This window comes from Streptomyces sp. WZ.A104, assembly GCF_002382885.1.
Classification (GTDB): Bacteria; Actinomycetota; Actinomycetes; order Streptomycetales; family Streptomycetaceae; genus Streptomyces.
Window position 1 is genome coordinate 1 of the sequence record NZ_NWVL01000024.1, and the last position, 102,234, is coordinate 102,234.

Annotated in this window: 81 protein-coding genes; 42 read left to right on the forward strand and 39 right to left on the reverse strand. The window is 71.7% G+C overall.

All coding sequences use genetic code 11. The features are described from left to right. The 3 genes from CIB93_RS15155 to CIB93_RS15165 form a co-directional block, all read right to left on the reverse strand. Positions 1 to 875 (reverse strand): SPFH domain-containing protein (locus tag CIB93_RS15155; RefSeq protein ID WP_096627349.1); only part of this gene is annotated, 875 nt, incomplete at its 3' end. A 53-nt stretch (positions 876 to 928) separates the two neighbouring features. Next, positions 929 to 1,723 carry an SDR family oxidoreductase gene (locus CIB93_RS15160; protein WP_096627350.1) on the reverse strand — a complete coding sequence of 265 codons (795 nt, stop codon included), beginning with the start codon at positions 1,721 to 1,723 and terminating at the stop codon, positions 929 to 931. A gap of 225 nt (positions 1,724 to 1,948) precedes the next feature. Further along, positions 1,949 to 2,578: a TetR/AcrR family transcriptional regulator gene (locus CIB93_RS15165; protein ID WP_096627351.1), complete on the reverse strand. Its 630-nt coding sequence runs from the start codon at positions 2,576 to 2,578 to the stop codon at positions 1,949 to 1,951. Positions 2,579 to 2,738: 160 nt separating this feature from the next. Here CIB93_RS15165 and CIB93_RS15170 point away from each other — a divergent pair, with 160 nt between their 5' ends. Beyond that, complete coding sequence (locus CIB93_RS15170) at positions 2,739 to 3,683, forward strand: phosphatase PAP2 family protein (protein ID WP_257002203.1); 945 nt, start codon at positions 2,739 to 2,741, stop codon at positions 3,681 to 3,683. After that, a complete protein-coding gene (locus CIB93_RS15175) occupies positions 3,680 to 4,696 on the forward strand; it encodes a hypothetical protein (RefSeq protein WP_096627352.1) in 1,017 nt (338 codons plus the stop codon). The genes CIB93_RS15170 and CIB93_RS15175 overlap by 4 nt, the downstream gene beginning before the upstream one ends. Positions 4,697 to 4,708: 12 nt before the next feature. Here the strand turns inward: CIB93_RS15175 and CIB93_RS15180 are convergent, their stop codons facing one another. Both CIB93_RS15180 and CIB93_RS15185 read right to left on the reverse strand, forming a co-directional pair. Continuing rightward, entirely contained in the window at positions 4,709 to 5,239 is a 531-nt protein-coding gene (locus CIB93_RS15180) for a PadR family transcriptional regulator (RefSeq protein ID WP_096627416.1), read from the reverse strand. Between the two features lie 93 nt (positions 5,240 to 5,332). Further along, positions 5,333 to 7,348, reverse strand: coding sequence for an NADPH-dependent 2,4-dienoyl-CoA reductase (locus tag CIB93_RS15185; protein ID WP_096627353.1), 2,016 nt, complete (start codon positions 7,346 to 7,348; stop codon positions 5,333 to 5,335). A gap of 204 nt (positions 7,349 to 7,552) precedes the next feature. On the opposite strand from CIB93_RS15185, the gene CIB93_RS15190 reads away from it, so the two are divergent. Further along, a complete protein-coding gene (locus tag CIB93_RS15190; RefSeq protein ID WP_096627354.1) occupies positions 7,553 to 8,080 on the forward strand; it encodes a DoxX family protein in 528 nt (175 codons plus the stop codon). 237 nt (positions 8,081 to 8,317) lie between these two features. Here the strand turns inward: CIB93_RS15190 and CIB93_RS15200 are convergent, their stop codons facing one another. The 4 genes from CIB93_RS15200 to CIB93_RS15215 form a co-directional block, all read right to left on the reverse strand. Then, positions 8,318 to 10,405, reverse strand: a complete 2,088-nt coding sequence (locus tag CIB93_RS15200) for an MMPL family transporter (RefSeq protein WP_096627356.1) — start codon at positions 10,403 to 10,405, stop codon at positions 8,318 to 8,320. 101 nt (positions 10,406 to 10,506) lie between these two features. Beyond that, on the reverse strand, positions 10,507 to 11,007 hold the full coding sequence (locus CIB93_RS15205) for a MarR family winged helix-turn-helix transcriptional regulator (RefSeq protein WP_096627357.1): 501 nt from the start codon (positions 11,005 to 11,007) through the stop codon (positions 10,507 to 10,509). A gap of 133 nt (positions 11,008 to 11,140) precedes the next feature. Beyond that, positions 11,141 to 11,722, reverse strand: a complete 582-nt coding sequence (locus tag CIB93_RS15210) for a fasciclin domain-containing protein (RefSeq protein ID WP_096627358.1) — start codon at positions 11,720 to 11,722, stop codon at positions 11,141 to 11,143. Between the two features lie 169 nt (positions 11,723 to 11,891). Then, entirely contained in the window at positions 11,892 to 12,419 is a 528-nt protein-coding gene (locus CIB93_RS15215; protein WP_096627359.1) for a DUF4383 domain-containing protein, read from the reverse strand. A gap of 130 nt (positions 12,420 to 12,549) precedes the next feature. Between CIB93_RS15215 and CIB93_RS15220 the strand changes: the two genes are divergently transcribed. Continuing rightward, a complete protein-coding gene (locus tag CIB93_RS15220) occupies positions 12,550 to 13,536 on the forward strand; it encodes a MerR family transcriptional regulator (protein WP_096627360.1) in 987 nt (328 codons plus the stop codon). Positions 13,537 to 13,570: 34 nt separating this feature from the next. Here the strand turns inward: CIB93_RS15220 and CIB93_RS15225 are convergent, their stop codons facing one another. After that, positions 13,571 to 14,779, reverse strand: coding sequence for a cysteine desulfurase-like protein (locus CIB93_RS15225; RefSeq protein ID WP_096627361.1), 1,209 nt, complete (start codon positions 14,777 to 14,779; stop codon positions 13,571 to 13,573). Between the two features lie 588 nt (positions 14,780 to 15,367). On the opposite strand from CIB93_RS15225, the gene CIB93_RS15230 reads away from it, so the two are divergent. The 8 genes from CIB93_RS15230 (at position 15,368) to CIB93_RS15265 (ending at position 35,166) form a co-directional block, all read left to right on the forward strand. Then, positions 15,368 to 16,312, forward strand: a complete 945-nt coding sequence (locus tag CIB93_RS15230; RefSeq protein WP_096627362.1) for a sterol desaturase family protein — start codon at positions 15,368 to 15,370, stop codon at positions 16,310 to 16,312. 43 nt (positions 16,313 to 16,355) lie between these two features. Then, on the forward strand, positions 16,356 to 25,748 hold the full coding sequence (locus tag CIB93_RS15235; RefSeq protein WP_096627363.1) for a non-ribosomal peptide synthetase/type I polyketide synthase: 9,393 nt from the start codon (positions 16,356 to 16,358) through the stop codon (positions 25,746 to 25,748). Next, positions 25,738 to 27,417, forward strand: a complete 1,680-nt coding sequence (locus tag CIB93_RS15240; RefSeq protein WP_096627364.1) for an NAD(P)/FAD-dependent oxidoreductase — start codon at positions 25,738 to 25,740, stop codon at positions 27,415 to 27,417. Before CIB93_RS15235 ends, CIB93_RS15240 begins: the two co-directional genes overlap by 11 nt. Continuing rightward, positions 27,417 to 29,138: an NAD(P)/FAD-dependent oxidoreductase gene (locus CIB93_RS15245; protein WP_096627365.1), complete on the forward strand. Its 1,722-nt coding sequence runs from the start codon at positions 27,417 to 27,419 to the stop codon at positions 29,136 to 29,138. The genes CIB93_RS15240 and CIB93_RS15245 overlap by 1 nt, the downstream gene beginning before the upstream one ends. Then, a complete protein-coding gene (locus CIB93_RS15250) occupies positions 29,135 to 30,190 on the forward strand; it encodes an NADP-dependent oxidoreductase (protein ID WP_096627366.1) in 1,056 nt (351 codons plus the stop codon). The genes CIB93_RS15245 and CIB93_RS15250 overlap by 4 nt, the downstream gene beginning before the upstream one ends. A gap of 34 nt (positions 30,191 to 30,224) precedes the next feature. Further along, positions 30,225 to 31,415 carry a cytochrome P450 gene (locus tag CIB93_RS15255; protein ID WP_096627367.1) on the forward strand — a complete coding sequence of 397 codons (1,191 nt, stop codon included), beginning with the start codon at positions 30,225 to 30,227 and terminating at the stop codon, positions 31,413 to 31,415. An 85-nt stretch (positions 31,416 to 31,500) separates the two neighbouring features. Then, the gene (locus CIB93_RS15260; protein WP_096627368.1) at positions 31,501 to 34,026 is read left to right on the forward strand and encodes a penicillin acylase family protein; all 2,526 of its coding nucleotides are present in this window, start codon (positions 31,501 to 31,503) and stop codon (positions 34,024 to 34,026) included. Positions 34,027 to 34,113: 87 nt separating this feature from the next. Then, positions 34,114 to 35,166 (forward strand): alpha/beta hydrolase, encoded by a 1,053-nt coding sequence (locus tag CIB93_RS15265; RefSeq protein ID WP_373558756.1) that lies wholly within the window; start codon positions 34,114 to 34,116, stop codon positions 35,164 to 35,166. 9 nt (positions 35,167 to 35,175) lie between these two features. Here CIB93_RS15265 and CIB93_RS15270 read toward each other — a convergent pair whose 3' ends face one another. Continuing rightward, complete coding sequence (locus tag CIB93_RS15270; RefSeq protein ID WP_096627417.1) at positions 35,176 to 36,219, reverse strand: BTAD domain-containing putative transcriptional regulator; 1,044 nt, start codon at positions 36,217 to 36,219, stop codon at positions 35,176 to 35,178. Between the two features lie 381 nt (positions 36,220 to 36,600). Between CIB93_RS15270 and CIB93_RS15275 the strand changes: the two genes are divergently transcribed. The 3 genes from CIB93_RS15275 (at position 36,601) to CIB93_RS15285 (ending at position 39,932) form a co-directional block, all read left to right on the forward strand. Next, a complete protein-coding gene (locus CIB93_RS15275) occupies positions 36,601 to 37,521 on the forward strand; it encodes an alpha/beta hydrolase family protein (protein ID WP_096627418.1) in 921 nt (306 codons plus the stop codon). A gap of 111 nt (positions 37,522 to 37,632) precedes the next feature. Beyond that, positions 37,633 to 38,424 (forward strand): serine/threonine protein kinase, encoded by a 792-nt coding sequence (locus tag CIB93_RS15280; RefSeq protein ID WP_179500119.1) that lies wholly within the window; start codon positions 37,633 to 37,635, stop codon positions 38,422 to 38,424. A 5-nt stretch (positions 38,425 to 38,429) separates the two neighbouring features. Then, positions 38,430 to 39,932, forward strand: coding sequence for a serine/threonine-protein kinase (locus CIB93_RS15285; protein ID WP_373558755.1), 1,503 nt, complete (start codon positions 38,430 to 38,432; stop codon positions 39,930 to 39,932). Between the two features lie 84 nt (positions 39,933 to 40,016). On the opposite strand, the gene CIB93_RS15290 is transcribed toward CIB93_RS15285, so the two are convergent. From CIB93_RS15290 to CIB93_RS37930, 3 genes are all read right to left on the reverse strand, one after another. Next, entirely contained in the window at positions 40,017 to 41,087 is a 1,071-nt protein-coding gene (locus tag CIB93_RS15290) for an endonuclease/exonuclease/phosphatase family protein (RefSeq protein ID WP_257002205.1), read from the reverse strand. Between the two features lie 264 nt (positions 41,088 to 41,351). After that, positions 41,352 to 42,353, reverse strand: a complete 1,002-nt coding sequence (locus tag CIB93_RS15295; protein ID WP_096627372.1) for a RimK family alpha-L-glutamate ligase — start codon at positions 42,351 to 42,353, stop codon at positions 41,352 to 41,354. Next, complete coding sequence (locus tag CIB93_RS37930) at positions 42,350 to 43,639, reverse strand: MFS transporter (protein WP_179500120.1); 1,290 nt, start codon at positions 43,637 to 43,639, stop codon at positions 42,350 to 42,352. Before CIB93_RS37930 ends, CIB93_RS15295 begins: the two co-directional genes overlap by 4 nt. Before the next feature lie 1,076 nt (positions 43,640 to 44,715). On the opposite strand from CIB93_RS37930, the gene CIB93_RS15305 reads away from it, so the two are divergent. Next, the gene (locus tag CIB93_RS15305; protein ID WP_096627374.1) at positions 44,716 to 45,510 is read left to right on the forward strand and encodes an AfsR/SARP family transcriptional regulator; all 795 of its coding nucleotides are present in this window, start codon (positions 44,716 to 44,718) and stop codon (positions 45,508 to 45,510) included. Positions 45,511 to 45,722: 212 nt separating this feature from the next. Here CIB93_RS15305 and cs1 read toward each other — a convergent pair whose 3' ends face one another. From cs1 to CIB93_RS15330, 5 genes are read right to left on the reverse strand one after another with little or no spacing between them, the layout of a single operon-like run. Next, entirely contained in the window at positions 45,723 to 46,700 is a 978-nt protein-coding gene (gene cs1, locus CIB93_RS15310) for a clavaminate synthase Cs1 (protein ID WP_096627375.1), read from the reverse strand. 2 nt (positions 46,701 to 46,702) lie between these two features. Beyond that, positions 46,703 to 47,602, reverse strand: coding sequence for an agmatinase (gene speB, locus CIB93_RS15315; RefSeq protein ID WP_096627420.1), 900 nt, complete (start codon positions 47,600 to 47,602; stop codon positions 46,703 to 46,705). Between the two features lie 53 nt (positions 47,603 to 47,655). Continuing rightward, the gene (locus CIB93_RS15320) at positions 47,656 to 48,939 is read right to left on the reverse strand and encodes an ATP-grasp domain-containing protein (RefSeq protein WP_096627376.1); all 1,284 of its coding nucleotides are present in this window, start codon (positions 48,937 to 48,939) and stop codon (positions 47,656 to 47,658) included. Continuing rightward, entirely contained in the window at positions 48,936 to 50,459 is a 1,524-nt protein-coding gene (locus CIB93_RS15325) for an asparagine synthase-related protein (RefSeq protein ID WP_096627377.1), read from the reverse strand. Before CIB93_RS15325 ends, CIB93_RS15320 begins: the two co-directional genes overlap by 4 nt. 1 nt (position 50,460) lies before the next feature. Next, positions 50,461 to 52,182, reverse strand: a complete 1,722-nt coding sequence (locus CIB93_RS15330; RefSeq protein ID WP_096627378.1) for a thiamine pyrophosphate-binding protein — start codon at positions 52,180 to 52,182, stop codon at positions 50,461 to 50,463. 135 nt (positions 52,183 to 52,317) lie between these two features. Between CIB93_RS15330 and CIB93_RS15335 the strand changes: the two genes are divergently transcribed. The 7 genes from CIB93_RS15335 (at position 52,318) to CIB93_RS15365 (ending at position 60,488) form a co-directional block, all read left to right on the forward strand. Beyond that, the gene (locus tag CIB93_RS15335) at positions 52,318 to 53,400 is read left to right on the forward strand and encodes a GNAT family N-acetyltransferase (RefSeq protein WP_143660050.1); all 1,083 of its coding nucleotides are present in this window, start codon (positions 52,318 to 52,320) and stop codon (positions 53,398 to 53,400) included. Further along, positions 53,400 to 55,028, forward strand: coding sequence for an ABC transporter substrate-binding protein (locus tag CIB93_RS15340; protein ID WP_096627380.1), 1,629 nt, complete (start codon positions 53,400 to 53,402; stop codon positions 55,026 to 55,028). Before CIB93_RS15335 ends, CIB93_RS15340 begins: the two co-directional genes overlap by 1 nt. Next, complete coding sequence (locus CIB93_RS15345; protein ID WP_143660051.1) at positions 55,025 to 56,065, forward strand: GNAT family N-acetyltransferase; 1,041 nt, start codon at positions 55,025 to 55,027, stop codon at positions 56,063 to 56,065. Before CIB93_RS15340 ends, CIB93_RS15345 begins: the two co-directional genes overlap by 4 nt. A gap of 84 nt (positions 56,066 to 56,149) precedes the next feature. Further along, positions 56,150 to 57,769: an ABC transporter substrate-binding protein gene (locus CIB93_RS15350; RefSeq protein ID WP_257002206.1), complete on the forward strand. Its 1,620-nt coding sequence runs from the start codon at positions 56,150 to 56,152 to the stop codon at positions 57,767 to 57,769. 135 nt (positions 57,770 to 57,904) lie between these two features. Further along, positions 57,905 to 59,074 carry a bifunctional glutamate N-acetyltransferase/amino-acid acetyltransferase ArgJ gene (argJ, locus tag CIB93_RS15355; RefSeq protein WP_096627383.1) on the forward strand — a complete coding sequence of 390 codons (1,170 nt, stop codon included), beginning with the start codon at positions 57,905 to 57,907 and terminating at the stop codon, positions 59,072 to 59,074. A gap of 572 nt (positions 59,075 to 59,646) precedes the next feature. Then, positions 59,647 to 60,072, forward strand: coding sequence for an aspartate 1-decarboxylase (panD, locus tag CIB93_RS15360; RefSeq protein ID WP_096627384.1), 426 nt, complete (start codon positions 59,647 to 59,649; stop codon positions 60,070 to 60,072). A gap of 62 nt (positions 60,073 to 60,134) precedes the next feature. Continuing rightward, positions 60,135 to 60,488 carry a GNAT family N-acetyltransferase gene (locus CIB93_RS15365; protein WP_096627385.1) on the forward strand — a complete coding sequence of 118 codons (354 nt, stop codon included), beginning with the start codon at positions 60,135 to 60,137 and terminating at the stop codon, positions 60,486 to 60,488. A gap of 344 nt (positions 60,489 to 60,832) precedes the next feature. On the opposite strand, the gene CIB93_RS15375 is transcribed toward CIB93_RS15365, so the two are convergent. The 7 genes from CIB93_RS15375 to CIB93_RS15405 all read right to left on the reverse strand — a co-directional run bounded on the left by CIB93_RS15375 (position 60,833) and on the right by CIB93_RS15405 (position 67,624). Beyond that, a complete protein-coding gene (locus CIB93_RS15375; protein ID WP_096627387.1) occupies positions 60,833 to 61,276 on the reverse strand; it encodes a winged helix DNA-binding protein in 444 nt (147 codons plus the stop codon). Continuing rightward, positions 61,273 to 61,776 carry a MarR family winged helix-turn-helix transcriptional regulator gene (locus tag CIB93_RS15380; RefSeq protein WP_096627388.1) on the reverse strand — a complete coding sequence of 168 codons (504 nt, stop codon included), beginning with the start codon at positions 61,774 to 61,776 and terminating at the stop codon, positions 61,273 to 61,275. The genes CIB93_RS15375 and CIB93_RS15380 overlap by 4 nt, the downstream gene beginning before the upstream one ends. 36 nt (positions 61,777 to 61,812) lie before the next feature. Then, complete coding sequence (locus CIB93_RS15385; RefSeq protein WP_096627389.1) at positions 61,813 to 63,249, reverse strand: diaminopimelate decarboxylase; 1,437 nt, start codon at positions 63,247 to 63,249, stop codon at positions 61,813 to 61,815. 169 nt (positions 63,250 to 63,418) lie between these two features. Further along, positions 63,419 to 64,216: a family 1 encapsulin nanocompartment shell protein gene (locus CIB93_RS15390; protein WP_096627390.1), complete on the reverse strand. Its 798-nt coding sequence runs from the start codon at positions 64,214 to 64,216 to the stop codon at positions 63,419 to 63,421. Next, entirely contained in the window at positions 64,216 to 65,289 is a 1,074-nt protein-coding gene (locus CIB93_RS15395; protein WP_096627391.1) for a Dyp-type peroxidase, read from the reverse strand. Before CIB93_RS15395 ends, CIB93_RS15390 begins: the two co-directional genes overlap by 1 nt. A gap of 216 nt (positions 65,290 to 65,505) precedes the next feature. Then, on the reverse strand, positions 65,506 to 66,948 hold the full coding sequence (gndA, locus tag CIB93_RS15400; protein WP_096627392.1) for an NADP-dependent phosphogluconate dehydrogenase: 1,443 nt from the start codon (positions 66,946 to 66,948) through the stop codon (positions 65,506 to 65,508). A gap of 151 nt (positions 66,949 to 67,099) precedes the next feature. Then, on the reverse strand, positions 67,100 to 67,624 hold the full coding sequence (locus tag CIB93_RS15405) for a DUF5709 domain-containing protein (RefSeq protein ID WP_096627393.1): 525 nt from the start codon (positions 67,622 to 67,624) through the stop codon (positions 67,100 to 67,102). A gap of 376 nt (positions 67,625 to 68,000) precedes the next feature. On the opposite strand from CIB93_RS15405, the gene CIB93_RS37935 reads away from it, so the two are divergent. The 3 genes from CIB93_RS37935 to CIB93_RS15415 all read left to right on the forward strand — a co-directional run bounded on the left by CIB93_RS37935 (position 68,001) and on the right by CIB93_RS15415 (position 71,688). Next, positions 68,001 to 68,147 (forward strand): hypothetical protein, encoded by a 147-nt coding sequence (locus tag CIB93_RS37935; protein WP_179500121.1) that lies wholly within the window; start codon positions 68,001 to 68,003, stop codon positions 68,145 to 68,147. A gap of 292 nt (positions 68,148 to 68,439) precedes the next feature. Further along, on the forward strand, positions 68,440 to 69,915 hold the full coding sequence (locus CIB93_RS15410) for a UDP-N-acetylmuramoyl-L-alanyl-D-glutamate--2,6-diaminopimelate ligase (protein WP_096627421.1): 1,476 nt from the start codon (positions 68,440 to 68,442) through the stop codon (positions 69,913 to 69,915). Positions 69,916 to 70,125: 210 nt separating this feature from the next. Next, positions 70,126 to 71,688 (forward strand): carboxylesterase/lipase family protein, encoded by a 1,563-nt coding sequence (locus CIB93_RS15415; RefSeq protein ID WP_096627394.1) that lies wholly within the window; start codon positions 70,126 to 70,128, stop codon positions 71,686 to 71,688. Here the strand turns inward: CIB93_RS15415 and CIB93_RS15420 are convergent. Further along, a complete protein-coding gene (locus tag CIB93_RS15420; RefSeq protein ID WP_096627395.1) occupies positions 71,685 to 72,551 on the reverse strand; it encodes a class I SAM-dependent methyltransferase in 867 nt (288 codons plus the stop codon). The two genes, CIB93_RS15415 and CIB93_RS15420, sit on opposite strands and share 4 nt — an antisense overlap. A gap of 187 nt (positions 72,552 to 72,738) precedes the next feature. Here CIB93_RS15420 and CIB93_RS15425 point away from each other — a divergent pair, with 187 nt between their 5' ends. The 3 genes from CIB93_RS15425 (at position 72,739) to CIB93_RS15435 (ending at position 74,496) form a co-directional block, all read left to right on the forward strand. Further along, positions 72,739 to 73,332, forward strand: coding sequence for a TetR/AcrR family transcriptional regulator (locus tag CIB93_RS15425; protein WP_096627396.1), 594 nt, complete (start codon positions 72,739 to 72,741; stop codon positions 73,330 to 73,332). A 195-nt stretch (positions 73,333 to 73,527) separates the two neighbouring features. Continuing rightward, positions 73,528 to 73,938, forward strand: a complete 411-nt coding sequence (locus CIB93_RS15430; RefSeq protein ID WP_373558757.1) for a GNAT family N-acetyltransferase — start codon at positions 73,528 to 73,530, stop codon at positions 73,936 to 73,938. A 75-nt stretch (positions 73,939 to 74,013) separates the two neighbouring features. Next, positions 74,014 to 74,496 carry a hypothetical protein gene (locus CIB93_RS15435; RefSeq protein ID WP_143660052.1) on the forward strand — a complete coding sequence of 161 codons (483 nt, stop codon included), beginning with the start codon at positions 74,014 to 74,016 and terminating at the stop codon, positions 74,494 to 74,496. Here the strand turns inward: CIB93_RS15435 and CIB93_RS15440 are convergent. Beyond that, positions 74,445 to 75,390, reverse strand: a protein-coding gene (locus CIB93_RS15440) for an IS5 family transposase (RefSeq protein ID WP_257002208.1) whose coding sequence is annotated in 2 segments (ribosomal slippage) — positions 74,445 to 75,036 and positions 75,035 to 75,390 — 948 coding nt in all. Because the reading frame shifts where the segments join, the coding sequence is not laid out codon by codon here. The genes CIB93_RS15435 and CIB93_RS15440 overlap by 52 nt on opposite strands. 147 nt (positions 75,391 to 75,537) lie before the next feature. On the opposite strand from CIB93_RS15440, the gene CIB93_RS15445 reads away from it, so the two are divergent. Next, positions 75,538 to 76,113 (forward strand): hypothetical protein, encoded by a 576-nt coding sequence (locus tag CIB93_RS15445; RefSeq protein WP_257002209.1) that lies wholly within the window; start codon positions 75,538 to 75,540, stop codon positions 76,111 to 76,113. 337 nt (positions 76,114 to 76,450) lie between these two features. Here CIB93_RS15445 and CIB93_RS15455 read toward each other — a convergent pair whose 3' ends face one another. Next, positions 76,451 to 77,488 (reverse strand): SCO7460 family lipoprotein, encoded by a 1,038-nt coding sequence (locus tag CIB93_RS15455; RefSeq protein WP_096627398.1) that lies wholly within the window; start codon positions 77,486 to 77,488, stop codon positions 76,451 to 76,453. A 274-nt stretch (positions 77,489 to 77,762) separates the two neighbouring features. Between CIB93_RS15455 and CIB93_RS15460 the strand changes: the two genes are divergently transcribed. From CIB93_RS15460 to CIB93_RS15470, 3 genes are all read left to right on the forward strand, one after another. Next, positions 77,763 to 78,908: a S1 family peptidase gene (locus CIB93_RS15460; RefSeq protein ID WP_179500122.1), complete on the forward strand. Its 1,146-nt coding sequence runs from the start codon at positions 77,763 to 77,765 to the stop codon at positions 78,906 to 78,908. Between the two features lie 515 nt (positions 78,909 to 79,423). Then, a complete protein-coding gene (locus CIB93_RS15465) occupies positions 79,424 to 80,047 on the forward strand; it encodes a TetR-like C-terminal domain-containing protein (protein WP_096627400.1) in 624 nt (207 codons plus the stop codon). A gap of 46 nt (positions 80,048 to 80,093) precedes the next feature. Next, positions 80,094 to 80,966, forward strand: a complete 873-nt coding sequence (locus CIB93_RS15470) for an alpha/beta fold hydrolase (RefSeq protein ID WP_306454819.1) — start codon at positions 80,094 to 80,096, stop codon at positions 80,964 to 80,966. Positions 80,967 to 81,100: 134 nt separating this feature from the next. Here the strand turns inward: CIB93_RS15470 and CIB93_RS15475 are convergent, their stop codons facing one another. Both CIB93_RS15475 and CIB93_RS15480 read right to left on the reverse strand, forming a co-directional pair. Then, on the reverse strand, positions 81,101 to 81,562 hold the full coding sequence (locus tag CIB93_RS15475) for an NUDIX domain-containing protein (protein WP_096627402.1): 462 nt from the start codon (positions 81,560 to 81,562) through the stop codon (positions 81,101 to 81,103). Positions 81,563 to 81,760: 198 nt separating this feature from the next. After that, complete coding sequence (locus CIB93_RS15480) at positions 81,761 to 84,448, reverse strand: hypothetical protein (protein ID WP_096627403.1); 2,688 nt, start codon at positions 84,446 to 84,448, stop codon at positions 81,761 to 81,763. Positions 84,449 to 84,667: 219 nt separating this feature from the next. On the opposite strand from CIB93_RS15480, the gene CIB93_RS15485 reads away from it, so the two are divergent. After that, entirely contained in the window at positions 84,668 to 85,996 is a 1,329-nt protein-coding gene (locus CIB93_RS15485; RefSeq protein ID WP_096627404.1) for a transglycosylase family protein, read from the forward strand. 13 nt (positions 85,997 to 86,009) lie between these two features. Here CIB93_RS15485 and CIB93_RS15490 read toward each other — a convergent pair whose 3' ends face one another. Beyond that, entirely contained in the window at positions 86,010 to 87,299 is a 1,290-nt protein-coding gene (locus CIB93_RS15490; RefSeq protein ID WP_096627424.1) for a DMT family transporter, read from the reverse strand. A gap of 246 nt (positions 87,300 to 87,545) precedes the next feature. On the opposite strand from CIB93_RS15490, the gene CIB93_RS15495 reads away from it, so the two are divergent. Next, positions 87,546 to 88,244 carry a (2Fe-2S)-binding protein gene (locus tag CIB93_RS15495; RefSeq protein WP_096627405.1) on the forward strand — a complete coding sequence of 233 codons (699 nt, stop codon included), beginning with the start codon at positions 87,546 to 87,548 and terminating at the stop codon, positions 88,242 to 88,244. 153 nt (positions 88,245 to 88,397) lie between these two features. Here CIB93_RS15495 and CIB93_RS15500 read toward each other — a convergent pair whose 3' ends face one another. After that, positions 88,398 to 88,778 (reverse strand): helix-turn-helix domain-containing protein, encoded by a 381-nt coding sequence (locus CIB93_RS15500; RefSeq protein WP_096627406.1) that lies wholly within the window; start codon positions 88,776 to 88,778, stop codon positions 88,398 to 88,400. A 143-nt stretch (positions 88,779 to 88,921) separates the two neighbouring features. Between CIB93_RS15500 and CIB93_RS15505 the strand changes: the two genes are divergently transcribed. Next, positions 88,922 to 89,332 carry a RidA family protein gene (locus CIB93_RS15505; protein WP_096627407.1) on the forward strand — a complete coding sequence of 137 codons (411 nt, stop codon included), beginning with the start codon at positions 88,922 to 88,924 and terminating at the stop codon, positions 89,330 to 89,332. A 5-nt stretch (positions 89,333 to 89,337) separates the two neighbouring features. On the opposite strand, the gene CIB93_RS15510 is transcribed toward CIB93_RS15505, so the two are convergent. Together CIB93_RS15510 and CIB93_RS15515 are read right to left on the reverse strand one after the other, a co-directional pair. Continuing rightward, the gene (locus tag CIB93_RS15510; RefSeq protein ID WP_096627425.1) at positions 89,338 to 89,793 is read right to left on the reverse strand and encodes an ATP-binding protein; all 456 of its coding nucleotides are present in this window, start codon (positions 89,791 to 89,793) and stop codon (positions 89,338 to 89,340) included. Positions 89,794 to 89,958: 165 nt separating this feature from the next. Further along, complete coding sequence (locus CIB93_RS15515; protein WP_096627408.1) at positions 89,959 to 90,855, reverse strand: RNA polymerase sigma factor SigF; 897 nt, start codon at positions 90,853 to 90,855, stop codon at positions 89,959 to 89,961. A 233-nt stretch (positions 90,856 to 91,088) separates the two neighbouring features. On the opposite strand from CIB93_RS15515, the gene CIB93_RS15520 reads away from it, so the two are divergent. Together CIB93_RS15520 and CIB93_RS37940 are read left to right on the forward strand one after the other, a co-directional pair. Then, the gene (locus CIB93_RS15520) at positions 91,089 to 92,573 is read left to right on the forward strand and encodes an SDR family NAD(P)-dependent oxidoreductase (RefSeq protein WP_096627409.1); all 1,485 of its coding nucleotides are present in this window, start codon (positions 91,089 to 91,091) and stop codon (positions 92,571 to 92,573) included. 359 nt (positions 92,574 to 92,932) lie between these two features. Then, entirely contained in the window at positions 92,933 to 93,109 is a 177-nt protein-coding gene (locus tag CIB93_RS37940) for a hypothetical protein (RefSeq protein ID WP_179500123.1), read from the forward strand. Positions 93,110 to 93,136: 27 nt separating this feature from the next. On the opposite strand, the gene CIB93_RS15525 is transcribed toward CIB93_RS37940, so the two are convergent. The 3 genes from CIB93_RS15525 to CIB93_RS15535 are packed head-to-tail and all read right to left on the reverse strand — an operon-like array spanning position 93,137 to position 95,977. Beyond that, positions 93,137 to 94,567: a lipase maturation factor family protein gene (locus tag CIB93_RS15525; RefSeq protein ID WP_096627410.1), complete on the reverse strand. Its 1,431-nt coding sequence runs from the start codon at positions 94,565 to 94,567 to the stop codon at positions 93,137 to 93,139. A 22-nt stretch (positions 94,568 to 94,589) separates the two neighbouring features. Then, positions 94,590 to 95,102 (reverse strand): DUF1990 family protein, encoded by a 513-nt coding sequence (locus CIB93_RS15530; RefSeq protein WP_096627411.1) that lies wholly within the window; start codon positions 95,100 to 95,102, stop codon positions 94,590 to 94,592. After that, positions 95,099 to 95,977 carry a YndJ family protein gene (locus tag CIB93_RS15535; protein WP_096627412.1) on the reverse strand — a complete coding sequence of 293 codons (879 nt, stop codon included), beginning with the start codon at positions 95,975 to 95,977 and terminating at the stop codon, positions 95,099 to 95,101. The genes CIB93_RS15530 and CIB93_RS15535 overlap by 4 nt, the downstream gene beginning before the upstream one ends. Before the next feature lie 183 nt (positions 95,978 to 96,160). On the opposite strand from CIB93_RS15535, the gene CIB93_RS15540 reads away from it, so the two are divergent. The 4 genes from CIB93_RS15540 to CIB93_RS15555 all read left to right on the forward strand — a co-directional run bounded on the left by CIB93_RS15540 (position 96,161) and on the right by CIB93_RS15555 (position 101,793). Next, positions 96,161 to 97,243 (forward strand): DUF6777 domain-containing protein, encoded by a 1,083-nt coding sequence (locus CIB93_RS15540; protein WP_096627413.1) that lies wholly within the window; start codon positions 96,161 to 96,163, stop codon positions 97,241 to 97,243. Between the two features lie 111 nt (positions 97,244 to 97,354). Next, positions 97,355 to 99,418 carry a SpoIIE family protein phosphatase gene (locus tag CIB93_RS15545; RefSeq protein WP_096627426.1) on the forward strand — a complete coding sequence of 688 codons (2,064 nt, stop codon included), beginning with the start codon at positions 97,355 to 97,357 and terminating at the stop codon, positions 99,416 to 99,418. A 110-nt stretch (positions 99,419 to 99,528) separates the two neighbouring features. Beyond that, positions 99,529 to 100,896, forward strand: coding sequence for a wax ester/triacylglycerol synthase family O-acyltransferase (locus CIB93_RS15550; protein ID WP_096627414.1), 1,368 nt, complete (start codon positions 99,529 to 99,531; stop codon positions 100,894 to 100,896). Between the two features lie 36 nt (positions 100,897 to 100,932). Further along, on the forward strand, positions 100,933 to 101,793 hold the full coding sequence (locus CIB93_RS15555; protein ID WP_096627415.1) for an Fpg/Nei family DNA glycosylase: 861 nt from the start codon (positions 100,933 to 100,935) through the stop codon (positions 101,791 to 101,793). Positions 101,794 to 101,815: 22 nt separating this feature from the next. On the opposite strand, the gene CIB93_RS15560 is transcribed toward CIB93_RS15555, so the two are convergent. After that, positions 101,816 to 102,234: hypothetical protein (locus tag CIB93_RS15560; protein ID WP_096627427.1), on the reverse strand; the 419-nt coding region annotated here is incomplete at its 5' end.

Consider the following 102,234-nt stretch of genomic DNA (forward strand, 5'->3'; position numbering starts at 1 on the left):
TCGACCTCGCCGTGCACCCGCAGCCAGCGGGCCTGGGCCTCGGCGCGGGCCGCGCCCGTCTCGCGCGCCGCCTCGGCCTCCGCCCGGGCCAGGCGCACGGTGCGGGCCGCCTCGGCCTCGGTCCGTACGCCGTCGGCGGCGGCCTTCTCCTCGGCCTCGCGGCGGGCGTTGGTGCCGCGCTGGTCGACCAACTGCTCCTCGCGCCGGGCCAGTTCGATCTGGCTGGCCAGCTCGTTCTCGGCGATGGCGCGCTCGCGCTCCACGGCTACGGCCCGCCGCTCGTAGGTGGCCCGGTCCGCCTCCTGCTGGATCTGCTCGCGGGCCGGGGTGCGCAGGGCGCGCTCGACCTCGGCCTCGGGGCGGATCGCGACGACGCGCACGGCCACCACGTCGATGCCGGTTGCCGGGAGCCGGGGCTCGGCGGCGAGACCCGTGGCGACCCGTTCGCGTACGGAGGCGACGCCGTCCACCAGGGCGGCGGCCAGCGGGGTCCGGGCCAGCACGTCCAGCGTGTGCTGCTGCGCGGTCTCCGTCAGCAGGGTGGCGATCTGCTCCAGTGGCGTCCCGCGCCAGCTCCCGGTGTCCGGGTCCACGGAGAAGTCGAGCCGGTCCGCGGCCTCGGCCGGATCGCTGATCCGATAGGTGACGGTGGCCTGTACGGTGACGTCCTGGAAGTCGGCCGTACGGGCGTGGAACGCCATGGCCAGCTCCCTGTCGTCCACCGGGACTTCGGAGAGCGCCGCCGACAGTGAGCGGTACCAGAAGCTGAGCCCCCGGCCGTCGTGGGCGAGGCGGCCGCGCTTGTGGTGGCGGATGTGGGCGGTGGGCGCGGAGCGCAGATGACGCCAGCCGAAGCGGCGGGTGATGTCGGCCATGAGGCCCCCCTTTGTTTCGTCAATGCGACGATAAGGGGTCCGCCCCCATATCGTCAAGAGGACGAAAAGGGGTGATCGGTCCGGCTCGCCAGGTGTCTCGCCGGGATTCCGCCGCCGCCGTGCACCGCGAGATCGGCGCCGTTGACGTACGAGGAGAGGTCGCACGCCAGCCACAGGCAGGCGCGGGCCACGTCCTCCGGCTCCGCCAGCCGCCGCATCGGGATCGTCCCGGCGACCGACTCTCCGCCGTCCTCGCCGTACAGTGCGGCGGCGTTCTCGGTGCGGATGAGGCCCGCGGTGATGTGGTTGACCCGGACCTTCGGCGCCCACTCCAGGGCCAGGGCCCGGGAGAGCCCCAGCAGGCCCGCCTTGGCCGCGGAGTAGGCCGCCGTGCCCGGCTGCGGATCGTGGGCGGAGACGCTGCCGATGTTGATCACGCTGCCGCCGGTCGTCTGCTCCCGCATCGCCAGGTTCGCCGCCTGGGCCACGTAGAACGGGGCGAGGAGATTGAGGGCGACCACCTTCTCGACGAAGCGCGGGGAGACGGTCGCCGCGTCGGCGTCGGGGGAGCCGCCCGCGTTGTTCACGAGGACGTCGAGCCGCCCGAACCGCCCGGCCGCCGCGGCGACCAGGTCCGCGGCCGCCCCCGGGTCGCGTACGTCCGCCGCCCGGAACGCCGCCTCGCGCCCGCCCGTCGACGGCAGGGCGGCGGGGTCGGTGCGCCCGCACACCAGGACGTTCGCGCCGCTCGCCAGAAAGGCCCGCGCGATCGCGGCCCCGAGTCCTTTGGTGCCGCCGGTCACGAGCACCGCGCGCCCGGTGAAGTCGATGCGCCGGGACTGGTCCATGGGTCGCCTCCGTGGTTCGCCTTCCGGGCAGAGGGCTCGCCGTAATCTACCAAGCGCTTGTTAGAATCAATAGATGTGTCGGGAGGCGGGTGTGCCGGGAAAGCACGTGCGGCCGGTGGCCTCCGCAGAGGTCACCGGCCGCACGGGCGGTGCGCCGCCCCCGTCCCCACGGTGCGGCGCCTGGTGGACCGGCCCCCATCCGCTGGGACGGGCGGTCCACGTCTGTCAGGACTCCGGCACCCGTGCCGTGAGTCCGAGGCTCGGGAAGATCGCGCTCTCCACGAACCGGGTCAGATACGCCGCGTCGGCGTAGCGCCCCTCCAGTAGCGGCCGGGCGCGCAGCACGCCGAGCAGCTGGGCCGGTACGAACGCGGCGGCCGGCAGGTCCGCGGGGATCTCTCCGCGATCCTGGCCCCGCCGGACCATCGCGTCGATGGCCGCGACCTCCGGCACGATCAGCGCCTCGCGCAGCGCGGACAGCAGCTCCGGGCTCTGGAGTGCGGCATGGCTGAGGGCGTGCATCAGCGGAGTGTCGCCCTCCGAGGCCTTCCCGATCGCCTGTGCGGCCTCCAGCAGGTCCCCGGCCAGCGTCCCGGTGTCGATGTGGGGCAGCCGCATCCGCCGGGTGCCGTGCAGTGCGGCGACGACCAGCTCCGGCTTGGACCCCCACTGCCGGTAGAGCGTCGACTTCCCGCACCGGGTTCGGGCGGCGACCCCCTCCATGGTCAGCGACTCGTAACCGCTCTCCCGCAACAGGTCCAGCACCGCTTCGTACAGCTCCTGCGCCCGCTCCGGTGTGATCTTCGACCGGCGGGAGGTGAGGGCTGACTCCGGTGCGGAATCGGGCGAGGGCATGGGCTGTACCTCCTGCGGCGGTGCGGCGAGGTTCTCGATACGCCAGTGTACCGATACGCGGGTGTACCGATACGCCAACGTATCGGTACACTGGCGTATCGATTCGGCATGGACTGGACCATGCCGTCCTGACACCGCTTCGCATCCAAGGGGGCACCGGGTGACGCACGCCCGCACCGAGCCCACGGACCAGGAGCCGGACATACGTGCCCGACCGCCCCTCGTCCGCGAGTTCCTTCTCGTGGCCGGACTCTTCCTGGCCTACAAACTCGGCCGCCGGGCGGCCAACGGCCATGTCGAGGAAGCGTTCCGCAACGCGGGGAACGTCTGGGACCTTGAACGGACCCTGCGCCTGCCCGGCGAGGGCGCCGTCCAGGACCTGCTGCTGCACAGCCAGACCCTGATCCACGCGGCGAACACGTACTACGCCGCCGTGCACTTCCCGGCCACAGCCCTCTTCCTGGTCTGGCTCTACTGGCGCCGCCCCCGCCACTACCTCTGGTCACGCCGCGTCCTCGCCGCGCTCACCGCCGCCGCGCTCGTGCTGCACCTGCTGTTCCCGCTGGCTCCGCCCCGGATGTTCCCGGCCGCCGGAATGGTCGACACGGGGCAGGTCTACGGCCCGACGGTGTACGGGCAGACGCCCGCGACCGACTCGATGGCGAACCAGTTCGCCGCGATGCCCTCGCTGCACGTGGGCTGGGCGGTCATGGTCGCCGTCGGGCTGATCGCCGCGACCCGCTCCCGGTGGCGCGGGCTGTGGTTGCTGCACCCCGCGCTGACGCTGCTCGTCGTGGTGGGCACCGCGAACCACTACTGGCTCGACGCGATCGTGGCCGTCGCGCTGCTCGCCGTCGCGTTCGCCGTTTTCCGGCTGCCGGTGCCGGGTGGGGCTGTGGTGTCCGGTGGGGGCACGGTGTCGGGTGGACCGGTGGTGTCCGGTGGAGGTGCCGATGCGCCGCCGGCCCTCGGGAGCTCCGCCGGGGCGCCCGACGCACCACCCGCCGCGGAGGCTGCCCCGGTGCGCATCCCCGGTCCCGAGCTCGTCCCTGAGCCCACCCCCCAGCCCGTCCCTGAGCCCGCGCCGACCGGGGCCGCCCGATGAGTGGCACCCTGATCGCCGTCGCCCTGTCCCTCGTCTCCGCCGGTGCCTACGCGGCCGCCGCCGTGGCGCAGTCCCGGCTCGCCGGACGCACCGAACCCTCCGCCGGAGTCCTGCGGCTGCTGGGCCGGGGCGCGTGGTGGTCGGCGGTCGGCCTCAACGCGGCGGGCGCGCTGCTGCATGTCGCCGCACTCAACTACGGGCCGCTCACCCTGGTCCAGCCGCTCGGCGCGCTCACGCTCGTCGTCGCCGTCCCGCTCGGCGCGCGCGCCGCCGGACGCAGGGTCGGCCGCATCGAGTGGCAGGGCACGGTCCTCACCCTGCTCGGCCTCGGCGCGCTGCTCCTGACCGCGGGCGGCTCCGCCCCGCACGACACCCTCACCCTGCCCGAGGCCCTCGGCGTGGGAGCGGCCACCATGGCGGTCGTCGCCGGGCTCAGCCGCCCGGGAGCCCGCCCGGGCCTGCGGCACGCGGCGGCCTCCGGGATCACCTCGGGCGTCGCCTCCGCCCTCACCCAGACCCTCACGGTCGCCGTCACCGACCACTCCGGCGGCCCGCTGTTCAGCTGGCGGCTGCTGACCGTGGCGCTGCTCGTCTCGGCCTTCGCGATGGGCGGTCTGCTGCTGTCCCAGACCGCCTACCGGGGCGGGCTCGGCGCCCCGCTCGCCGTCGTCACCCTCGCCAACCCGGTCGCCGCCGCCGCGATCGGCCTGGCCCTGCTCGGCGAACGGCTCCAGGGTGGCCCGGTCAGCCTGGTCCTGGCGCTGCTCGGTACGGCCGCGGCCGTACGCGGCGTGATCCTCCTGAGCCGGGCCCAGGCGCGCGCCACGGACAGCGTGGCCGAGGTGCGCGTCACGGACAGCCTGGCCCAGGTGCGCGGCACGGAGCCGGAGCGCGCGGCCGATGGGCCTTCCCCGGAAGGGCCGGTCCCTTCGCGGGTGGTCATCGGCAGCCCCCGCCCCGTGGTCGTCGCGGAACCCGTGGCCGTACAGGCGGGCGGCGGACCCCACCCGTGACGGGCGGGACGGTCAGCCGTCCAGGTCCGCGATGGCCCGGGTGAGCCAGCCGATCCAGAACGTCTCCAGGTCGATGCCGCCCCGCAGCACCAGATACCGCAGCCGGCTCTCGTCCGTGGTCGGCGAGGGGGTGAAGTCCCGCTCCTCGATCTCCCGGTACTCCGCCAACTGCCGCTCGTGGAGCGCGAGATGGCGGCGCAGCTCCGCGCCCATCCCGTTCGTCCCGACGACCGCCGCCGCCCGCATCCGCAGCAGCAGCGGATCACGGACCGGGCGCGGGTCCTCGGGCAGCGCCACCCAGGCCGCCAGTTCCTCGCGGCCCGCGGGCAGTACCTCGTACTCCTTCTTCTGCCCCCGGGCCGGCACCGCCGACGGCAGCGCCCTGATCCGCCCGGCCTGCTCCAGTTTCCCCAGCTCGCGATAGATCTGCTGATGGGTCGAGGACCAGAAGTAGCCGAACGACCGGTCGAACCTGCGGGTCAGCTCCAGACCTGAGGAAGGCTTCTCCAGCAGGGCGGTGAGAATCGCGTGCGGCAGTGACATGACGTGCATCCTAAGTACGGGGCTCACAGAGGTGCTGGGCTCCCGGCAGGACGAGGGGTCACGGAGGTACGCGGCTTCCGGCAGGACGCGCGCTCACAGTGCCGCGGCCAGCTCGGTGCCCTGGCGGATCGCCCGCTTCGCGTCCAGCTCGGCCGCCACGTCCGCGCCGCCGATCAGATGGACCTGGCCGCCCGCCGCGCGCAGTTCCTCGTACAGCTCCCGGCGCGGTTCCTGGCCCGCGCAGAGCACGACCGTGTCCACGGGCAGCACCCGCCGCTCGCCGTCGACGGTGAGGTGGAGGCCCTCGTCGTCGATCAGGTCGTAGGAGGCGCCCGCGATCATCTCGACGCCCCGGTGGCGCAGTTCGGTGCGGTGGATCCAGCCCGTCGTCTTGCCGAGCCCCGCGCCGACCTTGGTGGTCTTGCGCTGGATCAGGTGGACGGTGCGCGGCGGCTTGGGGCGCTCGGGGGCGCGCAGGCCCCCGCGCTCCGCGTAGGCCGTGTCCACGCCCCACTGCCGGAAGAACGTGTCGGCGTCCAGGCTCGCAGCCTCGCCGCCGTCGGTGAGGAACTCCGCGACGTCGAAGCCGATGCCGCCCGCGCCCACGATCGCGACCCGGTCACCGACCGGCGCCCCGTCGCGCAGCACGTCCAGATAGCTGACCACACTCGGGTGGTCCGTTCCGGGGATCGCGGGGGTACGGGGCTCGACGCCGGTGGCGAGCACGATCTCGTCGAAGCCGTCCAGCGTTCCGGTGTCCGCCCGGGTGGACAGGCGCACCTCGACGTCCAGCTCGGCCAGTCGCGTACGGAAGTAGCGCAGCGTCTCGTCGAACTCCTCCTTGCCCGGCACCCGGCGGGCCACGTTCAGCTGGCCGCCGATCTCGTCGGCGGTGTCGAACAGTGTGACCGCGTGGCCCCGCTCGGCCGCGGTCACCGAGCACGCGAGGCCCGCCGGACCGGCGCCGACGACAGCGACGCGCTTGCGGGTCCGGGTCGGGCTCAGGACCAGCTCGGTCTCGTGGCAGGCACGCGGATTGACCAGGCAGGAGGTGATCTGGAGGCTGAAGATGTGGTCCAGGCACGCCTGGTTGCACCCGATGCAGGTGTTGATCGCGTCCGCCCGGCCCGCCGCAGCCTTGGCGACGAACTCCGGGTCCGCGAGGAAGGGCCGGGCCATGGAGACCATGTCCGCCCGGCCGGAGGCGAGGATCTCCTCGGCGACCTCGGGGGTGTTGATGCGGTTGCTCGTCACCAGCGGTACGGAGACCGCGCCGCGCACCTTCTCGGTCACCCAGCTGAACGCACCGCGCGGCACGGAGGTGGCGATGGTGGGGATGCGCGCCTCGTGCCAGCCGATGCCGGTGTTGATGATCGTCGCGCCCGCCGCCTCGATCTCCCTGGCGAGCGTCACGACCTCCTCCAGCGTCGAACCGCCCGGCACCAGGTCCAGCATCGAGAGCCGGTAGATGAGGATGAAGTCGCTGCCGACCCGCTCGCGGACCCGGCGCACGATCTCCACGGGGAACCGGATGCGGTTCTCGTACGAGCCGCCCCAGCGGTCGGTGCGGTGGTTGGTCGCGGAGACGATGAACTCGTTGATCAGATAGCCCTCGGAGCCCATGATCTCGACGCCGTCGTATCCGGCGCGCCGCGCCAGCTCCGCCGCCCTGACGAACTCCTCGATGGTCTCCTCGACCTGGTCGTCGGTCAGGGCGTTCGGGGTGAACCCGCTGATCGGGGCCTTGAGGGCGCTCGGGGCGACCAGGTCGGGGTGGTGGGCGTACCGCCCGAAGTGCAGGATCTGCATCGCGATCCGGCCGCCCGCCGCGTGCACCGCCGAGGTGATCTCCCGGTGCTGCTCCGCCTCCGCCTCGGTCGTCATCTTCGCCCCGCCGGGGAAGGAGCAGGCCCGCTCGCTGGGGGCGATGCCACCGGTGACCATGAGGCCGACGCCGCCCCGGGCGCGCTCGGCGTAGAAGGCCGCCATCCGCTCGAAGCCGCGTTCGGCCTCCTCAAGGCCGATGTGCATCGAGCCCATGAGCACCCGGTTGGGGAGCGTGGTGAACCCGAGGTCCAGCGGGCTCAGCAGATTCGGGTACAGGCTCATCCGGGGTCTCCTCCACACGGGGTCGTCGCGTCAGTTGTAGACCACCGCGAGACCCTTATGCAACAAGTTGCACAATGATCTGCGTCGCACCGGGGCCTTGGGGTGACCGGTCCGTGTCCCGTACGGCGTAGTCGGCCGGGCCCGCCCGCCCCCGTCCGGCGAGAGTGGGAGCCGTACCGCAAGCCCCTCACCCCGGGAGTCCCCATGGTCCGCGTAAACCGGCGTGATCTCGGTCTGCTCGCCCTGCGCGTCGGCACCGGCGCGGTGCTCGCCGCCCACGGCAGCCAGAAGCTGGCCGGATGGTTCGGCGGCGGAGGAATCCAGGGCACCACGGCCGCGATGGAGGCGATGGGGTTCCACCCGCCCAAGCACAGCGCTGTGGCCGCCGGTCTCGGGGAGGCGGGCGGCGGCGCACTGCTGGCGCTGGGGCTCGCCACCCCGGCGGCGGGCGCCGCGGCCGCCGGAGCCATGGCCGGTGCGGTCGCCGTGCACGCCCCGGCGGGCTTCTTCGCGCAGGGCGGCGGCTACGAATACCCGGCGTTCCTCGGCTTCACCGCCGCGGCCATCGGCCTGACCGGCCCCGGACGCTACTCGGTGGACCACGCCACCTGTCACGTCTTCGACCGTCCCTGGATGGTCGCACTGGCCTTCGCGGGCAGTGCGGCCGCCGCCGCCGTGGTGGTCGGCAAGCGCGCGAAGGGGCAGTCCGGCCGGACTCAGGAGGAGTCCTGATGAGCACGGACCCCGCCCGGCCTTCCGGCTCCACGACGCCTCCTGGCTCCACGACGCCTCCCGGCTCCGCGACGCCTTCCGGATCTACGCCTCCCGGCTCCGCTTCGCGCACTTCTTCCTTCTGGCGTACGCGCCCGGCCGGTCGGTGATCGTGATCGCCCTGGACCTCTTCGTGATCTGGGCCCCGGCCGCCTACCGGGACCCGGGCCGGGCTCCGGGGGACGCGCGGCGTCGACCCTAGGACGTCTCGCGGCTCAGCGCCCCCGGCCACCACGCCTTCGGGCCGATGTCCCGCACCAGCGCCGGGACGAGGAGCGAGCGTACGACCAGGGTGTCCAGCAGGACGCCGAAGGCCACGATGAACGCGATCTGGAGCAGGAACGCCAGCGGGATCACACCGAGTGCGGCGAAGGTGGCCGCCAGGACGACGCCCGCCGACGTGATGACCCCGCCGGTCGTGGTCAGCCCGCGCAGGATGCCCTCTCTGGTGCCGTGCCGCAGCGACTCCTCCCGGACCCGGGACATCAGGAAGATGTTGTAGTCGACACCCAGGGCGACCAGGAACACGAATCCGTACAGCGGCACCGATGAATCCGTGCCGCTGAAGCCGAACACATGGGTGAAGACCAACGAGGAGATGCCGAGCGTGGCCAGGAAGTTCAGCGCCACCGTCGCCACGAGCAGCACCGGCATGAGCAGTGACCGCAGCAGGAAGACCAGGATCACCAGGATGATCGCCAGCACCACCGGCACGATCAGCATGCGGTCGTTCTCCGCCGTGCGCTGTGTGTCGTACTGCTGAGCGGTGTAGCCGCCGACCAGGGCGTCCGATCCGGGTACCGCGTGGACTTCGGTGCGCAGCGCGGCCACCGTCTCCTTGGCGTTGTCGCTGTCGGCCGCGTCCTTCAGGGTCGCGTCGATGCGGACCCTGCCGTCGACGACGAGGGGTTCGCCGCCCGGCCGTCCGCTCGCACTCACCGGCGCGACCGAGGCCACCCCGTCGGTACGGGTGGCGGCCTCGGTCACCTCGGTCAGCCGGTCGGCCGCCGCGACGATCACCACCGGATTGCCCGAGCCGCCGGGGAAGTGCTCGCTCAGCGTCTCCTGGGCGGTCACGGACGGGGCGTCGTTGACGAAGATCTCGTCCAGGGGGACGCCCTTGGAGGTGAGTGTGGGGGCGAAGGCGGCACAGGCGATCAGGGCCGCCAGGGTGATCGCCCAGACCTTGCGGGGCGCACGGTCGACGAGGGCCGCGACCTTGCGCCAGATGCCGTGGCCGCCGGACGCCTTGTCGTCGGCGGGCCTGGGCTTCGCCGGCCAGTAGGCGGCCCGGCCCAGCAGCACCAGGACGGCGGGCAGGAAGGTGAGAGCGCTCAGGACCGAGCAGACGATGCCGATCGCGCCCACGGGACCGAGGGCCCGGTTGTTGGTGAGGTCGCTGAGCAGCAGCGCGAGCAGACCGGCCGCCACCGTCGCGGCGCTCGCCGTGATCGGGCCGAAGGACTCGCGCAGCGCGATACGCATCGCGGTGAACCGGTCTTCGTGTACGGCGAGTTCCTCCCGGAACCGGGCGGTGAGCAGCAGCGCGTAGTCCGTCGCCGCGCCGATCACCAGGATCGACAGAATGCCCTGCACCTGACCGTCCACGCGCACGATGTCGTGGTCGGCGAGGAAGTAGACGATCGCGCAGGACAGGGCGAGGGCGAACACCGCGCCGATGATGATGACGAAGGGCAGCAGCACACTGCGGTAGACCAGCAGCAGGATGACGAGCACCGTGGTCAGGGCGACCCCGAGCAGCAGCCCGTCGATGCCCGCGAAGGCGTCGGAAAGGTCGGCCTGGCTCGCGGCCGGACCTGCCAGCCGGACCGTCGTACCGGACACGGACGCGCCCGCCTCCTCGATCCTCTCCAGTACGGTCGGCAGCTCGTCCCCGAGGCCGGGGCTCAGCTGCACGATGCCCTGGAGCGCGAGGCCGTCCTCGGAGGGCAGCGCGGGGGAGGGGGTTCCGACGACGCCCTCGCTTCCGGCGAGCGAGGCGAGGGCGCCGGTGGCGGCCTCCCGCTGCCCGTCGTCCACCGGGGCGTCCTTCTCCGCGGAGGTCCAGACGAGGATGGCCGGCAGGGTCTCGTTCTGCTGGAACGCCTTCTGGGCATCGATGACTTGGGTGGACTCGGCGTTCTGCGGCAGAAAGGCCGCCTGGTCGTTGGTGGCGACCTCGCCGAGCTTCCCGGCGTACGGGCCGAGCCCGCCGCCGATGCAGAGCCAGGCGATCAGCAGAACGACGGGGATCAGCCGGCGGACCGACCGTGCAGGGGTGGACATGCCTCTCCCGGGGGTGGAGGTATCTCATCGATGAACAATCTCAATCGTTGAAATACGTTACGCGAGTGCTCGCGAAGACAACCGCAAGGGGGGTGAAGATCTCAGCGACGCGCCGGTGGGACCTCGGCCAGCTCCTCGTTCATGGCGGCGAGGAAGCGCAGGACGGTCGTCAGCTCCGCCTCGCTGAAGCGGGCCCTGGCCCGTGCCGTGGCCTCGGCGAGCGGCATGAAGTAGTCGCGGGCGGCCGTCCGGGCGCTCGCCTCGTAGTACACGTGCACCACCCGGCGGTCGGCGCTCTCCCGGGCCCGCCGGACGTGCCCGGCCCGTTCCAGCCGGTCCAGACATGCCGTCACCGCGCCGGAGGTAAGGCCCAGATGCTCGCGCAGCGCCCCCGGCGTCAGGGGCGACGGGGCGTCGAGGATGGCGGCGAGCGCGCTCACGTCCGTGGGGTGCAGCTGCTGGCTCGCCGCGAAACCGTGGGTCATCCGGTTGATCTCGCCGTTCATCCGGCGCAGCTCGACCGCGAACGCTTGGAGGTCCGCGAGCGGCGCCTCGGATTCCGAGGCGCCACTCCGGGTCGGTCGGTCGTCGGCGCTGGTCACGCCCTCAGCGTATAGAACCCCGGCCCAGCGGCCGTGCCCGGACCGGCACGTGATCCGGCACGCGAACCGTCACGCGATGCGGGCGCGGGGCCGGCGAGGGATCCGCCGTGGGCGGTCGGCGGCGCCCAGGCCGTCACGACGACGGCGGCATGAGCACCGTGTCGACCAGGTTGACCGTGGCGTTGGCCGTCGGCACGTCACCGCAGACGATCTTCGAGGCGTCGTTCACCGTGAACTCGGTGCCGGAGCCCTTCGTGGTGAGGTCGCTCCCCTCCAGTGTCTCGAAGGTGCCGTCCTCCATCTGCTGGGTCGTGATCTTCTCGCCCACCACGTGGTACGTCAGCACCTTGGTGAGCTCGGCCTTGTCGTTGAGGAGCGCCTCCAGATCCGCCTGCGGGATCTTGTCGAAGGCGGCGTTGGTCGGCGCGAACACCGTGATGTCCTTCGCGTTGTTGAGGGTGTCGACCAGGCCTGCCTTCTCCACCGCGCTGACGAGGGTGGAGAGTTCGGGGTTGTTGGACGCGGCGGTTGCGACCGGGTCCTTCGCCATGCCCTCCAGGCTGCCCGCGCCCTCGGCGGGCACGGAGGAGCAGGCGGGTCCGTACGGCTCGGCGGGAGCCGCGGCCTGGGCCTGCGGAGCGAAGAACGCCAGAGAGGCGGGAAAAGCGAGTGCCGCGGCGGCCGCCGCAGTGCGCTGCAGACGGTTGATCGTCATGATGTCTCCTCCGGCGAGTGGGGGTGGTCTTCTCCGTCACCACCACGCTGCCGCGCAACGGTTCGCTTCGCCCGTCGCGTCGTTTCTGCGTCGATCCTTCTCCTGGGCGAACGCCCCCTGTCGCAAGGTCTGAACTCGCACGGCCCGGGGCTCGCACCGCCCGACGCCTTCACCGGCCGAGAGGTCCGCGCGCCGCCGCGCTCCTGCGGGCGGCGGCCTCGGCCTCGCGGTCCGCCTGCTCCGGGTGGCGGTGACGCCAGTACGGGTTGTCGTGCGGCAGGCCGCCGGTCACCCTCCCGTACATCCCGAACGTGAGGATGAGCAGCCCCATGACGAAACTGAAGACCACATTCGGCATGCCGAAGTCCAGGATGTTCGCGGACCGGTCCAGGATGAAGAGGTGCGCGAAGCCGCTCAGCAGGAAGAGCGAGCCGATCGTCATGTTCAGCGTGGACGCGGCGTTGCCGCCCACCGCGGCCCCCGCGATCAGCAGCACGCCGACGACCACCGAGATCAGGCTCAGCAGTCCGTTGGTCGACAGTCCGGCGATGCGGTCGCCACTGGTGTCGAAGAAGCTCAGCCGCTGCGCGAAGCCGAGGATGCCGAAGGCGAGCAGGATGGTGCCGCAGAGGCCCGCACCGATCCGGTACACGGTCGCCAGCCGGTGATCGACGGGGAGTTCGTCACTCAGTTTCATGGCCGTCTCCTTTCACTCCTGTTCCACTCCTGCTGCTCTCGGCCGGTCGTCCTCAGCAGCGCAGTCCTCAGCGAACAGCGCGGCGCGGCACCGGGCAACATGCGTCGCTTTTGCGTCGTATGGTGGATTTATGGACCCAGTGATGAGCCCCGTGACGGACCCGGCGCGCGAGTCGGCGCCGGAAGTCCCGGCCGACGGGGGTCTGACCACCGGCGCGGTGGCCCGTCTCCTGGGCGTCGCGCCGACCACACTGCGCTCGTGGGACCGTCGCTACGGCATCGGCCCGGCTGCGCGGGAGGACGGCAGGCACCGGCGCTGGACCGGGGCGGACATCGCCGCTCTGCGGAACATGTGCCGTCTGACGAGCGCGGGCCTGCCACCGGCCGAGGCCGCCCGCACCGTCCTGGCCGGCACGTCCCGCGACGCGCCCGTGCCACCGTCCGGGCGCGCCTCCAGGGCTTCCGGGCCGCTTGCGCTCGGCAGGGCCCGCCGGGAGTGCCGCGGGCTGGCCCGGGCGGCGGTACGGCTGGACGCGCCGGCCATGGACGAGCTGCTCACGGCGGTGCTGGACCGCTACGGACTGCCGGCCGCGTGGGACGAGGTGATGATGCCGGTGCTGCACGCGGTGGGCCGCAAGTGGGAGACAGAGGGGGAGCGGTACATCGAAGTCGAGCACCTGCTGTCATGGCATGTCTCCGGCGCGCTGCGCGCGTTCGCGGCGGCGCGGCCCCCCGCCCCCGGCGCGGACGTCTCCCTGCTGGCCTGCCTGCCCGGCGAGACCCATACGCTGGCCCTGGAGGCGCTCGCCGCCACCCTCGCCCGACAGGCCCTGCCGGTTCGCATGTTCGGCGCCTCCCTGCCCGCGGGGGCGCTGGAAGAGGCGGTACGGCGCACCGGCCCCGTGGCGGTGGTGCTCTGGGCGCAGTCCCGCAGCACGGCCAGCCGCTCGCTCGTGGCCCGGGTGGGGGCGATCGAGTGGGGCGTACGGGGAGCGCGCAGGCGGCCCGTCGTCCTGGTGGCCGGGCCAGGCTGGACCGGGGAGCTCCCGCCGGAGGTGCGCTGCCCGGCCAGGCTGGCCGACGCGGTGGACGTACTGGCCACGCTCGTCGCGCGGTGACCGTGGCCGTCGTATCTGCCGTACGCGCCCGCCGTCACCGCAGGAAGTCCGACAGCCCCGTCAGAAGTCGTTCCACATCGTCCGTGTCGTTGTACGCGCACAGCCCGACGCGCAGGCCGCCGCTGTCACCGAGCCCCAGGTGGCGCGAGGCCTCCAGGGCGTAGAAGGATCCGGCGGGTGCGTGCACGCCGGAACGGGCGAGGGTGCGGTAGGCGTCCGCCGCGTCCCGGCCCTCGAAGGTGAGCAGCAGGGTGGGGGTGCGGTCCACGGCCCGGGAGTGCACGGTCACCCCGTCCAGTTCGCGCACGGCCTTCTCGATGCTCATCCGCAGAGCCGTCTCGTGGGCGCCGATCGCCGCATAGGCCGACCGCAGCCGTTCGCGACGGCCGACACCGGCACCGGCGTCGGCGCCCAGGCTCGCGAGGAAGTCCACCGCCGCCCGGGTGCCCGCCATCGACTCGTAGGGCAGAGTGCCGAGTTCGAAGCGCTCCGGTACGGCGTCGGTGGACGGCGCCGGCTTGTCCGGGCGCAGGGTGTCGAGCAGTTCGGGCCGGGCGGCGAGCACCCCGTGATGGGGGCCGAAGAACTTGTACGGGGAGCAGACGAAGAAGTCCGCGCCCAGCCGCTCCACATCGACCGTGTGGTGCGCGGTGAGATGGACCCCGTCCACGTACAGCAGCGCGCCGGCCCGGTGGACGAGTCCGGCGATGGCCGGGATGTCGGGCCGGGTGCCGATGAGGTTGGACGCGCCGGTCACCGCGACCAGCCGGGTGCGCTCGGTGATCTGCGCGCCGACGGCCTCCGGGGACAGCTCGCCGGTCGCCGGGTCGAAATCGGCCCACCGCACCACCGCCCCCGCCCGCTCGGCCGCCCGCACCCACGGGCGGATGTTGGCATCGTGATCCAGCCGGCTGACCACCACCTCGTCCCCCGGGTTCCAGGACCCGGCCAGGGTGCGCGAGAAGTCGTAGGTCAGCTGGGTGGCACTGCGGCCGAACACGACCCCGCCCGGGTCCGCGCCCAGCAGATCCGCCATCGCCTGCCGGAACCCGAGGACGATCTCCTCCGCGTTCACCTCCCCGGGCAGGGCCCCGCCCCGGATCGACAGGGGGCGGCTCATGGCCTCGCCGATCGCGGCGATGACGGAGGCGGGGGTCTGGGTGCCGCCCGGTCCGTCGAAGTGCGCCGTACCGGACCGCAGGGCGGGGAACTGTGCGCGCACCGCGCCGACGTCGTACGACAAGGAGACTCCTCGTTTCGCTGAGGTGCTGCCGGGTTGCACTGCCGGGCTTCGCTACCGGTTTCGCTGTCGGATTCCGCTGCCGGGTCCGCCGTGATCATCGCAGGGGGTGCCCCCGGATGGAAGGAGTGGGGCCGCCCGAGGGCGCTTTCGGGTGCGGCTTCTGCGCGGGCGCACCGCTCCCCACCCGAACGCACGCCAGAGCGTGGGGCATCGGGTACCGGCGTACCGGAATACGCCGTCTTTCGGTGTGGCGATGATCCTATGAAGGAATTGCTCGCACAAATGCACTCGCCTCGGTTGTGCGATCCTTCCCGCATTCTCGCCGCGGATAAAGGTGCCGCACAATTTCTGCGAGCCGGTCGTGATTAAAGTCGCGGGAACGGGAAATAGATGATCTGGGCTGATGGGATCGGGGGCATCAGTTCACGCCGCGGCCGAATCTGATCGAGGCCGGGTGTCTGGAAGTCGCCAGCGCGGGGGCCATGGTCGCCACCCGGGGTTCCTGTTCTCGTCAGGCTGCTCTGGCCTGCGCCGATGTGATGCGATGAGTCTCTCTCCCCCGGCACTGTCACTTGTGGAGGGTCACGGATGGACGAGCGCGAACGCTCCGCCGATGGCGAAATCTGTTCGGCCGACTTCTCGGTCGGACGGAAGGGGATGGTCGGCAATTCACCTACGCGGTTCCTTCGCGCTGTCGCCTACCCGATTCTCCTCCTCTCGGTCGTGTCCGTGAGTGCGGCCGCATTGTGGCTGAAATGGGACCCCGCGTGGGTCGGTTCGCTTTTCCTGATCGGGGTCATCGCCTATCTGGCCCTCCTGGAGCGGCTGATTCCCTATGACCGGAACTGGCACCCAGTAAAGGACGAATGGCGCTGGTACGGCATCTACTTCCTGCTCACCATGGCCGGAAGCGGTCTGGCACAACTGCTGGTGGCGCTGGCCGTCGGCCTGATCGCGCCGGAGGAGCCGGCCCGTCACCTCTGGGTCGAGATCCCGGGCGCGCTCCTGGCCGGATCGCTCGTCAGCTACGCGGTGCACCGGCTGGGCCACCGCAGCGCACTGCTCTGGCGGCTGCACGGGGTGCATCACGTGCCGGAGAAGGTCAATGTCGCCAACAACGGCGTCAACCACGTGCTGGACATCGTCCTGGCCCAGAGCCTCGTCCAGCTGACCCTGGCCCTCGTCGGGTTCTCCCGCCCCGCGGTGCTGGTGGTCGGGCTCTTCGTCGCCGCACAGGGCTACTTCGTCCACGCCAATATCGAGGTCCGCATCGGACCGCTCAACCATCTGCTGGCCAGCCCCGAGCAGCACCGACTGCACCACAGCACCGATCTGTCCGAAGCCGGCCACTACGGCTCCGACCTGTCGTGCTGGGACCACCTCTTCGGCAGCTTCACCTGGCATGCCGGCCGCGAACCCGCCGCCGTCGGTCTTCACGACCCCACGGCCTTCCCCGGTACCGGCGAGATCCTCGCCGCCCTGCTGCACCCCTGGCGGCACCGCCGACCCGAACCGGGCCCCCGGCCGAAGTGACCGCCAACCCCCGAGGTTTCACTGTGACTTGAGGAGCCAGCGCATGGCCGACGCGAACAACCGGGCGTTACGCGACAAGGTGGCGATCATCGGAATGGGCTGCCGGCTGCCCGGCAGCGCCTCGGACCACCGGACGTTCTGGGAGAACCTGATGGCGGGCAGGGACTGCATCACGCCCACCCCGCCCGACCGGTACGACATCGCCACGCTCGGCAGCCGGTTCCGGGACAAGCCCGGGCGCCTCGTCGGCGGCCGCGGCGGATACATCGACGGATTCGACGAGTTCGACCCCGCGTTCTTCGGTATCAGCCCGCGCGAGGCCGACCATATGGACCCCCAGCAGCGCAAGCTGCTCGAAGTGGCCTGGGACGCCCTGGAGGACGGCGGCCAGCGGCCCGCCGACCTCGCGGGCGGCAACGTCGCCGTCTACGTCGGCGCGTTCACCCTGGACTACAAGATCCTCCAGTTCGCCGACCTGGGGTTCGCCTCCCTGGCCGCCCACACCGCGACCGGCACCATGATGACGATGGTGTCGAACCGCATCTCGTACTGCTTCGACTTCCGCGGTCCCAGCCTGTCCGTCGACACCGCGTGCAGCTCCTCCCTGGTGGCCGTGCACCTGGCGTGCCAGGCGCTGAAGAGTGGTGAGAGCGACCTCGCGCTGGCCGGCGGCACCCTGCTCCACATGGCCCCGCAGTACACCGTCGCCGAGACGAAGGGCGGATTCCTGTCGCCCGAGGGCCGCTCCCGTACGTTCGACGCGGCTGCCGACGGCTATGTGCGGGCCGAGGGTGTCGGCCTGGTCGCGCTGAAGCGGCTGGAGGACGCCGTACGGGACGGGGACCGGGTCCACGCGGTGATCCTCGGCAGCGGCGTCAACCAGGACGGCCACACCAACGGCATCACCGTGCCCAACGCCGACGCCCAGGTCGGCCTCATCCGCCGGGTATGCGCCGAGGCGGGCATCACCCCCGGAGACCTCCAGTACATGGAGGCGCACGGCACCTCGACCCCCGTCGGCGACCCGATCGAGGCGAACGCCCTGGCCCGCGCGCTGGCCATCGGACGGGCCCCGGGCGCCCGCGCCTACGTCGGCTCGGTCAAGACGAACATCGGCCACACCGAATCCGCCGCCGGGATCGCCGGACTGATCAAGACCGCTCTGTGCCTCGAACACCGGCAGATCCCGCCCCACATCAACCTGGAGAACCTCAACCCCGCCATCGACCCGGCCACCCTGCCGTACGAGATCCCCACCCGGCCCGTCCCCTGGCCCGAGCACGAGGGCCCCGCCCGCGCCGGGGTGAACTCCTTCGGGTTCGGCGGCACCAACGCCCATGTGGTGCTGGAGGAGGCCCCGCCGCCCCCGCCGGACACCCGCCGGGCCGACCCCGCCGGACGCGGCTGGAGCATCCTGCCGCTGAGCGCCCGGCACCCGGAAGCCCTCACCGCGATGGCGACCGGCATCCGCGGCGAACTGGCCGGGGAGAACGGCCCGGAGGTGACCCTCCCCGACCTCGGCCACACCCTCGCCCACCGCCGCCAGCACCTCCCCGAGCGGCTCTGTGTCGTCTACTCCTCCCGCGCCTCCCTCGACGAGGCGCTGGCCGCCCACGAGCGGGGCGAGCCCCACCCCCGGGTCGTCCGGGGCCGGGCACGCGCGTCGGGCGAGCGGCGGACGGTCTGGGTCTTCACCGGAATGGGCCCGCAGTGGTGGGGCATGGGACGCCAACTGCTCGGCGAGGAACCGGTCTTCCGCGACGCGCTCCTCCAGTGCGACCGTGCGATCGCCGAGTTCGCCGACTGGTCCCTGATCGAGGAGCTGACCGCCGACGAATCCGCCTCCCGGATGGACGAGACCTGGCTCGCGCAGCCCGCGAACTTCGCCGTGCAGGTCGCGCTGGCCGCCCTGTGGCGGTTCTACGGGGTGCGCCCGGACGCCGTCGTCGGTCACAGCACCGGCGAGATCGCCGCGTTCCACGAAGCGGGTGTCTACTCCCTGCGGGACGCGGCCAGGATCGCCGTGCACCGCAGCAGGCTCCAGCAGACCCTGGTGGGCACGGGCACCATGCTCGCCGTGAGCCTGTCGGAGGACGAGGCGGAGCGCCGGGTGCGCCCGTACAGCGACCGGGTCTCCATCGCCGCCGTCAACAGCCCCACCTCGATCACCCTGGCCGGGGACGGGGCGACGCTCGCCCTGCTGGCCGGGGAACTGCAAGCCGAGCAGCAGTTCGCCAAGTTCCTCACCGTACAAGTGCCCTACCACAGCGTAGGAATGGAGCTCATCAAGGACGAACTCCTCACGGAACTCGCTGCCCTGGAGCCACGCCCCGCACAGGTGCCGCTCTACCCGACGGGAGTCGGAGGCACCGCCCGCGGCGATGAGCTGGACGCCGCCTACTGGTGGAAGAACGTCCGCGACCGGGTGCGCTTCCGGGCCGCCGTGGACCGCGTCGCCGCCGACGGCCACCAGGTCTTCCTGGAGATCGGACCGCACCCCGTGCTCGGCCACGCGATCCGGGAATGCCTGGACGCCACCGGCACGACCGGACTCACCCTGCCCTCGATCCGCCGCCGGGAGAACGAGCCCGAACGCTTCGCCGCCTCCCTCGCCTCGCTCCACAACCTGGGCGCCGCCATCGACTGGGACACGCTCCAGCCCACCGGACGCCCGGTCACCCTGCCCCGCCACCCCTTCCGGCGCGACCGCCACTGGACCGAGCCCCGGCCGGTCGCCCAGGTCCGCCTCGGGCGCCAGGACCACCCGCTCCTCGGCCGCCGTACCGACCGCACCGAACCGACCTGGCAGGCCCGCCTCGACACCGAAGCCCTGCCCTACCTCGCCGACCACCGCATCCAGGGCACCGTCGTCTTCCCCGCCGCGGGCTACCTGGAGATGGCGGCCCAGGCCGTCCGCCGGCTCACCGGAGGCGCCACCGCCGTCCTCACCGGCATCGACCTCCGCAAGGCGCTCTTCCTGCCCGACGGAGAGGACCGGACCGTGGAGGTCTCCCTCTCCCTGGAGAACGCCGCCTTCACCGTCGCCTCGGCCGCCGGCGACGACGGGGAGCGGGCGGTCCACGTGAGCGGCGTCGTCCGTACCGGGCAGCGCCGCAGGACGGGACCGCCCCTCGACGCCGCCGCGATCCGATCCCGCACTGTCCGGCGACTCGAAGGCCCCGACTGCTACACCGCACTGGCCGCCCTCGGCTACGACTACGGCCCCGCCTTCCGGGCCGTCGAGGAGGTCTGGATCGGCAGGGGCGAAGTCCTCGCCCGCATCCGTCCGCCCCGGGCCATCGGTGACGACGCCGCGGAACACCACCTCCACCCCGTGCTGCTCGACGCCTGCTTCCAGACCCTGCTCACCCCGCAGATCCTGGAAGGACCCGCGCCGGGCAAGGGGATCAGGCTGCCGCTCTCCCTCGACGAGGTCGCCATCGACCCCGTCGGCGACCAGCCGTTCTGGGCGCACGCCACCCTGCTGAACGGAGACGCGGACACCACCGTCGGGAACATCGCCCTCCACGCCGACGACGGCACGCCGCTCGGCCGCATCCACGGCTTCCGCGCCGGTGACGTCGAGAAGGCCGCGACCGCGGTCGCCCGCACCACGATCGACTCCTGGCTCGCGGAACCGGCCTGGACCGACTGCCCGCCGCTGCCCGAGGACGACGTACGGAGTGGACCCTCCGGGCCCGCCGCGATCGCCCGCGACCACGGCTGGCTGGTCCTCGCCGACGACGGGGGAGTGGCGGACGCCTTCGCCGAGCTCGCCGCCGCCCGGGGCGAACGCTGCCTGCTGGTGCGCCGGGGTGCCGCGTACACCGGCTCCGGCGACGGCGACACCTGTACCGTCGACCCCGCATCCGACAGCTGCCTGGAGCGCCTCCTCGCCGATGTGGAGCGCGAGGGCCGGCCGTTTCGCGGGGCGGTCCTGCACCTGTGGAACCTCGACCGGCCCGCCCTCGCGGACTGCGACCGGAAAGCCCTCGTGGACCACACCGGCGCTGGCGCCTACTCCTTGGTCGCCCTCGCCCGGACCCTGCTCGCCCGGGGCTCCGGCAGCCGCCTGCACATCGTCACCCGGGGCGCCCAGCCCGCCCTGCCCGGCGAGGCCGTCGAGCCCCTCGGGGCGCCCGCCTGGGGCGTCGGCCGCGTCCTGCGGCACCAGGAACTCACCGACCGACCCGGCAAGTTGATCGACCTCGACCCCCGGCGGGAACCGGGCCCGGACCGCGACCGCGCCGAGGCCGAAGCGCTCCTGAGCGAGGCGCTGGCCGAGGACGAGGAGGAGGTCGCCCTGCGCGACGGCCGCCGCCGCACCAGCCGCCTGCGACCCGCCGAGGACCTTACCCGGCCCCTGCCGCCGCGCCTGCGGGAGTACGGCAGCTACCTGGTGACCGGTGCGTTCGGCGCGCTCGGACGGCTGCTGTGCCGCACGCTGGTGCGGCGAGGGGCCCGCAGGCTGATCCTGGTCGGCCGCACCCCCGTACCGCCCCGGGAGAAGTGGGCCGCCACCGATCCCGCCACCGCCGAGGGCCGGGCCGTGGCCCTGCTGCGCGAACTGGAGGCCCTCGGCGCGCAGACCGTCCCGGCCCGCCTCGACATCACCGACGAGGACGCCCTGACCGGCTGGCTCGACGCCCATCGAGCCAGTGGCGCGCCACCCGTGCGCGGGGTTTTCCACCTCGCGGGCCAGGTCCGCGACACCCTCGTCACCGAACTCGACCGGCCCGCCTTCGACGCCGTCCACGCCCCCAAGACCGTCGGCGCCTACCTCCTGCACCGGCACCTGCGGCACGAACCCCTCGAACACTTCGTGCTCTTCGCCTCGGTCGCCTCCCTGCTGACCACGGCGGGCCAGACCAACTACGCCGCCGGAAACGCCTTCCTGGACGCCCTGGCCCACCACCGCCGCGCGCTGGGGCTGCCCGCGCTCAGCCTGGACTGGGGCCCCTGGGCCACCGGCATGATCGAGGAACTCGGCCTCGTCGAGCACTACTTGCACAGCCGTGGCATGAGCTCGCTCTCCCCGGAAGCGGGCATGGCCGTCCTCGAACGCGTCATCGGCCAGGACCACGCCCAACTGGTCGTCGCCACCGTCGTCGACTGGCCCGCCTTCCTCGCCTGGTACCCGTCCCCGCCCCCGCTCGTCGCCGGCCTCGCCGCGGCCGCCGCCCCGCCGCCGGACCCGGCGTCCGGCAACGGATTCCTCGACGTCTTCCGCGAAGCCGACGAGAATACCCGCCGCACGCTGGTGACCGATAGGTTCGCCGTGCTCTGCGCCACCGTGCTCCGCACCGGCACGGACCGCGTCGACCCCGCCACCGGCCTCGGCGAACTCGGGCTCGACTCGCTGCTCGCCATGGAGCTACGGGCCCGGATCCACGCCCAACTCGGCGTCGCCCTGCCCGTGGTCGCCCTCCTCAGCGGCACCCCGGCGGGCGAGCTCGCCGCCCGGCTCCACGACGGCCTCACCGCCCTGGCCGCAACCGACACCCCCGACGGAACGGCTCGTGCCGTCGAACTCCACCAGGACGAAAGGCAGTACCCGCTGACGCAGAACCAGAAGGCGCTCTGGTTCCTCAAGCACCTCAACCCCGAGGGGTACGCCTACAACATCGGCGGAGCCGTCGAGGTGAACGTGGCCCTCGAACCGGACCTGATGTTCGAGGCCGTCCGCCGCCTCATCGCCCGGCACCCCGCGCTGCGCACCAACTTCTCTCTGGAGGACGGGCAGGCCGTGCAGCGGGTCTCCCCGGACGTCGTACCGGACCTCGGTCTCTTCGACGTGCAGGGGCAGGACTGGGAGACCATCCACGCGACGATCGTCGCCGAATACCGCAAGCCCTACGACCTCGCCCGCGACCCGCTGGTCCGCTTCCGCCTCTTCAAGCGGGCACCCGACCGCTGGGTCATCATGAAGGCCGTCCACCACATCGTCTCCGACGCCATCTCCACGTTCACCTTCATCGAGGAACTCTTCGCCGTGTACGAGGCGCTGCGCGAGGGCAGGCAGCCCGAACTGCCCCCGGTGCAGGCCCGCTACCTCGACTTCCTCAACCAGCAGAACGCGTTCCTGGCCGGGCCGGAAGCCGCGGGCATGCTCGACTACTGGCGCTCCCACCTGCCGTCCGAGGTCCCGCTCCTGGACCTTCCCGTCGACAAACCGCGCCCCGCCGTCCAGACCCACAACGGGGCCTCCGAGTTCTTCGTCCTCGACGCCCAGCTCAGCACCCGCGTCCACGCCCTGGCCCGGGCGCACGGCGTCACCCCGTTCATGGTGCTGCTGAGCGCCTACTACCTCCTCCTGCACCGCTACTCCGGGCAGGACCACATCGTCGTCGGCAGCCCCGTCACCGGCCGCACCCGGCAGGACTTCTCCTCCGTCTACGGCTACTTCGTCAACCCGCTGCCGCTGCACGCCGACCTGTCGGACGACCCCACCGTCGCCGAACTGCTGCAACAGGTCCGCAGGACCGTACTGGGCGGGCTGGACAACCAGGAGTACCCCTTCGTCCTCCTCGTGGAGGAGCTGGGACTCCAGCGCGACCCCAGCCGCTCGGCCGTGTTCCAGGCGATGTTCATCCTCCTCACCCACAAGGTGGCCACCGAGCAGTACGGCTACCGCCTGGAGTACATCGAACTGCCGGAGGAAGAGGGGCAGTTCGACATAACGCTGTCCGCCTACGAGGACGAGGCGGAGAGACGTTTCCACTGCGTCCTCAAGTACAACACCGACCTCTTCCTCCCGGCGACGACGCGCCGCATGGCCGCCCACTACACCCGCCTCCTGGACCGGATGACCCGCGCCCCCGGCGAACAGCCCGCATCCCGGCTGGAGATGCTCGGCGAACGCGAGCGCCACCGGCTCGTCGCCGAATGGAGCCGCCCGGCCCTGCCGCCCGCCGAGGAGAGGGGGGAGCCGTTCACCCCGGTCCACGAGCTGATCGGGCGCGCCGCCGCCGAGCACCCCACCGCCGTCGCCCTGGTCACGCCCTCCCCGTACAGCGACGCCCACCGGCTCACCTACGCGGAGCTGGAGCGGCGGGCCACCGGGACCGCCGCCCGGCTGCGCACCCTCGGCGTCGGGCACGGCTCCGTCGTCGTGCTGTGCCTGGACAAGTCGCCGGACCTGATCGTCACCCTGCTCGCCGTGCTCAAGACCGGAGCCGCCTACCTCCCGCTCCGGCCCGGACCGCCCGCCGGCCGGCTCGCGTCCCTCGTGCACAACAGCGGCGCCGCGCTCGTCGTCGTCGCCGACGAGGACGGGCGGGAGGGCACCGCGGCGCTGCCGGTCATCACGGTGACCCTCGACGCCCTGCACGCGACCGAGCCGCACCCGGACGGCCCCCGGCGGAGCACGGCCCCGGACTCGACGGCGTACGTCATCACCACCTCCGGGTCCACCGGCCGCCCCAAGGCCGTCCGCGTCAGCCACCGCAACCTCGCCTCCGCCCACGCCGCCTGGCGCGCGGAGTACCGGCTGGAGACGGACGTCCGGGTGCACCTCCAGATGGCCGACCCCTCGTTCGACGTCTTCACCGGCGACCTGGTCCGCGCTCTGTGCTCGGGCGGCACCCTCGTACTGGCCGACCGCGACCTGCTCTTCGACACGACCCGCCTTTACCGGACGATGCGTCAGGAACGGGTCGACTGCGCGGAGTTCGTGCCAGCAGTGGTGCGCGGGCTGATGGACCACTGCGACCGGCAAGGGCTGCGGCTGGACTTCCTGCGGCTGCTGGTGGTCGGCTCGGACGCCTGGAGCGTGGCGGAGTACCGGCGGCTCGGCGAGCTGTGCGGCCCCGGCACCCGCCTCGTCAACTCCTACGGGCTCACCGAAGCCACCATCGACAGCGCGTACTTCGAAGGACCCGTGGACGACCTGGAGCCCGGCGCGATGGTCCCGATCGGCCGGCCCATGCCCCACAGCACCCTCCACGTCCTCGACGCCCACGGCGAACCCGTCCCGCCCGGCGTTCCCGGAGAGCTCTGGATCGGCGGCGAAGGCGTCGCGCTCGGCTATGCCGGAGACCCCGAGCAGACCGAGGAGCGTTTCGTCACCCGCACGCTCGGCCGGGCCGCGGACGCCCGTCCCGAACGGCTCTACCGGACCGGTGACATCGCCCGCTGGGACGCACAGGGCCGGGTGCACCTGCTCGGCCGGACCGACGGGCAGGTCAAGCTGCGCGGCCACCGCATCGAGATCGGCGAGATCGAGGCCCGTCTCGCCCAGTGGCCGCCACTCGCACGCGCCGTGGTCACCGTCACCACGGACGCCGGGGGAGAGGCGGCCCTCTGCGCCTACTGCGTACCGGCCCCCGGTGCGGCGCTGGACGCCCGGGCCCTGCGCCGCCATCTGGCGCGCTCCCTGCCCTCGTACATGATCCCCTCCCACTACGTCGAGCTGCCCGAGCTGCCGCTCACGCCCAGCGGCAAGGTCGACACCGCTGCCCTGCCCGCCCCCCGGCCCCATGGCGGGGAACGGCCCCACGAGGAGCCCGCCACGCTGTACGAGGTCAGCCTCGCCCGGCACTGGAGGAACCTCCTCGGGATCGAACAGATCGGTCTGGAGGACGACTTCTTCGAGCTCGGCGGCAGCTCCATCAAGCTCATCGAGCTGCTCCACCACCTGCGCACCGAGTTCGGCGCCGGCGTCCCCGTCAGCAGGCTGTACCAGGTCACCACCCTGCACGGCATGGCCGCCACGGTGGCCGACGTCCTGCACAGCACCACCGCCGAGGACCTGCCGTGCCTGACCTTCAACGCCGGAGGGGCCCGCGAGCTCTTCTGCTTCCCGCCCGCCGGCGGCCACGGACTGGTCTACCGCGGCCTGGCGGGACAGCTCCCCGAGTACACCCTCATCGGCTTCAACTACCTCCCGGGCGACGACAAGGTGGCCCGCTACGCCGACCTGATCGAGGCCGCCCGGCCCGACGGCCCCTGCCTGCTCCTCGGCTACTCCCTCGGCGGCAACCTCGCCTTCGAGACGGCCCGGGAACTGGAACGGCGCGGCCGCGAGGTCGCCCATGTGGTCGTCATCGACTCCCGCCGCATTCCGGAGGCCTACGAACCGGACGAGGACGGCATCGCCGTCTTCGAGGCGGAGCTGGCCGGTCATCTGCGCAAGCACACCGGTTCCGACGCCGTCGCCGCCGAGACGCTCGCCCACGCCGCCGACTACCTCGCCTTCTGCGGGCGCACCCCCAACACCGGCACGGTCGACGCCGCGGTCAGTGTGATCACCGACCAGGAGAAGGCCGCCCTCTACGCCGCGGGTGAGCACGGCACCTGGCACGGCAGCTCCACCGGAGTCACCGCCGTACTGCGCGGCTCCGGCGTCCACGCCGACATGCTCGACCCCAAACACCTGCCCCGCAACGCCGCGTTGGTGCGCTCGGTCCTGACGGGGGGCGCCGCCCATGGTGGATGACGACGGCACCGACTGGACCACCCGGGAGCGCACCCCCGGCACCCCGCCCCGCGTCATCGTGATCGGTGCAGGCGTGGCCGGACTGTCCACCGGCTGCTACGGCCAGATGAGCGGAGCCAGGACCCGCGTGTTCGAGAAGCACGTGCTGCCCGGCGGCTGCTGCACCGCCTGGTCGCGCGAGGGCTATCTCTTCGACTACTGCATCGAATGGCTCATCGGTACCGCCCCGGGCAACGACGCCCACCGGGTGTGGAGCGAACTCGGTGCCCTCGACGGCAAGACCGTCACCAACTTCGACCTGTTCAACAAGGTGGAGGACGAGCACGGCCGGTCGGTGACGTTCTACAACGACCCCGACCGCCTGGAGGCCCACCTCCTGGAGATCTCGCCCGCCGATGCCCCCCTGATCCGGGCCTTCACCCGCGATCTGCGGCGCTTCATCGGCATCGAGCTGTACCCGTTCCTCACCGCGCCCTCCCTGCGGACCGTACGGGAGCGGGCGCAGACCCTGCGGACCGTCCTCCCCGCCTTCCGGCTGTTCTGGCGGACCGCCGCCACCCCGATGCACGTCTTCGCCGACCGCTTTGAGGACCCGCTGCTGCGGCGGGCCTTCCGCAACATCTTCTTCCAGGACCCGGAGGGCTTCCCGCTGCTGCCGTACCTCTTCAACATGGCCGCCGCCCACCACGGCAACGCGGGCTTCCCGCAAGGAGGTTCGCTCGGCCTCGCCCGCTCCATCGAGGAGCGCTACCGAAGTCTGGGCGGGAGCATCGCCTACCGGGCCCGCACAGAACGCGTCCTGGTCGAGAACGACCGCGCGATCGGCATCGAACTCCGGGGCGGCAGAAGGTATTTCTCCGAGCACGTCGTCTCCGCCTGCGACGGCCACACCACCGTCTACGGGCTGCTCGGCGGGCGCTACACCGGCCCCCGCGTCGACCGGCTCTACACCGACCTCCTGCACCGCCCGGGCACGCTCTTCCCCGCCGTCGTCTCCGCCTTCGTCGGTCTGCGCGGCGATCTGGCACCCGACGAGGCCCACAGCACCACGCACCTCCTCACCGACGAGGACGCGGACCGGCTCCCCGGCGCCCTCCAGAGCAGCCTGGTCGTCCAGGCCCGCTCCCGCTACTCCGGCGGATTCGCACCGCCCGGCCACTCCGTCCTGCACTGCACCTACTTCAGCGACTTCGCCCACTGGAAGGACCTGCGCACGAGGAACCGCAAGGAGTACCGGCGGCGGAAGCGCGAAGTCGCCGACTTCGTCCGGGATTTCCTGGAGCGCCGCACTCCCGGCATCGCGGACCGCATCGACGTCGTCGAGGTCGCGACTCCTGCCACAACCCACCGCTACACCGGCAATCTGAAAGGCTCCATCCTCGCCTGGAAGGCGTTCTCCGAGGCCGACGACGTCTCGTCCCGGCTGGTGGGCAAGGACCGCATGCGGCTGCCCGGCCTCAGCGGCTTCTCCATGGCCGGACAGTGGGCCGGCATGGGCGGACTGATCCGCGCGGCAGCCACCGGCCGCTTCGCCGTCCAGTACCTGTGCCGCGAACTGGGCCTGGAATTCCGGGCCTGGGAAAGCAAGGGAGCCGAACCCTGGCACCCGGCGAAGCTGGGCCACCTGCCCCAGCTCGACCGCTGGTCCGCACGGGAGGACCGCACCTGATGACCACCGAGCGCAGCGGCCCCCGACGCCCGCGGGAGACGATGATCATCATCGGTGCGGGCCTGGGCGGTCTGTCCACCGGCGTCTACGCGCAGCTGAACGGCTACCGCAGCCACATCCTGGAGATGCACGAGATCCCCGGCGGCTGCTGCACCGCCTGGGAACGCGGCGGCTTCACCCTGGACGCCTGCGTCAGCTGGCTCCTCGGCAGTGGCCCCGGCAACGAGATGCACCAGATCTGGCTGGAGCTGGGAGCGCTCCAGGGCAAGGAGATCCGCCACTTCGACGTGTTCAACATCGTGCGCGGGCGGGACGGCAGGGCCGTCCACTTCTACTCCGACCCGGACCGCCTCGAAGCCCACCTCATCGCACTGTCACCCGCCGACGCCCGGCTCGTACGGAAGTTCTGCGCCCAACTACGCAGCTTCCGACGCGCCTTGGCGGTCTATCCGTTCCTCAAGCCCGTCGGCCTCATGGGCCGTGTGGAGCGCTGGCGGATGCTCGCCTCGTTCGTCCCCTACTTCAACGCCGTCCGCACCACGATCACCGTCCTGATGAGCGACTTCTCGGCGAGGTTCAAGGACCCGCTCCTGCGCGAGGCGTTCAACTTCATCCTGTACGAGAAGCACCCGGCCTTCCCCGTCCTGCCGTTCCACTTCCAGCTCGCCTCGCACGCCAACCTCTCCGCGGGCGTACCCGAAGGCGGCTCCCTCGGCCTGGCCCGGTCCATCGAGGCCCGCTACCGCCGGCTCGGCGGCGAGATCTCGTACAACACGAAAGTCGACACGGTGATCGTGGAGGACGACCGCGCGGTGGGCGTCCGGCTCGGCGGCGGCAGCGAACTGCGCGCAGACATCGTCGTATCGGCGTGCGACGGCTACACCACGACGATGAAGTTCCTGAAGGGCGCATACCTCGGAGAGGACTACCGCAAGCTCTACACCCGCACCATCCACGAACCCGGCATGATCTTCCCCGGCTACTTCACCCTCTTCCTCGGCCTCTCCCGGCCCTTCCCCGAAGGGGACCCCTGCACCACCTACCTCCTCGACGAGGACACCGCCGCCGAGCTCACCGGAATCCGCCACCCCAGCATCAACGTCCAGTTCCGCAGCCGCCATTACCCCGAGCTGTCCCCGGACGGCACCACCGTCGTCTACGCCACGTACTTCTGCGACATCGCCCCCTGGCGGGCCCTGGACGAGGGCCCCGAGCAGATCACCCGCAGCCGCGGCGGCCAGGAGCTGCACACCCTTCCCGTCCGGCACGGGCGCGGCTACTACGCGGCGAAGCGGCGGGCCCGCGAAGCGCTCGTCGGCTTCCTGGAACAGCGCTTCCCCGGCCTGCGGGACGCCATCGTCGTCCGCGACGTCTCCAGCCCCCTCACCCAGGTCCGCTACACCGGCAACCACGACGGGACCGTCCTCGGCTGGCAGCCGTTCGTCGAGAGCGGCGAGAGGCTCGAAGAGCTGGTCAAGAAGCACGGCCCCGGCCTCCCCGGCCTGCGCGACTTCTACCAGTCCGGCGTCTGGGCCACCACCGGCGGGCTCATCCGGGCCGCGGCCGCCGGACGCCACGTCATGCAGTTCGTCTGCCGCGACGACGGAAAACCCTTCACCGCGTCGGTCGACCGCTCCGCGCCACCTCCGACCCACCGGGTCATCCCCGTGCCCGTACGCCCCGCCGCGCACCCCTCCGCGCAGCCGGAAAGGACGCCATGAAGATCGCGAAATGGGTGGTCCGCGAGCACGTCGAGGGCGTGCCCGACGTGGACCGCGTCTACGAGAAGGTCGTCGAGGACGTCGAAGTGACCCTGGCCCCCGACGAGATGCTCCTGCGCACGCTGTACGTCTCGGTCGACCCCTACCTCCAGGGCATCGCCCTCGACACCCCGATCGGCCACCACATGGGCGCCGACTCGATCATGGAGGTGGTGGCGGCCGGGCCGCGCGCCGCCCACCGCGTCGGCGACCTCGTCCAGGGCTTCGGCGGCTGGCGCACCCACGTGGTCGGCACCGGCGCGCCCGAGCCCTGGCAGACCGGGACGTTCCCCATGGTCTTCCCGGCGTACCGCAGGCTCGACCCCGGGTGGTACGACGACGCCCTGCCGCTGCCGACCGCCCTCGGCGCGATGGGCGGGCCCGGCATGACCGTCTGGGGGACCCTCTCCAAGTACATGACGGTCAACCCCGGCGACACGTTCGTCGTCAGCGGTGCCTCCGGAGCGGTCGGGGCCCTCGCGGGCCAGCTGGCGGTGCTCGCGGGCGCCCGGGTCATCGGCACCACCTCGTCCCCGCGGAAGGCGGACTACCTCACCGGGCTCGGATTCGACGCGGTCGTCGTCTACCGCCACGGAGACCGGGCCGACACCGTCCGCGAGGCGCTCACCCGGGCCGCCCCCGACGGTGTCGACCGCTACTTCGACAACCTCGGCGGCACCGTCACCGACGCGGTGTTCCCCATGCTCAACGTCGGAGCCCAGGTGGCGGTCTGCTGGCAGTGGGCCACCCAGGTCGGCCAGGAGGACACCGGCCCCCGGCTGCTGCCGTACCTGATGTTCCCGCGCGCCACCGTCCGCGGGATCTTCTCCCCGGAATGGTTCACCGAACAGAACTGGAAGGACCTCCACGCCGAGCTGGGCAGCCGGGTCCGACGCGGCGAGGTCGTCTGCGACCACACCCTGCACCACGGCTTCGACAACATCCCCGCCGCCTACGGGAGCCTCTACGCCGACCGGGAGGCCAACCGCGGCAAGGTCCTCGTCGCACTCTGACCGCACGCCCCTTCCGTCTTCCGCAGGAGGCACGTTGACCGCCCCGGAACACCCGCGCTCCTCCCCTGTACCCCTGCACCGCCTGCCCTTCGGTGAACCCGGGCCGCCCCGCCCGGCCGAGCTGCCGGGCGGCGCTCCCGCCTGGCTGGTCAGCCGGTACGCCGACGTCCGCCAGGTGCTCTGCGACCCGCGCTTCGGCCGGGCCCGGCTCTACGCCGCCGACGCGCCCGCCCTCTCAGGCGTACCCGACCTGGTGAACGACCCCGACCTGATGTTCAACCAGGACGGCCCCGACCACCTGCGGCTGCGCCGGACACTGCGCCGCGCCTTCACCCCGAGGGCCGTCGCCCGCTGGCGGCCCTGGATCGCCGCCATCGTCGACGAACTCCTGGACCGGCTGGCGGAGCAGCGGCAACCGGCCGACCTCGTAGCGGAGTTCACGCTCCCGCTGCCGGTGGCGGTCATCAGCAGGCTTATGGGCCTCGACGCCTCCGCCCGGAGCCGGATGCGGCACTGGAGCGAACACGCCTTCTCCGACGGCACCCACGCCGGTGAACAAGTGGAGAGCGTCCTCAAGGAGTTCGCCGCGTTCGGTGCGGACCTTCTCGCCGAACGCCGCGGGACGCCCGGTGACGACCTGATCAGCAGCATCGTCCGCTCCGCCGACGAGGAAGGGGGTATCCCCGAGGGGCAGTTGACCAGCCTGGTGTGCGGTCTGGTCGTCGGGGGCCATGACAGCACGATGACCATGCTCGGCAACGCGCTGCTCTGCCTCCTTGGCGAACACCCGGATGCCTGGCCTCGCCTGGCCGCCGACGAGGAGGCCGCCGGACGCGCGGCCGACCGCATCGTCCACCTGATCCCGCTGGGCGACGACCGGGGCAGCGCCCGCCACGCCTCGGCCGACGTGGAGGTCGGCGGGGTGCCCATCCCGGCGGGCGCGATCGTCCTGGCCGACTGCGGGATGGCCAACCGCGACCCGGCCGTCTTCCCGCGCGCCACCCTCCACGACATGTTCGCCCCCCTGGAGGCCCCCACCCTTTCCTTCGGCGCTGGCCCCCACTACTGCCTCGGCGCCTGGCTGGCCCGTACGGAGCTCCAGCTCGCCCTGCACCGCCTGGCCGTCCGCTTCCCGGCGCTGCGCCCGGCGGAACCCCCGGGCGCGGTCACCTGGCGGACCGGGACCACGTCCCGCAGCCCGCAGCGACTGCGGGTGGAGTGGTAGAGGCGGCTTCACCGGTATTTCATCGCCCCTCCCTAACGTGGCCCCGTTCGGACGAGGCCCCGCACCACACGGGAGGAACGGCTCGATGGCGCGCAGGAGTTGGAGAGCGAGGCTGCCGATCGCGGTCATGGCCGCACTGGCGGTGATGAGCACGTCGGCGGCCGCCGGGGCGCCGGGCACCGGTGCACCCGCCCTTGCACAGGGTCCGGACACGGCGACGATCCGCTACACCGAGTACGGAATCCCGCACATCACCGCCTCCGACTGGGAGGGGCTGGGAACGGGCTACGGATACGCCTCGGCCAAGGACAACGTCTGCACCCTGGCCGACACCTATCTGATGGTGAACGCCCAGAGGTCCCGCTATCTGGGGCCCGACGGGAAGACCAGCCCCGGCGAACGCCAGAACACCACGACCAACCTCAACAGCGACCTGTACTTCCAGCGGATCAAGGACGACCGGGTGGTCGAGCGGCTGCTCGACAAGCCCGCCCCCGACGGGCCGGAGCCGGAGGTCAAGGAGGCCATCCGCGGCTATGTCCAGGGCTACAACCGGTACCTGTCCGAGACCGGCGTGGACAACATCTCCGACCCGGCCTGCCGCGGGGCGGACTGGGTCCGGCCGATCACGGAACTGGACGTCTACCGGCACGCCCACGCCGAGATCATCATGGGCAGCGCCGACCCCCTGCTGGACGGCCAGGTCAACGCCGCACCTCCGGGAGCATCCGCCGCCGCACCGGCCACGTCCTCGGCCGAGAGGTCCGCCAAGGCCGCCAAGGCAGTGAAGCCCGAGGAGACCGCGCGGAAGATCCGGGACGCGATGGCGCAGAGCCGTCAGCACAGCATGGGCAGCAACGCGCTGGCGGTCGGCTCGCAGGGCGTGTCCGGCGGCACCAGCATGCTCCTGGCCAACCCGCACTTCCCGTGGCAGGGCAAGAACCGGATGTGGCAGAGCCAGCTGACGATCCCGGGGAAGATCAACGTCTCCGGGGCCAGTCTGCTCGGCTTCCCCGCCGTGAACATCGGCCACAACAACGACGTGGCCTGGAGCCACACGGTCGCCACCGTCGCTCCCTTCGGTCTCTTCGACGTGCAGGTCGATCCGCTGAACCCGACCAAGTACCTGGTCGACGGCGCCTGGGAGCAGATGACCTCGCAGCGGGTCGCCGTCGACGTACGGAAACCGGACGGCTCCCTCACCAAGGTCACCCGCACGCTGTGGTCCACCCGCTACGGCCCGATCACCACGTCGATACAGACCATCCCGCTGCCGTGGGTGGTCAGCGCGCACGCGGTACGCGATGTGAACATGCACAACCTGCGGGCGTTGAACACCTGGTTCCGCCTCGACCAGGCCAAGGACGTCCACGACGTGGTGTCGATCCTGGAGGCCACACAAGGGGTTCCCTTCTTCAACACCGTGGCCTCCGACCGCAAGGGCAACGCCCTGTACGCGGACATCCAGGCCACCCCGAACATCACCGACGCACACGCCGAGTCGTGTCTCACCCTGACCGGCCGACTGCTCTTCCACCAGCAGGTCCCGCAGTCGAACGCGCCGCCGATCTCCATCCTCGACGGCAAACGCAGCGCGTGCGACTGGCCCGACGACCCGAACGCGGCCGCGCCCGGGCTGCTGGACCCGAAGGCGCAGCCCCGCCTGATCCGCTCCGACTTCGTGGGCAACGCCAACGACAGCCCCTGGCTGGCCAACCCCGAACAACCGCTGACCTTCCCCCGGGTCATGGGCGACTCCGCGGCTCCCCGCTCGCTGCGCACCCAGGAGCTGATCCTCACCGCCCGGCACCGGATCAACGGCACCGACGGTCTGCCGGGCAAGGGCTTCACCCCGCAGACCATGGGGCAGTTGCTGTTCGCCGACAACAGCCGCGCCGCCGACCTGGCCCTCAATGCCACGGTGAAGGCCTGCCAGGACGTTCCTTTCGGCCTCGTGCTGGTGGACGGCAACCTGGTCGACGTCAGAGAGGCGTGCCCGGTCCTGGCCGCCTGGAAGGACCACGCCTACACGAACGACAGCCGGGGATCGTGGCTGTTCGCGAACTACTGGGCCTTCCTGCTCAACGGACAGGGGGTCGAGAAGCTGCCCTGGCGGGTGCCCTTCGACCCCAAGGACCCGGTGCACACACCCAATTCGCTGGACTCCGGTAGCTCCCGCGTCCGCGACGCGCTCGCCCGGGCGATTCTCGCCCTGCGCAAGGCGAACATCCCTCTGAACGCACCGCTTTCGGACATCCAGAAGGTCACCCGGGGCGCCGAGCAGATCCCGATCCACGGCTCGCTCCACGAACTGGGCGTACTGAACGTGATGACACCCGGCCAGGTCGACGGAAAGTTCGACATCACCTTCGGGTCCAGCTTCATCCAGCAGGTGCGGTTCACCGCCGACGGGCCTCCGGAGGCGTACTCCGTCATGGCCTACTCGCAGTCGGCCGACCCGAGCTCACCGCACTACGCCGACCAGACGAGGCTGTTCTCGGCAGGCCAGTGGGTCACCGGGCGGTTCACCGAGGAACAGATCGCGGCCTCACCGGAACTGAAGGTCGAGGTCCTGGACCTCAGCGTCTCCCGACAGCGGGCTTCCCACTGACGCGCGCACCGCGCACCGACGAAGTTCACGCAACGACCGAACTCACGATGGGGGCATGCAGTGAAGAGAACATCCAACGGGTGGCGCATGGCGCTGGCCTGGCTGGTCGCCGCCGTCGCCGTGATCACACCGGCCGGGACGGCACAGGCCGCCGACAGCGCCTCGCCGCCACCCATGGCGGACGGCTTCGGCCTGACCCAGGTCGGTACGGCGACCGGCAGTCCCACCAACTTCCACCTCACGGTGACCACGCCCGAGGTCTCGGGCGAACACCCGATCAAGATCATTCTCCCTAAGGGGTACTACGACAACCCCGACCGGCGCTACCCGGTGATGTACTTCCTGCACGGGTCACCCGACAACCCGACCCAGCAGAACTACCCGGCGCTGACCACATCGGACTCCATGATCACCGTGATTCCGAACGGCGGCGCCCGGGGCTGGTACGCCAACTGGCTCAACCAGAAGACGGTGCTCGGGGCCCAGAACTGGATGAACTTCCACCTCAACCAGGTGATTCCGTTCATCGACGCGAACCTGCGGACCGTCGCCACCAAGAAGGGCAGGGCCGTCGCGGGCGTCTCCATGGGCGGGTTCGGCGCCTTCCACTACGCCCAGGTCCGCCCGGACCTGTTCAGCGAGACCGCGTCCCTGTCGGGCGACATCGACTTCTCGGTCAAGTCCATGGACCTCCGGCTGGCCGTCGTCGCCTCCCTCATCGACGCCGAGAGTGTGCGATGCGGCGCGGTGGCGGGCTGCGACCCCAGTAAGAGCCCCTACCGACCCGCGGTGGACAGCGATGCGGCCTTCGGCTCCCCGTACCCGGTGTTCAACGCCGACTGGCGGTGGAACGAGGTCGACCCCTCACAGAACATGAAGAAGCTGGTCAACGCCGACGTCGGGGTCTCCATCTACGTCGGCAACGGCGGCGGCAATCCCCTCGATCTCGAATTCTGGCTCGAAGGCGCGGCCAAGCACGTCAAGAACAGCATGGACGCCCTGGGCATGGACTACTACTACGTCAACTACGGTGACGGCTCCGCCTGGGGCGAGCACTGCAACGGCGGGCACAACGCCGGTTGCTGGGAGCAGGACCTCCGCGACCTGATCCCCAGGCTGGAGAGGTCCTTCGCCTCCTGACCCGGCGGGTCACCCCGCGGCGCCGGTGAGCCCGAGCCCCGCCTCGTCGCCGCGCAGAATCATCTGGTGCGTCCGCCGCAGCATCAGGCTCGGCGGAACACCCAGATCGTCGGCCAGCCGGCGGCGGGCACGGTCGAACACGGTCAGTGCCTCGGCCTGTCTGCCGCTGCGGCACAGCGCGCGCATCAGCATCGCGGCCACCGGCTCGTCCAGGGGATGCGCCGCGGACAGCGCGAACAGCTCGGCGATGGCCTCGGAGTGCCGGCCCAGCCGCAGCTGGCACTCCACCTTCCGCCGTACGAGGGCGATCCTGCGCTCCGTGAGCCGTATCCGCTCCCGTTCGGCGAGGGGCCCGGGCAGTCCCGCCAGGACCTCGCCCCTAAACAGCTTCAGGGCCCGGGAACACAGGCGCACCGTCCGCTCGGCGTCGCCCGCCCGCTCCGCCGCGCCGATGTCGGTGAGCAGCCGCTCCATCCGTACGACGTCGACGTCGACCGCTCCGGAGACCAGCCGGTAGCCGCGTCGGCCGTGCTCGATGACGGAATCCGGGCTGTCCCCGAAGCGCAGTGCCTTGCGTAGCCGGTAGATGTACACGGGCACCACGTTCGCGACCGGTGGTTCCGTGCCCCACACGCCGTCGAGCAGTTCCTGCCGGCTGAGGGTCCGCCCCGAGCACAGTGCCAGCGCCGCCAGGACGGCCTGCTGGCGGAGCGGGCCCAGGCTCAGGGGCAGCCCGTCCTGCGAGGCCAGCAGCGGGCCGAGCACGGAGACCTCCACCACCGGCGGGGCCGGGTGCGCCGAGCCCGTACGGGGGCCGCTCCCCGGAACGACCAGGCCGCGGTCGAAGGCGTGGACGATGGCGGCGGCCCGGTCGCGCAGACCGAGTTTCCCGAGGATCCGCGCGAGCTGCTCGGCCACGGAGTCCTCGGGCAGGTCGAGCGCGGCGGCGATCTCGTCGTCCCGCAGCCCGCAGCCGACCGCGCAGAGGACCCTGCGCTCCAGGTGCCCGAGCGCGGTGTCCGTCGGTCGGTCGGTGATCGCGGTCGTAGGCATCGCTGCTCCCCGGGCTGCGGACTGGTCGGTCTGGCGGGCGCCGTCGACAAGGTAGGGGCGGAGCGCCGGAAGGGGCATCCGGAACGATCCGGAGTGACACGCGCACGACGAACCCCGCCGGTGCGGCCGGGACCTGTGCGGTCGTCGGAGCGTGCGGCCAGGGTTCGGAGTGTGCTGCCGGGGGTCGGAGCGTGCGGCCGGTCCCCGGGCTCTACGGGAGGCCTGTGCGCTTGTCCCTCCGTAACCTTCCGGATACTCCGGCCGGCCGACCCGGCGATACCTTCCGAACCGCCCGTCGCTCCCGACCAGGAGGTTGCGTTGACCGCGCATCACCCCACCCGCAGAAGCATCCTCAAGTCCGCCGGCGGAGTCTCGGCCGCCATGGCCCTGGGCGCCGGAGGCGTTCTCGCGGCGGCCTCACCCGCCGCGGCCGTCGGCGACGGCCACGGCCTGCGCATCGTGGACCGCGGCGAGTCGGACCCCCGGATGCGCTACTACCGGTTCGCGACCGACGCGATCGGCTGGGAACCCGCCGTGAACGTCCTGCTGCCCGACGACTACCACCACAGCGGCCGCAGGTACCCGGTGCTCTACCTCCTCCACGGCGGTATGGAGGACTTCATCAGCTTCGACCACAAGCACATCCGCGCCCTGACCGCCGGAAAGCGGCTCATCGTCGTGATGCCCGACGGCGGACGCACGGGCTGGTACTCCAACCCCGTCCACTCCAACGTCGGCCCCCGCAACTGGGAAACGTTCCACATGCACCAGCTGCTCCCGTGGATCGACGCGAACTTCAGGACGTACGCCGAGTACGACGGCCGCGCCGTCTCCGGGTTCTCCATGGGCGGCTTCGGCGCGCTGAAGTACGCGGCCAAGTACTGGGGCCACTTCGCCTCGGTCAGCTCCCACTCCGGCCCGGCCAGCCTCCGCCGCGACCACGGCGCGGTCGTGCACTGGGCGAACGCGACGTCCGCAGCCGTGGACCTGAACGGCGGTTCGATCTACGGCGTGCCGCTGTGGGACGAGCGCAGGGTCACCGACGACAACCCGATCGAGCGCGTCGAGAGCTACCGGAACAAGCGGGTGTTCCTGATCGCCGGAACGAGCCCCAACCCGATCGACTGGTTCCAGACCGTCAACGAGAACCAGGTCCTCGCCGGGCAGCGGGAGTTCAAGGCCCTGCTCGACTCCCGCGGCATCGGGCACGAGTCGTACGAGGACCAGGGCGGCCACTTCGTACGCCACTGGGCCCTCGAACGCGACATCAACGGCGTGATCGCGAGGCTCCGCAAGGCGTGACGAGCGCTTCCCCCCGCCCCCGGAAGTGACCGATAACATAGGGTGAACCCCTGGCTCCGACCGGTAGCGTTTGCCGTGCAACAGCGGTCAACGCTCAGAACGGGGGGAGCCGTGAGTGGCATAGTCGTGCATCTGCCGCAGGGGAGCGGGGGGAGTGGGGAGCCGTACGGTGAGGCGGTGACGCTCCGGCTCGGCCCGGGTGAACGCGCGCGCTTCGGGCGCGGATCATCCGGGAGGCCGGTCGAGTTGCGCCTCGCCGACGCGGCGATATCCCGGCTGGCCGGGGAGATCCGGGTGACCGACGACCACTGGCAGCTGAGCAACTACAGCAGGACCCACAGCTACCTGGTGGAGAACCCGGAAGGAGCGGGGGAGTACCTGCGCGTACCGCCGTGCCGGTCCGGTGCGCCCATTCCGTTCGAGTTCTCCCGGGTGGTGCTGCCCACGCGCCGCGACACCACGGTCTCCTTCCAGGTGTTCGCGCCCGACCACGTCTACCTGGACCCGCAGGGCGTGGGCGGCCCCGGGGAGAGCCGCACGGTCATGGCGTACTCGCTGGACGAGACGGCCACCTACTTCCTGGTGCTCGTGGCGCTCTGCGAACCCTGGCTGCGCGACCAGTCACCCGTGGCCGTGCCGACGACCCCGCAGGTGGTGGAGCGGCTCAGGGCCCATGAGGCCTGCGCGAGACTGACGCCCCGAGCGGTGACGTCGCACATCGACTACCTCGCGGAGGAGAAGCTGCGGATCGGCCTGCCTCAGGCGGCCGAGACCGGCAAGGGGGACCGCCGGAACGGGAAGCGCGAGGCCGTGGTCGCCATCGCGCTGAGATTCGGCATAGTCCAGGAGGAGCATCTCGCGCTGCTGCCGCCCCGGGCCGAGTCGGCCGCGCGGGGACGGTAGAGGGCGTGGCACCCGTGCAGCGTCGACAGACCTCCTGGGAGAGCGGCCGTACGGAACTGCTGCCCCAGGGCTACCGGGTGGGCTCCTGGGAGATCGGCGAGCCGATCGGAGCCGGGGGCTGGGCCACCGTCTACGCCGGTCGACCGGCCCGCGGCCGCACGGGCTCAGCGGACCGGACACCCCTGTCGCCGGGGCAGGACGGCGGCGGCGCGTCGGCAGGGGGCGAGGTCGCCCTCAAGGTCATGCCGACCGCCGGACTCGCGCCCCGCCAGGCGCGCGGTGTGGCGGAGGCCGCCCGGCGCGAGGTCGGACTCGCCCGCCGGACCGGGCATCCAAGGCTTGTCCGGCTGCTGGACTCCCTCGCCCTCCGAGCACCCGAGCACCCCTTCCTGGACGGCGCGATCGTGCTGGTCATGGAGCGGGCCGGCGGCAGTCTGCGGGATCTCCTCGACGGCGGGGTGGCCGAGGCCGAGGGCGCCCGGCTCATCGCCGGAATCTGCGAGGGGCTGGCGCATCTGCACGGGGCCGGCTGGGCGCACATGGACCTCAAGCCCGAGAACGTCCTCATCGGCGTCGACGGATCGGTCAAGCTCTCGGACTTCGGCCTCGCCACCGAGCTGACCGGAACGCACGGGCACGCGCCCCCGATGGGCACCCTGGACTACCTCCCGCCCGAGCGGTGGCGGGCCCCGCTGGGAGACCTCGGCGTGCAGGTCCGGCCCAGCGCCGACATCTGGGCCCTGGGCATCGTGATCCACGAGGTGTTCGCCTCCGGCGTCTCACCGTTCCCGGGCGCCACACCCGTCGCCCGTGGTGCCGCGGTGCAGGAGTACGCCGAAGGGCGCGTCCCGCTCCGCATGGACGCGGCCGTTCCGGAATTCTGGCGCGCACTGGCCGCCGACTGTCTGGCCCCCACCCACGCCGCCCGCTCCGCACACACCGCCGCGAGCCTGCTCGAACGCATCACCGCCCACGAGGCCGAGCGGGCGGAGCCCGCCCCCCGGAGCCGCGTGAGACGCGTGTGGCACCGGACCCGCGCCGCCGTCCTCGCCGTCACGGTGTGCGGTGCGGCAGGCGCGGCGGTGGGGGCGTACTCCGGACAGGAGCGGCCGTCCGAAGCCCCGAAGGCGTCCGGTGAACTCCGTTCGGAGGTGCGGGTGTTCAACGCCGAGCGGGGCTGCCAGGACCGCGCGGACCGGGACCCGCAGTGCAGCCTCGGCCTGGCGGTCGACCCCACACGCCCCTACGTCGCCGAGAACGTCGTACCGACCCGCGTGTGGGACGGCGACGTCCTGCGTGCCGAGTGCCGGCTGCCGCAGGGCGAGCCCATCATCGACGAGGCGGGCCTGAAGTCCACCCTCTGGTACCGCGTCCGCGTCCCCCGAGCGGGCGTGCATACGGAGGCGGGCGCGGACGCGGACGGACAGGCCACGGCGTGGCTGCCCGCCGTCCGGACGAAGGACCGCCCGGCGCTCGCGCGGTGTCCGCGGCCTTCGGCCGCCCGATGAGCCAGAAGCGGGCGGTCTGACACCGGCAGGGCACGACCCCGCCGGGGCGCAGGACCAGGGCAGCTGTCCGCCCCCGGGCTGCGGTCAGCGGTCGCGACGGCGACTACCGGACACCCGGAAGGTGCTGAGCACGGCCTTGTGATCGGTCGGCCAGGTCCAGCTCGGTTCCCAGAACCTGTCCCGTCCGGTCTCCCGCACACGTTCGTTGCGCACGATCGTGGTGGAAGGCCCCACGATCACGCTGTCCAGAAGACGGAGCCGCCGGTCGGGGTGGTAGAAGACGAAGTCGATCCGGTCCCGCTCGTCCGCCTTCGGGGCCCAGGTGAGCTGCCCGGGCTCCACTCCGGCGTTGTCACTCGGCCAGGTGAAGCCCGGCGAGCGCGCGGGGTCGGGGTGGATCTCACGGTAGCTGTCGCGGAATCCGGCCTTCTCGATGGCCTTGGTCGTCGACCACTTGACGACGGTGCCGTTGTGGTCGAACAGATTCCGCGTCCGACGAGTCCAGTCCAGGTGCGACGGCTCGTTGAAGTCACCGGCCAGCAGGGTGAGCCTTCCCCGGCGCCGTTCCTCGGCGGCGTCCGCCAGGACCGTCTTCGTCACCGCCGTGCGGCCGGAGGCCTCGTTGAGCCGCATGATGAGGCCGACGTCGGTGATCGGGCCGGTCGGGATCTCGTCCCACCCGTACTCGGAGGTCTCCAGGGGAGGCGGCGTGCCACCGCCGTAGCCGCGCGGCAGGTAGTTGACGTAATAGCGGTACTCCAGGTGGCCGGAGTAGGCCGCGATCTCGGTGCCGTCGACCGAGATGACCGCCTTCGACCAGGACGGGAAGGCGCGGTGCTCGACGATCGGGTAGCGGGAGATCACTCCGGGGTCACCCGGGTTCGCGTTGTCGAAGTAGGTCAGACCGCGGTCGGCGAGGTCCGACAGCAGGGCGGCGACCCGCTCCTCGTTCGATTCGCTGAGCATGACCACATCGGGTTCGACCGCGGCGATGGTGTCGGCGATACCGGCCCGGCCGCCCGCCACCTGGCTGCCGCCCATCCAGATGTTGAACTGGAGGACCTTCAGCTTCCGGTGCGCGGGCCGGTGCCTTCCCGCCATGCCGCTCGGGGTGCCGGCCTCGGCGGTGCCCGCGCCCAGCATCCCCGATCCCACGGCCGCTCCTGCCATCCCGATTAGCGCTCGGCGCTTTATCATCTTCTACCTCAACCTCTGGTCGGTGGCTTCTGCACGGGTGCTGTTCGACCCCGGCTGGGACGAAGTGTCGATATGCGTCGAGTCCGAGGGGTGAACCCGGACTGGAATTCGCATGTCGGTCGAACGCTGCATGGTGGCATCCGCCCCTGGCGCCGGACCAGACCCGCGCCGCCGTCGACGGGCGAGACCGCTCACGAGAGCAGGTCCACGTCGGCGGGCGGATCAGCATCTCTCCCCGTGTGTCCGTTGCCGAGGTGCGCCGCCTTCGTCCAGTCGGCGGTTGATGTACTGGACAAGGGCCTGCGCGACCAGCTTCCTGGTCGAAGGGGGCAGGTCCTCATAGGCAGCAGAGACGGTCATCCATTCGTTGAGTGTGTAACTGTCCCCACTGATCAGCCAGTCCACGCACAGGTAGTCGGAATGCAGGCTCCGTGCCAGGCGCTCGCTGAGGTCCGCGATCTCGGCAGGGGGCTCGTAGCCCGATCCGCTGCCGCCTTGGCTGACGTTCGCAAGGTACGTCTGGCCGGCGGGCTCGCGCAGCAGCGCGGCGATCATCCTGCCTTCGTGTACGTAGACACGGACGTCGCCGCTGTCAGGCAGGTAGGGCTGTACCAGGCAGCCCAGCCCGCCGGGTGCCATCAGATCGATCGAGGCTCCGAGGTGCTGGACCGTGTCGGCCTTCAGGACCCCGTAACCCATGGCCATGGAACGCGGCTTGACCACGTAGGGGCCGGGCGGCAGCTGCGTTCGTACGGCGTCGAGAGCTCGTCGGGCGTATCGGCCGAAGGGCACTGAGACGGTCGGCAGGACTGGCGCTCCCAGTGCTGCCGCATGGTGGTACATGGCCAGTTTGTCGAGGCCGAAGGCCTCGGGATCCAGGGTCCCGTCCGTCAGCAGGACGCAGTCGGACGCGCGGACGGTCCGGGTGATGGCCTCGATGTGCCGTGCGATGGCCGGGTCCCAGGTCCAGGAGGTGACCAGGAACCCCGCGTACTGGGCGAGCAGGTCCTCCTCGCCGTGCAGGAGGCGCGGACGGCCGTTCCAGACGGGAACTATGTCGCAGGAGTGGACGACGCGCACGTCGAAGCCCGCGGCTGTCAGCATGTCGAGGCGCTCGGACCCTCCGCGCTTCAGCTGCTCCTGCACATGGGGGTCGTAGTTGTCCGGCGTGGTGATCCACACGAGTCTCGGCCGTGCGGAGGTTCCGGTTGCGGCGTTCTTCACAGTACTTCCTTGTCGACGGGCGGTTCGGGAACGGGCAGTACGCGCATGCCGCGCAGTGGGGACAGGAGGAGCCAGAGAGCGGAGAGCGCGGTTCCCGCGGCTCCCGCCCAGACGGCGGAACGCGCGTCGTGGAACTCGGCGACAGCGCCGCCCAGGAGGACTCCCAGCGGCCTTGCGCCCCAGGCGAAGAACCGGACCGTCGCGTTCACACGCCCCAGCAGGTCCGGCGGTACGGACCGCTGGCGGTAGCTGACCTGGGCGACGTTGTAGATGACGAGTCCCGCCGCGAAGGCGAACTGCGCACAGGCCACGAGCGCGAGCCGGGGGCCGGTCCCGGTCAGGCCTGCCAGCAGGGTGCACGGCGCCGCCAGGGTCACGCTAAGGACGACGGCCCGGCCGTCACCGATCCGTTCCACCACCCGCCCCACGAAGACTGTCGCAGCCAGGCCGCCCACGCCCCCCGCGGTGAACAGCAGTCCGATCGTGACGGCGGGTACCTCCAGGTCCTGGGCCAGCAGGACGAGCAGCATCCCGTATCCCATGCTCCAGAAGAACGTCATGGTCGTGGAGCAGGCCACCAGGGGACGCAGCACGGTATGGCCCAGTACGTACCTGATTCCCTGAAGGATCGAACGGTCGAGGCGTTCGCGTGGTTCCTTGGCGACCTGCTCCGGTGGGCCCCCTATCCGGGCGACGCAGAGGGCGGATGCGGCGTAGGAGACGCACGACACCACGATCGCCAGCGGTGCCGTGACGGCCTGGACGATCAGGCCGGCCATGCCGGGGCCCGCAGCCGAAGCCGTCTGGTCCACGGCGACGAGGCGGGCGTTGGCCCTGACCAGTCCGTCCCGCCCGACCACGTGCGGCAGGTAGCTCTGATCGGCGACGTCGAAGAAGACAGTGGCCAGGCCCACGACGAACGCGACCGCGCAGAGGTGGGCGACCGCGAGGGCGTCCAGCATCCACAGCGCGGGCACCAGGGCCAGAGCGGCTGCCCGGACGAGGTCGGCCACGATCATGACGGGACGCCTGCGCATCCGGTCCACCCAGACTCCGACCGGCAGTCCGATGAGGAGGAAGGCGACCGTCTGGGAGGCGGAGACCATGCTGACCTGGAACGGGCTGGCCTGCAGAGTCGTCGCGGCGAGGAGCGGCATGGCGAGGCTGAGCACCACGAAGCCGGTCTGGCTCAGGGCTTGCGCGAGGAGGAGCCGGCGAAGGTTCGACTCCCGCCCGCTCCGACTGGCGCTGCCGGTCCTGCCCCCACGGAACTTGCTGATCTGCATGGCACCGCCAGTACTCCCCCCGGCGGACCGGGCCCCGCGGACGGGGACGCTTCTGGACGCCCAGAAGCTATGCGTCATCAGTGCCCCCCGCAATGCTCCGGAGATCGGGCCGAAGCGGACCGGGACGGCTTTGCCGCAGGTCAGCGCCATGAAACGGATGCCGGGCAGGTCTGGGACGGGGCGGTGGAGAGAGCCGGCGGAGAGTCTGGCGAGAGGTCGGCCGACGGGACGGCCCGGAGTGCCGCGTCCCCGCCGGACTTCCCGACTCGGGCGCGCGTTCGGGGCGACGCCCTTCTGCCCGAGCAGCCTTCGAGGCCCGCCGCGCACCCCACCCGCCGCACACACCCCACCTGCCCCTGTGCTCAGAAGGAGTGGCGATCCAACAGCCCTTGTACACATGGAGGGGTTCCGCGAACGGTCGAGCCTCAGCGCAGGGGCAGCGGCCGGAGTTGGCTGAAAATGATGTCCTCCGTGGCAGGCCTGGTGGAGGTCGGAGGGGCTTGCCGATCGGACGGCGGGCCGCGTCGACGGCAGCCGGGGCGGAGGGCCGTCCCGGCGCTCCGCGGGGCGGGGCGCCCTTCCGGAGCGCCTCGGCCGTGGGCAGCGCACCGCAGCGAGGCGGAGCGTCCACACCCTTGGGTTCACCGGTGGGCCGGCCTTCCCGGGAGCGAACGGGGGCATGGCTGGAAGCGCTTCGTCCGGCGGAGCGGCCATGGCGGAGGCTACGCACTGTGCACTGATCGTCGCCGATGGCGGCACTGTTCGTGGTTGCGGAAGCACGCGAGCGGCAGCACACCGGCTTCAGTGGGAGGTGTCCGGCCCCGGAAGGCACCGCGATGACCGGACCCGTGCGGGTGGGGTCCGCCGAGAGGGTTCGCCCCGGGCCGCATGTCCGGACCGGCTCACGCGCTGTTCGGTTTCCGGTGATCCTGCCGGCGGCCGTCCGGCCCTATAGCAAATCAGCCAATTAACTGGCGCCCACATGCGTCCATTGACACAAAGCTTCCACGTTCCGTCTACTTCTGACGCACGGCTCAACTGCAAGTCCGGGTAGGTCAGTATGAAGGGTCCCCAGAATGAATGCAGATGACAGTCGCGACGCGAACCGGCCAGTTCACATCGCCGTGCTGGGTCCGTTCGAGGTGCACGCAGGCCCGGTGCGCGTGACCGTCCCGGGCCGTCGCCAGCAGGGGATGCTGGCTGCTCTGGCCCTGCAGTCCGGCCGGATCGTTGCCGCAGAGCAGCTGATCAGAGCCGTCTGGTACGACAGTCCGCCGCGTACCGCGACGGGGCAGGTTCAGACCGGCATCTGGATGCTGCGGACGGCACTCGTCACCGCCGGAGCCCCCTCGGAGGTAGTGCAGTCCCATGCTACGGGGTACAGGCTGAATGCCGACCTGTGCTCCGTCGACGTCGCGATCTACCGGGCCCGTCTCGCCTCGGCCCGCGCGATGCACCGGCGCGGCTGGCCCGACGAGGCTGCGCGACTCGTGCGATCGGCCCAGGATCTGTGGCGCGGTCCGGCTCTCGCCGACATCCCTCATCAAGGACTGCGGAGCTGCTCCATGCGTCTTGAGGAAGAGCACGTCGCCGCGGTGCACTACCGGGCTTCACTCGAACTCCAGCTCGGGCGCCACGAAGAAGTCATCCCGGAGCTCTTCGAGCTGGTCGACCACTACCCCTTGCGGGAGAGTCTGCACGCGGACCTCATGCTCGCGCTCTACCGCTCGGGCAGGCAAGCCGACGCCCTGGAGGTCTTCCACAGCGTGCGGCGGACCCTCTCGGAGGAGCTGGGCATCGACCCCGGCCCCGTCCTGCGTACTCTGGCCCAGGCGATCCTGCGACAGGACAGCACCCTCCTCCCCGCGTGACGAGAGGCGAGCCCGTTGCGGGCACAGCGTGTCCCAACCGCGAGTTCGCGAGCCGCCCACTCCCCGGCAGTGCACGGATCGCGCCCCCGCCAGGGCCCAGGTGCCCCTCTCCCCGTCCGCTGAGGACCGGGAGACGGGCCGTGCGCCGCAGGTACCCGACCGGAAGGTGCCCGTAGCGGCCCCTTCCAGCCGGGTAGGCGGCTTCGGCGAAGCTACCGGCGCGGAGTGAAGGTGATCACGTCACCGGCGCGCTCGCCACCAGTGGGGAGCTGGCCGTGGGAGTTCGTACGGATGTACACCCGGTGCAGCCACCGGTCCCTGCCGTCCCAGCGTGGCGTGAAGGGGGTCCGCGCGTGCGTGGTCCGGAAGTTGTCGATGACGAGAACGTCGCCGGGGGTGAGGAAGACCCCCTCCGTGACGTCGTCCAGCGACCGGGACAGCTTCTCCACTGCGTCGGCGTCCGAGCCCGGGTGCGGTTTGAGCAGTTCGCGGTCGTATCCGAGCAGCGGATCGTCCAGGGGGCCGTACAGCGGCTTCACCTCCGCGATGGCACCGGGGTCCTCCACCCCGCCCCGGAACGCCACGTCGACCTCGCACGGCTGCTTGTTGTCGTGCAGCCGGCCGACGGTCTCCGGATCGAGGAGCCGGACGGCCTTGCGGATCGAGCCGACGAGCGTCTGCGCCTCGCGCTCGTGGTCGGCCCTGGAGCACGCCAGCATCACATAGTTGGGCTGGAGCGTGTGGTAGGCCATCTCCGTGTGGAACTCCAGGAGGGTCTCGCTGGTCTCCGACGACAGGTGGTGTGCGCCCGGCGACGGGTACACGTCGTGGTAGACCGTCCCCGACCTGAGCTCCGCGTACCCCGTGTGCAGGCCGAGCCTCCGGCCGAGGATCGCGAGGAACGCCTCCATGTTCAGAAGGGCGCGCCCGACGGGGGCGGGTGTGCTCGTGGGCGTCGGCGGCAGCTCCCCGTCCGCCTCGACCGGAAGCCCGCGCAGCAGCAGGTAGCCGTCCTCGTTGCCCACGCGGTTGAACGTGTCCAGCGCGTCGCAGACTGCGTACGGGAGTTCCTGCGCGAGCTTGTGCGCCACGTCGAGGAACCCGTACAGGTCCTGACGCGGAACGGCGGGAAGCTGTGCCGCAAGTGCCAGCAGGTGGTCGCGGTGCTCGGTGACGTCCAGGGTCGCCATTCCTACCTCTCCTCTTCCTTCTCGGCTCGGTGCGCGCGGGCGTACTGGTACAGCAGCTCGGCTCCCACCTCGGTGGCGAGCAGACTGGTGATGCCGGCGTGGTCGTACACGGGCGACACCTCCATGACGTCGCACCCGACCGGATTGAGCTCACCGACCGTCCGCAGCAGTGCGAGCACCTCCCGGCTGGTGGGACCGCCGGGGGCGGGGGTGCCGGTGCCCGGGGCGAACGCGGGATCGAACACGTCGATGTCCACGGAGACGTACACCGGTCGGTCCCCCAGCCGTTCCTTGACGAGGTCGGCGGTGTTCCGCACTCCCAGGTCGGCGAACTCGTCCGAGGTCACGATGCGCACCCCGTGCCCCCGCGCGTAGTCCAGGCTGTCCGGCTTCGGGTTGTGCCCGCGGATGCCGAGCTGGACCATCGCGTCCGCCTGGACCAGCCCTTCCTCGATGGCGTGGCGGAACGGCGTTCCGTGGTGGAACTCCCCGCCGATCATTGCCGGGTTGGTGTCCGAGTGCGCGTCCAAATGCAGAACCGCCACGGGGCCGTACCGGCCGTGCACCGCTCGCAGCGCGGACAGCGTGAGCGAATGGTCGCCGCCGAGCATGAGGAAGGAGGCGTTGTCCGCAAGCAGGGACGACAGGTGGTCCTGCGCCGCCTTGACGGCGAGGTGCTGGTTGAAAGGAGTCAGGTTCATGTCCCCGCCGTCGACTACCTTGATCAGGTCGAAGACGCCGGGGCCGCGGTCGATGCCGGTGCCGTGCACGAGCCCGGACTCGCAGCGGATCTGCTGAGGGCCGAAGCGCGCCCCCGGGCGGTAGCTGGTCCCCCCGTCGTAGGGAGCGCCGATGACCACGACGTCCATCCCTCTGGGGGCAGGATCGTGCGGAAGGCGCATGAACGTGGGGAGCTGCGCGTACCGCGGCGAGACGCTCGAATTGATCTGACCGCTCACGGAGCCGTCCTTCGGGTGCGGATGCGGATGCCCGCCGCTGCGCGCCGGGCTTCTTCCAGAGCGGCTTCGGCGGTGTCTCCGCGGGCGTAGACGAAGCCGACGGACGCCGAGTTGTCCAGCCGTTGGGCCACCAGGTCGCCCGGCTGGTGGTGGAGGCTGACCGAGACGCCGGGACGGACCGCCCCGTCCAGCCCCTCGATGCGGACGAACTCGCCGCTCTCGTCGGGGAACAGCACCACCACCGCGGCGCCGCCCACCGGCCCCCGGCCGGGTACTCCCTCCGGTACGTGCCCGACTCCGAGCGCAAGCAGTTTCGCGTCCAGATGCGGGTTGGTTCCGCACACGTCGGTGACCATCGTGGAGATCATGTGCGCCGGCAGCCGGGGGTTCACCTCGATGACCCGCGGCCCGTCACCGGTGATCATCACCTCGGTGTGGGCAGGGCCCTGCCGGTAGGAGATGGCACACAGGGCCCTCTCCACGCTGGACCGGACCGCTTCCCAGACATCCGGGTCGAGGGCGACCGGGAACGAGTGGGCCTCCTCCAGCATCGTCTGCCTGTGCAGGTACTTGGACGTCGCGCCGAAGAAATGGGTGCTCCCGTCCACGGTCATGGACTCGACACTCACCTCGGTGCCCTCGACGTACTCCTCCACGAGCACGTGACCGGGCCTCGGCTGCCCCCGCAGGGAGCGCCGGACACCCGACAGCTCGCGCCACGCCTCTTCGGCCTCCGCAGCCGTCGAGCACTTGCGGACGCCGTAGGAGATGGCTTCGGAGGGGGGCTTGGCGATCAGCGGCAGCCCGACGTGGGCGATGGCTTCGTCCAGCTCGTCGGCACAGGTCACGAGCCGCCACCGCACGTTCGCCGGGTCCCCGTCCAGCGCGGCCCGCAGCAGGTGTTTGTCGTTCGCCGAGCGGACCGCGTCCATTCCCTGGGACGGCAGTCCGAGTGACTCCGCCGCGCGGGCGGTCACCTCGGTGTGGTAGTCGGAGAACGACAGGATGCCGTCCACCAGGGGCTTGCCGTTCTCGTCGGTGAGGGCTTCCAGAACGGCACGCCAGTCGTGTGTGTCCACGTGCAGGACCCGGTCGACACGGCCGAGAGGGTGCTCGGACAGCGGCCGCTGTCCGCCGGTGTACCACTCCTCCCCCTGCACGAGCAGCCATATCTCACAGCCGAAGTCCCGGGCGCGGTGGATACCCGAGTAGAACGCGTCGTGGAGCATCGACTCCACGATGGCGAGCCGCTTGCCCCGGAACCGCTCGTATCCGGTCATGTCCCGCCCCCGCCCACGATCTTGTCGATGACGTCCTCGATGTCGATGTCGTCAGGCTGCTCGCCGCCCACCACCGTCCGGTCGAAGAGGTGCCGGACGACCTGGGCCTTGACCGAGGCGATGTCCTCCTCCCCGGCTCCTGCCCGGCGGACCAGGAGGGAGAAGGAGGCCGTCGTGCCCGATCCCTCGTGCACGCCCAGCTTGGGCCGGGTCACGGTCTCGGTCGGCAACAGGTCGGACACCGAGGCCCGCAGAACCCACTTGTCCCGTCCGAACCTGCGTTTCAGACCGGACTCCAGCGAGGTCAGGAGCTCCAGCACCTCGCGGTCCCAGTAGGGGTGGGTGGACCAGTGGCCGGACACCGCCGACAGCACAGGGCTCATCTCGTTGAGTCCGTCGAAGGAGTCCATGTCGAGAGCCACGGCCGCGTCCAGGTTCGGCAGCCTGTCCTCCCGGTGCATTCCACCCAGGGGGATGTCCGCTCCGTAGCCGGTGAGGACCCTGCGCGGCGGGCCGCCGATACAGCGGTACATCGCCGTCAAGGGCAGGAGGTACTCGATCACTTCCGGGTCCAGCGATTCAGCGGCGTGAACGGTGTGGGGGAGCAGGGCCAGCAGTTCGCCGGACTCCACCGTCATCTCCCGGTGGTCCGATCCCAGGTGCTCCGCGACGACTCTCGCCTGGGGGAACTCGTTCGAGACGTCGGTACCCATCGACAGGGTGTCGGTTCTGGTCGGGGACGCACCGGCGGTCAGCGCGGCGACGGCCGAGGAGTCGATGCCTCCCGACAGCACCACGAGTGGCCGCCCGGCGGCCGGAAGACGCCGCACCACGGCCTTGTCCAGGGCCGCCCGTACCGCGTTGACGGCGTCGTCCGGCTCCGTCAGGCACCGGTGCACGGGCGGGAGCCACGTGCGGTGCACCGCGGCGGACCCGGTGTCCACGCCGATGTCGACGACAGCCCCGGCGGGTACCTGGTGGAGCCCGGGAAGTCCTCGGATCCGGCGTGCTCCCAGCACCGGGGCGCAGCGGCCCACCGGGCCGGCGCCGGCCAGTGCTTTGACCTCGGTGGCGGCCAGGACCCGACCCGGCTCGACGCGTACGTAGAGGGGAATCGAGCCCGCGTGGTCCGTGGCGGCCAGTACGCGGGTGCCCGACACGGCCAGCGCCGCGTACCGGCCGTTGATCATCCGGAATGCGTGCAGGCCGTACTTCTCGATAAGCCCCGTCACGAGCACGGCGTCCGACGCGCTCTCCTCCGTGCCCAGCGTGCCGTGGATCTCCTCACGGTTGTAGATCTCCCCGGCGAACAGCAGCAGGGAGTCACCGTCGGTCGTGTAGGCCCCGTCGGCTTCGGATCCGGGGTGGACCAGGACTGCGTCCACGGTCTGTGCGCGCAGCCGCTCGGCCAGCAGCGTCTGCCGCCCGAGCGTGGCGAAGACGGCCGCCGGCATCCTGCCCCCGCTGGTGTGGGCGGAGGCCAGGAAGCCGTATGCGGCGGGAAGGTGGGTCTGCGCCATGTCAGATCTTCAGCGCTCCGAAGCCACCCGCAGTGAACTCGTAGTCCACCGGGACCTCGATCAGGTAGGGCCGCCCCAGCTCGACGCCCTTGCGCAGCGCGGCGAGAAGCTCTTCGCGCGTGGTCGCCTTGGTGCCGTCGACCCCGTTGGCCTGGGCCAGCTGCACGAAGTCCACCCCGGTGAACTTGACGGCCGGGTCGTGGCTGCGGTGGTGGCCGATGTTCTGGTACAGCTCGATCAGACCGTTGGTGTCGTTGTTCACGACGACCGTGACGATGGGCAGGCCCAGACGCGCGATGGTCTCCAGATCGGCGCTGTTGGAGTGGAAGCCGCCGTCGCCCGCGATGAGGAACGTCGGCTGGCCGGGCCGGGCGAGCTGGGCGCCGATGGCCGCGGGGATGCCGTAGCCGAAGCTGGAGCAGCCGGCGGAGGTGAGGAACCCGTACGGCTGGTCGGCGCGGGCGAAGAGCACACCGTAGTGACGGAAGAACCCGATGTCGGAGACGATCGTCCCCTCGGAGCCTTCGGCGGTCTCGGCCATGACGGTGTTCATCGAGTCGATCACCTGGTGGACGCGCATGCCGTCCTCGTACTGCTCGGGGTCGGCCAGCAGCTCGGCTATCCGCTCACGGACCGCCGTGATCTCGTGCCGGTCCTTCGGCCGTACTTCCGAGGTGCCGGCTTCCAGGTGGTCGACGAACGCGAGCACGTCCGTGACCACGTCCACCGAGGGCCGGTAGATCCGCGGAACCGGGTTGGCCGTCGGGGACACCCGCACGGTCTGCTTGGCCCTGCCCCGCTCCCACATGGAAGGCCGTAGGTCTTCCGCGTAGTCGTAGCCGAGGGTCAGGATGACGTCGGCCGGCCCGAAGAGCGATTCGAGCGCGGGGAACGACAGGATGCCGTCCATGTATCCCGTGACCGCGCCGTAGTTCAGCTCGTGGTCGTGGGGCAGCACGCCCTTGGCGATGTACGTGGTGATCACGGGGATGTTCAGCCGCTCGGCCAGAGCGCGGATTCCGGGGACCGCACCGGCGCGGATCGCGGCGGCGCCGACGACGAAGACCGGATTGGCGGCCTCGCGCACCAAGGCGACGGCCTGGTCCGCCGCGAGCTGCCACCCGGGCTGGATGGCTGTGATCGGCTTGGCGGGCGTGAGCGCGGGCCCGTGGTCGGCCTCGATGTCGATGCCTTCCGAGGAGCCCAGCAGATCCACGGGCAGGCTGATGAAGGAAGGACCGACCGGCTCCGTCATGGCTGCCGTCACCGCCGAGTCGACCAGGTCGGTGATCTCCCGCGGACGCTGCAGCTCGACGGCGTACTTCGACACCGGCTCGGCGATCCGGACCAGGTCGAGGCACTGGTGCGTGTCATTGGGGAAGATGTCGTGCGACTCCGACTGGGCCGCCATCGCGATCACCGGGGAGCGGTCGAGGACGCTGGTCGCCATGCCGGTGGCCAGATTGGTCATCCCCGGGCCCAGGGTGGCCCAGCACGCCTGCGGGCGACCGGTGATCCGGGCCAGCACGTCGGCAGCCACGCCGGCGGTGAACTCGTGCCGGGTCAGGATGAACTCGACCCCGTCCTGCTCGTCGAAGAGGATCGAGGCCGCCTCACGGCCGACCACGCCGAACACCTTCTCGACCCCGTGCTCTCGGAGGCGCTTGAGCAGGGCGTGCGCGGTGGTCGGCTGCTCACTGGGGCCAGTGGATACACGGGACATCTAGGCTCTCCTGTTCACGGTGTGACGGGGGGTCGGGGCCCACCCTGGGGCGGTCCGCTCTCGCCGTTCTCTCCAGCGGGTATCAAGGAGCGCGCCGAGAGCGGGTGGAGACCGCCGTAACCGAGGATCTGCCACGTGAGCAGTGCACTTGTGATCAACCGATGGCAGACGCCCGAGGACGCACGTGAAGCGGGCTGGGACACGCTCGTCGGGCCGGAGGACTTCTTCCTCCTGCCGGACTGGATGCGTGTCCTGCAGGACTCCGCGGGAGCGCGGATGGGATACCTCACGGCTCGGGCCGACAGCCGTGTTCTGGCGGCGCTGCCAATGGTTCACGCCACCCGCGAGTCCCCGTGGTCGCTGGGCCGCACCGATCTGCTGATCCGGCACTGCGCCGGCGAGGGCATGGACGGGGCCGCAGCGATACTGGGCGCATTCGGCGAGGTCGAGCGGCTGATGCCCTCGATGATGTGCGGCGGGCGTCACCTCGGACGGACCCGCCTCCTCCTGGGCCCGGGCGCCGACGCGGACACGGCGCACCGCATCCTCGAAGAGGCCGAGGGCATCGCCGCGCGGGAAGGGGCGCGGTCGATCTGCCTGCCGTACGTCGACGCAGCCGACCGGGTCCAGCGCGGTGTGCTCCGTGCACGCGGCTACGTCTCCCACGTGTCGGGGCAGTTCGCGTCCCTGGTCCTGCCCGGCGACGGCTTCGCCGACTACGCGTCGGCGTTCCCCGCCCGGCGTGCGCGCCGGGTGCGGGCCGAGCGCCGCCGCATCGAGGCCTCCGGCGTACACATCACCCTGGAACCTCTCGATCCCGCCGACATCCCCCGCCTCGCCTCCCTGGAGACGGAACTGTTCGCCAAGTACGGCATGGCGGGCTGGGACCCCAGGCGCTCCGAGGCCGTTCTGCGGGCCGCCGCACAGCGCCTGGGAGACCGGGCGCTCGTCTCGAAGGCCGTTCAGGAGGGCCGGATCGTGGGGTTCGCCCTGATCCTCTCCCACTCGGACGCCTGGTTCGCCCACCGCGCCGGCTTCGACTACGCGGCCGTAGGCAAACTCCCGCTGTACTACGAGCTGTTGTACTACTCGCTCGCGGACCACGCCGCTCGGTACGGCGTGGGCACGATCCACTACGGCATCGGCTCCACCGAGGCCAAGGTCTCCCGCGGCTGCACTCTTTCGCAGCAGTACCTCTACGTGAAGGAACTCGCCTGATGTCCGGCTGGAACGCAGCGGTGGCAGCCCTGGCCAACCCCGGGGGAGCCCCGGGCGGCCGTCTGCGGATGGTCGCTTCGGCCGACGTCGACTCGCTCGACCCCGCCCGTACCTACTACGTCTGGTCGTGGCTGCTCCAGCGGACCATGCACCGCACGCTCATGGCATTCGGGACCGATCCCGTGTCCCCCACCGTCGTACCGGACCTCGCCATCGGCCCCGGTGAGGTCTCGGATTCCGGCCTGACGTGGACGTACCGCATCCGCGAAGGCGTCAGGTTCGAGAACGGCGAGGAGGTTCGCGCCCAGGACGTCGCCTACGCGGTGGAACGCGTCTTCGCCCAGGAGACCCTCGCCGGCGGGCCGACGTACCTCCTCGACCTCCTCGACCACGGCGACTACCGGGGCCCCTACCGGGGACAGCGCTGCCGAGCCGTCGACTGCCCTGACGACCACACCCTGCGTTTCCGGCTCAGAAGGCCCTTCGCGGACTTCGACTTCCTCATGGCACAGCCCAACACCGCACCCGTCCCCGCCCGTTTCGACACCCGCGGTGACTACGAGAAGGCCCCGGTGTGCTCCGGGCCGTACCGCATCCGCAGCTACGAGGCCGGCCGCTCTCTCCATCTCGTCCGCAACCCGCTGTGGAACCGCGCCGACGACCCGCTGCGCACGGCCCTGCCGGACGAAATGGCCGTGACCTTCGGAGTGGACGTCGACGACCTCGACAGGAGACTCATCGCCGGGGAGTTCCACATCGACGTCGAAGGGCGCGGTATCCAGCACGCCGCACGGGACGCGATCCTCGCCGACCCCGTTCTGCGGGCCTGTGCGGACAACCCCGCGACGGGGTTCCTGCAGTACATCACCGTTCAGACCTCCGTCCCTCCCTTCGACAACCTCCATGCCAGGCGTGCCGTCTTCTACGCCGCGGACAAGGCCGCGCTCCTCGAAGCACGTGGCGGGAGCGGGGTGGGCGGTTCACTCGCCACCAGCCTGATCCCCCCGACTCTGCCCTCCCACACCGGCAGCGACCGCTACCCCTGCGGCGCCGACCTCAGGGGCGACCTGCCGGCCGCCAGAGCCGAACTGGCGGCCGCAGGACTCCCCGACGGCTTCGAGACGGTGATCGCCACCCAGCCGGGCAAGTTCGAACTCGTGGCCCGCGCCCTCTCGGAAGCGGTCGCCCGAGTGGGCATCAAGGCCCGCGTCGAGGTCCTGGACACCGCTTCGTACTACCGGTCGGGCCTCGGGCACCCCGATACCGTGCGCGCGTTGGGCCTCGGCCTGGGAGTCACCGACTGGGGCGCCGACTACCCCACCGAATACGGTTTCCTCGCCCCTCTGGTGGACGGGCGGCAGATCAAGCGCGGCGGCGGAAACTTCAACTTCGCGGAGATCGACGACCCCCTGGTCCAGCGTCTCGTCGACGAAGCCCAGGCCCTTGCCGATCCGTCCGCGCGGCAGGGGCTCTGGCAGCGCATCGAGGACACGGTCATGGAACGCGCAGTGATCCTTCCGATGGCCCACGACCGCACACTGCACTACCGGCACCCCGACGTCACCAACGTGTACGTGCACCCCGCCTTCGGGCTGTACGACATCCAAGCCATGGGACTGGCCCGATGACGGAATCCTTCGCCCCTGTGACCCCGTCCGACCGGCGCGCGGTCGACGACGTCCACCGCCTGCGCCTCGCGGCACAGGCAGCCGACACACCCCATCTCCCGCCTCCCTGCCCGGCCGACCTGGAGGGCTCCCTCGCCGTACCTCCGCCGGCCACCGCGATCGAGGAGTGGGCGGCCTACTCGGCCGACCGGACCTGTGTCGCCTCCGTACGGCTGGAGTTCCCCCTTGAGGAGAACGACAACGCCGTCACCGCGGCCGTCTTCCTCGTCCACCCCGCCTTCCGCCGCAGAGGCGTCGGAACGCGGGCCGCGGAGTTCGTGCGGGACCGCGCCACCGCGCACGGCCGCTCGCGCATCCTGCTGGCCGCGGATGCGGGACCGGGAGACCGCTCCGCGCCGCCCGCGCAGCGGTGCTTCGCCCAGGCCCTGGGGGCCCGGCCCCTCGCCACGTTCCCTCACCTGCGGCTCCTCGTCGACGCGGCGCCCCGCACCGAGCCCGTCCCGGAACCGCTGCGGTTGCGCTTCTGGGGCTCGACGGTTCCCGAGGACCTCGTTGCGCAGGCGGCACGCCTGGAAGCCACCCTGTCGGCCGATGCCCCGACCGGTCGGCTCGAATGGGCACCCCAGCCGAGCGCCGTGGCCCGGATCCGCGACTTCGAGCGCATGCGCATCGCCCGGGGCCGGCGCGCCTACCAGTGCGGCATCATCGACGCCCGCTCGGGGCGGATGGCTGCCTGGACCGCGCTCTCGATGACGCGCGCCAACCCGGACAACGCCCTCCAGGCCGTCACCGTGGTCGACCCCGCCTACCGCGGGCGGCGTCTGGGACTGCTGGTCAAGCAGCACAACCTGGCCGCGTGCCGAGCGGCCGAGCGCGGCCTCGCCCAGGTGGACACGTGGAACTCGGCCGAGAACGCCCACATGCTCCGCATCAACGCCGCGTTCGGCTTCACCCACGCCGGCACGCGGTCGATGTGGGAACTGGCCGTCCACCCGCCATCGGACGCCGGCCGGCCGGACGTAGCGCTGGATCGCTAGACGGATCCAGGAACCCCGCACCATCCGCTCGACACGAAGGGCGCTGACAACACCGTGGCATCCCACACGACCTCACACGGGATCGTGAATCCGTCCGACCGACGCGGCGGCACCCTCAGGTACGTCCGCACCGACGACTTCGACTCCCTGGACCCCGCCGACACCTACTACGCGTACACCTGGAACTTCATCCGGCTCATCGGACGCCCGCTCGTCGGCTACGCCACTGACGGCAAGGGCGGTTCCAGCCTCGTACCGGACCTGGCGGAGCAACTCGGTCACGCATCGGGCGACTCGCGCACCTGGACCTACCGGCTGCGCGAGGGAATCCGCTTCGAGGACGGCACCCCCGTCACGTCCCGGGACGTGAAGTACGCGGTGCTGCGCGCCGCTTACCCCGAGGCGGTGTACGGCGACCCCGTCACGCGCGGGGGGCCCGCGTACCTCCGCCAGTACCTCACCGGGCCGGAGGGGGTCGAGACACCGGACGACCGCACCGTGGTCTTCCACCTGCGCGAGCCGTTCGCCGCGTTCGACTACCTCGCAGCGCTTCCCACCACGATCCCGGTGCCGCGCGAGCACGACGACTTTCCCGGGTACCGCCGCCACCCCGTGTCCTCGGGCCCGTACCGCATCGACTCGTACACACCAGGGACAGAACTCGTCCTCGGCCGCAATCCGCACTGGGCCTTCGCAACCGATCCCGTACGCACGGCCCTTCCCGACCGCATCACGGTCCGGCTCGGGGTGAGCGGACAGGAGGTCGACCGCATGCTGGTCGAGGGGGAGGCCGACATCGACCTCGCCGGCGTCGGGGTACAGCCCGGGACCCAGGCACGCCTCCTGGCCGACCAGGACCTGATGCGGCAGGTCGACAACCCCCGCACGGGATTCGTGTGGCTCTACTGCATCAACCGGAACATCGGCCCGCTGGCGAACATCCACGCCAGGCGTGCCGTGCAGTACGCCACCGACAAGGCGTCGATGCTCGCCGCCTACGGAGGCGGCCCCGCCGGCGAGATCGCCACCACCCTGCTGCCCTCGTCCGTGGTGGGACACGAACCCTTCGACCGCTACCCGGTCGGCCCCGGGGGGACGGGGGACCTGGAAGCGGCCGAACGCGAACTGGCTCTGGCCGGCCGCCCCGACGGGTTCGCCACCAGGATCGCCGCCCGGGAGGACCGCACCAAGGAGTGGAACGCCGCTCTCGCCCTTTCGGACGGGCTGGCCCGCGTCGGTATACGCGCCGAGGTGGTTCCGTTCACCTCCGGTGACTACTTCACCAAGGCGGTCGGGGTCCCCGAGTTCGTGCGGAAGCACGAGATCGGAATCGTCATGTTCGGCTGGGCCGCCGACTTCCCCGACGGCTACGGCTTCCTCCAGCAGATCGCCGACTCGCGGGCGATCAAGGAGACGGGGAACCAGAACCTCGGAGAGCTGGCCTCTCCCCGGATCGACGCACTGCTCGACGCCGGCGCGGCGACGCGCGACGAGCAGGAACGCGCGAGGATCTGGGCGGCCGTGGACCGCGCAGCCATGGACGAGGCCGTCATGTGCCCCTACATGTACGTCAAGTCCGTCGTGTTCAGAGGTGCGAGGGCCGCCAACGTCGTCATGTCACCGGCCTACGGTATGTACGACTACGCGGTGCTGTCGGTCGCGGACACCGCCCCGCCCGCCGCCGGCGGGGCGGACGGCAACTGACAGAGTGAACGGAGTCCAGGGGCACGCCGCACGAGAGGTTCTGGTACCAAGGACGCGGGCGGCGGGCCACCGGCTTCCCGTCCACCGCTCGCCTACGCCGTCCACATCCCCACATGTTACGAATCGAGGACTTTCATGCATGGTGCGGTACCCCGCGGGTTCACCATTCACACCGCGCCGGTCGGAATCGAGGACGACGGGCGCGATGACCTGTGCATCATCGCCTCGGACGTACCGGCCCGCTCCGCAGCGGTCTTCACCCGGTCCAGGTTCGCCGGCCCTTCCGTGACGCTCTCGCGTGCCGCGGCGGCCGACGGAAGGGCGCGCGGCGTGGTCGTCATCGCCCGCAACGCCAACGTGGCCACGGGAGTGGAGGGGTCCCGGAACGCCACCGAGGTACGGGATGCCACCGCACGCGCCCTCGGCATCGCACCGTCCGAGCTGCTGGTCGCCTCCACCGGGGTCATCGGCCGCCAGTACCCCATGCCGCAGATCCTGGACCACCTGAACGGGCTCACGTGGCCGCCTGCCGGTGCGCCGCGCGACATGACTGCGGCCGCTCGGGCGATCATGACCACCGACACCCGGCCGAAGTTCCTCAGCGCGCGGATCGGCGAAGCGACCCTGACCGGCATCGCCAAGGGCGTCGGGATGATCGAACCCGATATGGCGACCCTGCTCACGTTCTTCGCCACCGATGCCGAACTGGACGAGGAGACGCTGGCGGCGGTGTTCAAGCGCGTCATGGACATCACGTTCAACGCCGTGTCCATCGACACCGACACCTCCACGTCCGATTCGGCTGCGATCTTCTCGAACGGCCTGGCGGGGCCGGTCGGTCCCGAGGAGTTCGAGCAGGCCCTGCTGTCGGTCGCGCTGGGGCTGGTGAAGATGATCGCTTCCGACGGCGAGGGCGCATCCACACTGATCCAGGTCGAGGTCGAAGGCGCGCGCGACGAGGCGCAGGCCAAGCGTGTCGGCAAGGCCGTGGTGAACTCCCCGCTGGTCAAGACGGCCGTCCACGGCGCGGACCCCAACTGGGGTCGGGTCGTGATGGCGATCGGAAAGTGCCAGGAGGACACGGACATCGTCCCGGAACGCGTTGCCGTGCGCTTCGGCGACATCGGCGTCTACCCTCCCGGAGCCGACGAGGACGAGCGCCGCGATTCGGTGGCCGCCTATCTCAAGGCCGCCGACGAGGTGGTCATCGGCATCGACCTGGGCATCGGAGAGGGACGGTTCACCGTGTACGGCTGCGACCTGACCGAGGGATACGTACGCCTCAACTCGCAGTACACGACGTGACCGGTCCCTTCCCCTCGTACACCGCGGGACCGTAGCCGAGAGGCCTCCGGCCCCCGCCGGCGTCCCGGCGGGGAATCCGCCTTCCGGCGTCCCCTCGCTTGTCACCTTTCTCCGGGCCGGCCCCTGCGTACGTCCACGCGGGGGCCGGACGCGCCGGGGGCACGTCCTGCTCCTGTGCCGATGACGGCAGCGGTGGGTCTTCGGCAGCGTGACCCCGACCAACACCCATGTACTCAAGGCGGGTTCGTCCATCGCTCAGACGCCGGGTCGCAGTACGCGAGTTTCCGGCCCGCCGAGCACCTGGGCGCCGTCGGCCTCTGCGCAACCTGGTTGATCAAGCCGCAGTGGTCCTCGGGAAACACTCGCCCAGGTCGAGCCGGTCCCCGCCGGGTGGGTCGACTGGTGCTGCTGCCACCGGCGCCTGCGCGATGAGATAGGCCGCGTCCCACCCGTCGAGTACGAGAACGACCGCTACCTGCGAACGATCTTCGATTTGACACGTGCCGATGTACAGTGGAGAACGCCCTTGACCTGCAGAAAGCCGGCAGGGAGCCGTCTTCTAGGAGTTCAGAATGCTGCGCACCATGTTCAAGTCCAAGATCCACCGGGCCACCGTCACCCAGGCCGACCTGCACTACGTCGGTTCCGTGACCATCGACGCCGATTTGATGGACGCCGCCGACCTGCTGCCCGGCGAGCTGGTCCATATCGTTGACATCGACAACGGCGCCCGTCTGGAGACGTATGTCATCGAGGGCGAGCGCGGCTCCGGTGTCATCGGGATCAACGGTGCCGCCGCGCACCTCGTGCACCCCGGTGACCTGGTCATCCTGATCAGCTACGCGCAGGTCGACGACGCGGAGGCCAGGGCCCTCGTGCCTCGGGTCGTGCACGTGGACGCGGAGAACCGGATCGTGGAGCTCGGCTCCGACGCCTCGGCACCGGTGCCCGGGACCCGTACGGAGCGGAGCCCGCAGGCCGTCGTCGCGGGCGGCTGAGCCGGGCGCCCGCACCCCCGGACGGGCGACGTCCGGGCCCAGCGAGCGAGGGAGCGGCAGCCATGGCGGAGAACACGCCGGTGGAGATCAGGGACGACCGGGAGCGCGGCAGCCTGGTGGCCTACGAGGACGGCACGCCCGCCGGGAGCATCGCGTACTTCGTCATGGAGCCCGCCCCCGGCGCGCTGGTGGCCGTGCACACGGTCGTCCGTCCCGAGCGCGAGGGCAAGGGCATCGCCGGGGCGCTCGTCCGGGAGTTCTACGCCCTGGCCGCCCGCGAGGGCGTGCCCGTCGTGCCGCTCTGCCCCTACGCGGCGAAGTGGGCCCAGCGCCACCCCGATGAGGCGCCCGAGGCGCCGGCGGATCTGGTCCGGGAGGCGGAGCGGCAGCTCAGGAGCCACCGTGAGCTGTTCTGAGTGACGCCGCTCCGCCCATGTGTGGACTCGGCAGGCGCGGGCAGCCGCACCGGGAGACGGTGGAGGGAAGCTCCATCTGTCCGTTTCGTGTCGCTGTGGAGGATCGAATGACCCACCCGTACCCCGACCCCGTACCGCCCGCGCCGACGCCTCCGCCCGTGCCCGGTCCGCCCACCCCGGTACCGAGCCCGCCCCCGGTGCCGCCGGGACCCGCGCCCGTGCCGCCCGGTCCGGCGCCGGACCCGATCCCGCAGCCGCCCGGCCCGGAACCCGTACCGGAGCCGGAGCCGGAGCCCCAGCCCGCGGGGACGTGAGGGCGGGGCCGGAAGCCCGCCCGTCGGCCTTCAGGTGGTCGCCAGGGCCTCGTTCGCGCGTTCGGTGACGGCGTTCAGCACGCGTGCCGCCGCGGCCAGGTCCTCGGCGGGCAGGTCCCCGTAGAGCCGGGCGGCGAGCTCCGCGGTCCCGGTCGCGATGCCGGCCTGGAGCTCCCGGCCCGCCTCGGTGAGCCCGAGGCGGGCGCCCTCGCCAGGCAGTTCCCTGAGCAGCCCGGCCGCCGTCAGTGCGGCCAGCACCGCCCCGGCCGTCGCGGCATCGACCTTCAGCGTGCCCGTCATCCGCTCCACCAGGGCGGCGTGGTCGGCCTCCCCGTCCCGGTCGGCGACCGCGTTGAGCGCCACCGCCTCGTGGAACGTCGTGCCCTTCGTGGTCAGCAGGCCTTCCAGCAGGGCCCGGGTGGCGTAGTGCGCCCGGCCGATGATCTGTCCGTTGACGTGGGTCGTCGAGGTCATGACTGCTCCTCCGTGAACGTCGATGGGGCGAGCGATACGTCGAGCAGGCGTCTCAGCTGCTCGGTGAAGGCCGCGGTGCCGGGCCCGGCGAGGCCGCCGAGCGGCTCCAGCAGGCGGTCCATGAGGTCCCGGACGACCGTGACGGCCCGGGCGGTGACGGCGTGTCCGTCGGCGGTGAGGCTCAGCTGGACCGCCCGGGTGTCGGCGGGGTCGGGCGTGCGGTCCAGCAGCCCCGCGGCCTCCAGGGTCCGGGCGAGCTTGGACACGTAGAGCGGTTCGAGCCCGGTGTGATCGGCCAGCCGCCGCTGGCTGGGCCGGGTTCCTGAGCGCTGGAGGTCGCACAGGGACCCCAGGAGCGCGAACTGCGCATGGGTCAGTCCCAGCGGTGCCAGCGCCCGGTCCACGGCCACCCGCCACTTCATGGACAGCCGCCAGACCAGGAATCCCGGTGTCGGACCGCCCGGGGCCGCTGCCCCGACGTCGTCGTTCGCTTCCTTCATAACCAATAGCGTACATAGCTATTATGTACATGGCTACTAAATGCTGGACCGCCCCTGATCGGCCGGACCGCCGCCCTGTACGCCGACCAGTGCGTCCGCGTGCGCGAGACCGCTCTCCGTCGCGATCGCGTCCATCGACTGCGCGTCCCGTACCGTCGCGAAGGCCACTGGCCCGTCCGGCCCGACCCTCCGGAATCCGTACACCGCGGGCCGCGGCAGGCTGTTGTACGCCCAAGGAGTGGAGAAGTAGTACGCCCCCGTGTCGTACAGCACGACCACATCGCCCTCGGCCAGCTCCGGGAGCTCCCTCCCGTACGCCACCACGTCCCCCGCGAAGCAGCACGGACCCGCGATGTCCTGCGCCAGCGGCGGACCGTCCTTGGGTGCGCCGTCCGGGCCGAACGCGCCGATCCGCAGCGGCCAGTCGTCGGGCATGAACACGGTACGGGTGGCGGTCTGCGCCCCGGCGTGGGTGAGCGCGATCCGGCGGCCCCCGGCGTCCTTCGTGTACTCCACCCGGGCCCCGATGAACCCGTTCTTCGCGAGCAGCGACCGGCCGAACTCGGTGACCAGCCCATAGCGCCCGGAGAAGAGGCCGGGAGCGGCCTCGGTGAGGGCCGCCACGTGGTCGGCGTAGGTGGGGCGTACCGTGTCGTCGGCGAAGTTGACCGGCAGGCCGCCGCCGATGTCCAGGCTGGTCACCTGCCGGGTCCCGAGCGTCGCGTTGATCTCGTCGGCCAGCTCGTACGTCCGGGCCACTCCGGCCGCGATCAGCTCCAACGGACAGCCCTGGGAGCCGACATGGGTGTGCAGCCGGGTCAGCCACGGGCGGTCCCGGAAGGCACGGACCACTGCCTCGCGGGCTCCCGCGTCGCGCAGCGCCACCCCGAACTTCGCGGTGTCCGTCGCCGTACTCATCGGCCCGATGGAGCCGCCGCCCACCTGCGGATTGACCCGGAGCCCGAGTACGGAGGAAGTGCCCCGGTTCCGCAGGGAGTCGATGCGGCGCAGCTCGTCGATGCTGTCCGCGTTCACCGCCACGCCCAGGGCGAGCGCCAGCCGGATCTCCTCGCGGGTCTTGGCGGGGGAGTCCAGCACGATGGAGGCCGGGGCGAATCCCGCCTCCACCGCGAGCCGCAGCTCGCCCGGGCTCGCCACCTCGCAGCCCATGCCGCAGTCGGCGAGCAGCCGCAGCACCGGGATGAGCGAGCAGGCCTTGGCCGCGAACGTGTGCAGCACGCCGGGCGTACGGGCGAAGGCGTCGTGCAGGGCGGCCACGGAGGCGCGCACCCCGTCCGTGTCGATGAACCCGGCGACCGGCCCGGTCTCGCTCAGCAGCCCCTGTCCGACGGCCGCCCGGACAGCGGCGTCGAACCGGGAGGACCGCGAGGGCCGGGAGGGCCGGGAGGGCCGGGAGGAGGAGGGTGGCGTCGGGCCGGGGCGCGCGGGGTGTGCCGAAGGCGTCTGCGTCATACGGTCAGAATCCCGGATGGCTGCCCCGCTTTCCCATGACCCATGTTCCATGCCCCGTCGCCCGTCGCCCGTCGCCCGTCGCCCGTCGCCCGTCGCCCGTCGCCCGTCGCCCGCTGCCTGTCGCCCGCTGCCTGTCGCCCCTGGTCCGTCTCCCGTCGTCCGCCCGCGCTCAGGCGATCAGGCCGACCGCGGCCTCCGGCGTCAGCATCCGGAAGGTGAACGCCTGCTGGAAGTAGAGGTGGACGCTGGTGGCGTCGTGGTCCGCATAGCCGATCGACAAGTCCTGGCCCAGGCGGAGTTCGAAGTCACCGCCCCGGGTGGACAGCAGCACCCCGCCCTTGACCGCGGGAGCCCAGAGGATCTCGTCGTCCACCAGGCGGCTGAGATGGGTCTTGACCGGATACCCGTGGTCGGACGTCTCGGCGGCCTCGGTGAACGCGTCCGCGCCCAGCAGCAGCCGGTACGGTCCGTCGACTCCGGCCAGCCGCAACCGTGTCACCGCCTGGCTGACCGCCACCGGATAGTCCCGGGCGTCGGCGGGCAGCGGCAGCGGGTCGTGCGAGGAACCGTCCCGCAGACCGGTGATCCCGGCCGAGGCGTAGCCGTCGATGATCGCCATGTCCTCGGCGAACGCACAGGTGCGCGCCGCGTCCTTGACGGGCTGCCAGTCGCTGTCGGCCGAACCGCGCTCCACGTCGTCCACGGCCTGCCGGGTCACGGTGAACGGCACCCGCCACTCGATGACCGGCATCGACGTACGAGCCCGGGCCAGTACGTCCGGCGTGGGCGGATCGATGTCGCGCAGATGGCCGTCTCCGACCGCGGCCAGCGTCGGGCCGTCCGGATCGGAGACGTCGACGACGCGGCGGCCCGCGACATGACGGCGGAACGTACGCCGGGCCTCCTCCTCGATCTCGTCCCAGGCGGCGGGCGTGACCGGTGCGAGTTCGCGGTGCAGGTTGTTCATCACTGGGCGCTTTCTTGCAGGCTGCCGATGCGCAGCGAACCATGGTCCGGCGCGGCCGTGACCGGCTCCTGCCGGACCGGTGCGGGCACCGGTTCCGGCCGGTCGGCGGAGCGGCCAGGGGCGGGCAGGGGCGGCGGGGCGTCGAGGAAGTCGGCGCGGGGGGCGAAGAAGAGGGAACCGGTGACCGCCGTGGAGAAGTCGAGGATGCGGTCGTGCGTTCCGGGCGGATCACCGAGGAACATGTTGCGCAGCATCCGCTCGGTGACGTCGGGGTCTGCCGCGTACCCGATGAAGTACGTGCCGAACTCGCCCTGCCCGAAGTTCCCGAACGGCATGTTCGCCCGCAGGATGTCGCGCTCGGTGCCGTCCGGATCGGTGATGGTGTTGAGCGCGAGGTGGGAGTCGGCGGGCTTCTCCTCGTCGGGGAACTCCACGTCGTCGAGCTTGGTACGGCCGATGACCCGCTCCTGCTCCTCGACGGAGAGCGCGTTCCAGGCCTTGAGGTCGTGCAGGTACTTCTGTACGACGACGTAGCTGCCGCCCCCGAAGTCCGGGTCGTCCTCCACACCGACGAGCGCCGCCGCACGGGCTTCCTCACCCACCGGATTCTCCGTACCGTCCACGAATCCGAGCAGGTCCCGGTGGTCGAGATAGCGGAAGCCGTGCGTCTCGTCCACGATCCGCAGGGCCCCGTCCAGCTTGTCGAGCAGCTGGGCGGCCCACTCGTAGCAGAGGTCCGTCCGCTCGGCCCGGATGTGCAGCAGCACGTCGCCCGGGGTCGCCGGGGCGTGGTGAAGGCGGCCCCGCAGCTCCCGGAAGGGGTGCAGGCGCGCGGGGCGCGGCCCGTCGAAGAGCCGGTCCCAGGCGGTGGAGCCGAAGCCGGTCACACAGGCGAGCCCGGAGTCCGGATACCGGAAGCCGAGCGAACGCGCCACGGCCGCGAGATCCGGCAGCACGTCCCGCACGGCGCTCTCGCCGCCCGGCTCGATCGTGCCGACCAGGAAGAGCGCCGCGTTGGTCACCGGCGCCACGACGGGCTGGACGGAGACGGGATCGGGGACGGCGTCGGGCATGCGCGCACTCCACTGGAGGGGGAACAGGCGGGGGTGAACAGGCGGGGTGTACGGACGGCGACGAACGAGACGGCACCGAATGGACGACGCCGAACGAAGGAGACCGAACGAAGGGGACCGAACGAACGGCGGCGAACCGGGCTCGCAGCAACTAACCCACGTCCCGCCCCCGCCCGCACCCCGGGTGGCCCGGCCGGGGGAGCGCCCCGGGCGGCCTCAGCCGGCCCCGACCTCGGACCGGTCGCCGCCCCAGAGCGTGTGGAACGCCCCCTCCCGGTCCGTACGCCGGTAGGTGTGCGCCCCGAAGAAGTCCCGCTGCCCCTGGGTGAGCGCCGCGGGCAGTCGCTCCGCGCGCAACCCGTCGTAGTACGCAAGTGCGGCGGCGAACCCCGGAGTCGGAACGCCCTGGCGCGCCGCCTCGGCGACCACCGACCGCCAGTCGTCCTGGGCCGCGCCGATCTCCCGGCCGAACTCCTCGTCCGACAGCAGGCTCACCAGGTCGGGCCGGGTGTCGTAGGCCGCCCTGATGCGGTCCAGGAACGCCGCCCGGATAATGCAGCCCGCCCGCCAGATCGCCGCCACCGCACCGGGGTCGATGCCCCAGTCGTACGCCTCGCTGCCCGCCCGGATCTGGTGGAAGCCCTGCGTGTACGAGACGATCTTGGAGGCGTACAGGGCCTGCTCGACCCGGTCCGCGAAGGCCGCGGCCTCCGCCCCCTTCAGCGGCTCCGGCGCAGGCCCCGGCAGACCTCGGGCGGCCTCTCGCAGATCGGCGTGGCCGGAAAGCGACCGGGCGAAGACCGCCTCGGCGATCCCGGAGACCGGAACACCGAGGTCGAGCGCGATCTGTACGGTCCAGCGCCCGGTCCCCTTCTGCTCGGCCCGGTCCTGCACGATCTCGACGAAGGGTGCGCCGGTCGCCGCGTCCGTATGGGCGAGGACCTCCGCCGTGATCTCGATGAGGTACGAGTCGAGCCGCCCGGTGTTCCAGGTGCGGAAGACGTCGGCGATCTGCGTGGGGGAGTAGCCGCCCACGGAGCGCAGCAGGTCGTAGGCTTCGGCGATAAGCTGCATGTCGGCGTACTCGATGCCGTTGTGGACCATCTTGACGAAGTGCCCGGCGCCGTCGGGGCCGATGTGCGCGGTGCACGGTGTGCCGTCCTTCGCCTGCGCGGCGATCTTCTCCAGCAGCGGCTCCAGCGATGCGTAGGACTCCGCCGATCCGCCCGGCATGATGCTGGGCCCGTTGAGCGCGCCCTCCTCGCCGCCGGAGATCCCCGCCCCCACGAAGTGGATGCCGAGCTCGCGCAGCTCCCGTTCGCGGCGCCGGGTGTCCTCGAAGTGGGCGTTCCCGCCGTCGATGATGACGTCGCCCTCCTCCAGCAGCGGCGCGAACTCCCCGATCACCGCGTCGGTGGGCTGACCGGCCTTCACCATGATCACCAGCCGCCGGGGCCGCTCCAGGGCTGCGACGAACTCCTCGGGGGTGTGCGCCGCGACGAAGGTGCCCTCGTCGCCGAACTCCTCGACCAGGGCGTCGGTCCGGGAGGCCGTGCGGTTGTGCACGGCGACGGTGAAACCGTTGCGCGCGAAGTTCCGGGCGAGGTTGCGGCCCATGACCGCGAGTCCGGTGACGCCGATCCGGGCGGTGCCGCTCATCTGTGTGCTCCTGTGGGATCAGTGGTGTGTGCGGTGCTGAGGTACGAGGCACGCGGTGGGCAAGCCGTACACACGGTGTGTGCTGTGCGTTCGCCCAGGGGGTACGGAGCGGGGGACGGCGGCGTTCAGGGTGCGGAGCCCGGGGGTGGGCTCAGGGTGAGGGCGAGGAGGCCGTACCACTGGGGCCGGGCAGTGCATCGCCGTCGACGAGCGAGTCCTCCTCCGCCGGGTCGGGGATGACGTGCATGGCCGCTTCCTCGGCGGAGGCCGCCGCACCGTCGATGCCCACATCGCTGGCGGTGAGGGTGGCCGGAACACTCCCGTCGGCCTGCTGGGTCAGCCGCCCGGCACGTACGACGCCCACCTCGCCGTCCCAGAGCTCGCCGTCCCCGCCCACCAGATCGCCCACGCCGTCGCCCGGAAATCCGTCGGGCTCGGGCAGCTCACGGGTCAGCCGGGCCTCCAGGGATTCGCCCGTGAGGCCTTCGGCCGCGGTGGTGCCGCGGCCCTCGACCGCCCACGGCCGGTCCGGCGGCGAATACCCCTCGTCGAGGGGGTCACCGGTGCCGGAAGGATCCATGAGCGTGTCCTCGGCGCCGAGCTGCTCATCGGGGTCGGAAGCCTCGGGCTGTTCCTGGGGCTGGTAGACGTCGTCCCCCCAGTCGGTGTCGCTCATGGTGCGTCCTTTCCTCGGGAGAACCACTGTCCCCTGTACGCAATTCCACTCCGGTCCTGCTCCGGCCGCAAAGGGAAGATCGGAATCCGGCGGGTGGCGAGAGCGCCGGGAACGGGTCCGTCCGCAGGTCGCGGGCGTGCGTGGCCGCTCTGCTGCCGGTTCACGGACTCTTCAGCGGCAGAGCAGACCAGCGCAGGGGGGCAGAGCAGCGCAGCGCAGGGCAGGGCGGGGCAGAGCAGAGCAGGGCAGCGCAGGGCGGGCAGAGGAGGCTGTCGCGTTCCGGGCCACCGGGCCGCTCGCCTCGTGCCGGGCCGCAGGGACGTGGGGCGATCCGGAGCCGGACCGGGGGGCTTCCCACCGCACGTACACTCGGCGCATGGGACGTAGCGCAGAGCCGATGGAGTGCCGCCCGCACCGGGCCGCTTCCGCGCTGCCCCCGGCCGTCTCCCGCGCGGCCGCGCCACCGGCGCCCGCCGACGCGGCGCCCGGGACGGGGCGTACGGCACTGCACGGCCACGGCTAGCGTTCTTCGCAGCGATTCCGGTCGGCGGCTTCCGCTGACATTCGGCGGCATCCGGCCGCATCCGGCGTTCGTGGACCACGGCAACTCCGCCCCGGTCCTCCGCCCCACCACGCACCCGAACACCACCGCCTCCGGCCCGCCGAACACCGGAGACACAGCCGCACCGGCACGCGCCGGACGCGAGATCCAACCATCGGCTCCACCGCATCACGCGGCCCACGGCGCACCCGCCCGGGCCGCTTCCCGGCGACGGCCGCACGACCGGGGCCGCGCCGCACTCGAAGGGATCATCGTGAAGCTGAGCGACCTACTGGCCGGGCAGGACCACCATGTGCTCCAGGGAGCCCCGGAGCGCACGGACGTCACCGCCGGAACGACGTTCGACGTGGACCGGGTGACCCCCGGCTCCGTCTACGTCGCGGTACCCGGCCATGCCGCCGGCGGCCCCGAGGCCGTCGCGCCGGCGGTCGCACGCGGCGCGGTCGCCGTCCTGGTCGACGAAGAGGCACCACCCCTTCCCGCGGCCGTGGGAGACGCCTGCGCCGTACGTGTCCCCGACGCCCGCCGGGCCGCGGCGGTCGTCGCCTCCCGCTACCACGGGGAACCGGGCCGGGCGATGGACCTCATCGCCATCACCGGGACGAACGGCAAGACGTCCGTCTCGTACATGACCGAGTCGGTGCTCCGCCTCGCCGAGGGCGCACGGGTCGGCGTGATCGGCACCGCGGGGAGCCGTATCGGGGACGAGCCCATTCCGATGCCGCCCTCGGTGCTCACCACCCCGGAATCGCCCGATCTCCAGTACCTGCTGGGGTACATGCGCGACCGGTCCGCCGGCAGCGTCGTCCTGGAGGCCACGTCGATGGGCCTGTTGACGCACCGTCTGGACCGTACCTTCATCGATGTCGGCGTCTTCACCAACCTGACCCAGGACCACCTCGACGACCACGGCACCATGGAGAACTACCGGGACGCCAAACTCCGCCTCTTCCAGGGCCTGTGCCGCCGCGCCGTGATCAACGCCGACGACCCGGTGGGCGCCGGGATCCGTGACCTGATGCCCGACGCGGTGACCACGTACGCGCTGGACGGCGATGCCGACTACCGTGCCAGCGACCTCGCCGTGGACGCTTCGGGCACCCGGTTCACCCTGCACCACGACGGCCGCAAGTACCCGGCGGCGATCCCCTCGCCCGGGCGGTTCTCGGTCTCCAACGCGCTGGCGACGCTGGCCGCGTGCCACCTTCTGGGCCATGGCCTGACCGGGCTGGTGGACGCCCTGGAGCGGATGCCGCAGATCCCCGGCCGCTTCGAACGGCTCCGCACCCCTGAGGGCACCTCGGTGATCGTGGACTACGCCCACTCGCCGGACTCCCTCAGCAAGGTCCTCACCACGATCCGGGGCTTCGCCCGGGGCCGGGTGATCACCGTCTTCGGCTGCGGCGGCGACCGCGACACCACCAAGCGCGCCGAGATGGGCACCATCGCGGGCACCCACTCCGATCTGTGCGTCCTCACCTCGGACAACCCGCGCTACGAGGACCCCGAGGTGATCCTCGACCAGATCGCGCCGGGCATCGCGTCGACCGGAACGCCGTACGAGCGGCACACCGACCGCCGCCAGGCCATCGCCGCCGCTCTGGCGGAGGCGGGCCCGGACGACATCGTGCTCATCGCGGGCAAGGGCAGCGAACCGCACCAGAGTGCCGAGGGCGTGCTGCTGCCGTTCAGCGACATGGCCACCGTGCGCGAGTTGACCGGCGGATAGCCGGGGCGGGGAGCGGCCCGGGCGCCCTGCCGGACCCGCCCCGCTGTACGGAGCAGTGCCCCGCGCCTTCCGTACCGCCGGGCGATTCACACCACCGATGCGTCAATCGTGACGATCAAGGTGTTGGTGCGGCAGCCGGGTGACCTGGGAAGCTGGCCCGGCCGGGCCCGAACGCCGGGTCGGCGGGCGGAACGACAGGGAGCTGCACGGGTGGACGTCTTCACGACGGAGGCAGGGCGGGTACGGGGACGGCGTGCCGCCCGGGACCGGGGGATCGTGGCCGTACGCGGCCTCCCGTACGCGGCCCCGCCGTTCGGCGCCCTCCGGTTCCGGGAACCGCATCCGCCGGAGCCCTGGGACGGGGTACGCGACTGCACCGCGTTCGGGCCCGTGGCTCCCCAGTCGGCCGAGCTGCCCGGCGCGCCGGTCTGGTCGCCCGGTGACGAGGACATCCTCACGCTGAACATCTGGACGCCCGCCGACGGCCCCGGGGACCTCCCCGTGCTGGTCTGGATCCACGGCGGTGCGTACGTCTTCGGCTCCTCGGCCCAGCCCGACTTCGACGGCACCGCACTCGCGGCCCGGGGGCTCGTCGTCGTCACCCTCAACAGCCGTCTCGGCTTCGAGGGGTTCGGCCACGTCCCCGCCGCCGACGGCAGCGCACCCTTCCCCGACAACCGGGGACTGCTCGACCAGATCGCCGCCCTGGAATGGGTGCGCGACAACATCGCCGAGTTCGGCGGCTCGCCCGAGCGGGTCACGGTGGCCGGGCAGTCCTCGGGCGCCACATCGGCGGCCTGCCTGGCGGTGGCGGACCGGGCGCGCGGCCTGTTCCGCCGCGCCGTCCTGCACAGCGCCGTCAACGCCTGCGCGTCGGTGGAGCAGGCGGCCCGCACCACCGCCGAGGTCGCCGCCGCGGCGGGGGTCCCCGCCACCGCCGCCGGACTGCTCGCCGCCGCGCCGCGCACCCTGGTCGCCGCATCGGACCGGGTCGTCGACCGCTACCGGCAGGACCCCGGCTCGGGGCAGCGCCACTACGACCCCGCGATCTACGGCCCGGTCACCGACGGCGCCCTGCTCACCGCCGACCCGCTGGAGGCACTGGCGGCAGGGGCGGGCGGCGATGTGGAGCTGCTGGTCTGTCACACCACCGAGGAGTACTGGCTCCTGGACGCGGTCGGCAGCAGCGCGAAGGTCGCCACGGAAGGCCGACTGGCCGTTTTCGCCGCCGACTTCGGGCTCCCGTCGTCGCTGGCCGAGGGCTACCGCGACCGCCTGCCGGATGCCCCCGTGCTCGACGTCTATCTGTCCCTCTATTCCGACCTGCTGTTCGCCGAGTACAGCACTCGCCTCGCCGAGGCCCACGCCCGGGCGGGCGGCCGGGCCCACCTCGCCCGCTTCGACCGCCGCCGGGGCGGCCGGGGACAGCGCGTCCGCGCCTGGCACTGCGCGGACATCCCGTTCGCCTTCGGCAACCTCCACGAGGAGAGCGTCCACTTCCTCCTCGGCGGCCCGCCCGGCGAGGCCGACGAGGGGCTGTCACGACGCATGATGCGTGCCTGGTCGTCCTTCGCCACCCACGGCGACCCGGGTTGGGACCCCCTGGCCACGGGTGGGGAGTTGGATGCCTATGCGAATGCGGGGGTCGGGGCCGGGGCGGCGGTACAGGTGTGGCGTACGGCGGAGGAGGGGGAGGCGGGCTCGTCGGGCACGGCGGGCGATGGTTTCCGTGACCTGTGGCGCGCGGCCGGTCTCCCCCTGCTCGCACCTTAGGGGGTGCCCGCCGGGCCCGCCGGTCGCTCTGCCCTGACGAGCCACGATGTGCTGCGCAGCCGGACCGTTCCGTCCGCCGCCCCGTAGGCGCGCAGATGGTCCGTCAGGGTCCGGCGGGCGGCGTCCTGTGCCCTGGAGTCGGCCTGCCCCATCAGGTGGCGGCCGGGACCCGTCGCCAGCAGGAACTCCGCCGCGTCCTCCGCGCCCTGCCCCCATGTCCCGTACGCCTGAGCCTGGGTGATGGTGATCGCGGTGAATCCGGCTGCTGTCAGGATGTCGCGGACGCGGTCCGGGGCGGCCAACGAGAACATGCCAGGCAGTCCCGGTCGCCCGAAGCCGCCGAGGGGCAGGAAGCCGCGCAGTGACTCCATCGCCGTCACCCACTCGTTGAGCGTGGCATCGGCCGGGCAGACGAACGCCAGGCGCCCGCCCGGCCGCAGTGCCCGGGCGACATTGGCGAAGGCCGCCACGGGGTCGGCGAAGAACATCACCCCGAAACGGCTGATCGCCGCGTCGAACGTGCCTGCCTCAAAAGGGTGTGCCTGCGCGTCGCCCTGCGCGAAGGAGACGTTGGTGAAGCCTTCCCGTTCGGCGCGGGACCGAGCCTCGGCCAGCATCGGGCCGGAGAGGTCGAGGCCCAGCGCATGACCCTGGGGCGCCCGGAGCGCGGCGAGGCGCGTGGTCTGCCCGGAGCCGCAGCCGAGGTCGAGGGCATGGTGGTCCCCGGTGATGCCCGCGGCGTCGAGGAGCCGCTCGTTGAAGCCCTCGTTCACGGCGTTCCAGCGGTCCTGAGTGCGGGCCCAGTGGGCGCCCTCGGGGCCATTCCAGGCCTGCGCCTGCTGGGTGTTGACGATGACTGACACGGGTGGCCTCCGGTGTTGGGTGACTGAGAATGGGCGTGTGCCCAAACAGTATGGGCACACGCCCAAACTCGCAATCACCGCTACGGTCGAGGGGATACGCTCCTTGAGGGCGACCAAGGGCGACCAAGGGCGACCAAGGGCGACCAAGGGCGACCGGGATGACCAGGACGGAAGGGAAGAGGGGGCCATGTCTCCGCGCGGAGTGGCGACACCGGACGTACGCGAGAGACTGTTCGCGGCTGCCGAGCGCGTCGTGGAAAGGGGCGGGCCCGGCGCGCTCACCAGCCGGTCCGTCACGGCCGAGGCGGGCTGCGCCAAGGGGCTGCTGCACGCGCACTTCGCGGGGCTCGACGAGTTCGTGGCCGAGCTCTGCCTCGACCGGTTCGCACGGACGGCGGCGAAGGCGCGGGAACTGTCCGGGCTGGCCGGCCAGGGCGCGGTGGCCCGGAACCTTGAGGCCGTCACCTTCGCGCTGTTCGAATCCGGCGGTCCCGCCATCTCGGGCCTGGCCGTGACCCGCCCAGTCGCCGCGCTGCGCATCCGCGAGGCCCTGGCGGAAGGGGCCCCCGGCTTCGCGGCGATCCAGGAGGCCATCACCGGCTATCTGGAGGCCGAGCGGCGGCTCGGCCGGGTGGCGGAGGCCGTCGATCCACCCACCGTGGCCCTCGCTGTCGTCGGCACCGCCCACCACCTCCTGATGACCGGCTGGCCGGGCGCACCCGACCCGCGCGCCGCCATGACGCGCCTGGTATCCGTGCTGGTGGAGGCGCAGGTGCGGTGACCCGCGGGGCTGTCGACGCGGTCGCCCCGGTCAGCCGTCGGCAGGCGCGAGTGGGGCGTTAAGGTCGGTGCCGTGTTCGCCGCCCCTGCTCCCGTGCCCGATCCTTCCGCCCCCGCTCCTGTATCTGTTCCTGCCCCTGCCCCTGTCCCTGCCCCCGAGCGTGCACTCACGCTGCGACCGGCGACCCGAGCCGATCTGCCTGCTGTGCTCGCCCTGCTCGCTGACGAGGAGAAGACGGTGGACCCGGCCTCCGTCGTGGTCGGGGAGGTGTACGAGCGCGCCTTCGCAGCGATTGCCGCCGATCCGCGCAACGAACTCCTGGTCCTGGTCGACGACACCGTGGTGGGCTGCCTCCAGGTGACCTACATCCCCGGGCTCGGCAAAGGCGGAGCCGAGCGGGCCCTGATCGAGGCTGTGAGAATCCGCGCGGACCGGCGCGGCGGCGGACTCGGCCGCGCCCTGATGGAACGCGCGGTCGCACGGGCCCGCACGCGGGGCTGCGCGCTGGTGCAGCTGACCAGTCACAAGCAGCGCGAGGACGCGCACCGCTTCTACGGCTCGCTGGGCTTCGCGCGCAGCCATGAGGGCTTCAAGCTTCTCCTCTAGGGCGTGTCTGACAATGATCACGTTGAGGGGCTTTTCCCTGTGGAGTCGGCTGGCTGTCTGTGGGAGGGTCCTGCTGTGATCAGTCAGAATGGCGCCCAGGTCCGCGAGCTCGTACTCGCGGATGGAGTTCGCCCTGCGGACGTTGTACGTGTGCATCGCGAAGCTCTTCACGTGCTGCGCTCAGGCATTGATGCAGCCCATATTGATGCCTACAGCGATGACGTCTGGCCGCCGGAAGTCCTGGCCTCGTACGAACGTGCCTTGTCACTGGCTCGGGAGGAGGTCGTGAACGGTATCCGCTCCAGGCGCTCCGATCCCGGGATGGGGATCGATCTTGATGTCCGAGACGACGGGCACTTCAAGGTGTTGTCGGACTTGGCTCCCTACACGACCCACGCGGAAGGCTGGCTGGACGGTCGACTGGTCTTCAGTGCCGGCGACTCGGGAACGTCCCTCTGGGTGGAGCTGACGCAGGAACAGGAAGCAGCCCTTCTGTCCCGATTGGGTCAGCTGGGGATCCCATCGGGTGTGCTTACCGTCCCGGCTCCCAAGCGCTGAGCGCCTGCCGACGTGGGCGCGCGGAGCCAGAGGATCAGCGAGGCAAGGCGGAGTCCGGCCAGGTATCGGTCCGCGAGCTTGTCGAAGCGGGTTGCTATCGCGCGGAACTGCTTGAGTCGGCTGAAGCACCTCTCGACAACGTTGCGGCGCTTGTACGTTTCCGCGTCGAAGGTAGTTGGTCGCCCGCCTCGGGAGCCCCGACGGAGCCGGTTGGCCACCTGGTCAGAGCGTTCAGGGATGGTAGCGGCGATGCCACGAGGCCTGCACCAGGCGCGGATCGCCCGGGACGAGTACGCCTTGTCGGCGAGAACCCGATCCGGGCGGGTGCGTGGCCGTCCCCGCCCGGCGCGCGGGACGCGGACCATGTCCAGTACCGCCTCAAACGCGGTGGAGTCGTTGGTATTGCCGGGGGTGAGCACGAGCGACAGCGGCAGCCCGCGGCCGTCAACCGCCAAGTGAACCTTGGTGGTCAGCCCGCCCCGGGACCAGCCGAGGGCCTGCCGTGCCGCCGAGCGTTCCGAATCTCCCAGTTTGCCCCCGTCGCCGTCCCCTTTTGCGGGCGCCTGCCGCATGTTGATGGGCGCGGTTGATCGTGGAGTCTACCGACACCGTCCACTCCACCGTGCCCACCGCGTCATCACGTACCTGGACGTGCTCCAGCAGCTTCGCCCAGGTCCCGTCCGCATCCCAGCGGGCGAACCGCACGTAGATCGTTTGCCATGGTCCATACCGTTCCGGCAGATCGCGCCACGGCGCACCCGTCCGCAGTCGCCACAGCACCCCGTTGATCACCTGCCGGTGATCCCGCCACGGGCGGCCGCACCCGTCCGAACCCGGAAGCAGCGGCTCTATCCGCTCCCACGCCGCATCCGTCAGCTCACCTCGACCTGTCACAAGATCAATTATCAGACACGCCTAGGCCCAACGCCCTTCAGTCGAGGGCGAGGCCGGGGCCGGGAGGGGCCGTACTCCCCCGTGCGGGGGAGGTGGATCATCACGCGGTACGACGTGCCGGGCCCGGCGGTGCGAGAGGTTCGGGTCGTGACGACAGATCCCGCCCCGCTCGAATCCCGCATGCCGCCGCCGGCCCGGCCGCCGGTCCCGCCGCCCCCACGCTGGGCGGTGCGTGCCGCCCATGTCGCCGCCTGGTCGACCGTCCCCTCCGGGCTGTGGCGCGTCGCGCTCGTGCTCGGGGTGCCGGTCGGGGTGATGGAGCGAGAGGAGATCCTCGCCGCATTCCCCGACGACTCCCCGCTGATCGCCCTGGCTTACGTGCTGCTGATCGGTGCGGTCGCCGAGGTCGCGTCGTACCTCACGCTGGGCCTGGTGCGGCCCTGGGGGGAGGTGGTGCCGCGCTGGATTCCGTTCCTCGGAGGGCGCCCGGTCGAGCGCAGGCTCGCGGTCCTCGCCGCTTCGCTGGGAGCCCTCGCGGTCACCGTCCTGTGGTGGGTCCTCTTCTTCGGCGGGCTGCTGACCTCCCCCAGCCCGGACCCGGGCATCTCGGCCGGCGAAGTCCTCTTCGTCGCCGCCTACGCCCCACTCCTGCTGTGGGGCCCGCTCCTGGCGGCGGTGACCTGGTCGTACCACCGAAGGCACACGGCTCGTGCGAGGTTGTGATCGAACTCGGTTTCCATCCCTGTGTGGGGGCGATGGAACCTGCTGAGACGCTGGGTTGACATGCGACCAACTCGCCGACGATCAATGGGAGTTCATCGAGCGACGCCTGTCGACAGGTCGGTACGGTCCGTTACCCCGGGCGGCGGGGAACCAGTTCGAAGGGGTGATCTGGCGGCTTCGGTCCAGGGCTCAGTCGCGGGAGACGCCCGGTGGGTTCGGTCCCTGGCCGACGGCCAAACGACAGGCTGCCGACAGCCCGCAGTTGGTTCCCGTGCTTGAGAAGGTGCGCATCCTTCTGCCCGTCGGCCGTCTGACTGATCAGCACCTCACACAGGACCTAAGGGAGGCCCGGCGGCAGCCGCAGTGCGCCCGTGCCCTCGCGTACATCGTGCACGATGCGGCCCTTCCCCACCGGATTGCCGTGTTCGTCCGTGGTCACCAGCACCGCGTCGTCGCTGTTGACGCACCGCCCGCGCGCGTCCGGCCCGGGGCAGAACAGCACGTAGCCGGTCTGCCGGTCGACGCGGCCCGGTTCGAGCCGCCAGATCCACTGGTAGTCGGCCATGACCACCCGGGGGTAGGTGGCGCGCAGTTGCTCCTTCACCGCGTTCTGGACGGTGTCGCCGAACTTCTGCCGCTCCCGGAACGGGCGGACGATCCGGGCGTTGCCCGTCGTGTCGACCCGGCCCCCCTCGATGTCGTAACTGACAGAGAAATAGGTGTGCTTGGTGAGCGAGGCCAAGAGCTCCGACCGGGTCAGCCGGAGCGCCGTCGGCCAGGAGTCCTCGCCCTTCTCACGCCGCTCGGCGACCTCGGGGGAGACCACCTGGACGAACGTGGCCTTCGCCCTGCCGAGCTCGCTGTCGGCCCCGCTCGCCGTGACCCAGCGCTGGACGCAGTCCCCGATCTCGCGGAGCCGCTTCGCGACGGTGGCGTTCGTCAGCTCGGCGACCACGTGGGGCGGGGTGCCGGTCGGGCCCAGGGCGATGACCTCGTAACCACAGGCGTCGAAAGCGCCCTTGAGCGTGCGGTACTCCTCGGCCTGCGTGCGCCCGCGCTGCACCGCGTCCGCCAGGACCCCCGCGCACCCCTCGCGGTCGCAGGTGCCCGCGTCCGCGTCGATCCGGAGCCGAACCGCGGCATCCCGGTCGTCGGTCACCGCGAACGACACCTCGGAACCGCCCGAACCGGGGAAGAGCGTGCGCGCCCCGATCGCCTTGAGCTGCCCGGGGAAGTGCTTCTCGGCCAGCTTCTCCGCCTCCCGGCGGTCGTCCTCGGTGCTGACCACCCCGCACGCGCCGAGCAGGACGACCAGTGAACCCGCGAGCGCGCCGGTGAGTGCGGCTCGCCACGTTCCGCGGTGCGATCCGGCCATGGTCTGCTCCTCGGGCTGGTCCTGTCCGGTGTTCCTGTGACAGTAGGGCCAGTGTTGGCGTGCGGGATGAGTACGCCTACTCAAACCCCGGTGCGCAGAGCGCCTCGTGCCCTCCGGGATGCCTCCCGTTATTGGCATGGACCTGACTGTGGAACTCCGCTACAGTCCGGGAACGGCACATCTGAGAGCGCTCTCAACGGCACGATCGGATCGCGCTCCCGGACGCCTCCCGTTCCACCCCCACGTCGTTGGAACAACAGGAAGGGTCACTCCCTTGAGACACGCAACCGTGCTGCGGACCGGTCTGTCCGCACTCCTGCTCCTCGGTGCCTGGACCGCCGCGGGCCCGTCGACCGCCTCCGCCGCCCCCGTCGACTCCGCCAACCCGCCCGCCTCCGCGGCCCTGCTGTCGGCGATGCAGCGCGACCTCGGTCTCACCGAGGCCCAGGCCCGTACGAGGCTCGCCGACGAGAAGGCCGCCACCGCCCTGGAACCGAAGGCGCAGCGTGCTGCGGGCTCCGCCTTCGGTGGCTCCTGGCTCGACGCGAAGACGGGTCGGCTGACCATCGCCGTCACCGACGCCGAGAAGGCCGAAGCCGTACGGGCGACCGGCGCCGACGCCCGGCTCGTCGAGCACTCGGCCAAGCGGCTCGACGCGGCGAAAGCGCGCATCGACGCCTTGAAGGCCCCCTCCGGTGTGAGCAGCTGGCACGTCGACCCGGCGACCAGTCGCGTCGTCGTGAACGTCGTCGCCGCCGAACAGGCTGACAACGATGTCCGCGCCTTTGTCGCCAAGGCCCGCAAGGCCGGGCCGGTGACCGTCAGGACGACCGCCGAGGCTCCGCAGACCTTCGCCGCCGGAACGGTCGGAGGCGACCCGTACTACACCGGCAACGTCCGCTGCTCCATCGGCTTCTCCGTGCACGGCGGCTTCGTCACCGCCGGGCACTGCGGGGGCGTCGGCCAGCAGGTCCGCGGCTGGGACAACTCGTACATCGGCAACTTCCAGGGCTCGTCCTTCCCCGGCAACGACTACGCCTGGGTGAACGTCGGCAGCGGCTGGTGGACCGTCCCCGTCGTCCTCGGCTGGGGGACCGTCCCCGACCAGCTCGTCCGCGGCTCGAACGAGGCCCCCGTCGGCGCCTCGATCTGCCGTTCCGGCTCCACCACGCGCTGGCACTGCGGCCGGGTCCTGGCCAAGAACGAGACCGTCAACTACAGCCAGGGCGCCGTGCATCAGATGACCAAGACGAGCGTCTGCGCCCAGGGCGGCGACTCCGGCGGCTCGTTCATCAGCGGAGACCAGGCCCAGGGCGTCACCTCCGGCGGATGGGGCAACTGCACCAGCGGCGGTGAGACCTGGTACCAGCCCATCAACGAGATCCTCAACCGGTACGGGCTGACGCTGCACACCGCGTGATCCGGGGGAGCCGTGCCGCCGCACTCCCCGGCGGCACGGCTCCCGCCGGCGCACCGAGACCGTACGTGAGCGGTCCCGTCGGCGGGCGGGCCCGCTTCCGTGCGCCGGGCGACGCTCACGGTTGCCGCCCGTCAGTGCCCGTCGATGCCAGTCACACCGGTCGAGGCCGGTCGAGGCCGGTCGAAGGTCCGACGGGTCCCGTCAAGGCCTGTCGCCCCAAAGCCTCTTGCCCAGGAGGGAGAGTTCCCCTCCCCTCGCCTTCTTCGTATCGCGGCTGAGCTCAGCACGTCCCGGGGTCACCCGCTCTACGGGTTCGACGTCTACCGGAGCTGATCGCACCGGGGTCCGTGAAGTCTGCCGTGCCGACTCACGCCCCCTGTCGGTGCGGCGCGTGAGCCCGTGGCGGTCACGGAACGTCCGTGGCCACCACGGGCTTTTCGCATGCCGTCCGCGCTCGCCCTATGTATCCTAGGTAATTGCCTAGAGACTCTAGGAAGTAGTGGGTGGAGGCATCGATGGCTCGCGCAGGGCTCACGGCCGACCGTGTGGTGGCGGCCGCCGCCGATCTGGCCGACTCCATCGGGTTCGACAAGGTCACGGTCACGGCACTGGCGCGGGGCTTCGGGGTCAAGGACGCCAGCCTCTACTCGCATGTGTCGGGCCTTCAGGACCTGCGCACCCGGGTAGCGCTGCTGGCCGCCGGAGAGTTCGCCGACCGGCTGAGCGAGGCGGTGGCCGGGCGCGCGGGTCGCGACGCGCTCGTCGGATTCGCGCACGCGTACCGGACGTTCGCGCTGGAGCACCCCGGGCGGTATCAGGCGACCCAGATGAAGATCGACCCCGCCGTCGCCCAGGAGTCCAGCGCCTTCCGCCGGACGGTCGACACCACCTACGCCATGATGCGCGCCTACCGGCTGACCGAGCCCGATCTCACCGACGCCGTGCGGATGCTGCGCAGCACCCTGCACGGCTTCAGCGACCTGGAGGCGGACGGCGCGTTCCGGGCCGACCGTGACGTCGAGGCGTCTTGGGAGCGGACGTTGGGCGCGTTGGACCTGGTGCTGAAGAACTGGCCCGCAGGGCCGGAAAGCGATTCGAAGAAGGGGGACGGCCATGAGGACAGGCATGCCGACGAGTAGCGGAACCATAGACCCAACCACGGACCGAGCCACAGACCTAACCGCTGTGCGTACCGGACGGCTGGATGTGCCCGGTGCGACGCTGCACTACGAGGTGCGCGGCTGCGGGCCGCTGTTGGTGATGATGCCGGGCGGAAGCGCCGATGCCGGAATCTACGACGCGCTCGCGGTGGGTCTGGCGGACCGGTGGACGGTGGCCACGTTCGATCCGCGCGGATACTCCCGCAGTACGCTCCACGGGCCCGTCACCGACCAACTGCCCCGGACGCACAGTGAGGACATCGCACGCCTCGTCGAGCTGCTGTCCCCGGACGGCGCTCCGGTGGCCGTGTTCGGTTCCAGCTCCAGTGCGGTCGTCGCGCTGGACCTGCTGTCGAGTCGCCCCGGCCTGCTGAGCCGGGTCGTGGCGCACGAGCCCCCGCTGGTGGAACTGCTGCCGGACCCGGCCGCCGGCCGCGCGCTCTTCGCCGCCGTACGGGAGTCCTTCCGGAGGGACGGGGTGGAAGCCGCCATGGCGACGATGGCCGCGGGTTTGGCTCCGGACGACGACTCGGAGCAGCAGAGGGGGGACGGCGCGGACGACGACCACCGGTCGGCCGATGCCGGAAAGAGCGACGGCCCGTCCCCGGAGGAGGCGGCCACCTTCCGGCGGATGGTGGCCAACCTGCCTGTCTTCCTGGAACACGTGCTCTGCCCGTTCAGCGGGTACGTCCCCGATCTCGCAGCGCTCCGTGCCGCCGCACCGAAGCTCGTCGTCGGCGTCGGACGGGACTCCCGGGCGATGCTGCCCGCCGTCGCCGCGGAGCGGCTGGCCCGGCGGGTCGGGAGCGGGACGGTGGACTTCCCCGGGAGCCATATCGGGCTCACGGAGGACCCGGTGGCCTTCGGCGCCCGGCTGCGGGAGGCCCTGCTCGGCTGACGCCGAGGCCGGAGATCGCGGCCGGCCACCAGCGGTTGACGTGGCCTTCGGCGCGGCGGGCGGCGGCGAGGCCTGGCGGCGGCAGGGTGGGGAGGGGGCAGCGCTGCGGCGGTTCGTGGCGTGTGTGTCCGGTGTCAGCCCGGTGTGGCCCAGTGCGGGTCCACCCGGCCGAGCCACGCGTCCTGGCTGTCGGCGAGCGGCCGAGCCAGGGGCAGCGGCACGAACCGGCAGGCGAACCGCATCCCCGCGTCGTCGCCCTCGCCCCGGACCCGGTGCTCCCACGCCGACGGGCCGTCTGCGGGGGCGTCGAGCAGGAGGAACGTGGTCAGCCGGGGCTGCCCGGTCACGGGGTGCGCCCGCCCGTCCACCGCGATGCGCCGCACGACGCGGGCGCCGGCAAGCCCGGTCTCCTCGGCGACCTCACGCAGGACGGCCTGCTCCGGAACCTCGCCCGGTCCGACGCCGCCCGCGGGCACCTGGGTGCCCGCCTCGGGGAAGTCGGCATGGTCGAACACCAGGAGGGCGGGGAAGGGGTGACGACGTATCACGTACGCCGCGACTCGGATACGGGGCGGAGGAGCGGGAACAGCGGGCATGAGCGCATCCTCGCGCATCTTGGGGCGGGGGCGGGGGCGGAGCGGACCGGCGGGGACGGGGCAGAGAGACGGGGAGAGCATGCGGCGGTTCACCAGGAGGAGCCGGAGGAGCCGGAGGGGCATGAGGGGCTGGAGGGTAGGACGGGCGACGGGAGTGTGACGCGGCTCGTCGCGCGGTGCGGCCCGGCGGGCCTCGGCTCAGCGGCGGCCGCCGGACCCGCCCCCGCTCGTGCCGGAGCCACTGGTGGGGGAGACCGCGCAGCCGGTGCAGGGGCCCGTGCCCTGCCGTAAGTACCGGTACTGGTTCGCCAGATCGACCGCGAGTGCCGGTGACGCGTCCTCGGCGGGGACACCGATCCCGAACCGCCCGTAGAAGATCAGCAGGCTCGCGTCGGCCCGGCGGACCGCCGCCGCGGTGCGCTCGTAGGCCACCGCGCTCAGACGGCGGACGTCGATGCGCACGAGTCGGCCGCCGTCGGGCGGGGGTTGGCCGATTCCTTCGCCCCACCGGTGGAAGACCGTCTTTACCGGGCCGTCCTCCACCAGCCCGGCGAGGTACTCCCTGACCAGCTGTACGGCCTGGTTGTCGCCCAGGTCCAGGGTGTCGAAGGTCCGGGTGATCGCGAGGGAGGCGAGCTCGGCGAACCGGTCGGTCCGCTCCTCCCGCTCCGCGCGCCGCTGCTGGCTCTCGTCGAGCTGCCCGAGCCGTTCGTCGAGGTCGTCGGCGTCCGGGGTCGGGGCGGGCTGTGGGGCCGGTTCGTCGGCATCCAGCGTCCCGGCCTGGAAGCGTCCGGCCTGCCGGGCGGTGTCCAGCGCAGCCCGGTTCACGGGCTCTCCGGGGGGTGAGGGAGCGATCCTGTGCGCGGCGAGAATCACGTCCCGTACCCGGGCGGCCGCCCGGGGGTGTGCCACGACCTGCTGGTGGATCTCCCTGTACGCGGCCGCCGCGCCCTCGGCGTGCTCCCGGCGCTGCACTTCGAGCGCGTATCGCTCGTCCACCGGCCGCGTCCAGGTGCCCTCGGAGACCGGAGCCAGGACGACGAGGAAGATCAGGGCGACCATGATGCCGACGTTGATCCCGGAGAGGGACCGCTGCACGAAGTTGGTGGTGAGGCCCAGCGGCAGCCGGGAGGCGCCGAAGCGCGCCGGGCGCAGCCTTCGTCGGACCCGCGCGACGAGATCCGGCCGGAGCAGGAGGACGTAACTGCCGATGGCGAGCACGGTGTAGGCCGCCATCCAGTACAGCCAGTGCACCTCGGTCAGTTCCTGGACCTTCTCCACCAGCTCCAGCGCCACGGTGACCTGGGCCGGTTCGAAAGACAGGACGTTGGCCAGCCAGACCATGAACAGGGTAAGAACCAGGCCGAGTTGTGCGGACAGTACGACGTCGGCCGCGGCCTGCACCGTGCGCCGTGGTGAGTCCGTCAGCTTCCGCCAGCCGCGCCAGGAGAGCCAGATGGCGAGCGGGAAGAAGAGTCCGGCGGCCGGCGCGACGGTCAGGGCGCCGCCGGAGACAAGCTGCTCGCAGGCGAGCGCGAACAGGAAGACCCCTGGCACATGCGTAAGGTGACGCACCACCGGACGCTCCGACCTTACGCACCGCCGTACCGCGAGCAGCAGGGCCCAGCCGCCGAAGAAGAGCAGCACCGCGAGGGGAACCAGCCGGGAGGGGAAGGCGCGGAACAGGACGAGGAGCAGCGCCACGGGCGGGACGACGGTGCACAGGGCGAGGGCGGCCGCGGCGAAGTACCTGCGATGCCGGAACCAGCGGATCACGGCTTCGACGAGTATCTCGCCCCCGACCTTCCGCGCGGCCATGAGGCCCGCGACGACGAGCAAGCCGGCCAACACCCCGGCGACCAGGCCGGCAGTCGCCCTGCCGACGGCGAGGAGTGCGGACCCCGGCCCGTCGATCTCCTCCCCGGTGCCGAGGTGCCAGGCCGCCCACGCGCCCACCCCGAAGGCGAGGTACCGGGCCAGGAGGTCGGGCGCCTCGTCATCGGGGTCGGCGGAGGCCGGAGTGGTCGGAGCCGGTGGGGCCGGGGCGGGTGCCGCCCGTTGCCGGAGTTGGTGCAGCTGACGGGCGAGGTCGAGGAAGATCTCCAGATTGGGTATCCGGTACCGGAACCGAACGAAGTGCGTCGGGAAGTCACTGCCACGGGAGGAGACCATGAGGAAGCCCTCGGGCGAGAGGGAGAGTGAGTCGACGTCCTCCCAGGTCGTGAAGTCGTCCCGGCCGTGCCTGCGCCGCACGGTCAGCCCGTCCTGGGTCAACACAAGGTCGCCGAAAGCGACTTCGCCGCCGCTGAGAGCCGATTCGACGGCCGCGGCCAGCTGCGCTTCCTCGACGCCCCGGCGGATCGCCGAATCCCACGCCTCCTCCTGCGGGAGCTGGGCGCCCCTGATCACCGTACGGGTGCGCACGCCCCGGATCCCGGCCCCGCCGATCGCGGGGCCGCGGTGCGCGGGGCCGAGCGTGGCGACGATCCCCTCGGCGTTGCACAGCTTGTAGCGATCCGCGCCGTCCGTGAATACGGTGGTCGACCGCCAGGGGTAGACCGCTTCCCGGCCGTTGGCCGCGACCGCGACGAAGCCCCTCTCGTAGCGGCGGAACTCCACCCTCGTGTGGCGCCGGAGCCACAGCACCCGCACGGCGAACGGCCCCAGCAAGGCCAGCCCGCCGAGCACTCCGGGCAGGGTGACCCCGTCCCGGTCGAACAGCGCGCCGACGAGGACCGCCAGAAGGTAGGCGAGGGCCGAGAAGGGAGTCAGGATCAGCAGGAGCAACGCGTACGCGGAGGGCTTCCTGCGCACCGGGCGGTAGGTACGGCGATGAGATCCCAGCTCCGGGTGGTCCAGGTGCTCCGCGTCGTTGTCTGCGCCCATGAACTCATCCGTCCCAGGAAGTTGTCCGAACAACACCGCTTGAGCAAAGGTCAGTTGATGTTGCCGCGCGGCACGGTAGCACTCTCCTTCATGCTCAGATGAATTCAGGCCACGCGCCGTCGGAGGGTGGCCGAGTGTCACCTTTTGCTTGTGATCAGTCACGGCGCGGACCTACGTTGCCCCTTGCGACGTGTCCCAAATACCGTGGGGGAGTCAGGTATGGCCGCGAACGGACGGCACCGCAGGTATCAGCCCAGCCGGATCAACCGTGTCTCGCTCACGGTGACCGCGAGCGGTGCCGGCATCGCGCTCCCTCTCGTCACCGCAGCCTCGGCGGGGGCCGCTTCCGGCGAGGTCTGGGAGAAGGTCGCCGCCTGTGAGTCCAGCGGCAATTGGGCCATCAACACGGGCAACGGTTATTACGGCGGGCTTCAGTTCAGCGGGTCCACCTGGGCGGCCTTCGGTGGCACGCAGTACGCGCCGCGCGCCGACCTCGCCACCCGCGACGAGCAGATCGCCGTCGCCGAGCGGGTGTTGGAGGGCCAGGGGCCCGGTGCCTGGCCGACCTGTTCGGTGCGCGCGGGGCTCACCCGGGGCGGTGACGCGCCGGCGACCACTCCGCGCACCGACCCGCAGAGCGCGGGGAACAGGCCCGTCCAGGCGGCGGTTCCGCAGAGCGCCCCGCCGCGGCAGCAGCCGCAGGCCCGCCCCGCCGCGGCGACGCCGACCCATGTGCCGGGCAAGCGTGACGCCTACACCGTGGCGAGCGGCGACTCGCTCTCCACGATCGCCTCGGCCCAGCGCGTGCGCGGCGGCTGGCAGGGCCTCTACGCGGCCAACCGTACGGTCGTCGGCGACAATCCCGACCTGATCTTCCCCGGGCAGCGGCTGTCCCTCGACCCGAGCCGCGTGTCCAAGCCGGTCGACCGACGAGGCCCCGTCCCGAGCGCGCCGAGGACGGACAAAGCCGAGCCGAAGAAGACCGAACGGGACGGGGCCGCACCGAAGAAGCAGGCGCCGAAGCAGGAAACCCCCGAGCAGGAAGCGAGGAAGGAAGCCCCGAAGCGGCAGGCGCCCGAGCAGGCCGAGCAGAAGAAGGCCGCCCCCAAGAAGGAGCAGCCCGCTCCGGAGCGGGCCGTGAAGCACTCCGGCCTCAGCGCCCCGGTGGCCGCCGGAACCGGCACCCCCTACCGTCAGGCCGGCTCCTGGTCCAGCGGCTACCACACCGGCGTCGACTTCCCCGTGCCCACCGGTACGTCGGTGAAGTCCGTGGCCCCGGGCCGGGTCGTCTCGGCCGGCTGGGCCGGAGCGTACGGCTACGAGGTCGTCGTCCGGCACGACGACGGCAAGTACAGCCAGTACGCGCATCTCTCCGCGGTCCATGTGCGCGCGGGGCAGTCGGTCTCCGGGGGGCAGCGGATCGCCCGTTCCGGTTCGACGGGCAACAGCACGGGCCCGCACCTGCACTTCGAGGTCAGGACGGGCCCCGGTTACGGATCCGACATCGACCCGCTCGCATATCTGCGGGCAGGCGGGGTGAGGGTCTGAGCGTTCCGCCGGGCTATCTGCGAGCGGGTGGCATCAGGGTCTGAACCGTCCGCTCGGAGCGCCGCCCCCGCCCGGCCCGGCGCCGCTGTTCGCCCAGTGCCCCCGCCCCGCCGAACTCCAGACCCGGCACGGCCCGCCCCGGTGGCAGCGCCAGCGACGACGTGTGCGGCACGGGGGCCCGCCCCGAGGGCTCCGGCACGCCCGGCAGCAAGGGCAACGCCCCGTCGGGCGTCAGCGCTCCGGAATCGGCGCCCGGCACCGTAACCCCCTCCAGGGCAACACCACCCGGAGCAGCACCCTCCGGAACGACATCATCCGGAACAGTGGCCTCAGTAGCGGTGCTGCCAGGAGCAGTGCCGTCAGGAACATCGACGCCAGGAACAGTGCCCGCCGGGACCGTGCCCAGCAGCCCACTCTCCGCCGCCGCGCCCACCGCCCCCGCCCCCGCACGGACCGTCAGCCGCTCTCTGGCGCGCTCCGCGCTCAGCCGCTCCCGCGTCAGCAGAACCAGGCCGGCCGCCGCCAGCGCTCCGCAGGAGAGGGCGAGGGCCATGCCCGGCCACCCGCCGCGGAAGTGCTCGCCGAACAAGGTGATCCCGACCGCTGCGGCCACAACAGGGTTGACGACGGTCACCGTCGCGAGCGGGGCCGTGAGCCCCGCGCCCCGGTAGGCCGCCTGCGACAGCAGCAGGCCTGCCGCCGCGAGTACGGCGATCACCAGCAGCGTAGGCAGTCCCGAGCGGACCGAGCCGGAAGTCCACTCCATGGCCACGGTCTTGGTGAACACCGAGGCCATACCGAACGCCGCCCCCGCACCCGTGGCCAGGACGATGCTCCGCAGGACCGGGCGGCGCAGCGCGTGGGCGAGTACGAAGATCGCGCCGACGCCCCCGAAGGTCACCGTCGCCAGCAGGAACTGCTCGGCCCCGTTCAGCGTGTGCGGCGCGGCCTCCCCCGTGAGAGCCAGCAGTCCGCAGAGACCGGCCGTCGCCATCAGCGCACCGCGCCAGGCCGTTGCCCCGGCCCGGCGCCCGACGAACAGGGCGGCCATCGGGAGGGCGAAGACGATCGTCAGCGCGCCCAGCGGCTGGACCAGGCTGAGCGGACCGTAGGCCAGGGCCACCACGTGCAGGACCGCGCCGATCCCGTTGAGCAGCACGGCGACCCACCAGACGCGGTTGCGGAGCAGGGCGTACGAGGAGTTGTCACCGGTCGCCGCCACGCGCTCCTGGATGATCGCTCCGGCCGCGTAGGCGACCGCGGAGATCAGTGACAGCAGCACGGACAGCGCAAGGGAGCTCATGTACACCACGATGTCCCGTCCGGGGCCCCGCGTCGTCGTCCTTGAGACGGCAATTCGACGTACTGCCCCAGTAGTACGCCCGTCGCACCGACGTCCTCCTTTCGACGGTAGTCCTACTGCCCCCGGCCGTCAGAAGTTCCGCGTCGGCGGATACGGTGAGCGGCGAGGCGGGCACAGCCGGTCTCCGACGGACGACGTCATGGGAACGGCCGCCCCCACCGGCCGAGGGCCGAGGAGGAACACGGCATGGACCTGGCACTCCTGGCATCGGTCGGGGGATTCTTCGCCCTGCGGACGACCCCGGTGCCGGACGGCGCGCACCGCCCGTTGGCACAGGTGTACGGGGGAGAGGCCGGCCCCCTGGCCGCGCGTGTCGACCGGGTCGCCGCCCGCCTCGCGGCCCCCGAGCGGCGGGTCGCCGCCTCCATCGCCCATCTCGGTCTCGCCGCGCGGCTCTGGTCCCTCGCGCTGGGCCCGGCCGCGCTGTTCGGGCGGATTCCCGCACTGACACCCGACGCACTCCATTGGGACCCGCTCGCCACCTCGCCGGACGATCTGTGGCTGGCGGAAGCGGTGGAACTGCCCGGTACGGCGGCCCGGGTTCGCGAGGAGGTCCAGTACGGGCATCTGGTGCCGCTGGCGGAAGCGTTCCGGCGCGACGGGAACATCTCCCCGCAGCTGCTGTGGGGCAACGCGGGCTCCGCGCTCGCCGGGGCCGTGCGCGAACTGGTCTCCTTCGCCCGCGTCCAGGACCGGCCGGACGTCGCCGCGCGGGCCCGCGCGCTGGCGGCGGAACTCTTCGACGACCCCGATCTGCGGGCCACCGGATCTCCGCACGGCCCGGCGTTCCGGCGGCGCAGCTGCTGTCTGTACTGGCGCTGTCCGGGCGGCGGGCTGTGCGGGGACTGCGTGTTCGACAAGGCGCCGGGCTCAGCGGGACAGTAGCTCAGCAGGAGAACAGCTCCGCGGGGACACAGCTCGGCGGGGAGACAACTCCCGCGGGGAACAGCTCCGCGAAGAAACAGCGCCGCATAGAAACAACTCCGCGGGAAAGCGGTGGCCCCGTGAGGGTGGCCCCGTGAGCGTCGCCCCCGCCCCTCAGGCGTCGAAGTCGCGGCGGGAGGCCTCGATGTGGCCGAGGTGCTCGTGGGTCCAGTCGCACATGACATGGACCGTCCGGCGCAGCCCCTGCCCCGGACCGGTGAGCGTGTACTCGACCCGGGGCGGCACGGTCGGATGCACGCACCGTTCGACCAGGCCGTTGCGCTCCAGCATCCGCAGGTTCTGGGTGAGCATCTTGTGGCTGATGCCCTCGACCTCGCCGCGCAGCTCGCCGAAGCGCAGCGTGCCTTCGCCCAGCGCCTCGATGATCAGGAGGGCCCACTTGTTGGCGACGTCGGAGAAGATCTCCCGCGCCAGCGAGTCCGCCCGCCGCAGATCCGCGTCCTCCGGCGAGTTGCTGAACTGCTTGGTCACCATGAGGTTCCCCTGTCACCGAAAAGTGCGTTCTTCCATGTCAGCGGCCACTCTCCTACGGTTCCTGAGTAACCACAAGTGACCGGGAACGGCCCGGTCCGGTGGCAGCCGGGGCCCCACGGGTTCCGGACGAGGAGGCGGACAGCATGGCCATCACCCTGGTGAACCCGAGTGGACTGCCGGAGGTCGGCGCCTACCGGCAGGTGTCGGTCGCGACCGGATCGAGGCTGGTCTTCGTCGCCGGGCAGGTCGCCTGCGACGCCGACGGGACCACCGTCGGTCCGGGCGACCTCGCCGCGCAGGTCGAGAGGTGCTACCTCAACGTCGCCACGGCCCTCGCCGCGGTGGGCGGGTCCTTCGCCGACGTGGCGAAGCTGACCGTGTACGTCGTGGACTGGACACCCGACAAGATGCCCCTGTTCCTGGAGGGCGTGGCCCGGGCCGCCGCGGAGCTGGGGGCCACGCCCGTACCGCCCGGCACACTGGTGGGTGTCGCGGCGCTCGACATCCCTGAGCACCTGGTCGAGGTCGAGGCCACCGCAGTGCTCGACGCCTGACGGGCTCAGGTGCTGAGCTGGAACTCCGCCCGGATCCGCTTGCCGACCGGCACCCGCTCCGCCGTGAGCCGGTCGCACAGCGCCACGACGATCTCCATGCCGTGACCGCCCAGTCGGGCCGGGTCGCGGGCGTACAGCACGGGCATCGCGGTGCTGCTGTCGTAGACGGTGACGCTGATGAGCTGCGCGTTGCCCTCCAGCTCCAGGAGGTAGGGGCCGTGGCTGTAGCGGTCGGCGTTGGTGACGAGTTCGCTCACGGCCAGCATGAGGTCGCTGCGCGTGTGCGCGCCGATCGTGGCGAGGCACTCCACCGCGAGCCTCGTCAGGAAGCGGTCGGCGAGCGCCCGGGCCAGCGCGATACAGCCCGGCTGGCCGTCGAAGACCTCGGCGCTGAGCAGTACCTCGGCGGACCGCAGCCCCTGACCCGGGTCTTCCGGTGGGGAGATGACCTGTTCGTTCATGTGCTCCAGCCAGGGCGCCGCAGTGAGGTCGCAGACCTTTTCCGCCATGCGTCTACCCGTGGCGAAGAATCCCACTCCAGGGGATCCGGGGTGATCCTACGCACGTCCGGGCAGCCGCACCACGGTCGGGGAGAACTCACCGGTCCAGCCCCTCCCGTGGCCTGTTCAGGCCTCGATGCTCATCCCCTTGCGCAGCCGCTGGACGATCCGGGTGAGCAGCCGCGACACATGCATCTGGGACACACCCAGCTCCGCGCCGATCTGCGACTGCGTCATCTCCGCACCGAACCGCATCTGCACGATCCGGCGCTCCCGGTCGTCGAGCTGTTCCAGCAGCGGCGCCAGGGTGTGCAGGTTCTCGACCGACTCGATCGCCGGGTCGGTCTCGCCGAGGACGTCCGCGTAGGCCTGCTGCTCCTGGCCGGAGTCGCTGTCCGCGGACGGGGTGTCGAGCGAGCCCGCCGAGTAGCCGTTGGCGGCCACGAGCCCCTCGATGATCTCCTCCTCGGGGAGGTCGAGGTGCTCGGCCAGCTCCTTGACCGTGGGGTCGCGGTCGAGCTCCGCGGAGAGCTGCTCCTTCGCCTTGGCGAGGTCCACCCGCAGCTCCTGGAGCCGCCGCGGCACATGGACGGACCAGGTGGTGTCCCGGAAGAAGCGCTTGATCTCGCCGACGATGTACGGGACGGCGAAGGTGGCGAACTCGACCTCGCGGGCCAGGTCGAACCGGTCGATCGCCTTGATCAGCCCGATCGTGCCGACCTGGATGATGTCCTCGGTGTCGTCGCCGCCCCGGTTGCGGAACCGGGACGCGGCGAAGCGCACCAGCGAGAGGTTCATCTCGATCAGGGTGTTGCGCGCGTACTGGTGCTCGTGCGTGCCCTCCTCCAGTACCTGGAGGCGGTCGAAGAAGATCTTCGACAGGGCCCGCGCGTCCTGCGGGGCGATCTTTCCGGCGTCCTCGACCCAGGGCAGCTCTCCGGCGACGTCGGCTGTCCGCGCTCCGGTCCGGTCGTCGCTCAGTGGCGCCGTCGTTCCGGTGGCTCGCGCTGACATGGCCGTCATGGTGTCGCCCTCCCTGCTGTCCGATGTGTCGGACGGTCGCCTGCCCGCTCTCCCCGGAGTCATGCCCTCCTTTTCCGCCTTCTTCGATGGGTCGTCGCCTTTTCCGTCTCATCCGTCTCCCTCGTCGCTCCTCGCCCGAACGGAGCAGTGACCGACGCATGGCAAACTTGACCGGGGTGTTTCGGCCGTGGTGATCAATGACCCGCGGCTACGGAGATGACAGAGGAACGGCAATGACGGTGACAGAGGACAGCCCGGAGCTCGCTCCCGGAACCGACGAGTTCGGCCCCGGCATCGACCCGGAGCGGCTGGCCGTCTGCCTGAGCGTGCTCGACGAGCTCGACCGGATCGAGGTCGACCACCCGGATGCCATCGCCGTCCGCCGGGCCACCGCCGGTATCTACCGCACGGTGAAGCAGCGCCGCCGCCAGGAGCGCCGGGCCGCGAAGACCGCCCACGACCGGGCCGTCACCGAGGCCACCGCGACCGGCTCGGCCGAGCGCATCGACGACGAGACGCAGGGCGTCCTGCCCTCCTCCTCCGTCCAGGCCGAGATCGCGGGCATCCTCCAGCGGCCCCGGTCCTGCTACATCTGCAAGACGCGTTACGTCGAGGTCGACGCGTTCTACCACCAGCTCTGCCAGCCGTGCGCCAAGGACAACCGCGCCCGCCGCGACGCCCGCACCGACCTCACCGGGCGCCGGGCGCTGCTCACCGGCGGCCGGGCCAAGATCGGCATGTACATCGCGCTGCGGCTGCTGCGCGACGGTGCGCACACCACCATCACCACCCGCTTCCCCAACGACGCGATCCGCCGTTTCAAGGCGATGGAGGACAGCGACGAGTGGATCCACCGGCTGAAGGTCGTCGGCATCGACCTCCGCGACCCCGCCCAGGTCGTGGCGCTCGCCGACTCGGTCGCCGCCGAGGGCCCGCTGGACATCCTGATCAACAACGCGGCGCAGACCGTACGCCGCTCCCCGGGCGCCTATAGCGAGCTGGTCAACGCCGAGTCCGCCCCGCTGCCCGCCGGCGAGCTGCCCGCCGCCGAGGTGATCGGCACCTTCAACAGCGGCACGGTCGACCGGGTGGCCGCGCTCCCCGCCGCCCGCAGGGAGGCTCTGAGCGCCCAGGAGGTCACCGACCTCGCGCTGGTCACCGGCTCCGCCTCCCCGGCCCGGATCGCCGCGGGCACCGCGATCGACGCGGGCGGACTCGTGCCCGACCTGCACGACACCAACAGCTGGATCCAGACGGTGGAGGAGGTCGAGCCGATCGAGCTCCTCGAAGTCCAGCTCTGCAACTCCACCGCCCCGTTCATCCTGATCAGCAGGCTTCGCCCGGCGATGGCAGCGACCGCCGCGAAGCACGCGTACGTCGTCAACGTCTCCGCGATGGAGGGTGTCTTCAGCCGCGGCTACAAGGGTGCGGGCCACCCGCACACCAACATGGCCAAGGCCGCGCTCAACATGCTGACGCGTACCAGCGCCCAGGAGATGTTCGAGAGGGACGGCATCCTGATGACGGCCGTGGACACCGGCTGGATCACGGACGAACGCCCCCACCCGGACAAGATGCGGCTCGCCGAGGAAGGCTTCCACGCCCCCCTCGACCTGGTCGACGGCGCCGCCCGGGTCTACGACCCGATCGTCCGAGGCGAGGCGGGCGAGGCGCTCTACGGCTGCTTCCTCAAGGACTACGCCCCGGCGAACTGGTAACCCGAACAGCCCAACCGGAGCGCATCCCTCCGCGCGCAGGCCGGATACCCGGCCCAGGATTTCCCCTGGGCCGGGTTTTTGCTGTGCGGAGTGGCTGAAAGTGACCTACTGCACACGTTCTATCGAGCGCGGTGGCGCTCATTTGGTTAGGCTGAGGTGAACGGACGCCATCGAGGAGCCCACGAAGGTTCCCCGACCGTCCTGGGACATGGCCGGGTAACCCGGCCGCCGTCCCGCCCCGAACCGGCGCCACCGCGACCGACATATCCCAACCCCTGCCCGCTCAGGGCGGTCGCGCTCCGGCATCGGTGCCGGAGCGTCGGCGACGCCCTGGGTGACGCGACACAGAGGAGTGCGCGGTGACGACACCGGAACTGACCGAGCGAGAGAAGCGCCCCGCCGAACGGCACGGAGGACGGCCCGGCCGCCCCGAGACCCTGAGCAACATCGAGGTCTGGGCCAGGTCCGCCCCGATCCGGCTGGCCGGATACGAGGACGACCTCGCCGAGCCCCACATCCTGCCCGGCATCGACTGACGGCAGTGCACCCCGGCGGCCCGGGTCTCAGCCTCCCCGCTCCGGAGGGCGGGGCCGGGACACGGGCCGCAGGAACTCCCGTACGTAGGTCCGGTGCCACCAGCAGCCGGTGGCCCGCAGCTCCCGCAGATCCGTGAACCGGTAGTGGAACACCCGGGCGCGCACATGGCGCGGCGGTCCGTCGGGGAACGGGTTGTGCCCCAGCAGCCGGAGCGTGTCCCGGTCGCCCTCCAGCAGCCGCTCGGCGAACGGCCCGAACCAGGAGCGCGCGTACGCGGGGGAGAGCGCCGCGAACCACATCATCCAGTCGAGCCGCAGATGGTACGGAGCGAAGGGGCGCGGCAGCCGGTGCGGATCGCCGGGCTTGCCGCGGAAGCCGTACTCCCGCCAGTCGCCGCCCTCGTGCGGCACCTCGTCGACCGTGCCCTCCACCACCACTTCCAGCCGTGTCCGGCTGATGGACCCGAAGGCTCCATAGGTGTTGACCAGGTGCAGCGGGTCGTAGGACCGGTTCATCGCCTGCCGTCGCGAGAGCAGATTGCGCGCCGGGCGGTAGCTGAGCACCAGCACCAGGACGGTCACCGCGATGACGACCGCCTCGTACCAGAGGGGTGGCGGGGCCTGGGCGGGCGGCGGACCGGCCAGGGGCGTCCAGTCGATCACCGAGAGCGCCAGGGCGATCGTCAGCCAGTTCAGCCAGGCGAAGTTCCCCGACAGGACCAGCCAGAGCTGGGTGAGGACCATCAGACCGGCCGCCACGCTCGCCACCGGCTGCGGGGTGAACAGCAGGAAGGGGACCAGCAGCTGGGTGACGTGGTTGGCGGCGACCTCGACGCGGTGCACGGGCCTGGGCAGATGGTGGAAGAACCAGCTCAGCGGCCCCGGCATCGGCTGGGTCTCGTGGTGGAAGTCCAGACACGTCAGCCGCCGCCAGCAGGCGTCACCGCGCATCTTGATCAGCCCGGCGCCGAACTCCACCCGGAACAGCAGCCACCGCAGCAGCCACAGCACCAGCACCGGCGCGGCCGTGTCCCCGGTGCCCAGGAAGATCGCCAGGAACCCCGTCTCCAGCAGGAGCGACTCCCAGCCGAATCCGTACCAGACCTGCCCCACCTGGACGATCGACAGGTACAGCACCCACGGCAGTGCCCAGAGCAGCATGCCGCCCCACAGCGGCAGCAGGCCGTCGAGCCCGGCGAGCAGGGCCACCGAGACGGCGCAGCCGCTCCAGGCGACGGCGGCGAAGAAGCGGTCCGAGTAGTGCAGCCGGAACAGCCCCGGAGCCGCCCGCCAGGGGGTGCGCCGCAGCAGTTCGGGCACGGGCAGCATGCCGCGCTCGCCGATCAGCGCCCGGAACTGGAGCGCGGCGGAGAGGAAGGCGACCAGATAGACCACGGCCAGAGCCCGCTGGAAGATCAGCCGGCTCAGCCAGTAGCCGTCCGCGGTGAACCACTCCATCCCTGCCAGTATCTGCCAGGCGTCAGCCCGCGGCGACGATACGGCGGAGCGTGCGGCCCAGCCTGCGGGCGTACCAGAGCTGGACGGGCGGGATCAGCGGCCCGGCGAGCCGTGTGTACCAGGAGGCGGGGCGCGAGAAGGCCATGACCGTGAACCACACGGTGCCGTCGTCCGCGAGGTCGACGACGAAGCACTCCTCGCCGCGCTCCGGGTGGCCGCCGAGGGTGCCGTAGGCGAAGCCGGTGCGCCCGTCCTCCCCGTACGCCGTCCAGATCACCTCGCACGGGGCGGTGAAGCGCAGCGGGCCCAGGCCCAGGGAGATCCGGACGCTCCCGCCGGGCTCCGCGCGCCGGGCCGGGGCCTCCACCCGGGCGCCCGAGGCGCGGTGCATCCGCCACTCCGTTATCGCCGCGCCCGCGGCGGCGAAGTCCGCTGCCCCCCGGCCGACCCGGGTGCGGTGGTGCAGGTGGTTGTAGCCCCGGGGGAGCGGGCCGAGACGGGTTGCCCCGACCTCCGGGTAGCTGAGCGTGCTCATGCGGTCCTGCCTTCGGTGTGGATGAGGTCCCCGGTGTTGCCGGGGCCTGCGGTACGGGCGGGGCTTTCGGTGCGGATGCGCTGCCAGGCGAGCAGCGAGCAGAGCGCGAAGCCCAGTGCGTTGCCCAGTCCATGGGTGGCGGCCATCCAGGTCAGGGTGGGATGGGGCAGCCCGGTCGCCTCGCCCAGTGCCCAGCTCAGCGCCAGCAGCATCGTCGCCACCAGGACGGCCGCCGAGGACAGCAACAGCAGGCGCGTCGTCCGGTCCCGGTCCCCGGCGTGTCCCAGGCGCCAGGTGAGCAGGCCGACCGTCCACATCCCGGCCGTGAGGACCACGGCCCCGGCCAGTTCCGCCCAGTCGCCGAGGAAGTAGCCCACGAGGACGAGCAGGGTGCCGAGCGGCACGCTCAGAGCGGCGAAGCGGCCCGCCGGGCCCTCACAGGTCCGGCAGACAAGCCCGGCGATCAGGGCGGCGGCGAATCCGGCGAAGTGGAAGTGCGGCACGGTCAGCGCGAGGATTTCGAGGTCGAAGCCGAACAGTTCGTGCCCCGAGCGCTCCGCGACCAGCGCGATCGCGGCGACGGCCGGAGAGACCAGTGCGGTGAGCAGCGCGATCCCGGCGGGACCGAGGTCCCGGCCGCGCCACGCCAGGCGCGGGGCGTGCAGGGCGAGCAGCACGGTGCCCAGCGCGTAGCAGACGGCGAGCGCGGTGGCCGTCGCGCCGCGCGGCAGCCACAGGGCGAGCGCGCCATGGGCGGCGAAGAACGGCCAGAGTCTGCGGATGCGGTCCAGCTCCGGCAGCCCGGTCAGCCGCAGGCCGGCCGGGACGACCACGAGCATGCCCAGCATCACGATGGCGTTGACCAGCACGTACATGGCTGCCCCCCTCACTTCGAGCACACGCTTTGAACGTGTTCAACTGTTGAGGTCGAGCGTAGAGCATGTTTTGAACGTGTTCAAGAGTGGGTGCGGTGCCGGATCGTCCGCTTGCGGGCCCGTGCCCGGTGCGGCACAGATGGTGACACCCATCCGATCCACTGGGACAGGCAGGAGAGCTCTGTGCGCTCACCCAGACGATTCCGGCGTACCGCGCTCGCAGCGCTGTCCGTCGGGGTGCTGTGCGCCGTCGCCGGATGCGGCAGCGGCGGCGACCTGACGGCGAAGGGCACCACGGGCACCGCGGAGGCCAAGGACGTCCTCCTCCAGCCGCTCGCCGCCCCCGGCCCCGGCCCCTTCACCGAGTCGACGGCCGGGGCGGCACCGTCCCCGTCCCCCTCGGACGCCCCGGACGGCAAAGCGCCTCCCGTCACCCGAACGGTCCATCCGGTCTCCGGCGCCGCCCCCGGGCTCTACGGCGGCACCCGGTCCGTCGCCGCCTGCGACGTCGAGCGGCAGATCCGCTTCCTGACCGGCGACAAGGGCAAGGCGCGCGCCTTCGCCGGGGCGGCGGACATCGAGGCCGTACAGATCCCCGGCTACCTGAAGTCGCTCACCCCGGTCACCCTGCGCGTCGACACCCAGGTCACCAACCACGGCTACAGCGCCGGCACGGCGACCGCCTTCGAGGCCGTCCTCCAAGGGGGCACCGCCGTCCTGGCCGACAGCCGCGGGCTGCCGCGCGTCCGCTGCGCCTGCGGCAATCCGCTGAAGGAACCCGTCGTCGTGGGCGGGGAGGTCGCCCACCGGGGCGAGCGCTGGCCCGGCTACGACCCCGCCCGGATCGTGGCCGTCCAGCCCAGCGCCCAGCCGCTCACCAGCCTGGTCATCGTGGACGACGACGACAGCAGCTGGATCGAGCGGACCGCCGGCGACAGCGGCGGGCGCGACCGCTCCCCGGCCGACCCGCCCCCGTTCGAGCCCAGCGACGATCTGCTCTTCCCGCCACCGACCGGGCCCTCCGAACCGGTGCCCCCGGACGCCACCCCGCCCGGCCCGGCCCCCTCGGACCCCGCGGCCCCGGAGACGCCGGACGACTTCGGCGACACACCGCCGCAGGAGCCCTGGGAGAGCGGCATGCCGCCGGGGGACCCGTGGGGGTACGAGGAGGGCGCCCCGGAACCGGTGCCCGAGCCGACCCAGGTCTTCCCCGCCGAGCCCGACGAGCCCGCGGAGTACGGAGTTCCCGAGCTGTTCGCCGGCTGACCCATCGCGTGCGGCACGGCCGCACGGCCTCACGGCCGATCCGCGCACCGCCCCTCGGGGCGGCACCCGGATCACTCGAAGAATCGGACGAACAATGGCAGAGTGGCCCTCATGGATGATCGGGTAGCGGGTGCCCTGTCACTCCCCGACGACTGGCCCGCCCACCCGGATCTCAGCCTCGCCCTGAACCGTATGGGCAGCTTCGACTGGGACCTCGACACGGGCCTCATGCACATGGACCAGCCCGCCCTCGACGTGTTCGACCTGACGTCGGACGAGTACGACAACCGGCCGGGCACGCTCTCGCAGCGAGTGCCCACGGACGAGGCCCAGCGGCTGGACGGGATGGTCTCGCAGGCACTCAAGAGCGGCCGCACCAACTACGGCGCGTACTTCCGCATCCAGCGGCGCGACGGAACCCTGCGCTGGACCCACACCCAGGGTTTCGTCCGCCGCGACGAGACCGGCCGCCCCCGCCGCATCATCGGGATCGTCCGCGACGCCACCCAGGAACTGTCCGACTCCACGGCCCGGCTGGAGCTGGACGAGGAACGCCGCCAGCGCACCAGCCTGGTCGAGGGCACCACCGCCGCCCTGGCGCACGCCCGTACCGTCAAGGACGTCATCGCCGTCCTCAAGAACTCCCAGGGGCTCGCCCACCTCGGAGCCACCAGTCTGGTCATGGGCCTCCTGGAGTCCGGCCGCATCCACCTCGTGGCCGACGGCCCCGAAGGCGCGTACGTCCCCGGCACCCGCTACACCCGGGTGGACGAGCAGTACCCGATGAGCGAGGTGGTCCGTACGCTCGCCCCGCGCTTCATCGAGTCGGCCGACGACTTCGCCGCCTCGTACCCGGTCCTCTGGCCCCACATCAGCCACCTCGGCGTCACCTCGGCCGCCTACATGCCGCTGATCGCCCAGGCCCGCCCGATCGGCGCACTCGGCCTGCTCTACCGCGACAAGGCCGGATTCACCGCCGACGAACGCAATCTGCTGATGGCGCTCGGCACCTCGATCGCCCAGAGCCTCCAGCGGGCCATGCTCTACGAGCAGGAGCACGATCTCGCCGAGGGGCTTCAGCAGGCGATGCTCCCGCGCCGGATTCCGGCCGTCCCCGGGGCGCAGGTCGCCGTCCGCTACCGCTCCGCCCGCCTCGGCCGGGACATCGGCGGCGACTGGTACGACCTGATCCCGCTGCCCGGTGGCCGCGTCGGCGCCGTCATCGGGGACGTCCAGGGCCACGACACCCACGCCGCCGCCGTCATGGGCCAGCTCAGGATCGTCCTGCGCGCGTACGCCGCCGAGGGGCACAGTCCGGCCACGGTGATGGCCCGCGCCTCCGTCTTCCTCCACGAACTGGACACCGACCGCTTCGCCACCTGCACCTACGCCGAGGTCGACCTGACCACCGGAGTCGTCCAGGTGGTCCGTGCCGGGCACGTCGACCCGGTGGTACGGGACGTGGACGGCAGCTGCCGCAGGGTTCCGTCCGAGGGCGGACTGCCGCTCGGCCTCTCGGCGGAGTTCGGCCGTCTGGAATATCCCGTCTCCACCGTCGAGCTGGACCCGGGCCAGACGATGATCCTGTTCACCGACGGCCTGGTCGAGCTGCCCGGCGCCGACCTCGACGAGGGCATGCACCTGCTCACCACGCTCGTCACCAACGGCCCCCACGACCTTCAGGAACTCGCCGACCAGCTCTGCGACGCCGTCGACGGGCGCGGCGGCCAGGACGACGTGGCGCTCCTGCTGCTGCGCCGCCGGGCCGCGCACGCCCCGCAGCCGGGCGGCCGGCTCCAGCAGCACGTCGCCCAGAACGACCCCGAGGCGCTCAGCTCGTCCCGGCACATGATCCGGGCCGCGGTCCGGGCCTGGGGGGCGAAGGACCGGGCCGACGAGATCGAACTGGCCGCCGACGAGCTGATCACCAACGCGCTCATGCACACCGACGGCGGGGCAGTCGTGACGATCCGGGTGCTCGCCGGAACCGAACGGCGGCTGCGCGTCGACGTCGAGGACCGCTCCAGCGCACTGCCCCGGCGCAGGGACGCGGGGGAGTCCGGGGTCTCGGGACGAGGCCTGATGCTGGTGGACCGGCTGGCCGACGTCTGGGGCGTGGAGTCCCGGGGCAGCGGGAAATGCGTGTGGTGTGAATTCCTCATCCCCGCACGCTGAGCGCCCCCCTGGATGTAACAGTACGTGACATGTCTGTGCTTGACCGTGACCAGGCGCGGGGATTGACTGCGGGGGACCGGCCGAACCGCTACGACGACATGAGGACCCCGTTGGGTACCGAGCTGCTCACCCCGCTCGATCTGGCCTTCTGGCACCTGGAATCAAACGCCCATCCGATGCACCTGGGCGCGCTCGCCGTCTTCGCCCCGGCGCCCGGCGCAGGTCCGGGGCGGATCATGCCCCTGCTCGGTGAGCGCGCAGCCGCGATCCCCCGGCTCCGGATGTGCGTACGGGACGTCCTGCTGCCGGTCGGCGGTGCGGCCTGGACGGTCGACAAGGACTTCGACGTGCACCGGCACCTGCACCATGTCGTCCCGGCCGAGGGCGACTTCATGGCCGAAGCCACCCGGCTGGCCGGTGAACTGATGGAACAGCCGCTGGAACGAGGGCGGCCGCCCTGGCAGATGTATCTCATCGGCGGCGAGGGCGACGGCCCTTTCGCCGTCCTGGTCAAACTGCACCATGCCCTGGCCGACGGTATGCGGGCGGTCGCCATCGGGGCCGGAATCTTCGACGAGATCGCCGCGGTCACCAGCGCCCGCACCGCCGACCGAGGCCGTCCCGCAGTCCCGCCCCGCTCCTGGCTCCCCGACCCCCGCGAGATGGCGGGCATGGCGCTCGGGCGGATCGGGGAGGTCGGCCGGGCCCTCGGGGTGGGGGCCTCCGTCGTCCGCGCGGGCCGCCTGGACCTGCGCGGTTCGACCGCGTTCACCGCCCCCTCCAGCGGTACCCGCCGGCTCGCCACCGCCGACCTCGACGCCGGGGCCCTCCAACGAATCCGGCGCGCCGAGGGCGGCACGGCCAACGACATCCTGCTCGGCGTGGTCGCCGGGGCGCTGCGCCGCTGGATGGCCGGGCGCGGCGAGCCGCTTCCCGCCGTCGACCCGCGCGCCCTGGTGCCCGTCTCCCGGCGCGGGACCGGCGGCGCGGCGGCCTCCGGCAACCGGCTCTCCGCCTACCTCCTCGGCCTGCCGGTCACCGCCGCGGACCCACGCGAGCGGCTGCGGGCCGTCCGCGCGGCGATGGACCGCAACAAGGCGGCCGGTCCGCTCAAGGGCGCCGGAGCCGTCGCCGTACTGGCCGACCAACTGCCGCCACTGGCCCACCGGTTCGGCGCCCCACTGGCCGCGAACGCAGCCCGCGTACTGTTCGACGTCCTGGTCACGAGCGTGCCGCTGCCCCGCTCCGCGCTCTCGCTGGGCGGCTGCCCGCTCACCGCCCTCTACCCGATGGCGCCGCTGGCCCGGGGCCAGTCCCTCGCGGTGGCCCTGACGTCCCACGGTGGCCGGGTGCACGTGGGTCTGGTGGCCGACGGCAAGGCGCTGCCCGACCTCGACCGGCTCGCAGCGGCCGTCGGGGAGGAGTTCGAGGAGCTGAGCGACCTCGTCACCGGCCGCGGTGGAGCACCGGTGTCCTGACAGGCAGCCGCCCCCCGGCTGCGGCAGTCTTGAGCCATGCCCGAACTGCCCGAAGTCGAAGCCCTGCGGGTCTTCCTCGACGACCACCTGGTCGGCAAGGAGATCGCCCGCGTCCTGCCGCTGGCGATCAGCGTCCTGAAGACCTACGACCCGCCGCTGACCGTGCTTGAGGGCGAGAGGGTCACCTCGGTCGCCCGGCACGGCAAGTTCCTCGACATCGAGGCGGGCGGGCTGCATCTGTGCACCCACCTCGCCCGGGCCGGCTGGCTGCGCTGGAAGGACACGTTCCCCGCGGCCCCGCCCCGCCCCGGCAAGGGGCCGCTCGCCCTGCGCCTGGTGACCAAGGACGGCGACGGCTTCGACCTGACCGAGATGGGCACCAAGAAGAGCCTCTCCGTCCACCTGGTCCACGACCCGATGGAAGTCCCCGGCATCGCCCGCCTCGGCCCGGACCCGCTCGCCGACTCCTTCGACCGCGCCGCGTTCGCCGCGCTGCTCGCCGGGGCCCGTCGCCAGATCAAGGGGGCGCTGCGCGACCAGTCGCTCATCGCGGGAGTCGGCAACGCGTACAGCGACGAGATCCTGCACGTCGCGAGGATGTCCCCGTTCAAACGGACCGCCGACCTCGACGAGGACGACGTCACCCGCCTGTACACCGCGCTCCGCACCACCCTGAAGGACGCCGTGGACCGCTCCAGCGGGATCGAGGCCGGGAAGCTGAAGGCCGAGAAGAAGAGCGGGATGCGGGTCCACGGGCGTACCGGAGAGGCCTGCCCGGTCTGCGGGGACACCATCCTGGAGGTCTCCTTCAGTGACTCCTCGCTCCAGTACTGCCCCACCTGCCAGACCGGCGGCAAACCGCTGGCCGACCGCAGGCTCTCCAAGTTCCTGAAGTAGGCACTGTTCCTGAAACAGGCACTCACCGCGTCACCGTCACCAGCCGCCGTCCCTCCGCCGTCCGCACCTCGAAACGGTCGATGCCCTCCGGCCGCAGCGCCGCCCCGCCCGACACCTCCACCGGGCCGCCCCCCGCGCCCCGGGCCGACCAGCTGCTCACCGTCTCCTCGCTGCCGTCCCGGCCCACCGCGATCAGCGCGCACACCCCCTCGGCCGGCAACCGCACGACCTGGAGCGCCACCTCCGTACCCCACTCGTGCCCCGCCGCCGTCACCACCGCGGCCGCGCCCGACCCCGTATCCGCCCCCACCCAACGCTGCACCCCCGCCCCGTCCTCCGGACCGCCCGAGGTCCCGGCCACCACCGCCGGGCCGCCCACCGCCAGCACGACCGCGGCCGCCACCAGGGCGAGGCCCCGCCGCCCCGCCCGGCGCCGGCCCG

Coding starts and splice junctions, on each gene's coding strand:
- CIB93_RS15320 (WP_096627376.1), bottom strand. CDS start 48,939: ATGACCGGATACGAGCGGTTCCGGGGCAAGCGGCTCGCCATCGTGGAG.
- CIB93_RS15520 (WP_096627409.1), top strand. CDS start 91,089: ATGACGGTGACAGAGGACAGCCCGGAGCTCGCTCCCGGAACCGACGAG.
- CIB93_RS37935 (WP_179500121.1), top strand. CDS start 68,001: ATGGGACGTAGCGCAGAGCCGATGGAGTGCCGCCCGCACCGGGCCGCT.
- CIB93_RS15380 (WP_096627388.1), bottom strand. CDS start 61,776: ATGAAGGAAGCGAACGACGACGTCGGGGCAGCGGCCCCGGGCGGTCCG.
- CIB93_RS15530 (WP_096627411.1), bottom strand. CDS start 95,102: ATGAGCACGCTCAGCTACCCGGAGGTCGGGGCAACCCGTCTCGGCCCG.
- CIB93_RS15490 (WP_096627424.1), bottom strand. CDS start 87,299: ATGAGCTCCCTTGCGCTGTCCGTGCTGCTGTCACTGATCTCCGCGGTC.
- CIB93_RS15345 (WP_143660051.1), top strand. CDS start 55,025: ATGACGGAATCCTTCGCCCCTGTGACCCCGTCCGACCGGCGCGCGGTC.
- CIB93_RS15305 (WP_096627374.1), top strand. CDS start 44,716: ATGAATGCAGATGACAGTCGCGACGCGAACCGGCCAGTTCACATCGCC.
- CIB93_RS15260 (WP_096627368.1), top strand. CDS start 31,501: ATGGCGCGCAGGAGTTGGAGAGCGAGGCTGCCGATCGCGGTCATGGCC.
- CIB93_RS15395 (WP_096627391.1), bottom strand. CDS start 65,289: ATGCCCGACGCCGTCCCCGATCCCGTCTCCGTCCAGCCCGTCGTGGCG.
- CIB93_RS15405 (WP_096627393.1), bottom strand. CDS start 67,624: ATGAGCGACACCGACTGGGGGGACGACGTCTACCAGCCCCAGGAACAG.
- CIB93_RS15235 (WP_096627363.1), top strand. CDS start 16,356: ATGGCCGACGCGAACAACCGGGCGTTACGCGACAAGGTGGCGATCATC.
- CIB93_RS15240 (WP_096627364.1), top strand. CDS start 25,738: ATGGTGGATGACGACGGCACCGACTGGACCACCCGGGAGCGCACCCCC.
- argJ (WP_096627383.1), top strand. CDS start 57,905: ATGCATGGTGCGGTACCCCGCGGGTTCACCATTCACACCGCGCCGGTC.
- CIB93_RS15465 (WP_096627400.1), top strand. CDS start 79,424: ATGGCTCGCGCAGGGCTCACGGCCGACCGTGTGGTGGCGGCCGCCGCC.
- speB (WP_096627420.1), bottom strand. CDS start 47,602: ATGCGCCTTCCGCACGATCCTGCCCCCAGAGGGATGGACGTCGTGGTC.
- CIB93_RS15505 (WP_096627407.1), top strand. CDS start 88,922: ATGGCCATCACCCTGGTGAACCCGAGTGGACTGCCGGAGGTCGGCGCC.
- CIB93_RS15385 (WP_096627389.1), bottom strand. CDS start 63,249: ATGACGCAGACGCCTTCGGCACACCCCGCGCGCCCCGGCCCGACGCCA.
- CIB93_RS15250 (WP_096627366.1), top strand. CDS start 29,135: ATGAAGATCGCGAAATGGGTGGTCCGCGAGCACGTCGAGGGCGTGCCC.
- CIB93_RS15525 (WP_096627410.1), bottom strand. CDS start 94,567: ATGGAGTGGTTCACCGCGGACGGCTACTGGCTGAGCCGGCTGATCTTC.
- CIB93_RS15485 (WP_096627404.1), top strand. CDS start 84,668: ATGGCCGCGAACGGACGGCACCGCAGGTATCAGCCCAGCCGGATCAAC.
- CIB93_RS15180 (WP_096627416.1), bottom strand. CDS start 5,239: ATGTCACTGCCGCACGCGATTCTCACCGCCCTGCTGGAGAAGCCTTCC.
- gndA (WP_096627392.1), bottom strand. CDS start 66,948: ATGAGCGGCACCGCCCGGATCGGCGTCACCGGACTCGCGGTCATGGGC.
- CIB93_RS15245 (WP_096627365.1), top strand. CDS start 27,417: ATGACCACCGAGCGCAGCGGCCCCCGACGCCCGCGGGAGACGATGATC.
- CIB93_RS15425 (WP_096627396.1), top strand. CDS start 72,739: ATGTCTCCGCGCGGAGTGGCGACACCGGACGTACGCGAGAGACTGTTC.
- CIB93_RS15325 (WP_096627377.1), bottom strand. CDS start 50,459: ATGGCGCAGACCCACCTTCCCGCCGCATACGGCTTCCTGGCCTCCGCC.
- CIB93_RS15165 (WP_096627351.1), bottom strand. CDS start 2,578: ATGCCCTCGCCCGATTCCGCACCGGAGTCAGCCCTCACCTCCCGCCGG.
- CIB93_RS15160 (WP_096627350.1), bottom strand. CDS start 1,723: ATGGACCAGTCCCGGCGCATCGACTTCACCGGGCGCGCGGTGCTCGTG.
- CIB93_RS15510 (WP_096627425.1), bottom strand. CDS start 89,793: ATGAACGAACAGGTCATCTCCCCACCGGAAGACCCGGGTCAGGGGCTG.
- CIB93_RS15200 (WP_096627356.1), bottom strand. CDS start 10,405: ATGTCCACCCCTGCACGGTCGGTCCGCCGGCTGATCCCCGTCGTTCTG.
- CIB93_RS15500 (WP_096627406.1), bottom strand. CDS start 88,778: ATGGTGACCAAGCAGTTCAGCAACTCGCCGGAGGACGCGGATCTGCGG.
- CIB93_RS15175 (WP_096627352.1), top strand. CDS start 3,680: ATGAGTGGCACCCTGATCGCCGTCGCCCTGTCCCTCGTCTCCGCCGGT.
- CIB93_RS15365 (WP_096627385.1), top strand. CDS start 60,135: ATGGCGGAGAACACGCCGGTGGAGATCAGGGACGACCGGGAGCGCGGC.
- CIB93_RS15185 (WP_096627353.1), bottom strand. CDS start 7,348: ATGAGCCTGTACCCGAATCTGCTGAGCCCGCTGGACCTCGGGTTCACC.
- CIB93_RS15265 (WP_373558756.1), top strand. CDS start 34,114: ATGGCGCTGGCCTGGCTGGTCGCCGCCGTCGCCGTGATCACACCGGCC.
- CIB93_RS15375 (WP_096627387.1), bottom strand. CDS start 61,276: ATGACCTCGACGACCCACGTCAACGGACAGATCATCGGCCGGGCGCAC.
- panD (WP_096627384.1), top strand. CDS start 59,647: ATGCTGCGCACCATGTTCAAGTCCAAGATCCACCGGGCCACCGTCACC.
- CIB93_RS15535 (WP_096627412.1), bottom strand. CDS start 95,977: ATGTACGTGCTGGTCAACGCCATCGTGATGCTGGGCATGCTCGTGGTC.
- CIB93_RS15390 (WP_096627390.1), bottom strand. CDS start 64,216: ATGAACAACCTGCACCGCGAACTCGCACCGGTCACGCCCGCCGCCTGG.
- CIB93_RS15480 (WP_096627403.1), bottom strand. CDS start 84,448: ATGGGCGCAGACAACGACGCGGAGCACCTGGACCACCCGGAGCTGGGA.
- CIB93_RS15495 (WP_096627405.1), top strand. CDS start 87,546: ATGGACCTGGCACTCCTGGCATCGGTCGGGGGATTCTTCGCCCTGCGG.
- CIB93_RS15230 (WP_096627362.1), top strand. CDS start 15,368: ATGGACGAGCGCGAACGCTCCGCCGATGGCGAAATCTGTTCGGCCGAC.
- CIB93_RS15555 (WP_096627415.1), top strand. CDS start 100,933: ATGCCCGAACTGCCCGAAGTCGAAGCCCTGCGGGTCTTCCTCGACGAC.
- CIB93_RS15475 (WP_096627402.1), bottom strand. CDS start 81,562: ATGCCCGCTGTTCCCGCTCCTCCGCCCCGTATCCGAGTCGCGGCGTAC.
- CIB93_RS37930 (WP_179500120.1), bottom strand. CDS start 43,639: ATGCAGATCAGCAAGTTCCGTGGGGGCAGGACCGGCAGCGCCAGTCGG.
- CIB93_RS15220 (WP_096627360.1), top strand. CDS start 12,550: ATGGACCCAGTGATGAGCCCCGTGACGGACCCGGCGCGCGAGTCGGCG.
- CIB93_RS15275 (WP_096627418.1), top strand. CDS start 36,601: ATGGCCCTGGGCGCCGGAGGCGTTCTCGCGGCGGCCTCACCCGCCGCG.
- CIB93_RS15340 (WP_096627380.1), top strand. CDS start 53,400: ATGTCCGGCTGGAACGCAGCGGTGGCAGCCCTGGCCAACCCCGGGGGA.
- cs1 (WP_096627375.1), bottom strand. CDS start 46,700: ATGGCGACCCTGGACGTCACCGAGCACCGCGACCACCTGCTGGCACTT.
- CIB93_RS15545 (WP_096627426.1), top strand. CDS start 97,355: ATGGATGATCGGGTAGCGGGTGCCCTGTCACTCCCCGACGACTGGCCC.
- CIB93_RS15215 (WP_096627359.1), bottom strand. CDS start 12,419: ATGAAACTGAGTGACGAACTCCCCGTCGATCACCGGCTGGCGACCGTG.
- CIB93_RS15455 (WP_096627398.1), bottom strand. CDS start 77,488: ATGGCCGGATCGCACCGCGGAACGTGGCGAGCCGCACTCACCGGCGCG.
- CIB93_RS15515 (WP_096627408.1), bottom strand. CDS start 90,855: ATGACGGCCATGTCAGCGCGAGCCACCGGAACGACGGCGCCACTGAGC.
- CIB93_RS15190 (WP_096627354.1), top strand. CDS start 7,553: ATGGTCCGCGTAAACCGGCGTGATCTCGGTCTGCTCGCCCTGCGCGTC.
- CIB93_RS15330 (WP_096627378.1), bottom strand. CDS start 52,182: ATGTCCCGTGTATCCACTGGCCCCAGTGAGCAGCCGACCACCGCGCAC.
- CIB93_RS15210 (WP_096627358.1), bottom strand. CDS start 11,722: ATGACGATCAACCGTCTGCAGCGCACTGCGGCGGCCGCCGCGGCACTC.
- CIB93_RS15270 (WP_096627417.1), bottom strand. CDS start 36,219: ATGCCTACGACCGCGATCACCGACCGACCGACGGACACCGCGCTCGGG.